We start from the raw sequence: 113,103 nt of genomic DNA on the forward strand, positions 1-113,103 counted from the left end.
CTGCCCGTGTACGATCTCGCGAATGCGCGTTTCGAGCAGCGCGCGCACGTCGGGCGAAAGCGCTCGCACGCTGAGCGCGAGCTCCGCATGCGCGGGAATCACGTTCGATGCCGTGCCCGCATGAATCGACCCGGCCGTGACGATGGCCAGATCCTGCGGATTGACGTTGCGCGACACGACGCTTTGCAGCGCCATCACGATCGACGCGCAAACGACCACCGGATCGACCGTCAGGTGCGGCGTCGCGCCATGCCCGCCGCGCCCGGTCACACGTACGCGCACCTCGTCGGCCGACGCCATCGCCGGGCCGTCGCAGAAGCCGAGCACGCCGACCGGCAGGCCCGGCACGTTGTGCATCGCGAACACTGCGTCGCAGGGAAAGCGCACGAAAAGCCCGTCGTCGATCATTCGCTTCGCGCCGCCGAGCCCTTCCTCCGCCGGCTGGAAAATCAGGTTCAGCGTACCCGTGAAGCATGCGCGTTCCGCCAGACAGCGCGCGGCCGCAAGCAACATCGTCGTATGGCCGTCGTGACCGCACGCGTGCATCACGCCGTCGTGCCGGCTCGCATGCGGCAGCCCGGTGGCCTCGCGAATCGGCAGCGCGTCCATGTCGGCGCGCAGCCCGAGCCGCTTCCCGGCGCCGCGCGTGAGCGTGCCGACCACGCCGGTGCCGCCGAGCCCGCGCGTTACCCGATAACCCCATGTTGTCAGATGCTCGGCCACGAGATCGCTCGTCGCATGCTCGTCGAAACCCAGCTCCGGATGCGCGTGCAGCCGGCGCCGCAGCGCGATCATCTCCGCCTCGATCGCCGCCATTTCCGGCTGAATGGATGAATGGTCCAACCCGATTCTCCTCGATGCATTCCGGTTGCCGATCGCCCGAATGACCGATCGCGCCCTAATCGTAGGTAGCGAAAATCCCGTCGAACAGCCGCGGTTTCGTTATGATGACAACCTTTCGTTGTCGGGTATCGCACCATGAGCACGATCAAGCTGCATCAGTTGCAGGCGCTCGTCGCCAGCGCGGAGGCCGGAAGCATTCGCGGCGCGGCACGCTCGCTCGGGCTGTCGCAGGCGGCCGTCACGCGTGCGCTGCGCGAGCTGGAGGCGAGCGAGCGCCTGCCGCTGCTCGTGCGCGCGCCGGAGGGGATCGGCTTCACCGACTACGGCAAGACGCTGCTCACGCACGCGAGGCTCGTGCTGAAACAGCTCGAACACGCGCAGAGCGATCTCGAACGCATGCGCGGCCGCGTCGAGGGCCGGCTGAGCATCGGTGTCACGCCGTGGCTCACGATGACGTTCCTCGCGGAAGCCGTGCTGCGATTTCGCGAGCACATGCCCGACGTGCGGCTCGAACTCTACGACGCGCTGATGGCCGTCGCGCAGCCGCTGCTGCGCGACGGCAGCATGGATTTCGCGCTCGGGCACGTTCAGCCGGGCGGCACGCAGGAATTCGCATGCGAGCCGATGTTGCGCTACGAGACGTCGGTCATGGTGCGCGCCGGCCATCCGCTCGAACGCGCGCGGTCGATCCACGACCTGCTCGACAACGACTGGGTGCTGAACTTCGCGGCCGACGGGCAGGCCGCGCTCGTCGACTATCTGTTCACGCGCCACGGCGCCCGGATCGACGAGCGGCGCATCGTCCGCGCGCAGTCGGTCGCGATGTTGCAGACGATGCTCGAACAGGCCGACATGTGCACGTGGTGCCCGACGATACTCGCGGCCGTGCCGCCGTCCGGCGACCGGATGCGCGCGTTGTCGCTGAAGGAAACGTTCGAACCGCGCGAGCTCGGCATCGTCACGCGCCGCAGCAGCACGCTCAGCGACGCCGCGCGCTGCTTCATCGATTGCCTGCTGCATGTCATCCGCCGGCACGCGCGATCCGCGCGCAAGGAGGACCTCGCGCTGTTCAAGACGGTGTCGCTGCTGATCTGACGGCCTACACCGGCTGCTGTTCGTCCATAGCGCATTCGCGCAAATGCTTTTCGAAATCCGTTATTGGATCGCGTCGCCGCGCGTTTTTATACTCGTCAGCACTCTCTGCCAAAGAGTGCCAGCCAATTTCGACAGAACCGCACAGGACGAACCAATGAGCCTACGCCCCTTGCACGATCGCGTGATCGTGAAGCGACTCGATCAGGAAACCACCACCGCGTCGGGCATCGTGATCCCCGACAGCGCCGCCGAAAAGCCCGACCAGGGCGAAGTCATCGCCGTGGGCCCCGGCCGCAAGGACACGGACGGCCAGCGCATCGTGCCCGACCTTCAGGTCGGCGAGCGCGTGCTGTTCGGCAAGTACGCGGGGCAAGCCGTCAAGGTGGACGGCAACGAGTTTCTCGTGCTGCGCGAGGAAGACATCGTCGCGGTCGTCAATCAATAACGGAGCGCAATCATGGCAGCCAAGGAAATCATTTTCAGCGACATCGCCCGGTCGAAGCTGACCGAAGGCGTCAACATCCTCGCGAACGCGGTGAAGGTCACGCTCGGGCCGAAGGGCCGCAACGTCGTGCTCGAACGCAGCTTCGGCGCGCCCGTCGTCACGAAGGACGGCGTATCGGTCGCGAAGGAAATCGAACTCGCGGACAAGCTGCAGAACATCGGCGCGCAGCTCGTGAAGGAAGTCGCGTCGCGCACCAGCGACGCGGCCGGCGACGGCACGACGACGGCCACCGTGCTCGCGCAGGCGATCGTCCGCGAAGGCCAGAAATACGTGGCGGCCGGGCTCAATCCGCTCGACCTGAAGCGCGGCATCGACAAGGCCGTCGCATCGGCCGTCGACGAATTGAAGAAGATCAGCAAGCCGACCACCACCAGCAAGGAAATCGCCCAGGTCGCGACGATCTCCGCGAACGGCGAGGAATCGATCGGCCAGCGCATCGCCGAGGCCATCGACCGCGTCGGCAAGGAAGGCGTGATCACCGTCGAGGACGGCAAGTCGCTCGCCGACGAGCTCGACGTCGTCGAAGGGCTGCAGTTCGACCGCGGCTACCTGTCGCCGTACTTCATCAACAATCCGGACAAGCAGATCGCCGAGATCGAAAACCCGTACATCCTGCTGCACGACAAGAAGATCTCGAACATCCGCGACCTGCTGCCGGTGCTCGAACAGGTCGCCAAGTCGGGCCGGCCGCTGCTGATCATCGCCGAAGACGTCGAAGGCGAAGCGCTCGCGACGCTCGTCGTGAACAACATCCGCGGGATCCTGAAGACGGTCGCGGTCAAGGCGCCGGGCTTCGGCGATCGCCGCAAGGCGCTGCTCGAGGACATCGCGATCCTCACCGGCGGTCAAGTCATCGCGGAAGAAACCGGCCTGACGCTCGAGAAGGCAACGCTGGCAGAACTGGGCCAGGCGAAGCGCATCGAGGTCGGCAAGGAAAACACCACGGTGATCGACGGCGCGGGCGATGCGAAGAACATCGAGGCGCGCGTGAAGCAGATCCGCGTGCAGATCGACGAGGCGACCTCCGACTACGACCGCGAGAAGCTGCAGGAACGCGTCGCGAAGCTCGCGGGCGGCGTGGCGGTGATCAAGGTCGGCGGCGCGACCGAAATCGAGGTGAAGGAGAAGAAGGACCGCGTCGACGACGCGCTGCACGCCACGCGCGCGGCCGTCGAGGAAGGCATCGTGCCGGGCGGCGGCGTCGCGCTGATCCGCGTGCGGCAGGCGATCCGCGAACTGAAGGGCGCGAACGCCGATCAGGACGCGGGCATCAAGATCGTGCTGCGCGCGCTCGAGGAACCGCTGCGCCAGATCGTCACGAATGCGGGCGAGGAAGCGAGCGTCGTCGTCGCGAAGGTCGCCGAAGGCACGGGCAACTTCGGGTACAACGCGCAGACGGGCGAGTACGGCGATCTCGTCGAATCGGGCGTGCTCGATCCGACCAAGGTCACGCGCACCGCGCTGCAGAACGCGGCGTCGGTGGCCGGGCTGCTGCTGACGACGGATGCGACCGTGTTCGAAGCGCCGAAGGACGCAGCGCCGGCCGCCGCGCCGGGCGGCCCGGGTGCGGGCGGGCCGGGGTTCGATTTCTGACGACGCGGCAGCGTGCGCGCCGGTTTGTCGGCGTGCGCGCGGTTGGGCAGAATCCTGCAACAACGCGTGGCGACGGAAGTCGTCACGCGTTGTTTGCTTTGGCGCCACGGAATGCCGGGTTCGACGGAGCCGATCGCCGCGCTCGGGTAAGATCAAGACCCGTTCCGCCACACCGCTTCCACCCCATGTCGCCCATCGCCAACACCCTGCTGCCGCTCGCCGGCGTCCTGCTGCTGAGCGTCGCCAGCCCGGGCCCGAACTTCGTGATCGTCACCTCCACCGCGGTCGCGTCGCGTCGCGCCGGCGTGATGACGGGGCTCGGCCTGGCCGCGGCGTCCGGCACCTGGGCCGCGATCGCGATCGGCGGGTTGAGCCTGCTCGTCACGCACGTCGCATGGGTTCACACCGCACTGCGGCTGGCGGGCGCCGCGTACCTGATCTGGCTCGGCCTGAAAATGATCGCGACCGCGCGCAAGCCGCTGCCCGTTTCCGCGCCGGCCGCGATGTCCGACTGGCACGCGGCGAGAAAGGGCTACGTCGTCAGCATGACGAACCCGAAATCCGTCGCGTTCTACGGCAGCATCTTCGCGCTGATGGTGCCGGCCCACGCGCCGGCGTGGCTCGATCTGTCGGTCGTCGTGCTGTCGGTCGCGATCTCGGCCGCGTGGTATTGCACGATGGCGCTGCTCGCGTCGCACCCGTCGGTGCGCCGGCTGCTGGTCCGGCGCAAGGCCGTGCTCGATACGGCGGCCGGGCTGTTGCTGATAGGGGTCGGCGGGCGGATGCTGGCCGGACGTTGATTCGCTGCGTATTTGTCCGTTTCGAATGCTCGCCGCTCACCTGCCGTACCGCGCCGGCGCGCATTCCCGCGCACGCCTGAACACGAGGTCGATGCGGTCATCGCGCATCGCAACGCGTGCGTTCGATCACGGGCGTGCTGCGCGACGGGTTCAACGTCGAGAAGAAGCCGGTCGTGCGCTTCTGACCGGGTAGCATGAAAACGCTCGCGGCGGCCCGCGAAGGCCGCCACGAGCGGACAACATCGGCGCAACGAGAACGACAACGTCAACGTCGCGCCGCCAGTCTCCTGACGACACTCACCAGCGCATCGACTTCGTCGCACGTGTTGTAGAACGCGAGCGACGGCCGCACCGTGGCCTCGAGCCCGAAACGCCGCAGGATCGGTTGCGCGCAGTGGTGCCCCGAGCGCACCGCGATGCCCTCTTCGTTCAGCGCCTGCCCGACTTCCTCGGTTTCATAGCCCTTCAGCACGAACGACAGCACGCTCGCCTTGTCGCGCGCGGTGCCGACGAGCCGCACGCCCGGCACCGGCGCGAGCACGCTCGTCGCATACGCGAGCAGATCGTGCTCGTAGCGAGCGATGTTCTCGATGCCGACGCGGTTCACGTAATCGAGCGCGGCACCCAGCCCCACCGCATCCGCGATGTTGCCGGTACCGGCTTCGAAGCGGTTCGGCGGCGGCTGGAACACCGTGCGCTCGAACGTCACGTCCGCGATCATGTTGCCGCCGCCCTGCCACGGCGGCATGTCGTCGAGGATCGCGCGCTTGCCGTACACGACGCCGATCCCGGTCGGCCCGTAGATCTTGTGTCCGGAGAACACGAAGAAATCCGCATCGAGCGCCTGCACGTCCACCCGCATGTGCGAGATCGACTGCGCGCCGTCGACCAGCGCCTTCGCGCCCGCGCGATGCGCGAGCTCGACGATCTCCTTCACCGGCACGACCGTGCCGAGCGCGTTCGACACCTGCGTGACGGACACGATCTTCGTGCGATCGTTGAGCAGCTTCCGGTATTCGTCGAGCAGTACCTGCCCCGAATCGTCGACCGGAATCACGCGCAGCTTCGCGCCCTTCTGCGCGGCAAGCTGCTGCCACGGCACGATGTTCGCGTGATGCTCGAGATGCGACACGACGATCTCGTCGCCTTCGCCGACGTTCTGCACGCCCCACGTCTTCGCGATCAGGTTGATCGCCTCGGTCGTGCCGCGCACGAACACGATTTCGTCGGGCGACGATGCGCCGATGAAGCGCTGCACCGTTTCCCGCGCATGCTCGTACGCATCCGTCGCGCGGCCCGCCAGTGCGTGGGCCGCGCGGTGGATGTTCGAGTTCTCGTGTGCGTAGAAGTACGCGAGGCGGTCGATCACGGCCTGCGGCTTGTGCGTCGTCGCCGCGTTGTCGAACCAGACGAGCTGCTTGCCGTTCACGCGCTCCTGAAGGATCGGGAAATCGCGGCGGATCGCGTTCACGTCGAACGCCGGGTGGGCGCCGCGATACGGCTGGCCCTGCGGCTCGGCCGCCTGCGCATCGTCGATGAAATAACGCGGCACGTCGGCGCCCGACCCACGCGACACCGGCACGTCGCGACGCACGGCGAGCAGTTCGCGCAGCGCGTCGTCGCCCGGCAACCCGAACGCTTCCGGCGACGCGAGGCCGTTCGACGGCACGACGATGTCCTGCGGCGTCGCCTGCCAGCCCTGCAGCGAACCGTCGGTGAAGTAGTACGGCGACGCCTTCGTCGCGCCTTCCGGTGCGGCCGCGTTCACCTGCGGCACGCCGAGCGCCGCGCCGCCGACCCGCGGTTCGAGCGCGGGCGCGATCGACACGGCGTTGTCGGGCAGCCCGTTCTGCGCGGCCGCATGCGGCGCGAGCGCGGGTGCGCGGTTGCCGAGCGACAACACATGCGTCGGCGCGGACGGCGCGAGGTTCGCGCCCGGTACCTTGCCTTGCGGCAGCGCGAGCCCCGGCACGCCGGTGCCCGCCCCGCCCGGGCCCGCGAGCGGCGAGCCGCCCGGCACCGGGTTGCTGGCCGACGCGAGGATCGGCGCCGCCGCCGGCAGTGCCGACGGCACGCCGCCGACCGCGCCGCTGCCCGCCGACAGCCCGGGCGAGGTGGCCTGCCCGGGCGGCGTCGCGAAGAACTCGGATGCGAGCCGCGCGAGCGTCGCCGGATCGGGCAACCCAGCCGGCAGCGGCGCGTGCGGCAACGCGTGCGCGTCGCCGGCGGCCACGCCGGGATTAACGATAGGTGTCGGGATAGTCATGGAACTTGGCGATTTCGACGTCATCGAGGACAGCCAGCGCATCCGGCGAATGGACCGCGAGCGAGCAATACAGCGAGATCAGGTACGACGCGATCGCCTGGTTGTTGATCCCCATGAAGCGCACCGACAGGCCCGGCCCCTGCTCGCCCGCGACGCCCGGCTGATACAGGCCGACGACGCCCTGGCGCTTGTCGCCGACGCGCAGCAGCAGGATCTTGGTCTTGCCGTCCGCGACCGGCACCTTGTCCGACGGGATCAGCGGAATGCCGCGCCACGTGAGGAACTGCGAGCCGAACAGGCTGACCGTCGGCGGCGGCACGCCGCGCCGCGTGCATTCGCGGCCGAACGCGGCGATCGCGAGCGGGTGGGTGAGGAAGAACGCCGGCTCCTTCCACACCTTCGTCAGCAGCTCGTCGAGATCGTCCGGCGTCGGCGCGCCCGTCAGCGGGAAGATCCGCTGTTCGTCGGTCACGTTCGCGAGCAGCCCGTAATCGGAATTGTTGATCAGCTGGCTTTCCTGCAGCTCCTTGATCGTCTCGATCGTCAGGCGCAGCTGTTCCTTGATCTGGTCGTGAGGACTGCTGTAAAGATCGGAGATCCGCGTATGCACGTCGAGCACCGTGCTCACCGCGTTCAGGAAGTATTCGCGCGGCTGTTCCTCGTACGGCACGAACGTCCGCGGCAGCACGCTTTCGTCCTCGAGCTGCGTGCACGCGGCGCGCACGGCTTCCGGGTTCTTCACCTGGTTCAGCCGATAGATGCCGGCCTCGACCGGCACCCATTGCAGCAGATGGGTCAGCCAGCGCGGCGTGATCGTGGAAAGCTGGGGGACGGTCTTGGTAGCGTTCGCTAGTTGGCGGGCGGCGTGATCGCTCAGCGCGGCCGTGCCGCTTGCAACGGTCGACATGTGTGGCTCCGGGTTCTTAAGATGAAAAACGGGATTGCTTATGACGCTCGGTGATTATCGGAAGCACGCCCGTGCCGGCTCAACATGCTATAGCCGTCAGATCGTGCAACCGAGGGGGAAGCGATGCGGCGCGAGCTCAGGTGACGTACGCGCCCGGCAGCAGCGTCGAGATCGACACGTCGAACGCGCGCGCGATCTTGTCGGCCGTGACGATCGACGCGATCGCCTCGCCGCGCTCGATCTCGCCGACGTACGAGCGGTTCAGCCCCGCATGCTCGGCCAGTTGCTCCTGCGACCACGTGCGCGCCTCGCGCAGCTTGCGCACGTTGGCGCCGAAGTGATGGATGAGGTCGCTCATCGCGCCTCCCAGGCGACGCGCGCCGCCGTGCGCGGCGCGGCGTTCGCTTCGCTGCGCAGCACGGCCTGCGTGACGTTTTCGCCGGGCGGCACGTCCTGCGTGAGCCACACGTTGCCGCCGATCACCGCGCCGCGCCCGATCGTCACGCGGCCGAGAATCGTTGCGCCCGCATAGATCACCACGTCGTCCTCGACGATCGGATGGCGAGCCAGCCCTTTCTCCAGATGGCCGGCCGCATCGCGCGGGAAGCGCTTCGCGCCGAGCGTGACGGCCTGGTACACGCGCACGCGCTCGCCGATGATCGCCGTCTCGCCGATCACGACGCCCGTGCCGTGATCGATGAAGAAGCCCGCGCCGATGCGCGCGCCCGGATGAATGTCGATGCCCGTTTCCGCATGCGCCTGCTCGGCGATGATCCGCGCGAGCAGCGGCAGGCCAAGCCCGTACAGCTCGTGCGCGAGCCGGTGGTGGATCATCGCGAGGATGCCCGGGTAGCACAGCAGCACCTCGTCGACGCTGCCGGCCGCCGGATCGCCGTGGAAGGCGGCCAGCACGTCGCTGTCGAGCAGCCGGCGAATCTCCGGCAGGCGCGCGGCGAATGCCTGCACGGCCTTCGACGCGACTTCGTCGAGGTTGTCGAGCGGCCCGTCGGCATTGCGCTGACGCGCCGCGTAGCGCAATTCGAGCGTCACTTGAGTGAGCAACGCATTCAGCGCCGCGTCGAGCGCGTGGGCCACGTGGAGGTTCTCGCTTTCCTGCCGCAGGTCGGGCGGCCCGAGCCGCATCGGGAACAGCACACCCTTCAGCGCGCCGACGATCTGCGCGAGTGCCTCGCGCGCCGGCAAATCGCGCCCGCCCGGTTCGAGCGAGCGCCGCTGCTTTTCGCGCCATGCGCGGCGCACCGTCTGCAGCGATTGAACGATGTCGTCGATGTCGAACGCGGCCATGCTGCTTTCTCCCCGTAACGGCCGTGAATCAATCCTGCGCCCACGGCAGGCCGCGAAAGCGCCAGCCGTTGCGGCCGCCGCGATGCTGCCGCTCGTCGAGGTCGCCCTCGAAGCCTTCGAGCACGTTGAATACCTGCGTGAAACCGCCCTTCGTGGCAGCCTCGGCCGCCTGCGCCGAGCGGTTGCCGCTGCGGCACAGCAACAGCACGACCGCATCCTTGCCGGTCTTTGCTTCCAGCTCGCGCACGAAGCGCGGGTTGCGCGTCAGGTTCGTGCCGGTCGCCCACGGCACGTGCAGCGACTCCGGCACGTAACCGACGAATTTCCGTTCCTCGGCCGTGCGCACGTCCACCAGCAATGCATCGCCCGCCGCGAACAGCGCCCACGCGGCTTCCGGCGCGACGCCGCCCGCGTAGGGCGTGCCAGCCGCCACGGCTGCCGCGCGCGCGTCTTCGAGCGCCTGCTGCGCAGCGGTTCGTTCTTGCAGTTCAACCGTCATGACACTTCCTCGTTCTCGCAGATTCGTATGAACAAAAACACCGGGAATGCGGCCGTCGCAGCTTGCGTGCTGTCTATAGCCGTCAGCGCCACTATGCGAGTGCGGTCGGGGAAGCAGAACCAATAAAAATTCATTTCCTAATCAGCGCCGCGGGGAATGCAATAGCGGACGCGCGCTATCGGCGCGCGGTCGATCGCGGGCTGGAAATGGAGGGCGATGGCCGTTCGATGTCGTGCATCGAAGGGGGTGAAAAGAAAGGAGGGGGACGATCGACGCGCATTTCGCGCGTCGTCATGGAATCCGAAATGACACGGGCCACGCGATGCACCGACGAAGCCTCCAAGCCTCGCCGATGCACGCGCCGTCAGCACATCACGCCACCGGATCGACCGGCGCAACCGGCGCGCCACGCGCCTCGATATCGCGCCCGGCAAGCAGACACAGATCCTCGCGATGATGCGTGGCCACCACCTGCACGCCCACCGGCACGCCGTTCACGAGCGACGTCGTGACGGCCAGCCCCGGCAGCCCCATCGCAGGCAGCGCGCGCAACGTGAGCTGCGCTTCCCACACGCGCTCGAACCCGTCCGGCCCTTGCCGGTCGAGATCGTCCGGAAACGGCAGTTCCGCGGAAACAGGCAGCAGCAACACCGCATATTCATCGAGAAACAGCCGCCACGCTCGCGTCAGCGTCGTGCGTCGAACCAGTGCGCGACTGATCACGTCGGCCGGCAGGTCGCGCACCTTGCCGCGCACGGCGGCGATCACCGCGGCCGCGCCCGGATCGCCGTCTTGCTCGACCGCGTTCGCCAGCGCGTCGAACCCGTCGCCCAGCCACAGCTGCTCCTGCAGCAGCGCCGCCTCGCGCATCGGCGGCGTATCGTCGATCTCGTCGACGGTCCAGCCTGCATCGACGAGCCGACGCGCGGCATCGCGCAACGCGGCCTCGACTTCGGGCACGACCTCGAGGCCACGCGGACGCACGCACAACGCCGCGCGCTTCGGCACCGCGCGCCCGTCGAACGGCACCGCGACGTGCCACGGATCGCGCGGGTCCGGTGCGGAGAACGCCCGCAGCGCGAGCGACAGATCGTCGATCGTGCGCGCGATCGGCCCAGCCGTCGACATCAGTTGCGCGCCGATCGCCCGCTCGGGTGACGATGCATTGAACGCCGGCACGCGGCCGAGCGACGGCCGGATGCCGTGTACGCCGCACGCGTAGGCCGGGTAGCGCACCGAGCCGCCGATGTCGGTGCCGACCGCGAGCGGGCCGATCCCGGCCGCGACGGCCGCCGCCGCGCCGCCGCTCGATCCGCCCGGCGTCAGCGACGGATTACGTGGATTGCGCGTGCGGCCATGCACGAGATTCGACGTGAACCAGCGCAACGCGAACGTCGGGGAATTCGTGCGGCCGAGCAGCACGCCGCCGGCCTTGCGGATGTTCGCGACCACCGGGCTGTCGGCTTGCGCGATCAGGTTTTCCTGCAAGCGCGTGCCGTTGGTCGTCGCATAGCCGGCCTGATCGACGTTGATCTTCACGGTAACGGGTACGCCCGCGAGCGGCCCCGGATCGTCGCCGCGCGCGATCGCGCGATCGACTTCGTCGGCCTGCCGCCGCACGTCGTCGGGGCGATGCTCGACCACCGCGTTGATCGCCGGATTCACGGCGTCCAGCCGGTCGAGCACGGATTCCGCCACGTCGCGCGCGGACACTTCACGCTGCCGCACGCGCTTCGCGATTTCGGTTGCCGACAGTTGCCAGAGTTGCGTCATCACTTCTCCTGGTGGAAAACATCGCCATCACTCACGGTGCCGCGCATCCTCACGAAGGCGCGGCGCCGCATTCGCTCACTGCGTATCGTGCTTCGTGCGCTCGGCGGCGGCGATGATCGCATCGGCCACGGCTTTCGGCTGGCTCAGCATCGCGACATGGCTGCCGTTCACGCGCGCGACCGTCGCGCCGATCCGCTTCGCCATCGCTTCCTGCAGCTTCGGATCGATCATCCGGTCCTGCGTCGCGACGACGAACGTCGACGGCTTCGCATGCCACGCGGCCTGCGTGACCTTCTCCGAGATGCAGCCACCGTACCACGGCCCTTGCGTCGCCGCGACGATGCGCTGCTGCGCGGGCGGCAGATCCGGCGCGAAATCCTGCGCGATCGCCTTGTCCGACAGCCGCGCGAAACCACCCGCGTCCTTGCGCAGCTCCCCGGCCCACGACGGCGCCGGCAGCCCTTGCGTGACGTCGGCGATCGACTGGCCGTTGTCGGGCGCGAACGCCGCGACGTACACGAGCGACTTCACCTTGTCGTCGTTGCCCGCGTCGCTGATCACGACGCCGGCCCACGAATGGCCGACCAGCACGACCGGCCCTTTCTGTTCGTCGATCGTGCGTTTCGTCGCGGCCGCATCGTCGGCGAGCGAACTCAGCGGATTCTGCACCGACACCACGTGCAGCCCGCGCGCCTCGAGCAGCGGAATCACGCGGTTCCAGCTCGACCCGTCGGCGAACGCGCCGTGCACGAGCACGACGTTGGTGCCCTTCAGGTCTTCCTTCGGTGCGGCCTGCGCCGCGACCGCACCGAACAGTCCGCCGACTACCGCGGCGGATACCAGAACGCGTTTCATCAAACCGGCCATCGTCATGCTCCTTTCTTTGTCGTGTTGTTCAAGTGAAGTGCTTCAGTGCGCGCCACACCTCCGTGAGGCAGGCGCGGCGACCGATCACGAATGCGCGTACAGGTCGTCAGCGGCGTCGCGATGACCGGCCGACGTCGACGCATCGGCCACGTTGTCGCCTTGCGACTTCGACGGGCCGTTCTGGTCGGAACGTGCGACCTGCTGCGCGGCGGCGACGGCTTGCTCCGCGGCCGCGATATCGTCCGGGTAGTGCGCTTCGCTGCCGGCCGGGTTGTAGCCGGCCTGCTCGAGACGGATGAGGTCGGCGCGCACTTCGGCACGCGTGAGGCCGTGGCCCGTATCGGCGAACGACAGGGCCGGAGCGACGGCGAGGACGGCAACGGCGAGGATTCGAGCGGCTTTCATGAGAGTTCTCCTTGAAGGAAGTTGGGGTGTCGATCACTTGGCATTCGGCGTGAACGTGTGGCGCTGAACGCTTGCTGCATGTCGACAGTAGAACCCGCGCACGTATCCGGCATGTTTCCGAAACCGGGGCGTTCTGCATGCCAGTTTTTCAGGAACGACCGCAGATACAGTGCGATACAAACGCGCGTGATCCGTTTCGCCCCCCCGCCGCGCACCGCATGAAAAAAAAGGCGTGCCTCGCAAGGCACGCCTTTCCATCCGCTTCACGCCGCCGTGTCACGTCACGGCGCGAGCCGCGTGAACACGTAATCGTGATTCTTCACGCGGGCCTGGTGACACGCAAAGCACGTCTGATGCTGGCCGATGTCGGCGGGCACGCCGTTGATGAAGCGCCCGAAGCCCCAGCCGCCCGTCGATGCATAGCGGCGCGAGTCCTTCACCATCACCTGCACGGTCGTCGCCTGCCCGGGCACCGTCGCCGGCGGAAACTCGTCGGACTGCTTGCGCTTGTACGCGAGCTTCACGAGGATCGTGCCATCCGGAAACGGCAGCGTCGCCTTTTCGAGCGCGCGGATCGCGACCGGATTGCCGAGCACCACGCGCAACTCGTCGAGCGGCGCGGCTTCCTCTGCCGGCGCAACCATTTCCCATTTGCGATAGCCGGGCGGAATCGTCACGCCGTAGATCGGCGACGCGGCCGCGGCCGGCTTCGGCTGTTCCGCGAACGCGGCAGGACCGCTCGCCGACCACGCACCGGCCAGCAGCACGGCCGCGGCGACCACCCGGCGCGCACCGCGCCGCCACACTCCCACGCGCGCCCGCATCACAGATGCTCCACTTGCAGGATCGCATCGGCGAATGCCTGCGGCGCTTCCTGCGGCAGGTTGTGGCCGATGCCGCCGGTGATCGTCCGGTGCTGGTACTTGCCGGTGAACTTCTTCGCGTATGCGGCCGGCTCCGGATGCGGCGCGCCGTTCGCGTCGCCTTCCATCGTGATCGTCGGCACGGCGATCGCGGGGCCTGCCGCGAGACGCCGCTCGATGTCGTCGTATTGCGCTTCGCCCTTCGCGAGCCCGAGACGCCAGCGATAGTTGTGGATCACGACGGCCACGTGGTCGGGATTCTGGAACGACGCGGCCGTGCGCGCAAACGTTTCGTCGGAGAACTGCCACTTCGGCGACGCGAGCTGCCAGATCAGCTTGTTGAACGCATCGCGGTTCTGCGCGTAGCCGAGTTCGCCGCGCTCCGTCGTGAAATAGAACTGGTACCACCACTGCAGCTCGGCCTTCGGCGGCAGCGGCTTGGCGTTCGCCGCCTGGCTGCCGATCAGGTAGCCGCTCACCGACACCAGCGCCTTCACGCGCTGCGGCCACAGCGCCGCGATGACGTCGGCCGTGCGCGCGCCCCAGTCGTAGCCGCCGAACACCGCGCGGTCGATCTTCAGTGCATCCATCAGTGCGACGATGTCGACGGCCGTGACCGCCTGCTGGCCGTTGCGCACCGTGTCGGCCGAGCGGAACGTCGTCGAGCCGTAGCCGCGCAGGTACGGCACGATCACGCGATAGCCGGCCGCGACGAGCAGCGGCGCGACTTCGGCATAGCTGTAGATGTCGTACGGCCAGCCGTGCAGCAGGAACACGGCCGGGCCGTTCTTCGGGCCGAGATCCGCATACCCGACGTTGAGCACGCCCGCGTCGATCTGGTGGATCGTGCCCAGCGACGCGGCGCCGGCCGCACGCTTGCCGGCCGATGCATCGGGCGCGGACTGCGCATGCGCAAGCGCGCTGAAGCCGAGGTCGGCCAGGCTGAGGCTCGCCAGCGTCGAGCCCAGGATCAGGCGGCGGCGGGTGTTCACGTTATCGGACATGACTCGTTCTCCATTGTCGATCGCTAAGGAAGGGGCCCGCGGCACGTGCGGGCAATCCGGTATCGTCGTTCGCAGCGGCGGCGCATCGCACCGCGCCGTCGTGTGAATCGCTTCACCGGTTTTATATCCGAACCGACCGGGCGCTTTGTATCCCAACGTATCTGTGTGCGAACACGACAAAAAGCGATTCAAAAATCGTCGGAAAAGCGACGTTTCGCCGCGATGGCCGGGCATCCGCGACCGGCGCCGGCGCGTCAGAACAGTTTGGCGATCGCGGGCACGCTGAGCACCGCGACGTAATAGCCCATGAACTGCACGCCCGTGTTGAACGCGAACAGGCGTGACAGCATTCCACCGAACAGGCCGATCGTCACGATCACGGCGAGCCCGAGCAGTTGCCCTTCCCACACGCCGATCACGACGATCAGCCCCGCGAAGGTCGCGATGATCGCTTCATGGCTCAGCTTGCGCGCGACGAACGACGCCGCGCGGTGCGCGTGGTGCATCGCGAGCGGATACGCGATCAGCGCGGCCAGCACGATCGACAGCAGCCCGTAGCCGAGGAACGCCGGCCAGCTCATCAGCGTATGCAGGTTGTGGATCTGCCCGCTCGCCGCATCGACCGTGAAGCGCGGCGGCGCATTGAACAACGGCGCGGCCGGTCCGGCCGCCACCGGGCTCAGCGGCAGCCCGAACGCGATCAGCGGAATCAGTGCTTCGGCGATGTAGGTCGCCTCGGTCACGCCGTTGCGCGCGGCGATCACGGTCGTCAGGCGCTGATAAGCATGACGCACGCGCGCACCGACGATCTCGCCCATCAGCACCGTCATCGCGACCGGGCTGAACACGAACGTCGCGCTCGACACGGCGGCCGTGCCGACCGTCCAAGCGACCTGCTCGCGGTCGAGCACCTTCAGCGGATTCGGGAAGTAGCCGCGCCAGCTTTTCACGTCGGGCGCGAGTACGAACGTCGACGGCCCGTCGCGACGCATGCGCCGCCGCTCGGCCGGCGACAGGATCGAGAACAGGTCGGCCACCAGCGGCCCGATCGCGATCCCGAGGAAGTAGCTGACGCTGAGCTTCACGCCATAACGACCGGTGAGCGCCTGCAAGCCGACCACCAGCATCACGAACGGCACGAGCAGCAGTACCGACGCCCACCGCCCGGCGGAGAAATACGCGATGCCGACGGCCGCCGCGAGGAACACCCACGGCGCCGCCTTCGCGATCGCCGCGCCGAACGGCGCGAGCAGCGACGCGAACAGCACAGCGAGCGGCAGTGCGACGAACGCCGCGACGATCGCGCCGGAGATCATCTTGCGCAGTGCGATGTGCGGCACGCCGAGCGCGCGCAGCAGCGTCGCCTGTTGCAGCAGCGGCGCGGCCATCGTGTCGCCGGGAATACCGAGCAGCGCGGTCGGGATCGCGTGCGTGATGTGCTTGGCCACCGCGCCCGCGAGGAAGAACGTGAACACGCCGGCCGGCGGCACGCCGAGCAGCGCGACGAGCAACGTGAGCGGCGCGATCGTCGTCGTTTCGTCGGTGCCGGAGATCAGGCCGATGGCGGAGAACACGATCGCGCCCAGCAGCCCCATCGCGAACGCGGCCGGCAATGCATGCAGCAGCGCGTCCATCAGCGGCCTCCCGCGCGGGCGCGCCCGGTGGAGGCGTCGTACGACGCGAACAGGTCGAGCAACCCGAGTTCCTCCATCTCGGCGCGCGCGGCGGGCGACAGGTCGTTCGTCGAGCCGAGCCCGCCCGATGCTTCGGCGAGTTGCCGCAATGCGTCGTCGCGCTCGGCGCCGCCCGCCGCATGTTCGATCACCGTGCGCTTCGGCTTGAACAGCAGCGCGCAGATCGCACCGGCCAGCAGGCAGCCGCCCAGGCCGATCAGCATTGCGTAAGCGCGTGCGATCGCCGCGTCGTGCACGAACGACGCGAGCGCGATGCGGCCGACCTCGAACGCGCCGAGGCTGATCGCGATGCCGAGCAGCACCGACCACGCAAGATGCTTCGTCGCCACCGTATCGCCCCATACCTCGACGAGCGTCGTGGCCGCCGCATCGGCGCCGGCCAACGGCCGGGCGCGATGCGGCGCGGGTGCGACGGCGCTTGAACCGGTCTGTTCCATGTGTCTCCTCCTGGTTTGATATGTCGCCGGCCGTGCCGGCGCGGCGCGCAGCGCGCGGGTCAGCCGCCGCTGCGGCCCGCGAGCAACGCGACGGCGAAATCGGTACGCACGTCCTTCGCCGCGACCATCTGCTGCGCGATCCGGTCGATGTCGGCCCCCGTCGCACCGGCCGCGACGGCGATGTTGCGCGCATGCAGCGCCATGTGTCCGCGCTGGATTCCTTCGGTCGCGAGCGCGCGCAGCGCACCGAGATTCTGCGCAAGCCCGACCGCGACCGCAATTTCGCCGAGCTCCTGCGCCGACGTCACGTTCATGATCTTCAATGCAAGGCGCGCGAGCGGATGCGTCTTCGTCGCGCCGCCGACGAGCCCGACCGGCATCGGCATCTCGATCGTGCCGACGAGGTCGCCGTTGGCGGCCTTCTCCCACGTCGTCAGCGACGTATAGCGGCCGCTGCGGCTCGCGTACGCATGCGCGCCGGCCTCGACCGCGCGCCAGTCGTTGCCGGTCGCGACCACCACCGGATCGATGCCGTTCATGATGCCCTTGTTGTGGGTCGCCGCGCGGTACGGATCGGTCGCCGCGAACACGTATGCGTCGATCACGCGGTCGATCACGTCCTCGCCGGCGTAATCGTCGGTCGCGAGCGTCGCCGCCGAGTACCGTACCTCCGCGCGCGCCAACCGCAAATCGGCGAGGTTGGACAGTATCCGCAACCGTACCTGGCCGCCGGTGATCGCCTCGATGCGGGTCGCGACGGTTTCGGCCATCGTGTTGACCGTGTTCGCGCCCATCGCGTCGCGCACGTCGACGATCAGGTGCGCGACGATCATCGCGCCGCGCGGCGTGTCGGGGAACACATGAACCTCGATGTCGCGGCAGCCGCCGCCGAGGCCCACGAGCACCTTGTCGCGACTGTTCGCGAGGGCGATCAGTTCGGCCGCGTGCCGCAGGATCGCGAGCCGCGCGCCGTACGGATCACCGACGCCGATCACCTGCACCTGCGCACGCATCAGCGGGCCGCTGCTCGACGTGCGAAAGCCGCCGGCCGCGCGGGAGAGCTTCGCCATATACGATGCGGCCGCGACGATCGACGGCTCCTCGACGGCCATCGGCACGATCACGTCGCGATCGTTGATCCGGAAGTAGCCGGCCACCGCCATCGGCAGTTCGAACGTGCCGATCACGTTCTCGATCATCCCGTTCGCGGTCTCGAGCGGCAGCGCGCCCGGTTTCGCGAGCAGCGCGTGCTCGGCGTCGTCGAGCCCGACGGTGCGGGACAGGTGGGACAGGCGTTGCTCGGGCGTGAGCGAGCGGAAGTTCGGCAAGGCGGAATCGATCGGCATGATGGGTCGGCTGTTTCGGGGTGGCGGTGTTGCCCGTCGGCGCTTGCGGCAGGCAGCGGATAGCCGAATAATAGTCACGCTGTACCCATTGAAAAGGTACAGACGGCGCAGACAGTCATCCAGCCGTACCCATGACAGTGGGCCGGCCCCGACGGAACATTCCGATGAAACAGCGTGCGAAAGCCAGCCTGTCTGGCGCAATGGCGGACAATCTGGCCAGACAGATAGAAGAAGGGGTGTTGCCGGCCGGTGCGAAACTGCCGTCGATCAGGGAATACGCCGAGGCGTCCGGCTGCTCGAAGAACACCGTGATCAGCGCGTTCGAGATGCTCGCGGCCGACGGCCTGATCGAGCCGCGCCGCGGCTCGGGCTTCTTCGTCACGCGGCGCGCGGCCGCCGTGCCCGACATCGACGAGCCGAACTCGCTCGACCGCGCGATGGACATCGTGTGGCTGATGCGCGAGCAACTGCACGTGAAGCCCGACGTGCTCAATCTCGGCGAAGGCTTCCCGCCGATCGAGTGGCTCGAGGAAACGCGGCTGAACCAGTACCAGCAGCGCATCATGCGCACGAGCGCCGCGTCGCTGTTCCGCTACGGCAGCCGCTTCGGCTATCTGCCGCTGCGCCAGTCGCTGCAGCAGAAGCTCGCCGGCTACGAGATCGAGGCGCCGCCCGCGCAGATCGTGCTCACGCACGGCGCGAACCAGGCGATGGATCTCGTGCTGCGCTACTTCGTGCGTCCCGGCGACACCGTGCTCGTCGACGATCCCGGCTACTACCCGCTGTTCGGCAAGCTCAAGCTGAGCGGTGCGAACATCGTCGGCGTGCCGCGCGAGATCGACGGCCCCGACGTCGCGAAACTGGCCGAGCATGTCGCCGCGTACCGGCCGAAGCTGTTCTTCACGCAATCGGTCGGCCACAACCCGACCGCGACCGATACGAGCGCGGCCAAGGCACACCGCATTCTGCAGCTCGCCGACGCGCACGATCTGATCATCGTCGAGGACGATGCGCTCGCCGACCTGCGGCCGCGCTCGCTCACGCGCATCGCGACGCTCGACCAGCTGCGCCGCACCATCTATATCGGCAGCTTTTCGAAATCGGTGTCGGCGGCGCTGCGTGTCGGGTTTCTCGCGTGCAATGCGGCGCTTGCCAGCGATCTCGCCGACGTGAAGATGCTGACGCACGTCAGCAGCTCGGAATACTGCGAACGCACGCTCGACGCGATCGTCAGCGATGGCCATTTCCTCCGGCATACGAATCATCTTCAGGAGAAGTTGCGGCGTGCGACCGGCACCGCGCTCGCAGCGCTCGGCCGCCTCGGCGCGGAGGTCTATCGTCCCTGTGACCAGAGCCTGTATCTGTGGGCCGCGCTGCCCGGCTGGCCCGATTCGATGCAGCTCGCGCAGGCAATGCTCAAGCGTGGCGTGATTCTCGCGCCCGGTGCGGTGTTTTCGCCGCAGGCCGATCGTCCGTCGAAGTATTGCCGCTTCAACGTCGCGTATCTCGCGGACAAGCGGTTTGCGCAGGCCTTGCAGGCAGTTACCTGAAAACGAACACGGGCCGCGCCACCGCCTGGCCCGCATTCGTCGTGTCACTCTGGTTACACGCGCCGCAACGGCCGGAACCCGGCACGCACTTCACGCGCAAACAGTTCCGGCTCCTCCCATGCGGCGAAGTGCCCGCCCTTGTCGACTTCGTTGAAGTAGATCAGGTTGTGATAGCTGCGCTCCGCCCAACTGCGCGGCGCCTGGTAGATCTCGCCCGGAAACACCGTGATCGCGGCCGGCAGCGAGATATCCACCGCGTTGAAGTTGTTCGAGTGATCCTCCCAGTAGATCTGCGCGGCGGACGTCGCGGTGTTCGTCAGCCAGTACAGCGAAATGTCGTCGAGAATCTCGTCGCGCGGAATCGAGCGTTCGGGCACGCCGCCGCTGTACGTCCACTGCGAGATCTTGTCGTACATCCACGCGGCCTGTCCGGACGGCGAATCGGCCAGCGCATAGCCCACCGTCTGCGGCCGCGTGACCATCATCGCCGAGTAGCCGCAGTTGTCGCGGTAGAACGTCGCGAGCTTCTCGTACGCGGCCTTCTCCTTCGGCGACAGCGAAGCCGGCGCCGGCGCATCGACCTGGAGCAGCGTCGCGATGTCCGGCGGCACCGTCGCCGGCATGTTCACGTGAATCCCGACGAGGCCCTGCACGCGCTGCATCGCCATCCGGTGCGAAATCACCGAGCCGCAGTCGCCGCCCTGCGACACGAAGCGCGTATAGCCGAGCCGCGCCATCAGCTCGCCCCACGCGCGCGCGATGTGATCGGAACCCCAGCCGGTCTTCGTCGGACGGCCCGAGAAGCCGAAACCCGGCAACGACGGCACGACGACGTGAAACGCGTCGTCCGCGCTCGCGCCGTGCGCGGTCGGGTCGGTCAGCGGGCCGATCGCCTTCAGCAGCTCGAAGACCGAGCCGGGCCAGCCGTGCGTCATGATCATCGGCATCGCGTTCTCGTGCCGCGAGCGCACGTGGATGAAATGAATGTCGAGCCCGTCGATTTCCGTGATGAACATCGGGAAACCGTTCAGGCGCGCCTCGCCCTTGCGCCAGTCGTAGTCGGTGCCCCAGTAGCGCAGCAGCGCCTGCATGCGCGCGAGCCGCACGCCTTGCGATTCGTCGGCGACGGTTTCGCGGCCCGGCCAGCGCGTCGCGGCAATGCGGCGGCGCAGGTCAGCCACGGCTTCATCGGGAATGTGCGCGGTGAACGGGCGTATGCCGCTCGCGCCGGTCGCGGCATGCAGCGCGGTGGGCAGCATCGCCGAGACCCCGGCGGCCACGGAAGTGGCCAGCAGGTGGCGACGCATCGGGGAAAACGGTGTGGAAGACATCGTTCGGCATCCTTTCGTGAAGTGGAAAGTGAAGATGCCGCGCGCGGGATCGCGCCCAGGCTTTCGATCCGGCGCGCCCTCGTCACGCGGCGTCGCCCATTTGAAAGGTCTGATGTATCCGGGATTTGTCTGATTTGTACGCGTTTGTAGCGGCTGCACCGCGAGCGGGCGGCCCGCGCCGCCGCTCGCTCGCCGCTGCGGCGCTCAGAGCGCCTTGACGATCGCGCCGTCGACGCGAATGTTCTGGCCGGTGATGTAGCCCGCGCCGTCCGACAGCAGGAACGCGACCGTCTTCGCGATCTCGCCGGTCTTGCCGAAGCGGCCGGCCGGAATGCGCGCGACGATCTCCGGCGTTTCCGGCCAGCTGTCGATGAAGCCCGGCAGCACCGCGTTCATCCGGATGTTCTCGGCCGCATAGCGTTCCGCGTACAGGCGCGTCCATGCGCTCAGCGCCGCGCGCAGCGCCGACGACACCGGCATCGGTTGCTCGGGCGCGTCCGCCGCGAAGCTCGAGATGTTCACCACCGCGCCGCCGCCCTGCTTCTGGAAGATCGGCGTCACGCGGCGCATCACGCGCACCACGTTCAGCAGGATCAGGTCGAGCCCCGCGTGCCAGTTGTCGTCGGTGATCGCCAGCAGCTCGCCCTTCGGCGGATGGCCGGTATTGTTCACGACCGCGTCGATCCGCCCGTAGCGGGCGACCGTTTCCTGCACGAGCGTGTCGATATCGGCTTCGTCCGTCACCGAGCCCTTGATGCCGAACCCACCCAGTTCCTCGCCGAGCGCCACCGCGCTGCCCGACGGCGACATCAGCGCGACGCGATAGCCCGTCGCCGCCAGTTCGCGCGCGATCGCCGCGCCCATGCCCTTGCCCGCCGCCGTGATCAACGCCACTTTTTCTACAGTCACGCTATGCTCCTCGTTCCGATTCCGCCGCCGCGCAGCCGCCACTCGGCGCGCCATGGTGGTAATGTAGGCGCATCGATTCCGGCTGTCGAACCAGTATTTCTGCCGCCAGCCGATAGTTTTTCTACAGTCTGACGATGCCGCCACGCCCTTCCCGCCTGCCGCCGCTGAATGCGCTTCGCGCGTTCGAAGTCTCCGCGCGGCACCTCAATTTCCGCGCCGCCGCCGACGAGATCGGCGTCACGCAGGGCGCCGTCGCGCAGCAGGTGCGCCACCTCGAGGACGTGCTCGGCCTGAAGCTGTTCGAGCGCCTGCCGCGCGGCCTCGCGCTCACGCACGACGGCGCCACTTATTTTTCCGACGTGCAGCGTGCGCTGCATGCGATCGCCGACGCCACCGACAAGCTCGTGAAACGGCGCGCCGCGCTGACGATCAGCACGACGCCGTCGTTCGCGTCGAAGTGGCTGATCCCGCGGCTCGCGCAGTTCACCGACGCGCATCCCGATTACGACGTGCGCGTGATCGCCGACCCGCAGATCGCGACGTTCCGCCACGACGGCGTCGATCTCGCGATTCGCTACGGCAAGCCGCCGTTCGGCAAGCATCTCGTCACCCATGCGCTGTTCCCGCTCGACGTGTGCGCGGTGTGCAGCCCTTCGCTGCTGACCGCGCCGGCTTCGCCGCGCGCGCTTGCCGGCCAGGTGCTGCTGCACGACGCGCATGACCTGTGGCCCGAGTTCCTCGCGGCGATGCCCGAACCGGTCGACGTCGATCCGCACAAGGGGCTGCGCTTCAACCAGACGTCGCTCGCGATCGATGCGGCCGTCGCCGGCCAGGGCATCGCGCTCGCGACCGAGCCGCTCGTCGAGCGCGACATCGCCGCCGGACGGCTGTGCAAGCCGTTCGACTTCGCGTTTCCGCTGTCGATGGGGTTCTATCTCGTGTATCCGGCCGAGCGCCGCGACGACGGTGCGATCGCGGTGATGCGCGAGTGGATGATTCAAGCCGCGTCGGACGGGCGGCCTTGAGCGGCTCGCGCGCGCTCGGCCCGCTTCAGGGCGCGATCCAGCGGGCTTCGTAGCGGTTTTCGTTCAGGTCGAATACCGCTCGGCGATGGCCGGCGCGCGCGAGTTCGAGCCAGTCGATGCGTGTGACCGTCATGTGGATCAGGCAGAAGTTTTCGTAGCCGTCGCCGGTTGGTGCGGTGCCGTCGACATGTGCGGCTTCCGGAGACGCAACCGGCATGCCGGGCGGCAACGGTGCTCGATACAGCAGCAGCGTATGCGGGCGGCTCGCCTCCCAGATCCCGCGCCGTTGCGTTTCGTCGTCGCAGACCGATGCAATTCCTTCCGCGCGAATCTGCACGAGCGCGTCGAGATCATTCGCGGCGATCGAGATACGCGGATCGCGACGCAACTCCGCGACCTTCTCCGAGCGCGCATCGGTATGAAACGACAGCACGCGCTCGACGCGGTTCACCTGACGCAACACGATCGTCCGGACCTTCGGTGCGCCATCGAGACCGAGCGTCGCCGCCTGCAACATCGTGAACGGCGAGCGCTGAACGCTGACGCCGGATTCGAGGCAGGACCAGATGCGGTCGTACGTTTGCGCGAGCGATTCGGGGGTCGAGTCGGACATGGGGCGGCGGCGATCGTCGGTGTTTCGATCGCGCAAGCTTAACCGTTCGTTTCGCCGACGGCTCGCAGGTGATGCGAACCGCCGCCCTCGTGCCTGTCAGTTGTAGCCGAGCACGACCGGCGCCGCATCGCCGGCATCGGTTGCCGGCTCCGCGCCGAAGCGGCCGAGCACGTCGGCCACATACTGCGGCCCGACGCTGATCTGCGACGAGCGATGCTTTGCTGGCCGCTTATCGCCTGCGCCCGACGCTGCGCCGGTCGAGGCCGTTTCGTTGACGGTGATATTCACGCTGATGTCTCCTCACGCGGCCCGCGCCGCACCATACGCGCGCACGAGGCGCGCGACGCCTTCCCGGATCGCATCGACGTCCGGCGCGGCGAACGACAGGCGCAGCGACGCCGCGTCGACGTTGTCCGCGAAGAACGCCTTGCCGGGGACGAACACGATCTTGTGCGCGATCGCCTGTTGCAGCAGCACGTCCGACGACACCGCCCTGATTCGCGCCCACACGAACATCCCGCCTTCGGGACGATGGAACTCGATCGCAGCGCCGAACCCGTCGCGCAGCGCGTCGCACATCGCGTCGCATTTGATCCGGTACGCGGCCGTGATGCGCGGCAGATGGCGTTCGAGCGCGCCGTCCGCCAAATATTCGGCGGCGGTGGCCTGCGTCCACGGTGCGCTGCACAGATCGACCGTCTGCTTCGCGATCACGCAGCGCCGCGCGATCTCGGCCGGCGCGATCGTCCAGCCCACGCGCAGCCCCGGCGCGACGATTTTCGACAGGCTCGCGAAATGCACGAGCCAGTCGCGTGCGCCGTCCACTTCGTTCGCGAGCGCGAGCATCGACGGCACCGGTTCGCCCGCGAAGCGCAGGTCGCCGTACGGGTCGTCCTCGACGATCAGGAAACGGTATTGCACCGCGAGACGCAGCAGCTTCAGCCGGCGTTCGCGCGTGAGCGTCGCGCCCGTCGGGTTCGCGAAGGTGGGGACCGTGTAGAGCAGCTTCGGCTGCGCGATCGCGCCGGACGCGAGTTGTGCCGCGAGACGATCGACGTCGAGGCCTTCGCCGTCGACGGGAATCGTCACGATGCGCGCCTGTTGCAAACGCATGGCTTGAAGCGTGGCCGGGTACGCCGGTTGTTCGGTCAGCACGACGTCGCCGGGCGACACCATCACGCGCAGCAGCAGGTCGAGGCCTTGCTGCGAACCGGTCGTGACGAGCAGTTCGGCTGGCGTGCACGCGACGCCGCGACGCGCCATCAGCGCGATCAGTTGCTGCTTCAGTTCGGCGAGGCCGTCGGTCGGGCCGTATTGCAGGCAGCGGACGGGTTGCGCGTACGCGCGTTCGGCGGCCGCGTTCAGGCCGGCGGCGTCGAACAGGTCGCTGGCCGGATAACCGCCCGCGAAGGAAATCATGCCGGGTTCGGACAGGTACTTGAACAACTCGCGGATCGGCGAGCCGGCAGGGTTTTGGAATGAGGGCGTGAACGCGTACATGTCGTCGTGAGCTGGAAGGCGCGGGCGGCCGGGATAGCCGTCGAGTGCCGGCCGCCAGGGCGCTTCTGGCGCCACGGCGGTGAATTCGAGCCACGATTGTCGATAGTCATTAAGGGCTCGGCAAACGATATCTATGCACTAGGTCTTGCGGTTTGGTCATTAAATCGCGGTGGGGTGCGTGTTGGCGGTGCGCGGATGATGCGGGGTTCCGGGGCGGTTTGCCGAACGGGTGTTTGATTCGGGTGGTTGTTTCGCCCGGGTGGTCATGATGATCGCCACGGCTTTCTTGGCTTGGGCGGTTCAGCAAGAATCGTGTCGTGGGCGGCGCCGCTTCAACGCGACGACCACCACGGCATCGAGGGCGTTCTCAGCGAAGCCAAATCGGAATTCTCGCCGCGATCCAATCGAGCGTGGTCGGTGGCAGCGAGATCGACCTTTCACTGTCGTACTCATCCGATGCGTCGAAATAAATCAACTTGTTCTTACGGATGATGGTCGATTCTTCCCCCGGCCGGCCGTCCCAAAAAACGAAAAATAGTCGAGTGGCGAGCGTCGAGCCGTGTGCATTGCTGACGACGAGTTTGACCTGCTCATTCTGATCCACGAAAAAACCATTGCCCGGAGCACCACTCCCGCAGATGTTGATGATGTAGGTTGTGCCGTCAACGTGCTTGACACCGCCATTCATCTTGACGTTGTAGTTGAAGCGCTGACAATCGGTACAGTCAGCCATGATCCCGCGAAATCCTACCAGGTAGACGAACGCAAAAAAAAACGACCGTGACGATCGCGAGGCCTGCGCGCTTCGCTCGGCTGAAACGGTTGAAATTTCTGACGCGCCGGTACAGGTAGAAACCGAAGATGATCGACGTGATGACGAAGTTCGCCGGCTTCGTATGCAGGAGCGCGAAAATCGTGATCGCGTTATGCACGTCAACCCACACGAACGTCCACCCGATATCGACCACCAGATATATGGCGATCACGGACAAGACTACTTTGAAGATGGTCACGCGTAGCCAGCACCTCTGAATGAATCCGCGCCAAATTAATCGATACCCATGCAAGTCCGCAATAGTAATGAAAACAACTGTTAAATCGATCCGAGTACGCGAAAGTCGCGAAGATCAGGATAATTCTCAAAGGGCATGCGGTGTCGCCCGTACTAGCCTAACGCGACTTGGTGCTGCAACACTGGCGATGGCAAGGAGTACAAGACATCCTTCCCTCCAACGATCGTTATCTGGATGCGGGCACGCATGCCGATCTTCAACGAAGTTGGTCTGACCTAGCGATGCTCATCGAGCACCGCACATCCTCTGCTCGTCCGCCTTCAGGCGGTTCATATGGAATACATCATCCACCAGGAAGTACCCTCAGTATCGACATATATCGAGATTCGCCTCGCGGCGGAGTCGAGCCGAAAACCCGAGCAAGCCGCAACGGCTCGGCAAGACTGGCCGCCAGGATCTTGATGAGCGCGGCAACGAAGATGGTACCTTCACCGGGCTCATCACATAGATGATCGGACGTCTCGCGCATACGGCCTCCCGCCAGCACCCAAATCACTCAACCATCTGCGCGCAATTCGAGCAATGGATTAAGGATCTGTAGGACTTCTGCGATCCCTACCACTCGTGAACCCTCTGCAACTTCAACACGCCGGCCAATCCAAAACGTGTGCGGGTATGCCTCAGGCGATAATAGCCAGACCTCCGCTCTGCCCTGCTGTCCCGTACAGACGCCTGTGACGTCCACGAATTCGTGATGTGACGATGACAAGTAGTCGTCGCGCACTTTGTAGATGGGACGATAGCCCGAGACGACCTCTTTCAACGAGCCGTCCGATCGCTGCGCGGTTAGAGAAAAATTCACCATCAGGTCGGGTGGACGAGGCGGGCGGGCCATACTCTTTCTCGCGGGCAGCGATGGGCGTCGGAACGTTGATTGTCGACGAATTTGCGCTGGGTGTCGAACGGCCGGTTTTGGCCGAATCTGACAAACAAAGGGCGGCCTCAGCCGCCCCACGAAGCCATTCAATCACCCACCCACACCCCGATTCGCCTCGATCACCGTCAATGCGGCCATATTCACGATCCGCCGCACGGTGGCGCTGGACGTAAGGATGTTCACGGGAGCATTAACCCCCAACAGGAACGGTCCCACCGCCACATTGCTCCCCGCCTCGGTCTTGAGCAGGTTGTACGCGATATTCCCCGCATCCACATTCGGACAGACCAGCAAATTCGCCGCCCCCTTCAACGGCGACATCGGCAGCAGCTTCGCCCGCAGCCCTTCATCGAGCGCGCAGTCGCCATGCATCTCGCCATCGGCCTCGATATCCGGCGCCTGCTCCCGCATGATCTCCAGCGCCCGGCGCATCTTCACGCCCGAAGCCGCACTCCCCGCCCCGAAATTCGACCGCGACAGCAGCGCGACCTTCGGCGTCAGGTTCAACCATTCCATCTGCCGCGCCGCCGCGATCGTGAATTCAGCGATCTGCTCCGCATCCGGGTTGTCGTTCACGTGCGTATCCACCAGCGCCACCGTCCGCTGATCGAGCAACAGGATGTTCATCGCCGCGTAGGTCGACGCACCCGGCTTCTTGCCGATCACTTCGTCCACGAACCGCAGGTGATTGTGATACTCGCCCACCGTCCCGCAGATCATCCCGTCCGCGTCGCCGAGCTGCACCATCATCGCGCCGATCAGCGTCAAGCGGCGGCGCATTTCCACGCGCGCCATTTCCTTCGAAATACCATCGCGGCAGCGCATTTCCCAATACTTCGTCCAGTACTGCGGGAAACGTTCGTCGTATTCCGGGTTGGTCACTTCGACATCCTGGCCGAGCCGCAAACGCAGCCCGAACCGCTCGATGCGCGCGAGCAGCACCTCCGGACGCCCGACCAGAATCGGCCGCGCCAGCTTCTCGTCGACGATCACCTGCACCGCACGCAGCACACGCTCGTCCTCGCCTTCGGTGAACACGATCCGCGCCTTGCCGCCGTCGCGCACGAGCTGGCGCGCGGTCGCGAACAGCGGCTTCATGAACGCACCCGAGTGATAGACGAATTGCTGCAACTGCTCGACGTACGCATCGAGATTCGCGAGCGGACGCGTCGCCACGCCGCCTTCCATCGCCGCCTTCGCCACGGCCGGCGCGATCCGCACGATCAGGCGCGGGTCGAACGGCTTCGGAATCAGGTATTGCGCGCCGAACGATACGTCGTATGCACCGTAGGCCGCCGCGACGACTTCGTTCTGCTCTTCCTCGGCCAGCCCCGCGATCGCGTGCACCGCGGCGATTTCCATCTCGCGCGTGATCGTCGTCGCACCCACGTCCAGCGCGCCCCGGAAAATGTACGGGAAGCACAGCACGTTGTTGACCTGGTTCGGGTAGTCCGAGCGGCCCGTCGCGATCACGACGTCGTCGCGCGTCTCGTGCGCCAGTTCCGGGAAGATTTCCGGCGTCGGGTTGGCCAGCGCGAGAATCAGCGGACGCGCCGCCATCTGCTTGAGCATCTCCGCCGTGAGAATGCCGCCAACCGACAGCCCCAGGAACACATCCGCGCCGCCGATCACGTCGGCGAGCTTGCGCGCGTCGGTTTCCTGCGCGAAGCGCGACTTGGCCGGGTCCATCAGCGTGGTACGGCCGCGATAGACGACGCCTTCGATGTCGGTCACCCACACGTTTTCCACCGGCAGCCCGAGGTCGACCAGCAGGTCCAGGCACGCCAGCGCGGCAGCACCGGCGCCCGACGTCACGACCTTCACTTCCGTGATGGATTTCCCGACGACCTTCAGCCCGTTGATGAACGCGGCGGACACGGTAATGGCCGTGCCGTGCTGATCGTCGTGGAAGACGGGAATCTTCATGCGTTCGCGCAGCTTCTGCTCGACGGTGAAGCATTCCGGCGCCTTGATGTCTTCGAGGTTGATGCCGCCGAACGTCGGTTCGAGGCCGGCGATGATGTCGACCAGCTTGTCCGGGTCGGTCTCGTTGATCTCGATGTCGAACACGTCGATCCCGGCGAACTTCTTGAACAGCACGGCCTTGCCCTCCATCACCGGCTTCGACGCGAGCGGGCCGATGTTGCCGAGGCCCAGCACGGCGGTGCCGTTCGTGATCACGCCCACCAGGTTGCCGCGGCTCGTGAAGCGGTGCGCCTTCAGCGGATCGGCGGCGATCGACTCGCACACGCTCGCCACGCCGGGCGTATAGGCCAGCGCCAGATCGCGCTGGGTCACCAGCGGCTTGCTCGCGACGACCGAGATTTTCCCGGGGGTCGGAAATTCGTGATAGTCGAAAGCGGCCTGCTGCTGTGTCTCTGTCTGTTTCATGTTTTCGTCCCGGCGTGGGCGCCAGGCCAGTCCCGGCGCGATCCATGAAGGGGATTCTAGGGGGCCGCCATAACGTGATGATTCTGTTTTAATATCGGCCCATCACTTTTTCCTAATGAATGCATGACCAGTCAATGAATTTTGACGCAAACGACGTGGTCAGGCGGCTCGGCGCTCGTCTGAAGATCCGGCATCTGGTGCTGTTGCTGCAGATCCAGCAGCACGGATCGCTGACGCGCGTCGCCGAGCACATGGCAAGCAGCCAGCCGGCCGTGACGAACGCGCTGTCCGAGCTGGAAAGCATGTTCGGCACGCCGCTGTTCGAGCGCTCGTCCCGCGGCATGCGGCCCACCGCGCTCGGCGCGGTCGTGCTCGAGCGAGCGAAGGCGATGATCAAGGATCTCGACCACCTCGCCCGCGAGATGGAGGCCGTCGCCGCCGGGCATGCGGCCCATTTGCACATCGGCGTGATTCCGTTCATCTCCGGCCAGATGCTGTCGGCCGCGCTGAAGCGGCTGCAAGCGCGCATGGAGCGGCGCCTGACCGTGACGATTCACGAAGGCACCAGCGACCAGCTGCTGCTGCAGCTCAGGGATCACAGTGTCGACATCGTGATCGGACGCGCGTCGTCGGCGATCGATCTCGGGCAGGTTTCGTTCGAAGTGCTGTACCAGCAGCAGCCGCGCATGATCGCGAGCCGGCGGCTGGCCGCCAAGCTCGCCCGCACGCCGCTCGACTGGCACAAGCTGCACGCGCTCGACTGGATTCTCGGCGCGCCGCATACGCCGATGCGCGAACAGGTGACCGACCTGTTCCTGTCGGCCGGCATCGCGCCGCCCGTGCCGATCGTCGAAAGTTACTCGTCGAAGCTGATCGGCGAAATGATCGCGTCGAGCGACGAGGCCGTGTCGATCGTGCCGGCCGATATCGCCGAAGAACTGGTGCGGATCGCCGGCGTGGCGATCGTGCCTTATTCGCTGGTGTGGACGCTGCCGCCGATTGCATTGTTCACGCGCTCCGCCGATTCGCATTCGCCCGCGCGCGATCTGCTCGTCGACGCGCTACGCGAGGTGTGCAAGGAAACGTACGGAGAAATGCGTCGATAGCGGCGTTACTTGCCGGCGGCAAGGCGCCGCAGGATCTCCGGACGCTCGGCGGTCAACACGTGGTCCGCGCCCTCGCCCCTGTCGTAGCGTTTGCTCGTGCGGTAGGAAAAGCGCTTCACGTATTGATTGGCGGCGGGATCGAACATCCACGCGTCGACTTCGAAGAAGTGCTGACCGAAATGATTCTCGTCCTTGCCCCATACATAGTCGGCCCGGACGAACAGCGGATACGGCGACACCTGCGGCAAGCTCCACATCGCGCGATCGGCCATCTCCGTTTGGGTGACTGTCGGCATCAGGTTCTCGATCTTGCCGTTCGCGCCGACACGCAGCACGGCCACGCGCTCCAGCATCCCGCTGCCGCCGCCAGAGAACATCCCCGAGAAGAATACCCACGAGCCGCCCGACGCAATCGGCAGCCGCTCGGACCGTGGATTCAGGCCGAACTGGTACCACTCCTTCGAAGAATGGGGAAGCGGCGCCGGCGGCATCTCGAAGCACGGCGCACGGTCGGGCAGCGCGCAGAGCTTCACGCCGGAAACCGGAAGCCCGTCCGCATCGAGCTTGCCTTCGGTTTGCGTGAAGCGCGGGAATGCAGGTTCGCCGGGGGCGGCGTGAACACTTGCGATGCCGACAACCGCAATGCTCCAGATCACCGCGAGCGTTTTACCGATCCAGCGCATAGCCCACCCTCTGTCATTTTTTGAACGACGCAGATTGTCGATGATTTGGCTTCGCCATGCAGCAACACATCGCTTGCGTCATGTCATACGCCCGCTTGCGACGCATGATCTCCAGCCATCGGCGCATCACCCGTCCGCCCGATGACACACCGCCTCGATGTTGTGTCCATCCGGGCCGATGACGAACGCCGCGTAGTAGTTCGCGTGATAACGCGGCCGCAGCCCCGGCGCGCCATTGTCTTTCCCGCCCGCCTCCAGCGCGGCGCGATGAAACGCATCGACTTGCTGCCGAGTGTCGGCCGCGAACGCGATGTGGAGATGCGCTGGTTTCTCGTCGGTCTGAAACAGACACAGCGAAGGCTTGCCGGGCGGACTGATCTCGATCCCGTAAGACGGCTCGCCTTCCCCGACAATCACGACGCCCAGCGGTTCAAGCGCCTTCAGGAAAAACGCCTTGCTTGCAGCGTAGTTGCTGACGCCGAATTTGACGTGGTCGAACATGAGTTCCCTCCGATGGATGGATCAGTCAGCACGGTGGTGTGAGGTAGCGATGGCCGCAATGTTGCGACATGCGACGTCGGTCTGTTACTGGTTCAGGACGGCCCCAAGCGGTCCCTCGATGATTCCCGAAGCGGCCGTTCGATGTGCCATGCGAGTTCTCGGCAAATCTATATTTGCCCTTCTTATTCCGGCTTGAAGAACCTGACCTCGAACTCGTCTTTGGTCTCCCTCACCAAGATTATTCGTCCGCAGTTCCAGCATGTAATTAGAATTTCGGAATTCTGAATAAGATCAGAGACCAAGTCACCCGCGCTTTTTGCGACATGATCCTCGTCGAGGAACGCTTCCGTCGCGACCAAAGATATACCTGTTCCGCAAAATAGGTTTTTGTGAACGAGTTTGTCACACTTGCATCGGACCCATGAGCCCATCGCTTATTCCCCTTTACACCTAAAATTCACGTCAAAATAATGCGCAGTGGCCATTCCTGACTGCCCTTCGCCTGCCCGCCTGCCCGCCTGCCCCTCATTTTAACGAGACATTCAGCGCTGCCGACCCGAAACGGTCAGTCGGACCGCTCGAAAGCTGATGATCATTCGATCGATGCCTAGTGACAGCATCCAAGACGTGAGGTATTTTTGCTAGCCACGAATAACCACCGCGCTACTCCATGAGCCATCGTATTGCATTCTTTTGCGCGCTCTTCGCCCCTATTGTGCTCGGCGCCTGTGCGTCCCCTCAATCGAACCCGACCGCGTGGCAGCCTGATAGGGAAGCCCGAATTCGTGTGTATTGGGGGGCGACCGTGTATTTTCACTACAACACGACTTGTACGCCGAAACAAGGGCTTTGGGGTGGATATCCTGAGCCCAGCCGCCTGGTATCCAAGCCGGGATTTTCCGCAATGGTAAATAAAACTGTCGGGATGCCGCTACCTTCCGACGCCTATCGCTATTATCAAGAATGGATCGTTCCTGCCGGCGAACCCTTGACAATTAGCGCTCAGATCACTGAGACGACCATGAGGAACGCCAAAGCTTACTGGGTAACCTATGCGCCAGGCGCCGGCACGTTTGTCCCCGAAGCTGGTCGGGATTACGAGGTTTTGATAAGCGGCCCCGGTTCCGCGCAGATTCATCTGCGACGATTGCTCGCCGGCACTGCCGGAGTGGCAATTGAGCCGGTGCCCATCTCTGAAGCGCATGCTTGTAACTGAGCTTTTCCGAGTCCCAAGGAATCCCCAATCGACGACTTCCCTCGGAAAATCGAATGGCAGAAACTGGCGGGACACTGCGCCAATTGTCCGTACTGCAAACTCGATATATCGCGCGGACTTGCCGATTTCAGCCGCCCCTTCAGCAGCATTCCACACGACCTTGGAAGTTCGATGCCATGCTGCTATCGTCGAGCATTCCTTGACGACTTCGGAGTGGCCGAACCATGCCCCTGATCTTGCGTCGCGCGACGATGGCCGATGCCGCAGCGGTGGCCGACGTCTATCTTCGGTCGCGCGACACGCTGGCATCCTATGCGCCACTCGCGCACGCCGAAGCAACCGTCCGCGATTGGGTTGCCAACATGCTTGTTCCGTCGGGCAACGTTACCGTCGCCGTGAACGATGGCCACATCATCGGCATGGCCGCACACGCTGCCACCGACGGCGTGACATGGCTCGAGCAATTGTACGTGTGCCCCGAATTCAAACGGCAAGGAATCGGCACTGCGCTGCTGGAATCGGTGAAGTCGCAAACGGACGGCTCGCTCCAGCTCCATACGTTTCAAATGAACCACGATGCTGCTGCGTTTTACGAGCAGCACGGGTTCGTTGCCATTGCGTACAGCGACGGAAGCAGAAACGAGGAGCGTTGTCCCGATGTTTTGTACCGCTTGACGCGGTAGCGCGGTCATCCGTTCGCTCGCCTCATCCGCCCGTTATCGACCGATGCAGGGGCAGCTCAGGCCAGCATCGCAAACACCGGCTGGTTCCTGACGCTCTCACGCGCCAGCATTCTCGCGTACCAGGCTCGAAGCGCTTCGCATTCCTCAGGCACTGGCAGCTTCACGAGCATCGCAAAGATCAGACCGCCGATGACGGTGATGTCGGCCATCGAGAACGTCTCGCCCGCGACGTACGATTGCCTTTGCAGAACGGCATCGAAGTAGCGCATGCCCCTCAGCGCTTTGTCGCGTTGACGGAATCCCCACTCCGGGTTTTGATACGTCTCGACGTCCGGGCCCAGCCCCGGCGTGCCGTGATGGAAGTAAACGCTGATCGCGTCGAGCAATTCCAACTCGGCGCGCTTGCTCATCATGTGGATGACGCCTTTTTCGCGTGGCGTGGTGCCGGTGAGTGTAGGTACGCCGTCGAACGCGTCGAGGTATTCGGTAATGGCCGTGCACTCGGCAATGCAAGTTCCATCATCGAGTTCCAGCACCGGCAACGTACCCGAATAATTCTTGCTGGCGATGAACTCGGGCTTTTTATGCTCGCCCTTGTAAAGATCGACCATCACGAACTGGACGCGCGATTGCAGCCCCTTTTCGGCCAGTGCAATGCGCACACGTGTCGGATAGGGCCCTGTCGGGAAATCGTGGATCTTCATCATGGGCAGCTGGGCTGTGTCGAAATCGACGTTACTGGAAGTCATTGCAGGGGCGCTCCGTAGTCGGTTGCACTGGATCGGACGACGCGGAAACACGTCGCTGGCGAAACTACCTAACGTTTGTTAGGTTAACCATATAAGGTAGAATCCGGGGTGTCAACATCCATTTCCTGCACGCGGAGGCTGAAGCGGTGACGAACGACGCGAGTTCGAACTCGAGAGAGAAAATCCTGGCAGCCGCCACGAGGCTCGCGCAGACGCACGGCTACGGCGGGTTGAACTATCGGGATCTCGCCAGCGAGGTGGGGATCAAGGCCGCGAGCATCTACCACCATTTCGAAAGCAAGGCCGATCTCGGCGCGGCGGTGGCGAGGCGTTACTGGGAGGATTCCGCGGCGGCGCTGGACGACATGCTGGCCCGATCGCGCGATCCGCTGGACTGCCTGCGCCGCTATCCGGATACCTTCCGCAAGGCGCTCGAGACCGGCAACCGGCTGTGTCTTTGCAGCTTCATGGCCGCCGAAACCGACGATCTGCCGGAAGTCGTGATGAAAGAAGTTCTGGCCTTCGCCGACGTGAACGTGGCGTGGTTGAGCAAGGTGCTGTCCGCTGCGGCAGTGGTCAGCGCCCGGGAGAGCAAACAGCGGGCGCGGGCAATCTTCGCCGCCATCGCCGGCGCTCAGCTCATCGCGCGGAGTCGCGCCGATCTCTCCCTCTACGACGCGCTGATCGACAATTATCGTAAAGCGGGGCTTTTGCCGGCGTAGCAGGGTAACGGTGACGCGGCATCGGACGACGTCGATCGTTCGTGAACGCGCGACGTTCAATCGCGCGCCCCACGCCTTCAGAAACTCACTGAACTGCACGCTCGACCGGCGCTCAACTTGATTATCGCGCCGACGCGATGCCGGCAAGCCACTCCGGGAAACTCCCCGCGATACGCTCGCGCCGCGCATCATCATGCCAGACCCGAATCACTTGTCCGGCGACGCCGCCTTCGGCGGGATCGAGGTCGACACACAAGTGATTACCGCTGCCGTCATGCGTAAACGGAATCCACTTCAGGTTGTACCAGTCATCGGCGATGCCGGGATCCGGTTCCGATGTCATGTCATCGAAATCGCCGGCGTCCACGAGACCTTTCCAGATGCGCCATTGCGCGAGGATGTCGCGGGCGCTCAGCAGCGCATCGTTTCCAGAAAACGCATCGCCCAACGCCGCCTGTCCATCGTGAATGCGCAAACTGTCGACGAGTGCGTCAGGCAGCGTCGTACCCAGCGCGACCTGCAAGGCAGCGATGTCGTCGTCGGACGCGGGTCCGTTCAGTCCGCCAGGCAGGCGCGACACATCGGCGGCGAATGCTGCGTCGAGCCGTTGCCATGTTTCGCGAAGGTCGACGGGGCGTGCGTCGTCGATATCGACGGTTGTCGTGCGGGTTTCGACCGCCGGCGGCGATGGTGAGGCTGCCTCGGCAGATGTCGCCGCCACCTGGCGCGGCGGCTCGCTGGACAGGTCGCGATCGAGACGCAGGAACAGCACGGGCGAACCTGCCGCCATCGGATATTCCGCAGCCGGGATCGCGACGAGCACATCGGCACGAGCGACGCCGCCGATCAATCCGTCGCCTTCGGACGCTAGCAGGCGGACGACCAGGCGTCCGTCGGCCCCACGATGCAGGTTACCCCATCGCATCGCATTCAGTTGGGCATCGCGCTCGACACTGTGGTCGATGATCCCGGTTTCCCAATGCGGCCCCGGTGTTGCAGCGTGCTCGAGCAAATCGAGCACGCGCGGCATGATCGCGTGCATCAGCATCGCCACTGCGCTCGTGTGGCCCGGCAGGTTGATCAGCGTGGCCTGATCGTAGCTGGTCAGGACCGTCATCCCGCTTTGCGTACCGTCGGGCCGCGTGAACGGGAGTGTGGTTTTCTTCGGCGGCGAGCGATCGTCGCTGCGCCCGAAGTTGAAACGATCAGCCGGCGTTTGTTTGATCTCGACGGTCGCATCGTCGCGCGAATACACCCGCTGCGCATTCAGTCCGATGTCCCGGAAGGGCGGCGTGGCCGGCAATCCGGCTCCGACGATCAGGTCGTAACGTTGCGCGAGCTCGGCGAGCTGCTTCCTGAATGCGTACTCGTTCTGTTGCACTTCGAGCGGCGGCAGTGTCATGTCCGGAGGCTCGATGTACTCGACCGACGGCACCGTGTATCCCCAGCGCTGCAGCACCGCACGGATATACGGTCCGCTCGTGTCGGGCCGCTGCCATCGCTCGCGAGCGATGCCGGGCGCGCGCTGTTCATATCCGACGATCACCACGCCGATGCGCGGCCGTTTGGTTACCTCGATATCGCGAACGCCTGCCGCTGTCAGCGCGATCTGCCGTTCGGCCGTTATCCGGCTGCCCTTGGGCAGGAGCAGGCTGCCTTGTCGATATTCGCTGCCGGAAGCGATGACGTGTTGCCCGGCGGATAGCGGCGCGTGCAGCAGCAGGAAAGACCGAGCGCCGCGATGCGTAATTTCAAGATCGCCTTTCGGGACGACGGTGTCGGCGTTTGCCGGCAGCGGGAAATACGGAGGGACATCGACCGCACGCCGCTCGCCAATTGCGCGAGCCGCCGGACTGCCCGCTAGCGAAGCCAGTGCACGCCGACTGAACTCGAAATCGAGCTCGACCGGTGCACGACGCGTCGCGTGCGCGGTATCGGATGCGCGCAATGCATAGCCCTCGACCGCAGCGAGCGCAATGGGCGGGACATTCTCCGGTGCGAAAACATCGGCCGCTGTCACGCGCGTCAGCGCATCCTCGATCGGCACTGTCTCGGATTGCATCGCGCCCGGCACGACGCGGCGACAGCGTTCATAGGGCTGGTTAAGCCAGGAAGGGACGTTCTCGTGATCGCTCATGTGGTGAATGTTTTCGTGCCGCAGCTCGAAGATACCTGCCCCTCAGGCATGCCCAGCGCCTGACGGCTGCCAAGCAGGAGCAGTTCGCTACGAGCTATACCCTCGTTCGGCAAAATCTCGGTCAGAAACTCCAGCCCTACGGATGAAAAGTCTCGCCCCGCTTCAGCATGTCGATGAATTCGGCGATTTTGCGCGCTCTTGTTTCCGGTTTCTTGGCGTTCTGTATCCGAAACAGGATCGCATAGCGATTACGGCTGTTCAGCGTTGCGAAAAACTTCCCGGCTTTCGGATCGGCGTCCAAAGCCGCCTGCAAGTCGTCCGGCACGATCGAGTTGCTGGCCGACGTATAAGCCGCCTCCCAGCGGCCGTCCTTCCTCGCCTTCTCGATTTCGCCCATGCCGGCCGCGCGCATCCTGCCTGCGGCGATCAGCGCTTCGGCCTTGTCCTTGTTGAGTTTGGACCAGATGCTTTTTGCGGTGCGCGGGGTGAAGCGTTGTAACCAGTATTGCTCGCTCTCGGCCTTCTTTTGGCCATCGATCCAGCCGTGGCAGAGGGCGCTTTCCACCGCCTCTTCATAGGTGACGGTCCGCTGCCCCGCGCCTTTTTTCGCGAGCCGCAGCCATGCTCCGGTCGACGTGCCGCCGTTCCGCCCCAACCAGCTTTCCCATTCGGCTTGACTGGCAAACGTTAGTGCGCCTTCTGTCATGTCACGATCCAGAATGGTTGCGTTTTCAACGACTCGAAAGCCGCCACTCAACACACGAGCGGCGACCACCGAAGCAACCCTCGCCGCAAAACCGCCTCAAACGATCCGGTTCAACGCATCGGCAAACCGCTTCACCGAACCATCGACGTCATGCAGCTTGTCGAGACCGAACAACCCGAGCCGGAAAGTCTTGAAGTCCTCCGGTTCGTCGCATTGCAACGGCACGCCCGCCGCGATCTGCAAACCGACATCGGCAAACTTCTTCCCGGTGCGAATCCCGTCATCGTCGGTGTAACCGACCACGACACCCGGCGCCTCGAACCCCTTCGCGGCCACGCTCCTGAACCCCTTCTCCGCCAGCAGCGCGCGAATGCGCTCGCCGAGTTCGAGCTGTTCCGCCTTCACCTTGTCGAAGCCGTATGCGTCGGTTTCCTTCATCACGTCGCGCAGCGTCGCGAGGCTGTCCGTGGGCATCGTCGCGTGATACGCGAACCCGCCGCCCTCGTACGCTTCCATGATCTGCAGCCACTTGCGCAGATCGCACGCGAAGCTGGTGCTGGTGGTCGAATCGATGCGCTCGCGCGCAAGCGGGCTGAACATCACCATCGCGCAGCACGGCGACGCGCTCCAGCCCTTTTGCGGCGCACTGATCAGGATATCGACGCCGCTCGCCTGCATGTCGACCCACACGGTGCCCGACGCGATGCAATCGAGCACGAACATGCCGCCGACCGCATGCACGGCATCGGCCACCGCGCGCAGGTACGCATCGGGCAGCATGATTCCGGACGCGGTTTCGACGTGCGGCGCGAACACGAGATCGGGCTTGTTTTCCTTGATGGCGGCGACCACTTCGTCGATCGGCGCCGGCGCGTATGCGGCCTGCCTCCCGGCTTCGACCGGGCGCGCCTTCAGCACCGTCGTTTCCGACGGAATGCTGCCCATGTCGAAGATCTGCGACCAGCGGAAGCTGAACCAGCCGTTGCGGATCACGAGACACTTCCTGTTCGTCGCGAACTGTCGCGCCACGGCTTCCATGCCGAACGTCCCGCTGCCCGGCACGATCGCGACCGACTTCGCGTTGTAGACTTTTTTCAGCGTGGCGGAGATGTCGCGCATGACACCCTGGAAGCGCTGCGACATATGGTTGACCGAGCGATCGGTGTACACCACCGAATATTCGAGGAGCCCCTCGCGGTCAACATCGGGAAGTAAACCTGGCATGCTCGCCTCCGGCGAAAGATGAACGATGGAATCAGGACAAGCAGCGTCTTCGATTCGATACTGCTCTGCACCATGCAAATGCGTCATTTCCTCGACGAAAGCAGATTCTAACGAACGCTGCCGGCCGCTTGGCGCCTATTTTGCCTGCCGCCGCGCCCGGTGCTCGTCGACGCCGGCCGGTACCGCGCACATCGCCCTGTTCCGTGTAAGGGTTAACGACGCGTGCGGCCGCAGCCGCCTAACATGTCGATCGGCCCCTTCACGACGGAACTTTCGATGACCTCTTCTCCCGCATCGTCACTGCAGTCGTCAACCGATCCCGCGCTCGCCGAGCGCATCGACGCGGTCCTGTCCCGCCAGCTCGACACGCAGCGCCTCGTCGGCGCGGTGGTGCTCGTCGCCCGCGACGGCGAACTCGTCTATCGCCGCGCGGCCGGCTTCGCGGATCGCGAATCGCGCACGCCGATGCGCGAGGACACGCTGTTCCGGCTCGCGTCGGTCACCAAGCCGATCGTCTCGGCAGCGGCGATGGCGCTCGTCGCGCAACGCAAGCTGTCGCTCGACGAAAACATCACGCGCTGGCTGCCCGAGTTCCGCCCGGCGCTGCCCGACGGCCGCGTGCCGACGATCACGGTGCGCCAGTTGCTCGTGCATACCGCCGGCCTCGATTATCGTTTCAACGAAACCGACGCGAACGGCCCCTATGCGCGTGCGGGCGTCTCCGACGGGCTCGATCGCGCATCGATCACGCTCGCGGAAAACCTGCGCCGGATCGCGAGCGTGCCGCTGCTGTTCGCGCCCGGCACCAACTGGAACTACTCGCTGTCGATCGACGTCGTCGGCGCGCTGATCGAGGTCGTCTGCGACATGCCGCTCGCCGATGCGATCGATGCGCTCGTGCTACGCCCGCTCGGGGCGCGCGACACGGGCTTCGTCGCACGCGATCCCGCACGGCTCGCCACGCCGTACGTCAACGACACGCCGCAGCCGCACCGGCTCGCCGAGAACGAGACGGTGCCCATCGACGAAGGGTTCGTCGGCGTCACGTACTCGCCGTCGCGCGCGCTCGATGCGCATGCGTTCCCGTCGGGCGGCGCCGGAATGGTCGGCACGGCCGGCGACGTGCTGACGGTGCTCGACACGCTGCGCGCGGGCGGCGGCGCGATCCTGCCGGCCGAGCTGGTCGACGAGATGGGCCGCGTGCAAACCGGCGATCTCGAATTGCCGGATCTGCCGGGCGCGGGGTTCGGGATCGGCTTCTCGGTGCTGCGCGACCCGCGGGCGGCCGCGTCGCCGGAATCCGTCGGCACGTGGCGCTGGGGCGGCGTCTACGGTCATTCGTGGTTCGTCGATCGCGCACGCGGGCTCACCGTCGTGTCGCTGTCGAACACGCTCTACGAAGGGATGAACGGGCAGTACACGCTCGATCTGCGCGACGCCGTCTACGGCGTTGGCTGACGCACGCAGCGAAAAAAGGCCCGACAAAGTCGGGCCAACGGGTTTGAGACACAAGGAGAATCCCGCCCACCCCATACCGGGCGGTTACGCCGCACTACACTACACGACGTTCTTCTCGACGATCGGCCGGTTTTCGAGCACGCGCGCCCAGCCGAGCGACGACAGGTCGAGCGTGTCGTAACGCCCGACCAGAATGAGTTCGCTGACGCCCCGCCCCGTCGCCGGCCCTTGCTGCAGCCCGTGGCCGCTGTAGCCGTTCGCGAACACGACGTTGTCGAGTTCGGGGTGGTAGCCGATGATCGCGTTGTGATCGAACACGTTGTACTCGTAGTACCCGGACCAGCAATGCTCGACGCGCAGCGCCTCGAATTCCGGCACGCGGTGCGCGAGCGTCGGCCAGATCACGTTGTCGAACAGGTCGTGGTCGACTTCGTCGAGCGGCAGGTCGTCCGGGTCGCGATCCGGGCTCGGCGACGTGCCGCAGATATACGTGCGCCCTTCCGGCCGGAAATACACGCCGGTCGGATCGATCAGCAGCGGGCAATCGGCGAGCTTCGCCGGCGACGATACGTTGAAGATGCTGCGCCGCCGCGCATACACGGGGATGTCGATGCCCATCATCGACGACAGCGTGCGCGTCCAAGCACCGGCCGCGTTGACGAGCGTGTCGCACGCGTAGCGCTCGCCGTCGCCCGTCACGACATGCGTGATCCTGCGGCCGTCGCGCACCACGTCCTTCACGTCAGCCGGCACGTAGCGCGCGCCGAGCGCCTGCGCCTTCTTGCGCAGCGCCTGCACGAGCCCGTAGCCGTCGAACCAGCCTTCGCCGCTCACGCCGTACGCGCCCGACGCGAGATCGTCGACGTTCAGCCACGGGAACTTCGCGCGCAGCGCGTCGCCGTCCATCAGCCGGATATCGGCGCCGAGGCGCGTCTGCAGCGCATGGTTCTCGCGCAGCGTCGCATCGCCAGCCGGCGTCGCGAGGAACAGGTAGCCGCCTTCGTGCAGGTCGATCGACGGGCGGTGGCCGTCCACTTCGAGCCGCTCGCCGATCGTGCGCAGGAAGTCGATGCCGAACAGCGACATCTCGATCGACAACGGCGTGGAAAACTGCTGGCGAATCGACGCGGCCGACAGCGCCGACGACGATTTGGCATAGGTGGGGTCGCGTTCGATCACGGTCACGGCGACCGTGGGATCGGTGGCGCGCAGGAAATAAGCGATCGAGCTGCCGATCACACCACCGCCGACGATGACGACTTGAGAACTCACGACTGACTCCGGTTGCACGTAAAAGGCCGAGGGCCTGAAAATGATGCGTGCCGCGACTCGCGGGCATCCCGCGAGCAAACTTCGCGGGCGATCGCCCCGGCTATTTCAGCACGTCCGGCATCGCCGCGAAAGCCCGCTCGCGCGTTGCGTTCAGTCCGCCGATTTCGTCGTGACGGGCTGCCACGCGGCGTTCTTCACTTCGTACAGCGTCGAGCTCGGGTTCTTCAGGTCACCCGTGTTCGTGAACGCGATCGTGCCCGTGATGCCGTCGTAGCGCGTGCCCTTCAGTGCGCCGTTGAAATCGCCCGGCTTCGTCGAGTTCGCCTTCTGCATCGCGTTGATCGCGATCCACGTCGCGTCGTACGCGAACGGCGCATACGCGAGCATGTCGACGCCGTACTTCTGCCTGAATTTCGTTTCGAACAGCTTGCCCTTCGCGAGACGCGACAGCGGCTGCCCGTACTCCCATACCGATGCGCCTTCCGCCGCATTGCCGGCGAGCTTGATGAAGTTCGCGTTCATCACGCCGCCGCCCGCGAGGAACTGCGCGCGGATGCCGAGCTGGCGCATGCGCTTCACGAGCATCGCGGCCTGCGCGTCGAGGCCGCCGAAGAACACGAGATCGGCATTGGCGCTCTTGATCTTCGTGAGTTGCGCGCTGAAGTCGACGGCCTTGTCGTTCGTGAATTCGCGCGCGACGATCGTGCCGCCGTTCGCCTTCACGGCCTTCTCGAATTCGTCGGCTTCGCCCTGGCCGAACGCGGTGCGATCGTCGATGATCGCGATGCGCTTCGCCTTCGTCACGCTCGCGGCGTACGCACCGGCGTTGCCGGCGTTCTGCGTGTCGGTCGCGATCACGCGGTACACGGTGTCGAGCCCCGCGCGCGTGATGTCGGGATTGGTCGCCGACGGCGTGATCATCGGAATGCCGGCCTTCGCGTAGATCTTCGACGCCGGCAGCGTCGTGCCGGAATTGAAGTGGCCGATCACGACGGCCACCTGCGCATCGGCGAGCTGCTGCGCGGCCTGCACGCCGGTGCGCGGATCGCTCTGGTCGTCCTGCGACGCGACGACGAACTTCACCGGCTTGCCGCCGACGGTCGTCCGCGCCGCATTCGCTTCGTCGACGGCCATGCGCACGCCGTTCTCGATGTCCTTGCCGTATGCCGCACCGCCGCCCGTCAGCGGGCCGGCCACGCCGACCTTGACGATCGTCTCCTGCGCATGGGCCGCGCCCGTCTGGAATGCGAAAAGCGCGGCGGTCAGCGCGACGCCGGAAAGCGAACGAATGCGGAACGTCATGGCAATCCTTCTTCTATGGGTCGGGATGCAACGCGAGACTGGCACGCGTCGGCAACCTCCTGCGCGCCGGTGATGCCTTTCCGTGCCGGAGTGCGTGCGACACGCCGATCCGGCCGGACGATCACCGTGGCTCCGTCTCCGAAGAACCTTTCATCGCGAAAGAGGTGAAGGGATTGTGGGTAGCCAATACCCGTCCAGCAAACGAAATATCGGAACTATGTCGTGAGGATTTGTCATCAAGTTCCGTGCTGATGGCCGATCGACGGCCGTCCGGCGGCGGCCGTGGATGGCGGTATTCCGTGGGGAATGGCGGCCGCGCCGCAGGGTAAAGGCCGGTCGTCGTCATGCCGGCCGCGCATCATCGTCGCGGCGCCGGCCCGGCCGGCCTTCGCGACGCCCACGACGGGCGCCGCGTCATCGGTCAGTGCCGATCGGTGCCCGTATGCTTGCGCACCGCATCGGCGGCCTCGCCGGCCTTCTCCTGGAGCTTGCCGGCCTGCTGCTCGGCCACGCCTTGCGCTTCGGTCTCGCGGTCGCCCGTCACCTTGCCGAGTGCTTCCTTGACCGAACCCTTGACCTGCTTGAGCTTGCCTTCGATGCGATTCCTGTCCATGGTCGTCTCCTGCGATGGTTGAGGAAAGCCGGCAATGCAGCGGCCTGCGCGGCACCGCCGAGCGGACAGGATCGCAAGCGGCGGCCGCGGGCGGCAGATGCGGATGCACCAGTGCGCATGGTGCATTCGCACCGATCCGTCAGTCCGTGCCTTTCGCGCCGCCCTTGTCGGCGCGCGCGCCGTTCGTTTCGGCCGCGCCGACGATGCCGCGCTCGCGCGCCCAGACGATCGCCTCGGCGCGGCTGTGCACGTCGAGCTTCGCGTAAATCGTCGCGACGTGATTGCGCACGGTGTTCGGCGCCAGCCCGAGGCGGCCGGCGATCTCCTTGTCGGCGAGGCCGTGGCACAGCAGGTCGAACACGTCGCGCTCGCGTGCGGTCAGATCGGACAGTTGCGCCCCCGCATCGGGCGCGTTCGCGCGCCGCACGTTCGCGAGCTTCTCGATCAGCGTGCGGCTGAACCACGACGCGTCCTGCATCGCGGTCTCGATCGCATAGACGAGCTCCATCTCCGTGCGCTTGCGGTCGCTGATGTCCAGCAGCGCGACGAGCAGGCAGTCGCGCCCGTGAATCGCGACGGGATCGGCCGACACGACGCAATCGCGCACGTCGCCGTCGCGCGTGCGGATCTGCACGTCCACGTTGCGCACGTGGCCGTCGCGCGCGAGCCGGCCTTCGATGCGCGACCACGCGCCGCGTTCGGCCCACAGCCCGATCTCGTCCGCGGATTTGCCGAGCAGGTCGGTCTGCGCGTGGCCCGTCATCGCGGCAAACGCATCGTTCACGTCGAGTAGCTCGAAACGGTCGGCCGTGACGATCGCGGTCGCGACCGGCGCCATCCGGAAGGCCGTCGCGAAGCGTTCCTCGCTTTGCATCAGCGCGCGCTCGGCCTGCTTGCGCGGCTCGAGATCCATGAACGTGAACAACATGCACGCCTCGCCGTTCATGTCGATCGGCTGCCCGGCGACGACCACCGCCTTGGTGCTGCCGTCGGCAAGTTTGAGCACGGCTTCCATCTGCGGGATGGTCGCGCCTTCGCCGAGCCGCTCGATCGCCAGCTCGCGCCGCTCGGCCTGGTCCAGCACGTCGACCTCGTACACCGAGCGGCCGAGCACGTCGTCGCGCGCGTGGCCCGTCATGTCGAGAAAGCCCTGGTTGACCTTCACGTAACGCAAGTCGTCGAGCCGGCAGATCACGGCCGGCGCCGGATTCGCGTTGAAGGTGCGCTCGAAGCGCTCCTCGGCGCTCGCCCATTCGGTCGCGTCGTGCAGCACCAGCGCGAGGCAGTCGGGTTCGCCGGCCGCGTTCGTCAGCACGAGGCTGCGGATGCGGTGCACCCAGCTCACCGACTCGTCGGCGGCCGATTCGACCTCGACCGTCACGTCGCTGAACTCCTCGCCGGCGATCACGCGATCCATCGGATAGTGCCCGTCGCGCACCGGATGGTTGTTCCGGTAGCGCAGCCGGAATCGCTCGCGGTATTCGGTGACGTCCGCGCCGAGCGCCTTAAGCTCGGTCACGCCGTGCATCGCGAGCGCGGCCTCGTTCGCCCAGACGATCCGCTGGTCCGGCTCGATCAGGATCACGCCCTCGGTGAGCCCCGCGATGATCTGGTGCAGCTGGCGCCGGTCGGTATGCGACTTGAGCACCTGTTCGTCTACTGGTTCGTTCATCGAATCGTCGTCCCTGTCGTCAACATGAGCGGTCAACATGCGCGCCGGCCGCGCGCCCGTGGCAGCGGCACATGCCAGCCGCCGCGTGCGGCGATGATCGTGTGCCGGGCAACGGCGCGACAGGCGCGGATGCACTACCCCGAATAGTACATTCGCACGCCGCCGCCGATCGTGCGGTGCCCCGCCGAACGGGGCGGCACGGCCCGCGCGCCCGCCACACCGGGTTGCCCGGGTGGTGGTGCATCTGCCGTTCCCGCCCCTGTGTTCCGTCCCCCGGTGCAAACGCACTAGCCGACCCGGTGAATTTGCGCGATGTCCGCTCGCGTTCGCGTCGGTACGCTGGTACTGCATCGGCGCTCATGCGCTGCCCTTTCATACCGCAGAGGGAGGACATCAGGATGAAATTGCATCAGACACCCGATCCGACGCGGCCCGAGCCGGCCCCGGACAATCCGCCCGAACCGGCGCCCGGCACCGATCCGCCGGTGCCGCTGCCGCCCGACGTGCCGCGCCCGGACATGCCGCCGCGCGAGCCCGGCTACGACACGCCGATCGCGCGCTAAGCCTCGCCATGCATGCGTAGGAACGCACGGGAACGCTCCGTGCTCGCCCACCGATTGATTCAACCCGCCAATCGAAGGAGGACATCAATGAACAAGACCTCGCACCTTTCGACCCTGCTCGCCGTCAGCGCGGCGTTCCTGCTTTCCGCGGCCCCGCTCACGAACGCGCATGCCCAGGCATCGTCGACCGACAGCGGCATGGCGACCGAATCGAACCAGCCTGTCACCGACACGTGGATCACGACCAAGGTAAAGAGCGAACTCGCGACCACCAAGGGCGTGGAAAGCACTGACATCAGCGTGAAGACGGTGGACGGCGTCGTCACGCTGACGGGTGTGCTGCAGACGAAGACCGCCGTGAAGAAGGCCATCGCCGTCACCCGCGCGATCAAGGGCGTGAAGCATGTCGACGCGTCCGGCCTGAAGGCCAAGGCCTGAGCTACCCCGCGGCCGAGCGCCGCACTTTTCTCCCCTTACGAAAGGAGTACACGATGAACGAGGACAAGATCCAGGGCCAGTGGAAGCAGCTCACCGGCAAGCTGAAGGCCAAGTGGGGCAAGCTGACCGACGACGATCTCGCGGTCGCGGAAGGCAATCGCGACTATCTGGCCGGCAAGATCCAGGAGCGTTACGGGATCGCCCGCGACGAAGCCGAGAAGCAATTGAAGGAATTCGACCGCGAGCTGTAACGCGCCAGTCGTCTCACCCTGCCGCGACGCACGCCGCGTCGCGGCCACGAGGAGGACAACGACATGGGCAAATATCTGATCGCATGGCTGCTCGGCGTACCGATCGGGCTGCTGGTGCTGTTTTATCTGGTCACGCACCTGTTCTGACGCACGCGACGCCCCGTCGACGCAAACGGGCCGGCGGCTGAAACCAGCCGCCGGCCCTTCTGCTTTCCTCCGTGCCGCGCGACGCGAAGCGCTTACTTCGCCGCGTTCGCCGTCATCTTGAAGATGCCCTGCGCGTTGCCCGCGTCGAAGCGCAGGTCGGTCACCCAGCGACGCGACGCCTGGTCGAACGTGCGCTTGCGCGTGATGAACTCGTAGAACGAACCGGGCACGTTGCGCTTCACGGTGCCGCCGTCGCGCGTGCGGAACTCGCGCTCGACGGTATCCGCGCGATAGGCCGTCTGGAACACGCGGCCCGAGCGCGAGCGCTCGACTTCCGGCTTCATCGGCCGGCCCTTCGCCTTCTCGTCGTCGGACAGCTTGAACACGTCCGGGACGCGATCGGTTGCGTGATTGAACGCATTGCCCTCGGTCGCGATCCACGCCATTTCCGCCGATTCCATCAGCAGCGTCTCGTAGTCGAGTTCGTTCGGCACGTCGTGCTGACGCGCGAACGCGCCGACGATCTCCGGCAGCAGCGCGTGCGCGGCTTCCAGCGGCAGCCAGCCTTCGCGCTCGACCTCCCACAGCAGCGCGACGGCCGCCGGCGACAGCGGGTCGCGCGACGAGCTGACCACGTTCGTCACGGCCTGCTGGAATTCCTTCGAAAAGCGCTCCGGATGCAGTTCGCTGACGAAGAACTGCGCGATTTCGTCCGGCGCGTCTTCGTGCGCGTACGCGCGGCCCGTCATACCGAGCTTGTCGAGCGGGTAACGGCCGTTCAGCCGGAAGCCGAGCGGACGCAGGATACGCGTGAATGCGGCTTCGCCCGGCGGCAGCGCGCCCGTATGCGGCCAGCGCACCGTGCGCAGCGCGCCGTGGTCGAAATAGACGGAGCCGCCGCTTTCGATCGCGTCGGCCGTGTACGCGCGGCCGTTCGCCGAACGCTCGAGCAGCCCCTCGAACAGCGCCATGTTCATCGCCTGCGCGATTTCCGCGCGGGTCACGACGCCGTCCTCCCATTCCTCGAGGATGGCCGGCATGTTCAGGGTCGAGAACAGGGCGTCGGTCTTCGCCTGTCCCAGCAGCTTCGTCAGCAAGCTGTCGATATTCGGATTGCGCATCGGGATTCTCGTCTCGGGGGGACCCGCCGGCAAGCGCGCCGGCCACTCGTCGGCCGGCCGCCCACGGGCGCCTGACCTTGCATGGCAAGCATTATTCAAAGGGTTGCAGCGGCGCGTAAAGCGAGATTAAATTGATACGTGATGAGTTTTTGGAATTATCGATCGTCCTTCGCCGGCATTTCGCCCCGACGCCGGGCGGCTCCGTCCATCAGACAAAACGAGCATCATGCGCAAATTCAAGATCCCCAACATGGGTGCGCTCGTGGCCTTCGAAGCCGCCGCCCGCCATGAGAGCTTCACGCACGCGGCCAAGGAGCTGTTCCTGACCGAAAGCGCCGTGTCGCGGCAGATCGCGACACTGGAAGCGAGCCTCGGCGTGCGGCTGTTCGCGCGCGTGAAGCAGCGCGTCGTACTGACGCGCGCCGGCAAGCTGTACGGCACCCAGGTGCGGCGCGCGCTGGAGGCGCTCGACCGCGACACGCTGTCGATCATCGCGCACGGCAGCGGCGGCGGCTACCTGGAACTCGCGGTGCTGCCGACCTTCGCGTCGCACTGGCTGATCCCGCGCATCAAGAGCTTCTACGACCGCACGCCGGACGTGCGCGTGAACATGGGCAGCCGCACCGACCTGTTCTCGTTCGAGGACACGCACTTCGAAGCCGCGATCCACTACGGCAAGCCGACCTGGCCCGGCACGTCGTCCGACTACCTGTTCGGCGAGGAAGTCGTGCCGATCTGCTCGCCCGCGCTGCTGAAGGGCCCCGTCGAGCGCGTCGAGGATCTGCTCGCGTATCCGCTGCTGCACTCGACGACGCGCCCCGGCGCGTGGGCGCAATGGTTCGAGACGCACGGCGTCGAGGACATCCGCACGATGCAGGGCGTGCGCTACGAATTGCATACGATGCTGATCAGCGCGGCGGCGGCCGGGCTCGGCGTCGCGCTCGTGCCGAAATTCTTCGTCGAGGAACAGTTGCAGCAGCTCGGCCTCGTCGTGCCGTGCGATGCGGCCACCGTCGGCGATTCGGCGTACTACCTCGTGTATCCGACGGAGTTCAGCCACAGCAAGCCGCTGGAATCGTTTCGCGGGTGGCTGCTCGAACAGGCGAGCGCGTATGCGGCGCCCGAGCGCGACGCGCACGACGCCGGCGAGGCGGACGACGAGGACGTCGAGTAAGGGCGCCGCCGCGCCGGCGTCATGGCTCGGTGGCGCCGCAGGCGTGGCGCACCGCGTGCGTTACATGTGCCACTTCACCGTGGCGGTCAGCGTGCGCGGATCGCCCGGCATGTTGTACAGGTCCGCGTTGCCGTGCGCGGCGATGAAGTAGCGGCGATTGAACAGGTTGTCGAGCGTGAGCGTCACGTCGACCTTCTTGCTGCGATAGCCAGCGCCCAGGTTGAACACCGTGAACGACGGCAGCGTGACGAGATCGCTCGCCGACGTATAGCGCGCCGACTGGAACTGCATGCCGGCCGCCGCATAGAAGCCGTACGGCAGCTCGCGCTTGAGCCACAGGCTCGCGCTGTGGCGCGGCATCAGCCCCGGCGTGTTGCTCGACAGCGAGAGGCCGGCCGCCGTCGATTGGGCGGAACCGTCCACCGTGCCGTTCAGGTACGCGTAACCCGCATACACCGACCACTTCGGCGCGATCTCGCCGGTGAAGCCGAGCTCCATCCCGCGCACGTGCTGCGTGCCGATCGGCAGCGCATAGCCGGGATTCGCCGGGTCGCCGATCTGCTGGTTGGTCTGGCGCATGTCGAACAGCGCGACACTGGCCGTCGCCTTGCCGCCGAGGTCGAAGCGCGAGCCGACTTCATACGCGGTGGTCTTCTGCGGCGCGAGCGCGGCGCCGTTCGAGAACGCGCCGGAACTGATCAGCGTGTCGGCCAGCGGCGAGAACGACTGGCTGAACGACCCGTACAGCGTGAGCCAGTCGAGCGGTTCGTAGATCAGGCCGACACGCGGGCTCCACGCGTGATCGGTGCGGTCGAGATTGACGTTCGACGACGTGTAGTCGTGGCGGATCTGGTTCAGGTAGTCGAAGCGCAGGCCGGCGAGCACCTTCCAGTGTTCGGTCAGCGAGATCAGGTCCTGCGCGTACACGCCCGCGAGCCCGACGACGGTCGACGCGTTCGTCTTCGCACGCGCGCCGATCGGCACGCCGGGCAGGACGACCGGCTGCGGATTGAAGAGATCGTAGTTCGCGACCTTCGTCACGCTGTAGATCGTGTCGAACTTCTGCTGCTGCGACAGCTCCAGCCCGTACAGCAACTCGTGGCGCATGCCGAACAGCGACGTCTTCTGCGTGAGCTCGAACAGCCCGTCGATGCCGTGGTCGGTGCGCTGGCGCGTCGACTGGTCGAGCGTGACGACCGGGTGCGCGGCGGTCTTGATCGGCTCGTACGTTACGTAGTTCTTCCGCTCGAGCGAGAAGTCGTACGCGCGGATCGCGCCGTGGAACGACAGCGAATCGTTGAAGCGGTGATCGAGCGATACCGTCGCGCTTTTCGCGGAGACGTCGTTGTACGAACTGTTCCCGCCGTCGGCCGACCCGTAGTACGTGTTGATCGGCACGTCGACCGGCCGGCCGCGATACGCGGGAATCCCCTGGTCGGACGTGCGGCGGTCGTGCAGGTAGTCGAATTCGACGTTCAGCACCGTGTCGCTGTCGAGCTTGAACTGCGCGGACGGCGCGATCGCCTGCCGGTTGAGCTGGAATTTGTCGCGGAAGCTGTTCGAATTCTCGGCCGCGCCGGTCATGCGAAAGCGCGCCGCGTCGTTCGCGTTCCAGCCGAGGTCGAACTCGCCGCGCCGCTCGCCGCGCGTGCCGAGCGTCACGCCCACGTCGTTCACCGGGTTCGCCTGCGGCCGCTTCAGCACGCGGTTCACGATGCCGCCCGCCGAGCCGCGCCCGTACAGCACGGCCGCCGGCCCCTTCAGCACCTCCACGCGATCGACGTTCGACAGGTCGCGGTAGTAGAGCGCGTCGTCGCGAATGCCGTCGACGTACTGGTCCGTGATGCTGTTGAAGCCGCGGATCGTGATCTGGTCGCGCTGGCCGTCGCCGACCGAGAAGCCGACGCCCGGCACGTTGCGCAACGCGTCCTGCAGCGACGTCGCGTTCTGATCCTCGATCACCGCGTGCGGCACGACGTTCACGGTCTGAGGCACGTCCATCAGCGACATGTCGGTCTTGGTCGCCGCACGCGAATGGCCGCCGTCGTACGACGCATGCTCGGCGGCCGCGTTGACGGAAATCGCGGGCAGGGTCGCCCCGGCGTCGCTCGCCTGCGCGAACGAAGTGCGGGCGCCGGCCAGCGACGTGGCGATCAGAAGCGCATGGCACGCGCTCTTGTTGAGTTTCATCGTGAACGTAGAGGTAGTGAAGAAAGCGACGAACGGGGCACGCCACCCGGCGCGCCCGGCACGAAAAAAGCCGTGACGTCCCGTCACGGCTCGTAATGCGGCGAAATAATAAACGAGAATGATTCGTGTTTTTAATTAATTTACGGCATGTCGCCTGCCCGCAACGCGGACGCGGAGCGCGCTCTGCATTCCTGACGAATACCTTTCTGTTTCAGGCCGCCGAGCGGCTTGATTCGTAATGTAAACGAAAGAATTGAATCGATCGTCTCGTCTGGCGACGATCGGTAAAAGGCGGGATTCGGGATACGGCGATGGAGAAGCTGGAGAGGATCACGAAGGATCGAGACAAGCAGGCGCGACGGATTCAATCGTCCGGTGCGCGCCGGACCGGGCAACCCCGACCCGGCGCTCCGGGCAGCCGACCTCGTATCGGCGGCGCGGCGGATCTTCTTCTGTTCTTCACTGCGTCTGCTCTCAGGTTCACTGCATTTTTTCCTCACCGCGTCGCGCCATTATCCGCTCAATTCGGCCGAAGTAAAACGTTTGCGATTGCACCCGCCTGGCTATACCGGCGATTCGGAAACAATCTTTCGAAATACTTGCGGTAATTGCGACGTGATTCCCCGTTGTTGCATTCGTTGCGGCGTTCCTTTTAAATGGAACTGGTTCCATGCGCCGGATCGGCCACATTCGCGCGTGACGTGCAGCCGCGTGCGCGTCATGATGCCGATTCAGGATCGAGGATCATTCCGCTCAGGATTCGCATCGCCCGTCCTTCCCGGACACCCCGTCAAACGAGACCGTCATGCCCGATTCCGCCTCCCTGCAGCACCTGTTTCCCGCGTTACAAGAGATTCCCGCCGAATTCCGGCTGGCTTCGCCGATCCACCAGCGCGTGTCGCTCGTCGACGGCGAATTGCGAGCATGGGACGGCGCCACCAAGACCGTGCTGTCGCCGGTATGCGTGCGGCAGGCGGACGGCAGCGTCGAGCAGGTCGAGATCGGCAGCTACCCGGTGATGGGCGAAATGGAAAGCGACGCGGCGCTCGACGCCGCGGTGCGCGCGTACGACGCCGGCCGCGGCGAGTGGCCGACGATGAAGGTCGAGCAGCGCATCGCGTGCATGCAGGACTTCATCAAGCGGATGGTCGCGCAGCGCGAACTCGTCGTGAACCTGATCATGTGGGAGATCGGCAAGAGTCTCGCCGATTCGCAGAAGGAGTTCGATCGCACCGTCACCTACATGACGCAGACGATCGACGCGCTGAAGGAGCTCGACAACGCGAACTCGCGCTTCGTGATCGCGGAAGGCACGATCGGCCAGATCCGCCGCACGCCGCTAGGCGTCGTGCTGTGCATGGGCCCGTACAACTATCCGCTGAACGAAACCTTCGCGACGCTGATCCCCGCGCTGCTGATGGGCAACACCGTCGTGTTCAAGCCGCCGCAGTACGGCACGCTGCTGTTCGAACCGCTGCTCGAGGCGTTCCGCGACGCGTTCCCGAAAGGCGTGATCAACACGATCTACGCACCGGGCGCGGTGGTCGTGCCGCACATGCTCGCGTCGGGCAAGATCAACGTGCTCGCGCTGATCGGCTCGAGCAAGGTCGCCGATCACCTGAAGAAGCAGCACCCGAAGTCGCACCGGCTGCGCGCGATCCTCGGCCTCGACGCGAAGAACGCGGCGATCGTGCTGCCCGACGCCGATCTCGACCTCACCGTGAAGGAGTGCCTGCTCGGCGCGCTGTCGTTCAACGGCCAGCGCTGCACCGCGCTGAAGATGCTGCTCGTGCATCGCTCGATCGTCGACGAATTCCTGAAGCGCTTCACCGCCGCGCTCGAACAGCTGAAGATCGGCATGCCGTGGGAAAAGGGCGTCAGTATCACGCCGCTGCCGGGCATGCATCGCACGGCCTACATGACCGACGCGATCGACGACGCGAAGGCGAAGGGCGCGCAGGTCGTCAACCACCAGGGCGGCGAGTTCAGCAAGACGCTGTTCTACCCGGCCGTCGTGTATCCGGTGTCCGAAGGAATGAAGCTGTACCGCGAAGAGCAATTCGGGCCGATCATTCCGGTCGCGCCGTTCGACGACGTCGATACCGCGCTCGACTACGTGACGACGTCGGAGCACGGCCAGCAGGTCAGCATCTTCGGTTCCGATCCGGCGCAGATCGGCGCGCTCGTCGATCCGCTCGTGAACCAGGTGTGCCGCGTGAACATCAACTGTCAGTGCCAGCGCGGGCCCGACGTGTTCCCGTTCGCGGGGCGCAAGGATTCGGCGGAAGGCACGCTGTCGGTGAGCGACGCGCTGCGCGCGTTCTCGATTCGCTCGATGGTCGCGGCGAAGCAGACCGACAGCAGCAAGCAGTTGCTCGACTCGATCGTGTCGGATCACCACTCGAAGTTCATCAATACGGGCTTCATTTTCTGAAGCCGGCTTGATCGATGCCGGAACCTCCGTCGCACGCCGGTGCGGCGCAGGCTCCGGCACACGCTGCACGGCTAGACGTTCGTCGCCAGCAGCCGAACGCCCGCCACGCCGAACACGACGGCAAGACACGCTTCCATCGCACGCCGCCCGCGCACGTACAGCCGGCGCGCACCGTCCATCGAGAACACCAGCGCGTAGCCGCCGAACACCACGCAGCCGATCGCGAGGCAGCCCGGCACGACGGCGCCGTGCGCGCCGCCCGCGCCGTTCGACGACAGCGCGACGATCGACACCCACACGAGGATCGCCTTCGGATTGGTCAGGTGCAGCATCGCGCCGCGCACGTAGAAACGCGACAGCCGCTGCTCGCGCGCCGCGTTCGCGGTTGCCGCCGGCGGGCCCGACAGCGCCATGCGCCCCGACTTGAACGCGAGCCACAGCAGGTACAGCCCGCCGAACACCTTGATCGCGACCAGCAGCTTCGACCACGCGAGCAGCGCGGCCGAGACGCCGAGCGCCGCCACCGTTGCCCAGAACATCGACCCTGAAATCACGCCGAGCGCGAACGCGAGCGCCGCCTTGCGGCCCTGGTTCGCGGCGACCGACATGATCGCGAGATTGCTGGGGCCGGGGCTGGCCGTGCCGATGAAATAGGCGGTGTAGGCAAGCAGCAGGTTGGCGGAGAAGAAGGCGTGGACGTTCATGTCGCACCTCGGGAGATGATCGGGAGATTGTCGGCAAACCCGCACCGTGTGCCCATGGACAATTGCGCGGCGATTCGCTGGGCCAGTTGCGTGACCATGCAACCGATCGCCGCGCGCCGGACCGTCTCTGTTTTGAAACAACCGGCGCATTCGCCGCCGGTTCGCGCGATGCGGCGGCGCGCGCTCCATGCAGCCGTTTCCCGTCGGGGAACGCACGGCGGGCATGGCGAACCGCCCGGCACGCGCCGGGTCGGCCGTTCGCCGGCGCGAATGCGCGACATGCCGGACGCGCGCGTTACGTTACATCCGTGAAGCATTTCGCGTCGTCGAGTCGCTTCGGGCGCCCAACGCTGCCCACCTCCCGCCCGTAGACACCCTCGTCGATCGCCTGCGCGATCCAGTCCCGGCGGGACTCGCCGACCGATGCCGGATGACGTCTCAACATTACTCAACAATCGTCCGGCGGCGCTGGTACGGAATCTGCATTCCGTTCGGGCAGAAGCCGCGCCCCATACCGCGCGGACATGATTCACCCTCGGGCGCTCCACCGATCCGCCCGTACGATATGCACACGCAACGAGGCTCTTCATGGATGCGCAGCCCAACTCGTCCGATTCGTCGTTCCAGCTCTTCCTCGCGAAGGTGCTCGAACAGCCGCTGCCCGACTGGACCGAAAAACAGCAGATGGAACTCGAGATGGCGCGCGCGCTGTCGACGCAAATGGTCACGCTCGCCGAAGACATGCGCGGCCGCGCGCCCGATCTCGCACGCTGCCTCGTGCTGCTCCGCTACGCGAAGGTGCTCGACTTCATGCTGACGTCGCTCGCCGCGCACCGCGACATCCATCCGCAGACGCTGCGCACGCTGTTCCGGCTCGCGAACCTGAAGGTCGACGACGCGTATCCGGTGTGAGCGGGCGCAACCGACCGGAGGCCGCGCAGGACCGGCGCGGCCACGCCGGCCATGCGTGATTCGCCCCACGCACACGCACGGCCCGCCTGCCCCTCCGCGCAAACGGAGGTACAATCGCGCGCCATGAACGCACTTCGCCGCTTCCTGCTCCGGCCAGGCGTCGCGCGACAGTTGCTGTGGGGGTTCCTCCTCGTGACGCTGCTGTCCCGCGCGCTGATGTCGGGCGCCGTGATGCTCGATCCGGACGGTCCGGATGCGGGCTCGGTAGTGCTGTGTTCCGGCCAAGGCCCGCTGATCGTCACGAGCGCCGCGCTGGCCGCCCGCTTCGACGCGAGCGCGCCGATCACGCCGGCCAACGATGCGCGCGCCCTCGTCGATGCGCTCAACCATGACGCGCACGCCGACAAGGCCGCGCCCTCCGGCCACGGCGACGGCCTGTGCGCATTCGGCGCCGCGCTGTTCACCGCGCTCGCATCGTTCGCGCTGCTGGTGCTGCTGTTCCCCGCGGCGCCGCCGCGGCGCTTCCGCGTTCAATTCGACAGCCTTCCGTTCGTGCGATCGATATTCGACGATCGCCCGCCCTCCCGCGCGCCTCCTCTGTTCTGCTGAACGCTCCGCCCCGTGGCGCGTGCACGTCGACGTGCATGCGCGTTCACGCCGTTCGTTTCACCCGACCTGATTCACGCGTTCACTCGCATGCCCGCCTCGCGCGGGCGACGCCGCCCTGCGCACCGTTTGCGCGGCGTGCCGCGCCGCCTGCCTGCGGCGATGCACGCACGCGGGTGTGACGCACGTCGACGGCGGCCGGCCCGCGCCGCTCCCGCCGCTCGACGAACCCGAGGAGTTCACACCATGTCGACCACCGTCGATCGGGCCATCTCGCCCGCCCGTTCCGCCAGCGCCGGTTACCGGACGCTCTGGCGCTGGCATTTCTATGCCGGCCTGTTCGTGATGCCGTTTCTCGTGATCCTCGCGATCACGGGCACGCTCTATTGCTTCCAGCCGCAGATCGAGCCGCTGCTGTATCCGCACCGGCTGATCGTCGAGCCGCGCGCGACGCCGCGACTCGATGCCGACACGCTGCTCGCCCGCGCCCGCACCGCGATGCCGGCCGGCGCGACGCCGATTTCCGTGCAGATCGCCACCGCGCCGGATCGCAGCGCCGAGTACGTTTTCCGGCTGCGCGACGGCAGCCGCGAGAGCGTGTACGTGAACCCGTACGACGGCAGCGTGCTCGGCACGCTAAGCGTCGAGAACCGCTTCATGCAGGTCGACCGGATGCTGCATCGCAAGCTGCTGCTCGGCAAGACCGGCGAGTTGCTGATGGAACTCGCCGCGTGCTGGACCTTCGTGATGATCGGCACCGGCATCGCGCTGTGGTGGCCGCGCGGCGCGGCACGCGTCGGGCGCGCGCTGCGGCCCGACCTGTCGCTGCGCGGCCGGCCGCTGTGGAAGAGCCTTCACGCGACGGCCGGTATCTGGCTCGCGGCCGGCACGATCGCGTTCATCCTGTCCGGGCTGCCGTGGTCGGGCTCGTGGGGCAAGAACTTCAAGGCCCTCGCCGCGACCGTGAACCTCGGCGCGCCGGAAGGCGCGTGGGGCGGTGCGTCGGTACGCTCGACGCGCCCCAGCGCCGCAGCGACGCCATCGACCGCGCCAGCGCAGGGCGTCGCGCCGTCCGGCCATCACCACGATTCCGGCGAATCGATGCCGGGGATGGTGATGGACGACCTGCCGTTGCCGCAGACGCCGTGGGCCGTCGGCAACGTGCCCGTGCCGCATTCGCCGTCCGCGCCGACGCCCGCGCCGCTGCCGCTGGCCCGCGCGATCGCGATCGTCGCCGGGCTCGGCGTGACGAGCGGCTACACGCTCGCGCTGCCGTCCGGCCCGGACGGCGTGTTCACCGCGTCGTACTTTCCGGCCGACCCGAAGGCCGAACGCACGATCTACGTCGACCAGTACAGCGGCGCCGTCTTGAAGGACATCCGCTATGACGACTACGGTGCGGTAGCGCGAGCGGTGTCGTACGGCACGTCGCTGCACATGGGCCGATATTTCGGGCTCGCGAACCAGATCATCTGCGCGGTGCTGTCGCTCGGGCTGGCCGCGATGGCCGTCACGGGCACGGTGATGTGGTGGAAGCGCCGCCCGGCCGGGACGCTGGGCGCACCGTCGCGCGAACGCGGCACGCCGCCGATGCGCGGCTGGATCGCCGGGCTCGTGCTGCTCGGCATCGTTTTCCCGTTGATGGGGCTGACGATCGTCGCGGTCTGGTTGATCGACCGGCTGCTGTTCGGCCGCGCGGCTGCCGCCGCGGCGTGATCGATGCAAGCGCTTCCCCCATTCGAAGGAACCCGAAACAATGAAGTTCAGATTGATGCTGCCTGCTGCCGTGCTCGCGGCGCTGTCGCCGGCCGGGCAGGCACAGGAAAGTGGCGTTGACAGCACCGGCGCCACGCTCGCACCGATTCGCGTCGACGCGCAGAAGGCGCCCGCCCTGACGCAACCGCTCGACACGGGCAGCCATCTCGGGCTGTCGCCGCTCGAAACGCCCGCGAGCGTCGAACAGATCAGCCGCGCGACACTCGACACGCGCGGCGACAGCTCGATCATCGACGCCGTGAGCCGCGCCGCCGGCATCAGCGCGTCGCCGCATCCGGGCAACGGCAACTCGGAGCTCGCCGCGCGCGGCTTCGTCGGCGCGTCGTCGGTCACGCAGCTCTACGATGGCGTGCGCCCGTACGGCGCGATCGGCGTCACGTTCCCGTTCGACACGTGGTCGGTCGACCATATCGACGTGCTGCGCGGCCCCGCCTCGGTGATCTACGGCGAAGGCGCGATCGGCGGCGTGGTCAACATCGTCCCGAAGAAGCCGACGCGCACGCCGATCCGCAACGAACTGCAAATCGGCGGCGGCACCGAGGGTACGGCGCGCGCCGCGTTCGGCAGCGGCGGCGCGATCAACGACAAGCTGTCGTACCGCTTCGACATCAGCGGCAATCGATCGTCCAACTGGGTCGATCGCGGCAATTCGCGCAACCTGTCGGTCTCCGGCGCGCTGCGCTACGACGTGACGTCCGATCTGTACGTGACGGCATCGTACGCGCAGGGCTTCATGCATCCGATGCAGTATTTCGGCGTGCCGCTCGTCAACGGCGCGCGCGATCGTGCGCTCGACAAGAAGAACTACAACGTCGGCGACGCCGACATCGCGTTCCGCGACAGCTGGGCCACCGTATCGGCGAACTGGCAGCCGAGCGACGGCCTGAACGTGACGAGCACGCTGTACCGGATGAAGAGCAACCGTCACTGGAAGGATGCGGAGTACTACACGTATCTGCCGTCGAGCGCGCAAGTCCGGCGCAGCAGCTACACCGAGATCTTTCACGACCAGGAGCAGTACGGCAACGTGACGACGGCCACCGTCGGCAGTGTGCTGCTCGGGATGCGCAACACGTTTTCGGCGGGCGTCGAGTTCAACCACACGACGTTCCAGCACGACAACAACTCGCCGTATGCGGGCACGTCGACGGTCGATCCGTTCGACTTCGATCCGGGCCGTTTCATCAATACGGCCGGCACGTTTCCGAAGTACCGCAGCCAGTCGAACCAGTACGCGCTGTTCGCGGAGAACCGGCTCGAGATCACGCCGCGCTGGTCGGTGATCGGCGGGCTGCGCTACGACCATGCGAGCGTGAACCGCGACGATCTCGTGAACGGCGGCGCATTCACGAAGGTGTTCGCGAATACCGGCTGGCGCATCGGCACCGTGTACGACGTGCGGCCCGGCCTCGCCGTGTACGGCCAGTATTCGGTCGCGGCCGATCCGATCAGCTCGCTGCTGTCGCTCAATGCGTCGAAGGCGAATTTCACGCTCGCGACCGGCCGGCAGATCGAGATCGGCGTGAAGCAGTCGTTTCTCGACGGCAAGGCCGAATGGACGCTTGCCGCATACCGGATCGTCAAGAGCAACCTGCTGACGGCCGACCCGGTGAACCCGAACCAGTCGATCCAGGTCGGCCAGCAGTCGTCGCGCGGGCTGGAAGCGACGGTCGGCGCGGAGATCGCGAAGGACTGGCGCGTCGATGCGAACGTGTCGATCCTGCGCGCGAAATACGACGATTTCCAGCAGTCGTCAGGCGGCGCGACCGTATCGCGCGCGGGCAACGTGCCGGTGTCGGTGCCGCAGCGGCTCGCGAACCTGTGGGTGAGCTGGCGCTTCGCACCGGACTGGACGGGCATCGCGGGCGTCAAGTACGTGGGCAAGCGGTTCGCCGATACCGCGAACCAGCTCGTGATGCCGTCGTACACGACCGTCGACCTCGGCCTCGCATGGAAGCCGCGCAAGGACACGACGATCACCGCACGCGCGTACAACGTGTTCAATCGCCGCTACGTGCAGTCCGCGTACTACAACGAGACGCAGTATCTGCTCGGCAACGACCGGCGGTTCGAGGTGCTGGCGAACTACCGCTTCTGAGCGCGCACGCCGCCGCGCAACGTGCAAGGCGGCACGGGCGCGGCGGCGCGCCGGTCAGCCTTCGGCATCGCCAGCCCGCCTCGATGCATCACGCACGCGTGCCCACCGCGCGCCCCGCCATCCACTTCCGGTAGCGCCGCGTCTGGCACTGCGCGGCCAGTTGCTCCCGCACCAGCGCGCGCAACGGCGACACCCGCGGGTGCGGGCGGCGCCCTTCGCTGAGCCGCGCGAGCTGGAACTTGACGACGGCCATGTTCGCCAGCGCGCCCAGCGCCTTGTTTTTCCAGCGGATCGGCCGCAGCACCGGCGCGCTGTCCTTGCCGGCGCGCCAGTCGCGCGGCAGGTTCGGGTCGATCGACAGCGCGGTCGCGATGCCGACCATCGCCACGCCGCTGTCCACCACCTGCTCGGCCACCGCACGGCGGCGGATCCCGCCCGTGACCATCAGCGGCATCCGCGCGACGGCGGTGATGTCGCGCGCGAATTCGAGGAAATACGCTTCGCGCGCGAGCGTGCGCCCATCGCGTGCCTCGCCCTGCATCGCCGGCACTTCATAGCTGCCGCCCGACAGTTCGACGAGATCGACGCCGAGCGGATTCAGCAGTTCGACCACGCGCTTCGCGTCGTCCGCGCTGAAGCCGCCGCGCTGGAAATCCGCCGAGTTCAGCTTCACCGCGACGACGAAGGCCGGCGACACCGCCGCGCGCACCGCCTTCACGATATCGAGCAGCAGGCGCGCGCGATTCTCGATGCTGCCGCCCCATTGGTCCTGCCGGCGGTTCGTCAGCGGCGACAGGAACTGGCTCAGCAGATAGCCGTGCGCCGCGTGCACCTGCACGCCGGTGAAGCCGCTTTGCTCGGCGAGCTGCGCGGCGCGCACGAAGCGCTGCTGCACGTCGGCGATATCGGCTGCGGTCATTTCCTTCGGCACCGGAAACTGCTTCGACAGCGCGCCGAGCGCGAGCGGCACGGCCGACGGCGCGAGCGTCGTCTGGCCGAGCGCCGCCTGCATCTGGCGCCCAGGGTGATTGATCTGCATCCACACGTGCGCGCCGCCCGAACGCGCGATCTGCGCCCAGCGGCGGAAGCGGTCGAGATGCGCGTCGCTTTCGAGCACGACGCCGTTCGGCCCCGTCATCGCGCGGCCGTCCACCATCACGTTGCCGGTCAGGATCAGGCCGACCTGACCGTCCGCCCACGCCTGGTACAGGCGCAGCAACGCGTCGGACGGCGCGTGGTCCGCATCGGCCATGTTTTCTTCCATCGCGGCCTTGGCCAGACGGTTCGGAACCACCGCCCCATTGGGCAGTGTGAGGGGCGCAAACAGATTCATGGTGAGCATCCTCGATTGACGATGCCCAACGATAACTTTAAAGTCAACTTTAAGGTCAAGCCCTTTTGGAGCCCACCATGAAAATCGGCGAACTGGCGAAGGCGAGCGGCCTCGCGGCGTCGCGCATCCGCTTCTACGAAGCGAGCGGCCTGCTCGAACCGGCCCGCCGGCAGGCGAACGGTTATCGGGAATACGGGCCGGAAGCGTTGACGCGGCTCGCGATCATCGACCGCGCGCAATGCGCGGGCTTCTCGCTCGACGAGATTCGTGCGGTGCTGCCGCCGGATCTCGGCGCGTGGCCGCACGACGAACTGCTGGACGCGCTGCGGCACAAGGTCGGCGAAATCGCGCTGCTCGAACGGCGTCTCGCGCAGAACCGACAGCATCTGGAAACGCTGATCGACGCGATCGAAAACAAGCCGGCCGGCGAGGATTGCACGGGCGCCGTACAGCGGATGCTCGACCGGCTGTGCGAGCAGGCCAGCGAGCCGCTGGAACCGGCGCGAGTCGTGCGGCCGGCGCGCAAGCGGGCGTGATGGAGTGTGCCGCGGGATTGCGTCGTGTCATCCATCGATCGATGCGCGCGCGGCCTGAAGCGCGACACGGCGCGGTTGTCCCGATTTGCTTACGTCGCAGGTAATCGACGCGCGCCGCCCGCGCCGCGATCATGGCCCCATCGACTCACGCACCGCATCCCGCCAAGGAGCCCGCCATGACCGCCTACGCCATCGCCCACCTGCACGACGTCGAGATGTGCGACGACATCGTCGAATACCTCGAACGGATCGACGGCACGCTCGCGCCGTACGACGGCCATTTCGTGATTCACGGCGCACGGCCCGAAGTGCGCGAAGGCGCGTGGCGCGGCGACCTGATCGCGATCGCGTTTCCCGATCTCGACGCGGCGCGCGCGTGGTACGACTCGGATGCGTACCGGCAGATCCAGCCGCTGCGCGCACGCCACGCGAGCGGCCCGTTGATCCTGATCGACGGCGTCGACGAACGGCACAAGGCGACCGATATCCTGCGTTGACGATTGACGCCGGCGGCGCCGGCAGCGCTTACGACACCTTCCGCTCCATCGGCTCCCCGACGACGAACCCGCCGCCCTGGAACCGCTGCGCGGGATCATCGTACTCGGCGGTCGGCGCCGTCACCGGGAACAGCCCCGCGAACTGCTCGGAGCTGTCGCGCGGGCGGAAGCCGAGGAAGCCGACCTTCGTGTTGTCCCACCACTTCACCGGGTTGTCCGACGCACCGTAGACGATCGCGTGCCCGACGCGGTTCGTCAGCAGCGAGCAGCGCACGAGCTCGATGAAATCGCGATAGCTGAGGAACGTGACGAGCATGCGCGGATTCTTCGGCACCTCGAACGACGAACCGATCCGCAGGCATACGGTTTCGATCCCGAAGCGGTCGAAGTAGTAGCGCGACAGCGATTCGCCGAAGCATTTCGTCACGCCGTACAGGCTGTCCGGGCGCAGCGGCGCATCGGCATCGAGCACTTCGGTGACCGGATGGAAACCGATCGCATGGTTCGAGCTCGCAAACACGACGCGCTTCACGCCATGCTTGCGCGCGGCTTCGTACAGGTTATACGTGCCGGTGATGTTCGCGCCGACCAGATCGTCGAACGGCGCATCGACCGAAATGCCGCCGAGATGGACGATCGCGTCGACGCCTTCGACGAGCTGCATCACGGCCGGCCGATCGGCCAGATCGACGACGCGGAGCTCTTCATGGGCGGCCGCGTCGCCGAGCGTCGCGATGTCGCTGACGCGCACGACGTCGGCCCAGTCGGCGAGCGCGCCGCGCAACTGGCGGCCGAGGTTGCCGGCCGCGCCCGTCAGCAGCAGGCGGCCGAACGGTTTGCGCGCGGCGGTGGATGAGGCGTTCATCGAATCTCCTTGGATCTGACCTAAACCGGAAAACGTTTTCCAACTATACGCGGACGCCGCGCCGAACGTCAATGGTCGGACCTGTTCGCGGCCATCCGCATTTTCCCGATATCGACGGCCGGCCGCGCGCGGGCTTTTTCTGCCACAATCCGGCGTTATCGAACGAAAACGTTACCCTTCGGATGAAAAAAGTTTCCCCGACGATCCGCGACGTGGCCGCGGAAGCCGGCGTGTCGGTCGCGACGGTATCGAAGTACGTGAACGGCACGCAGCGCTTCTCGCCGACCGTCGAGGCACGGCTGAAGGAAGCCATCGAGCGGCTCGGCTACCGATCGAACCCGCTCGCGCGTTCGATGATCACCGGCCGCACGCGCACCATCGGCCTCGTGATCCTCGACATCAGCAACCCGCACTTCACGAACGTCGTGAAAGGCGCGAACCGCGTCGCGCTGCAACACGACTACACGCTGCTGCTCGTCGACACCGAGGAGAACCAGACGCGCGAACGCTCGCTGATCGAGGCGCTCGCGCAGCGCGTCGACGGGCTGATCGTCAGCACGCGGATGCCCGACGAGGAAGCCGGCTGGATGCTCGACCTCAACAAGCCGCTCGTGCTGCTGCGTCGCAGCCCCGGCCTGCCGATTCCGAGCGTCGGCATCGACAACCGGCTGTCGACCTACATGCTCGCGCGTCACCTGCTCAACCTCGGCCACACGCGCATCGCGTATCTCGGCTTCGGCACCGCGCGCGTGAACGACGAACGGATCCAGGGCGCGCGCGACTGCCTCGCCGAAGCAGGGCTCACGCTCGACGTGCACGACGCGCACGCGCCGACCGCCGAGGCCGGCGAGCGCGCGTGCTCGCGCGTGATGCTCGGGCCGCAGCGCCCGCAGGCCGTGATCTGCTACAACGACTTGATCGCGCTCGGCTTCATGAAGGAAGCCGCGTCGCTCGGCTTCCGGCTGCCGCAGGACGTGTCCGTCGCCGGCATCGACAACGTGCCGTATGGCGCATACGCGGCGCCGGCGCTGACGACCGTCGACATCCAGAGCGAGAACATGGGCGAGCTCGCGATGCAGAAGCTGATCGACGCGCTCGCCGGGCGCACCGACGCGAGCTATTCGACGTTCGAGCCGCGGTTGATCATGCGCGCGTCGACGGCCTCGGCCGGCTGACGCGTTCGCGACGCGCACTTTTCCCCAACGCAAAAAGGAAGCGCCGCCCGAGGGCGGCGCATTCGTTTGCCGGAATGCGCTTACGCATCGAGTTTCGCGGGCTTCATCTTCGGCGTGAGCACATGCATCACGGCCAGCGCGATCAGATAGGCCGATGCGCCGATCGCGAACAGCACCCAGTAGTGGCCGGTGCGCTGCAGCACCTGGCCGATCACTTCCGAGAACAGCACGCCGCCGATCGAGCCGGCCATCCCGCCGATGCCGACCACCGACGCGACCGCGCGGCGCGGGAACAGGTCGGAGGCCGTCGTGAACAGGTTCGCCGACCAGCCCTGGTGCGCGGCGGCGGCGAGGCCGACGATCAGCACCGCGATCCACAGGCTCTGCACCTGCGACACGAACGCGATCGGCAGCACGCAGCATGCGCAGATCAGCATCGCCGTCTTGCGCGCACGGTTCACGCTCCAGCCCGCACGCAGCAGCATCGACGACAGCCAGCCGCCGCCGATGCTGCCGACCGTCGTCAGCGCATAGATGCAGACGAGCGGCAAGCCGATGTGCTGCATGTCCATCCCGCGCGACTCGTTCAGCCACTTCGGCAGCCAGAACAGGTAGAACCACCACACCGGATCGGTCAGGAACTTGCCGACCAGAAAGGCCCACGTCTCGCGCTTGCGGATCAGCTCGCCCCAGCGCGGCGCGCCGGCGTTCGCGTTCGCCGCGTCGAGCGCTTCGGCTTCGTCGCGCGGCTCGTCGTATTCCGCGGCGAGCGCGCGCGTGTCGGCCGTGCGATACATCACCAGCCACACCGCGAGCCACACGATGCCGATCGCGCCGATGATCACGAACGCCGCGCGCCAGCCGTAGGCCACCGCGATCGCCGGGATGATCGCCGGCGCGAACACCGCGCCGATGTTCGCGCCCGAGTTGAAGATGCCGGTGGCGAGCGCGCGTTCGCGGCGCGGGAACCATTCGGCCGTCGTCTTGATCGCGGCCGGGAAGTTGCCGCCCTCGCCGATCCCGAGCAGCGCGCGCACGAACGCGAAGCCCGCCACCGAGCCGACGGCCGCGTGCAGCATCGCGGCGATGCTCCACACCAGCATCGCGACCGCGTACGACACGCGCGTGCCGAGCCAGTCGACGATGCGCCCGAAGCCGAGCAGGCCCAGCGCATAGAACGCGGAAAACGCCATCACGATGCGGCCGTACTGCACCTGGCTCCAGCCGATGTCGTGCTGGAGCATCGGCGCGAGCAGGCCGAGGATCTGCCGATCCATGTAGTTGATCACGGTCGCGAAAAACAGCAGCGCACAGACGGTCCAGCGGTAGCGGCTCGCGGCCGCGCGCACGGCGCCGACGACGGCAGAGGGCATGAATGTCTCCGATGCGCGGTCGCGCCCGTCGCGCCGCACCAAGTTCGTTGACCGGCGACCGGCGCCGGGGCGAACGGCCCGCGCGCTCGCGCACAGGCCCTTTCACCAACCAATCTGGAAAACGTTTTTCAAAGGATAGGCCGCCTACCGGCACCGTGTCAGTCGGGGATTTCGATGAGTCATCTCAAATTGGTCGCGAGAAAAGAGACGACTGTTTCGCAGAGTGGTATTAACCGTTTTTCCGCCGATTTTCCCGCCGCGGCGTGGCGGCCGCGCGGCCGCCGAAACGCACGACCGATTCCGGCCGGAATCGACGTCGAGGATGGTTTACAGTCGTCACATGCGGCGCGCCGGGCGCCGTGACGCGCGTATGCCGCACTGCATGTGTGGCGCCTTCATGGAGATGTGTCGCGATGACTCCCGCTCACCTGATGCCGAGCCCGCTGGGCGACATCGCCGTACGCATCGAGGACGATGCGCTGACCGGCCTGTACTTCGTCGGCCAGAAATACTTTCCGTCGCTTGCGATCGCGACCGAAGCGAACGCGCGCGCGATGTCGCCCATCGCGCGCCAGGTCGCGGAAGAAATCGCCGAGTACTTCACCGGCGCGCGCGACATGTTCTCGGTGCCGATCGACCTGCGCGGCACCGCGTTTCAGCGACGCGTATGGAAGGAATTGCTCGCGATTCCGTTCGGCGAACTCGTGTCGTACGGCGACATCACCGAGCGCGTCGGGCTGCCGATGAGCGGCGCGCGCGCCGTGGGCGGCGCGGTCGGCCGCAATCCGATATCGATCATCGTGCCGTGCCACCGCGTGGTCGGCGCATCGGGCAGCCTGACCGGCTATGCGGGCGGCATCGAGCGCAAACGTGCGCTGTTGTCGCTCGAAGGCGCCGGGTTTTCGCGCGGCATGCATCAACCGATGCAGCAGGCGCTCGCGTTCTGACGCCATTCGGTGAACGACAGCCCCGTGTCCTGCCGGAACAGCCGCGACAGCGCAGCCGGTCACCCACGCTATGTGCGCTTGCGCATCGCATGCGCGACCCGCGCGTTCGCTTCGAATTTCGCGCGATGCGTCGAGAAAAACGTCCGCACGTTGCGGACGTTCGACGCGCCGGTGAACAGCCGTCGCGCGAATTCGTCGTATTCGGCCACGTCGGCCAGATCGGCGATCACGACGAAATCCGGCCCCGGCGACACGCGGTAGCACTGCGTGACGGCCGGCTCCGCGCACACGTATGCTTCGAACGCGTCGTAGTCCTCGGCCGTCTGCCGGTCGAGGCTGATCTCGATCAGCGCGGTGACGGCCGTGCCGATCGCGACCGGGTCGAGCACCGCCACCTGCCGGCGAATCACGCCGGCCTCGGTCAGCCGCCGCACGCGGCGCATGCAGGTGGGCGGCGACGACAGCGCGCGCTCGGCCAGTTGCAGGTTCGACACCGACGCATCCTCCTGCAGGATCGCGAGGATGCGCAGGTCGAGATCGTCGAGGGTGATGCCGGGCATCGGCTGCTCCTTCCAGCTAGATGGTGAAATTTAATTTCAACATGATAGTCTATCCACGGTTAATTTCATCTATCACTATTTTTTGAAATTTAATTCCATTTCGCTGGCTCTACCATCGCTCTCACTGATCCAGACAGGACATTTACGGAGCGCGATATGTGTGGAATTGTCGGGGCGGTAGCCCAGCGGGACATCCTGCCGAACCTCGTCGACGGCCTGAAGCGGCTCGAATACCGCGGCTACGATTCGTGCGGCGTCGTGGTCTACCGCGACCGCGCGCTGGCGCGCGCCCGAAGCGTCGATCGTGTCGCGAATCTGCAGCGCGAGATCGCCGCGCAGGCGTTGTCCGGTTACACCGGCATCGCGCATACGCGCTGGGCCACGCATGGCGCGCCCGTCACGCTCAACGCGCATCCGCACTTCTCTCCGAGCGACGCGAACGCGCGCATCGCGCTGTCGCACAACGGGATCATTGAGAACTGCGATCAACTGCGCGCGGAACTGCAGGCGCACGGCTACGTGTTTGCCAGCCAGACCGACAGCGAGGCGATCGCGCACCTGATCGATCATCTGTACGACGGCGATCTGTTCGAGGCCGTGCGGCTTGCGGTCGCGCGACTGCGCGGCAGCTATGCGATCGCGGTGATGTGCCGCGACGAGCCGCACCGGATCGTCGGCGCGCGCGACGGGATGCCGCTCGTCGTCGGGGCCGGCGAAGGCGAGAATTTTCTGGCGTCCGATGCGATGGCGCTGTCGGGCATCACCGATCGCATTGCGTACCTGGAGAACGGCGACGTCGCCGATATCCAACTGCATCGCTACTGGATCGTCGATGCGGCCGGCCAGCGCGTCGAGCGCGCGGTGCAACGCGTCGCCGCGCATAGCGGCGCGGCCGATCTCGGGTCGTACCGCTACTACATGCAGAAGGAGATCTTCGAACAGCCGCAGGCCGTGGCCGATACGCTGCTCGACGTTTCGTCGATCATGCCCGAGCTGTTCGGCGACGGCGCGTGGAGGGCGTTCAACGACGTCGATTCGGTGCTGCTGCTCGCGTGCGGCGGCAGCTATCACGCGGCGCTGACCGCGAAGTACTGGATCGAGAGCATTGCGAAGCTGCCGGCCAGCGTCGAGATTGCCAGCGAGTTCCGCTATCGCGACAGCGTGCCGAATTCGCGCACGCTGGTGGTTGCGGTGTCGCAGAGCGGCGAGACGGCCGATGTGCTCGGGGCCGTGCATGTCGCGAAACGCAGCGGGATGATGCACACGCTCGCGATCTGCAACGTCGCGACGAGTGCGTTGATGCGCGAATGTGCGCTGCAGTTCGTGACGCGTGCGGGAATCGAGATCGGGGTGGCTTCGACGAAAGCGTTTACGACGCAGCTCGTCGCGCTGTTCCTGCTGACGTTGTCACTGGCGCAGGTGCGCGGGCGGTTGAGCGACGACGAAGAAAAGGAACATCTGCGTGCGCTGCGGCATCTGCCCGACGCGATGTCGAAGGTGCTCGCGCTGGAACCGCAGATCATGGCGTGGTCGGAGTTGCTCGCGCGACGCGACAACATGCTGTTTCTCGGACGCGGGATGCATTATCCGATCGCACTCGAAGGCGCGCTGAAGATGAAGGAGATTTCCTATATTCATGCGGAGGCTTATCCGGCCGGCGAGCTGAAGCATGGGCCGCTGGCGCTCGTCAGCAACGAAATGCCGGTGATCGCGGTCGCGCCGAACGACATGCTGCTCGAGAAGCTCAGGTCGAACATGCATGAGGTCAGTGCGCGCAATGGGCGGCTGTTCGTGTTCGCGGATGTGGACTGCGGGTTGGTGCCGAGCGAGGGGATCGAGGTGATTCGGCTGAACGAGTACTACGGGCCTTTGTCGCCAATCCTGCATACGGTGCCGATGCAATTGCTCGCGTATCACGCGGCGCTCGCGCGGGGAACGGATATTGATAAGCCCAGGAATCTGGCTAAGTCGGTGACGGTGGAGTGAGGGGGGTTCCCCTCGTCACCCGATGAAGCCACGACGCGCACGCATCGTCTAATGGCCGCTCTTCGACCCATGTCCGGCGGCCGCCGCCCCCACCCGAACGAAATGATGCTCGACCCTCGTCCGGAGCACGCCATCGAGCGCGGCGAGCCGTTCACGCAGCCGAACCGCTTGCCCTTCCGTCATCTCGCCGAGCACAATCTTCTGCTCGAGCACGTCGCCACAGCGGGTGATGGCCCACCGGTCGACCGTCGCCGTTTCCCCTTCGAGTACGGCAGCCGCGGTCGAAACGATGCCCGGATTCCGTCTCGAAACGAGATGAACCGTATGCGTCAACGTGAAACCGGGAAGAAAACGCGACCAGTCTTCACAGACCGTCGGATGGGAAGCGGAGGAAACTTGGCTCATGGTTGCTCCGGATGAGTGGTTATCGAACCGGTGCCAGCCATGCTGTTCCCGTTTCGTTGCCGTCAATCGGCCGCATCGCCTCGAGGGCGTCCACCTTGCCCGGGAGGGCAGGTTGGCGTCGGAAGACCCGACTCTGGATGCTTGAATTCTCACGTTCGACATTCCGAACGTGGGTCCATTATACCGAAAAGCCGGCGTTGAACAAGCGGCCCCCGAACGCGCCGCTTCGGCCGGATGGCTCCGCTGATCCGGCCCTTCCCTATCCGTGCGCCTGCATGACCGGCCCGCCGGAAACCGCTACTTCGACAACCGCAGCTTCTTCGACACCACGACGCCGCTCGACGGACTCACCAGCCAGATATCGCGGAGATCCATGTGCAACGTGGAGATCCTCGTCGAAATGTCCGTCGGCTCCTCGATACTCGGATCGGCGTGTTCGGTTTGTTCGGTCAGGTAAGGCCGAACCAGGCGCCCGGAAAAAACGAGTGCGAAGTCGCCTTGCGTCCGCGCGTACTCGGCGGCCGAAAGCCGCATGCGGCTCCTGACCGTGGTCTTTTTGCCTTGTCCGGCGTCGAGTTCGATGATGTCGACGTGCTGGATGTACCCTTTTGCCTTCGCTTCCGGCGCAATCACGAGCCCGCGCCCTCGCGGCCCCGTCGTCACCCTTCTGAGCAGGATGCCAGCCCGGCCGTCGCGCTCCGCATCGAACAGGTCGACGTCCAGCGTCAGCAGGTGCGGCCGTGACCGGTATCTCAGCCCGTACCGCACCGGCACCACGAACGTCACGTCACGATCCAGACCGACGGCCGCCAGGTCGGGATCCGGGCCGTGCCGGCCGGCGGCGCCGGAGACCGCGCCGCGAATCCGGTCACGCAACGAAGGCGGCAGCGTATTGACGTGCAGCTTCTGCAACGCTTCGCGGATGGCAACCGGATCGTCGCCGACGATCGGTCGTGCCGCGGGCGTGCCGTGATCGACAGCCGCCGCGACGTGCGTCGCGCCGTCGCCAGCCTCCACTTGTGCATGCGCCGCGACTGGCGCCAGCATCGCCACGGCGACGATGCACGCGAAGCGTGAACAACCCAATTTGAATCTCCGGTGAAACACGACGAACTCCCGAACGCGTCCAGATCGATCAACGACGAGCACTATAGGGTGGAATGATCGGCCACGCACCCGCCATTTGAAATTGGCCGATGCCGGCACGCGTCGCCACAGATTCATTGTCGGCCCGGCGGCACGTCAATGGGCAACACTACCGTGTTGCCTTGGCGACAACAACCGACGCAAAGCGCGCGGCGGCGCCCGTCGCGCATCCGCAAACGCATCCCGCGCCATCGCCTGACTCGCGAAACACGTTCGGAGCCGGCTCGCCATTCACGCGCGCATTCGCGCCGCGACTCGCCCGCCGATAGTCCGGCGACGCATACCCGCATCGCCCGCTTCGACAACCGGTAGTGAAGCGCGGCGCTGATCAAATCAGCGTGCATTTTCGACATTCGATCGGCGGGTGAGCATATCGCGCGCCAGAGCGCAAGCCCGCCCGCATCGATTTCAATGGCATGACATGTCGCTGCTCGCATTGAGTCGGGACAATTCCGATTTTTTCAACCTCCCACTCAATCATGTCCGGACAAAAAAGCCCTACTTCGACGATATTGGAAAACGAGTCGAGACAAATACCAATCCAGAATAGTTGAATCGACACATTCTCATTCAAATAAAACCTCCGCTCAAACCAAACAAACATTAACCATTGTTTCAAAACAATTTTTTTTCCATCTCAAAATAAAAATATCATTTAAAGATAGAAATAGCTTGCTATTCTTCGCTCCGAAATTCCAAAGACCATCGTCTTGTCACCCTGAGAGGCGGATTCGAACCCATCCGAATCCGGAACAAAAAATAACGAGATTGTCGTTATGTCGATAGCAGCAACTTTGCGAAACTTTGCGTCGGGTCTGGTCGACCGGAACAAGCGACCGGTCGCCCTTCATTTCGGTCAGGCGCAACGCGCAGTCGGTCATCTGCTGGCGCTCCATCACGCCGATATCCGCGAGGGGCTCATGTCGGGCATCGAAGGGCAATTGACCTGCGTGTCCACCTACGATCATCTGCCGCCTGCGCTATTTCTCGGTTTGCCCGTATCGGTCCGGCTGACGACCGATCGAGGCGACATCCGGGCCGTCAACGCAATCGTGCACGAAGTGCGGGCCGGTCAATCCGACGGCGAACTGACCGTCTATCAGCTCCATGTATGCGATGCCCTGTCGCTGATGGACCGTCGCACGAACGCGCGCCTGTTCCGCTCGCGCAGCGTGCCGGACATTCTGGCGACGCTGATGAACGAGTGGAAACAGCGCAGCCCCGCGCTCGCGCGAGCGTTCGATTTCGACCTGTCGACCTTGCAGGCCGACCGCTATCCGGCACGCGAGCTGACGCGGCAGGTCAACGAATCCGACGCACGCTTCATCCGGCGTCTGCTGCGCCGGGAAGGCATCACGGTCTTTGCGAAGGCCGCCCCGGTCGAAGGCAGACGCGGCGTGACCGACGAGCGGCCGATTCACACGCTCGTGTTCTGCGACGATCCGCATCGTCTTCCGGACGCGCCGGCGGGCACCGTACGCCTTCACCCGCGCGACGCCGGCGTCGAGCAACGCGACACCGTGACGCTCTTCGCGTACGACCAGCGTCTGTCCGCGGGCAAGGTCCGCCGCCCGTCGTGGGATTACAAGACCGCGCGCGTGGACGATTTCGAGGCCGTCACCGACATCGACCAGGGCGAGTCGGGGAACGATCTCGCGCGTTTGCTGACCGACGTCGCGATCGACATCCCGCACGTCGGCGACTCGTGGAACGATCACGCACGCATCGCGCACGACCGGATGCTGGCCCATCAGTTCGAAGCCGCGCGCTTCGAAGGCATCGGCACCGTGCGCGACATGCTGGTCGGATACGGATTCACGCTGGCGGGCGACCCCGAGCTGGATATGAAGCCCATCGATCGTCGTCGGTTCGTCGTCACGTCGATTCGACACGTCATCTGGAACAACCTGCCGAAAGACTTGTCGAGCCGCGCAAGCGGGCTGTTCGCGGCAAGCCGCAACCTGACGCCAACCGTTCCGCCGCCCGATGCATCGGGACAAACGGACACGCGCTACGAAAACAGCTTCACGTGCGTGCAACGCGGTGTACCGCTCAAGCCGGCCTACGATCCGACGATCGACGCGCCGCCGGTTCACCTGCTGACCGGCACGATCGTCGGCACGCAGGGCGAGCAGGTGTTTTGCGACAAGGCCGGCCGCGTGCGCGTGCAGCTTCACGGTCTCGATCCGGCGGACCACGCTCATGCGCAAGGTGCCGGTACGAACGGCCTGGCCGGCGACAGCGCGCCGATTCGCGTCGCGGCGAGTCTCGCCGGCGAATGCTTCGGCGCGCTGTTCCTGCCGCGTGTCGGCATGGAAGTCCTGCTGGGGAGCCTGTCGGGCGATCCGGACCGTCTGGTGATCATCGGCGTGTTGAGCAACGGTGCGAACCCGCCGGCGACCTTCAGCGATACCGGCGCGCTTCCAGGCAATCGCTACGTGTCCGGCATCAAGACGCGGGAAATCAGGGGCCGCCGGCACAACCAGCTTCGCCTCGACGATACGCCGTCGCAGATCTCCGCGCAGTTGGCAAGCGAACATGCGCACACGCAGTTGAATCTCGGCTACCTGACGCAGCCGCGCATCGACGGCCACGGGGACGATCGGGGCGAAGGCGCGGAGCTGCGCACCGACGCCGCCGCGGCGTTGCGCGCCGCCCAAGGCATGCTGTTGACGACCTATGCGCGTTCGCACGCAACCGGCGGTCAGCTCGATCGCGACGAGCTGATCCACTTGCTCGATCAATGCACGGCGCTGTTCAAGTCGCTCGGCGATCATGCCGGCCAGCATGGCGGGCATTCCCCCGACACGGCCGGCCAGGACACCCTCGCCGATGCGTTCCGTCACTGGAAACCCGGCAGTTCGGAATCCGGCGCTACCGGCGACGCCCGCGCGTTCATGGCGTTCGGCGCGCAAGCGGGTTCGCTGAACGTCACGCCGAAAACGCACGTCACGTATGCGGGCGAGAACATCGATCAGATCGCGCAGCAAAACGTGCAAATCACGAGCGGCGAGCGAATCAATCTGAATGCCGGGCATGGCGTCGCGATGTTCGCGCACGGCAATGGCGTATCGGCGATCGCGCATCAGGGAAAAGTGGCCATTCAATCGCAGCACGACGACACGCAAATCGAGTCCGGCAAGGGCATTCAGTTGACCGCGGCCGGCGGCAAGCTTGCCGGCACGGCGAGCGACGAAGTCGTATTCGTCACGGCGGGCGGCGCGTATCTGAAGCTGCGTGGGAGCGATATCGAACTCGGATGCCCCGGCAAGTTCACCGTGAAATCCAACGGTCACGCATGGGACGGCCCCGCCAGCATGAGCGCCGATCTGCCGGCCTTCGATCGACATACGCTCGGCCGTGTCCCGAAGCTGATCCGCCCCACGGACGGCAACGCGGCGCCGGGGTTCGAAGGGCAGGTTCGAAAGGCATCGGGAACGCTGTCGAATTTGACGACCGACACGTCCGGGGAACTGCCGGCGGTCGACACCGACCGGTTCGAGAGGCTGGCGGTGCAGTTCACCAAGAAGAATGTTTAACGAAAGCGCAGGATTCCGGATGAATGATTCATCTCTCGATCCTCGACCGGAAGAGGACATCCGCACCAACGAGCACGCCGCGAAGGCCGACGTGCCCGACGCGGCCGCGTCGCGCCCGGAGCCACCGCAGATCGTCGTCGGCCGGACCGACGGGGTTGCGATGTGGACGAAAGACACCCGCCTGATCTGCGTCAAGCAAATGCCGTTGCCGGGTGTCGTCATCTTCGTGCATGGCGTGAACTCCGAAGGCGAATGGTTCGAGGCCGCCGAGCAGGGGCTGTGCGATGGCCTGAATCGCCGGCTCGGGCGGCTGGACGATCAGTTGAAGTATCACGGCATCGATGCCGGGCAACTGGTGCCGGCGAAGTACACGGAAAGCGTGACGCCGGATGGGTTTCTGAACCCGAAGCTTTGGTCCGGCAACTACATCAAATCCGACCCGTCCTTCTCTCCCGTCATTCATTTCCGATGGGGCTATCGGGCGACCGCCGCTGAGCTGAAAGAGTACGGCGACAAGATCTTCCTGAACGAGAAGGACTACTGGGGCGGCGGCCCGTTCACTAACGGTTGCGCGAGCCTGCCCGATCTCTGGCAAGGCGGCCTCGACGACCGCGCGGCCGGGTGGTTGACCGTCCAGGGGATCAACCCGACCAATCGACCGCTGTATCGCGCGCCACCCCGCGCATATGGCGTGCTCGCGGCGTTGCGCCTTGCGAAGCTGATCGAGTCGATTCGCCGCATGCAGGCCGACGTGCCTATCACCGTCGTGTGCCATAGCCAGGGCAACATCGTGGGCCTTACCGCGGCCTTCTTCGGCGATGCACTGCCCGATGTCGAAGATCCGTGGGGACGTAGCGGGCATTGCGTGGCGGATGCCTATGTACTGGCGAATGCGCCGTACAGCCTTGCGCGTGCGGACGGCCCAAATCCATCCGATACGTTCATGGATACCTGGTCGCAACGCGCGACCCGAGACGGTGGCGGCCGTCGCGGACGACAGACCTACACCGCCCGCACGAAAACGTTCGGCAAGTTTCTGTCGATCATCGGCACGCGGAAGGCCTACGAACTGCCCGCGGACAAGATCGATGAAGACATGGCGAACGAACGGGTATCGCCGACCAGCAAGAAGTCTTATGCGGCACAAGAGGATCGGATACGCCACGGCCTGAACGGATCGACGTATGGTCGCGTCACCGCGTATTGCTGTCCGCATGATCAGGTGATTTCGGCGGTCACGGTTCAAGGCATCGGCTGGCGCGGCATCGACAAGAACGAGCTGAACGATATCGGTGTCCCTGGCGTGCTGACGCAGCGCGTCTTTGCCTCCGGCTTCCGGGTTGGCGTGCAGAAACACTATCGGTATTGGGAAGACGACTGGCGGCATGGCAAAAAGGGAACGACGGCGGGATTCTGGTATCCGCCTTCACCGCCTGCCAAGTTCAATCTCATCGGTGCACTCAAGGGAAACGAGTCCGTGTTCGGGGTGGCGGCCACGCTTGCATCCGCGCCGATCATGTTTTTCGTCACCCAGATCAGCTCGGCATTGAACATGTTCCGCGTGAACGCCATTCCGCCGCAGGGATGGACCGTGGTGGCGGACGCGCCGGCACTCGACGAACCGTTCGCGCCGAAGGCGTTTCGGTTCGGCAAGCCCATCGAAACGAAGGACGGCAATGCGACAAGCGACTTCAACGAAGGCAACGATCCGCCGGCCGCATGGCGCGACGCAGGCAAAAGCGAGGCAGACAAGCGCGCGGACGATCCCTACGATCAGTACGAGGCGAAGAACGCGGACAGTGTCGCGCAAGGGACGGCAGAGAGCGAAGCCGGACAGCGTTATGAGGATCGCGCGTTGATGCGGATGGAGGCGCGGCGCACGCTGAATACGGAATGGCTCGATGGTGATGGCCACGTAATCGGCGAGGACGGCAAGAGCGAAATGCCGGAGGGCTACAAGGAATGGCGCGATCAGCAGATTGTCGATTGGCTCGATCGTGGCGCGACCAACAGCCCGACGAATCACTCCACGACGATGACGAATCCGAAGCATGCCGAAAAGGCGCTTGCGTACGATGTGGCGATCGGGGTTTGCTATCTGACGCCGGATCAACTCTACGACTTGCGGATTGAGGCGGATTGGAGAATGGGAGACGGTATTCCCGACGACAGCCCGAACAAGAAATACACAGAGTACTTTATACGCGGAAAGTTTGACGATCTATCGATACAGAGTTGGATCCATGAGGAGAACAGCGAAGGCAGAATGCCGACCGCGATCACGGACGAACGCGAAGGTCAGTTTTATCTGAAGGTCGGGGGTGCGGTATGAAGGTGCTGATCGTTACATGGCCGCGACGTGTTGCCGTTTCGGTCGGAGCATGGATCATCGCAGCCGTACTCATGGCCTCGCTGATGGCACACGTAGAACAACCGGACCCGACACAGTTGGAATTTGGAGATTGGATGAAGCGATTGGTAGTTGTACCAAGTTTGGTAGCGCTCATGGTGTTTCTGTTTACTACGGCCATGACCCGTTCCGCGCATTCCGCGCCAACCCCTGAGTTCGTAGCGAACTCAGCTCCGGCCGCCGCAGAGCCGGCGAAGCCATTTGTTGCCCAAGTTGTCGGTCTGATTTGGTTGAATCCATTGCAACGCATGGATTACCCGACCGAATGGCAGTTGTTGTGGACGCAAGGGCTTTCCGGGCCGAACAAGAATGACGATATGGTTCGCACCGACCCGCAGTCCTTTACTACTCTCCAATCGGTAGCAGGCATCGCATATGGCAACCGTGGAGCAGAAACATTTAGAGGGTTCTATCGCAAGTACATGACCAAGTTCCCGCTGCTGCTTCACTCACGCTACGCGAGCAACGCAAAATACTTCTACACGGTCAGCCCTGACGATAAAAAGAACTGGCGCGAGTTGGCTGGCATCCGTGTCGAGCTTGCAATTCCGGAACGACTTGACGCAGCCGAATCGCAAAGCTACTTGCAGGACTCGATCCGAAAGACGTTCTCGATCGGCAACCCACATTTTCCGACGATGTGGAGCCGCAATGCGCTCCCCGACGTACAAGTCACGCGAGGCGGTGCGAACGCCGGCTTCACATCGCTGAACAAAGCCCTGGACTACTTGCAGGCGAACCCCGACAAGAGCGTCTGGGCGATGAACTGGGACGCACCCAACTTCCCGCCCACGGACGCACAGATCAACGAGAACCTTGTCGTGCTGTTCCTCGCCGGCCCGACCTTCAACACCGAGCGTGAACCGCTCGCCTGGATCGGCAAGGCCGCAACCGGCAACACGCATGATTTTTCGCCGAAGGTCGGCACAACGCGCGCCGTGCAGGCGTGGAAGGCGACCATCGACCAAGCGGCGCGCAACGCCGGCATCGCGGCAACCGACGTCAACTACATCGTTCACGACGCAGGTAAAGGTAGCGACGCATCGTCGGCACGTCTTGCCGCGCTCGCGCAGACGTTGACGGAAATGCTTCCCGAATACGACCACCGCAAACAGACCTTCAACACGGCCGCCCTGCTCGGCGACATGGGAACCGGCAGCGCATTGACCGACGTCGCGCTCGCCATCGGCCGGATCAATCACTTCGGCGGCAACGCACTCGTCGCCGGCACGACCGACCCGGATCATCCGGTCGCGGTCGTTGTCCGGCCACCGTCGAAGCTCACGCTGATCGATCCCGACAAGGACTGGTTCCGCGCACGCGGCGGCAACAACGCCTACCTGCCGTGGTGGGGCCGCCGACACGATACGAATTACGGCATGCAGGGTTATTCATGGTGATGCACACCGGAACGACAGCGCGTTAAACGCGAACGTAGATGTTGTATCGAGCAGCAGGAGGTGGGATGAAACGATTTGTAGTTGTACCGAGTTTGATGGCACTTGTGGCGTTTCTGTTCTCGACGGCCATGATGCGCTCGGCGCATTCCGCAGCTGCCGCTGAACCAATAGCGAACGCAGCTCCCTCCGTCGAAGAGCCGGCGAAGCCATTCTTTGCCCAGGTCGTTGGACTCATTTGGTTGAATCCGTTGCAACGCATGGACTATCCGACCGAATGGCAATTGCTATGGACGCAAGGGCTTGTCGCACCGAACAAGAATGATGACATGGTGCGCACCGATCCAGAATCTTTCGCGAAGCTTCAATCGATTGGCGCGCTGGTATATGGCAACGAAGGCGCAGAAACATTCAGGGGCTTCTATCGCAAGTACATGACCAAGTTCCCGCTGCTGCTTCACTCACGCTACGCGAGCAACGCGAAGTATTTCTACACGGTCAATCCTGACGATAAAAAGAACTGGCGCGAGTTAGCCGGCATCCGTGTCGAGCTCGCAATTCCGGAGCGACTTGACGCAGCTGAATCGCAAAGCTACTTGCAGGACTCGATTCGAAAGACGTTCTCGATCGGCAACCCACGTTTCCCGACGATGTGGAGCCGCAATGCGCTCCCCGACGTACAAGTCACGCAAGGCGGTGCGAACGCCGGCTTCACATCGCTGAACAAAGCCTTGGACTACTTGCAGGCGAACCCTGACAAGAGCGTCTGGGTAGTGAACTGGGACGCGCCCAACTTCCCGCCCACGGACGCACAGATCAACGAGAATCTTGTCGTGCTGTTCCTCGCCGGCCCGACCTTCAACACCGAGCGTGAACCGCTCGCCTGGATCGGCAAGGCGGCAACCGGCAACACGCAGGATTTTCCGAAGAAGACCGGTACGACGCGAATCGTACAGGCCTGGAAGGCAACCATCGACCAAGCCGCACGCAACGCCGGCATCTCGGCCCCCGACCTCAACTACATCGTTCACGACGCAGGTAAAGGCAGCGACGCATCGTCGGCACGTCTTGCCGCGCTCGCGCAGACGTTGACGGAAACGCTTCCCGAATACGACCACCGCAAGCAGACCTTCAACACGGCTGCCCTGCTCGGCGACATGGGAACCGGCAGCGCATTGACCGACGTCGCGCTCGCCATCGGCCGGATCAATCACTTCGGCGGCAACGCACTCGTCGCCGGCACGACCGACCCGGAGCACCCGGTCGCGGTCGTTGTCCGGCCACCGTCGAAGCTCACGTCGATCGATCCCGACAAGGACTGGTTCCGCGCACGCGGCGGCAACAATGCCTACCTGCCGTGGTGGGGCCGCCGACACGATACGAATTACGGCATGCAAGGCTATTCATGGTGATGCACACCGGCACGGCAAATCGCTTCGTCCGAACGTGATCGCCGCGTCAGACCTCAAACCATTTGGAGGATGGAATCCCATGCGGGGAATTATCCGGGTAGAAGATACGCACACCCACGGCGGCCGGGTCGAATCCGGCGCCCGAACAAGCACGGTGATGGGGCGCGCGGTCGCGCGTATCGGCGACGCGTGCTCGTGTCCGATTCATGGCGCCTGCGAGATCGCCGAAGGCGACCCGAGCTTCGACATCGAAGGCCGGGCCGCCGCTTTCGACGGCCACAAGACTTCGTGCGGCGCGGAATTGATCTCGTCACTTCAACATTCGGGGCGGACCTGAATGCAAACGACCCGACGCATGACTGCCGAACAGTTCCGGCTGTTGCGGCTTCAGGATACGCGGACCAAGCCGCTGAACCAGTGGGCCTTGCACGAGATTTTCGTGAAAGGCAGATCCCAACGGGCGCTGGCCGCCGAACTCGGCATGACGGACTCCGCGATGTCGCAACTGGTGCGAAAAACCTGGCGGCGCTATCTGGAATTGCCCAGCAGCGCCACCCGCCTCACGACGCTCACGGTCACGATCCCGTCGAAGTACGAGCACGCGCTGCTGACGTGGGTGCGGGATGCACACCGGTTATCGACCCAATCCGGCCCCGATACGGCGACGTGATCGGGCCGGCGTGCTCATATAAAAACAAATTCCCCAATTTCGCAAATAAACAAAACGTTATTCCACGTTAGACCGAATCGTCAGCCAACTTTGGATCCTTTTTCCCTTCTGTCCCCCGTATCATTCCGTCACCACGCAATGAGCAAGAGACGGACATGAGCGACATCCCCCCGCTGCACTACCTCGACTACGCAGCCACGACCCCTGCCGACCCCCGTGTAATCGAAGCGATGACGGCCTGCCTCGGCTTCGACGGCATCTTCGGCAACCCCGCGTCCAGCTCGCACGCGGCCGGCCGACGGGCGAAAGACAAGGTCGAGCATGCCCGTGCGCAGGTCGCCGCGCTGATCGGCGCGGATGCCGACGAGATCGTCTGGACGTCGGGCGCCACCGAATCGAACAACCTCGCGCTGAAGGGCTATGCGGAAAACGCGACCGGCAAGCGCCACCTGATCACGAGCCGCCTCGAGCACAAGGCCATTCTCGACACGATGGCGAACCTGTCGAAGCACGGCACGCAGGTCACCTTCCTGGCGCCCGACGCGAACGGCGAAATCACCGCCGACGCAGTGGCGGCCGCGATCGGCCCCGACACGGGCCTCGTGTCGCTGATGCTCGTGAACAACGAGATCGGCACGCTGACCGACATCGGCGCGATCGCCCGCGTCGTCCACGCCGCCGGCGCGCTGCTTCACGTGGACGCCGCGCAGGCGCTCGGCAAGACGCCGATCGACGTGCGCGCGCTCGGCATCGACATGATGTCGATGTCCGCCCACAAGGTGTATGGCCCCAAGGGCATCGGCGCGCTGTTCGTCCGCCGCGAGATCGCGAGCCGGATCGCGCCGCAGATTCATGGCGGCGGCCACGAGCGCGGGCTGCGCTCGGGCACGCTCGCCACGCATCAGATCGTCGGCATGGGTGTAGCCTGCGAACTCGCCGCTGAAAAGCTCGACGGCGAGGCCGCGCGGATCGCGGCGCTCGGCGCGCGGCTCACCGGCGCGCTGTTCGCGCTCGGCGACGTCACGCAGAACGCGGCCGCCGCCCGCCGTATCCCGCACACGCTGAGCCTGACGGTGCATGCGCCGGGCTTCTTCCCGTTCATGCTCGGTGAAGCGCTTGCCGTGTCGTCCACCTCCGCATGCAACTCGACCAGCGGCGCACCGTCGCACGTGCTGACCGCGATCGGCCTCGATGCCGAAACGGCCGGGCGTACCGTACGCATCAGTTTCGGCCGTTTCACGACGGAAGAGGACGTCGACTTCGCGATCGCCTGTTTCACGCGGGCGATCGAGCAATGCCGGGCGGCGGCGGCGACCGGCTTCACCGCGTCGCGGCAGATCACGCCGGCCGACCTGAAGGCGATCCGCAATGCCGGCTTTCGCGCGGTGATCTGCAACCGGCCCGACGGCGAAGGCGCGGATCAACCGGCGTTCGAGGAGATCGCCGCCGCCGCGCGCGAACTGGGCATGGATGCGCGTTACCTGCCGGTCGAGCGCGACCGCATCGGCGAAGCGGAAATCGACGCGTTCGGCGCACTGGTCGACACGCTGCCGAAGCCCGTGCTCGCGTATTGCCGCAGCGGCAGCCGCTCCGGCCTGCTGTGGAATCGGCTGTCCGCTCGGCGCACGGCCTGAGCCGCCGCTGTCCCGCCATGACGCGTGACGACCCGCGTTCACGCACGAAGCCGATGCTTCGCTGCGTGGCCGCCGGGGGGCGCCCGTCACCTCCGCATCACGCCTCGTCATCGCCGTTTACCGGCGTATGGATCGCCAGCTTCAGCGCGGGATCGTCATTCTTCGCATAGAGATCGTGGCTCGTGTGAAACAGCGCGATCATCCGCGGCGCCTCGTCGGCCCGGCTTGCGGCGAACAGCGCACGCGCGTGCGGCGCCTCGAACATGTAGACAAGGATGTTGCGATCGACTGGCGCCGGCCCGTCACGTAGGCACGCCGCCGAAAATGCGCGACGAGCTGCGCGATGATCGGCGGCCCGCGCGAGGGAAAGCCGCGCCGGCCGCCGCCCTGCGTTGCTACGTCACTCGTCCTGCTGCTCCTGCTGCGCCTGCACCTGCCGCTGCCGGATGAACTGCCGTACATCGCTCATCGTCACGCGGCCGGTGTGCTTCGCATCGATCTCGTCGAAGTGCTGCGACACGAAGCCGAGCCCGCTGCTCTGCGCCTGCGCCTTCGTCACGGCCGCGCCGTTGCTCAGCACGGTATTGCCGCCGAGCCGCGCGTCGACGCGCTGCTGCGCCTGCTGCTGCAGGGCCGCGCCGGTCGACGGCAACACCGGCGCCGCCCGCGTGGCGGGGAAGAACGGGCCGTCGACGCCGCGCCCGCCGTGCGGCAGCTTCACCGGCGCCACCGCCTGCGGCGGCAACGCGTAGGCACTGCTCGTCACGGCACCGAGCACGATCAACGGGGACATACGCCGCATCAATTGGATTAGGGACATGATCGCTCGCATTCAATGGATGAATAGAGGGTTCCTTTGACAAGGAGTCCGTCGCTCAGGGGGCGGCGGCCAGCGTCGTCGCCGCTATCGCGCCCGGCGCGCTGCCGGTCGGTACGCCCGGCGGGTTTTCGTCCGGCCACGGCGGCGGCAGCGTATGCAGCGTCAGCGCCGTCGGAATCCGCGCGCCCTTGTAGAACGTCTGCAAGTCCCGCTTCATCTGCGGACGGGCAACGTCGTCCAGATAGATCATGTGGCCGCCCTGGAAGAAGTTCACCTGCAGCTTCGGATTCAGGCCCTTCACCGTCTGCAGCCGCGCGAGTTGCTTCTCGGTGTTGAAGAACGGCGTCGCGAGATCGTGGTAGCCGTTCTCCGCGAGCACGCGCAGCTTCGGGTTGAGCTGCAGCGCACCGAGCAGATCGGGGATCGTGTCGGGCATCGGCTGGCCGTCGTGCGAGAAATCCCAGACGCCGATGATGTCGTCGTTCAGCGGCAGGTACGTCGCGTTCGGGGCCGTATAGCCGAGATAGTCCGGCATCTGCGTCGCGAGCGCGTTCGTGAACGGCTGCGAGATCAGGATGTCGGACGGATCGCCGTCGGTCTGCAGCCGCGGGTCCGAATTCGGCAGCGACACGCGCCCGTCGTACCGGCCGATCGTCGCGCCGGGCATCAGGCTCGTGCCGAACGGATTCGCGTTGAAGTAGTCGCGCAGCGCCCGCTGCGTGAGGCTCGACGGAATCGACCACAGCCTGAGCGTCGCATCGCTCGGGAACACCGGCGTGCCGAGCGCATCCGGAATGCCGAGCTGGCTCAACACCCACGACTGCGAATACTTCTGCAACTGGCTGTAGATCAGCGTCGTGAACAGTTCCGTCTGCAGTGCGTACAGATCCTGGTTCACCGGCGCCGGCGACACCTGGTTGAAGTACGCCGCGACCGCCGCGTAGCCGGGCAGGTAGCCGGCCACCGTATCGGTATCGAGCAGCAGCCCCTCGGTCGACTGCGTGATCGCCACCGCTTCCACCGCGTCCGCGAAGTAGTTGAGGATCGACGACTGCAGCACGATGCCCGTCAGGTGCACGCCGGCCGATTCGAGCGCGAGCGCGAGCATGTCGGTACGCGGCGTGCCGTACGATTCGCCGTACAGGTAGATCGGCGACGTGCCGCGGCCGTTGACGTTCAGGTAGCGCTGGATGAAGTCGCGCATGATGTTCACGTCCACGTCGGAGCCCCAGTACTTCTGGTTGGTGTTCGGCAACACGGCTTCGGACAGCCCGGTGCCGGGCGGGTCGATGAACACGAGGTCGGTGGTGTCGATCAGGCTGTCCGCATTGTCGACGAGCGGATAGTTCGGCCAGTTGGTGCCGAACAGCGGATCGGGCGTGGCCACGCGGGTTGGCGCAAACGAGCCGAGCCGCAGCCAGATCGACGACGAGCCGGGCCCGCCGTTGTAGACGAACGTGACCGGGCGCGGCTTGCCGTTGGTGCTGGGCGCCGTGTACGCGACATACGACATCGACGCCTCCGGATTGCCGTTCGCATCCTGCGCGGTCAGGTGGCCGGTGGTCGTCGTGTAGTCGATCGTCTTGCCGCCGCCTTTCCACTGGTAATGCATGACGGCCGCTTTCTCGGACACCTGCGACGGCGCGAGGCCATCGGTCGCGTTCATCGAGTACGCGACCGGGTCGACGTACGGCTGGTTGGCCGCCGCCTGGGTGCCGGCCGCCTGCGCGCTGGCCTGCTGGCTCGCGGTGGCCTGCGCGAGGCTCGACGCGCCGACGGACGACGAATCGTCGCCGCCGCATGCCGCGAGCGCCAGCGTCATGGCGGTCAATGCGCCTAGCCCGGCCAGCCGGCCGCGACGGATACGGCGGCTGCCGGTATTGCTCTTGTCTGGTTTCATCTCTTTCCTTCGGCTTCGGATACCGCATCACAAAGGCCGCCAACGCCCGCGACACGCGCAGGCCTACCCCGCGACTCGCGTTGCAAGGTCGGCAGTCGGCGGTTGGGAATGGGACTTCTCAGAGACTGAACTTGATACAGACACAGCAAACTGCTGGCGAGAATGATGCCCGGACGCGCCCCCTGCAGTTTGGCCAACTTTTGTATTACCGAAATTTACGACATGACAAAAATAGGCGGTGCTGCGCCGCGTTGTCAAAGATCATTCGGATATTAAAAATCCCGCGATGATGCGAAGGGCAGATAGTGTCTGGGATTTGAAAGAAAACGGAATTATTCGTGCAAGGTGGGCTTTATCGGCTATGTCGCGCCGACTATTTTACTTTTTCAGCACGACGCAGAAGCCGCTTCCCGTATTGACGCAACGCATCGAAAGCCTTCATATCGACAGGATCATTCTTTCAATTTTATTATCGCCAATCGATTAAGACGATGCAGCATCATGCACACGCCATTCGATGATTCTTTCCACTTCAATCGCGTTTCAATCGAAGTGCCGATGTGCACCGCGTCATCCATAAAATACCGGCTCGACTAATTATTCACGGCATTATTTACCCGGTATTCGAACGGCTTTCCGGGACGGGCGCGACGCGCGGCATTGCCGCACATCGCGCCCGTCGTCGCAAAGACTCAAACCACGATTACTTCCCGCCGCCCGGCAGCGCGATATCGATCAGCACCGGATCGTGATCCGACGAACGATACGCATCGGCCGCGTAGAACGTCTTCTGCTGCTCGGCCGACTTGTACGCGAGCGTGTATTGCAGCGCGAGCGGCTCGTCCGCGTTGATGTGCCATTCGTGCACGGCCTTCACGTGCGACGCGAGCGGCAGCGTCGCGAGCGCGTGGTCGAGATAGCCGGCTTCGCCGTTGTACACGTAGCTGTACGCGTTCGCGCCGATCCAGCGCGCGACGAGGTTGCGATAGCCGCGCGATTCGAGCGTGCGGATCGGGTCTTCGTACGTGTAGCTGTTGAAGTCGCCGATCAGCAGCACGCCCTGACTCTTGACGCCCGTCGGGTTGCCGGCCAACCAGTCGGCCACCTTCGCCGCCGCGCGCGTGCGCGTCGGGTTCCAGCAGCCCTGGCCATCGCCCTGGTCGAGATCGTCGTTCGCGGCGTCCGGGCAGTTCTTCGACTTCAGGTGGTTCACGGCCACCGTCAGCGCCTGCTTGTTACCGCCGACCAGCCGGAACGACTGCGCGAGCGGTTGGCGGTTCTTGTCGTCGATCGCGAGCGTCGCCGCGCGGCCGACCGGTTCGACCTTGCGGCTGTCGTAGATCATCGCGACCGCGATCGCATCGCCGCCGAGCCGCGACGTGCCCGGATCGACCACGCGCCACTGATTGCCGAGCTTCGCCGCGAGCTGGCGCACTGCGCTCAATTCGCCGTAGCCGTTGTTCTGGATTTCCATCAGGCCGATCACGTCGGCGTCGATGGCCTTCAGCGCGCTGACGATCTTCGCTTCCTGGCGCTGGAATTCCTGGAACGTCTTCGCGCCGCGGTTGTCCGGATCGTCGAAGCCTCCGCCGAGACCGTTGCCGTTGAAGTAGTTGAGCACGTTGAACGACGCGACGCGCAGGTTCGATTTCGGGTCGCGCGCGGGTGCGTTGGTGCGCGGGTTCTCGCGCTTGTCGAACGCCGGCACGGCCGCGCCCGGCAGCGGCTGCACGCGCCATGCGCCGTAACGCACTTCGAGCACGCCCTCGACGTCGCGCACGGTGTAGCCCGCGCGCAGCGTGTTCGCGGCCGACAGGCCCGGCGCCGGATACGGCACGGTCGCGGGGTTCTGCTTGTTCGAGCCGTCGTCGAGGATCAGACGGTTGCGCGCATTCGCGTCGATCTGCGTCTGCGCCTGCGCGGGCGGCACGACGCTCGTCGGCGTACGCAGGCGGCCGTTGCTGAGCATCACGCTGCCGTAGCGCCCAAGCTCGTAGTTGTCGGTGACGCTCAGCGTCTGCGGCAGGCGCACGCGCATCCCTTCGTATGCGGCGAACGCGTTCGGGCCGTCGACCGGCAGCGTGAGCGTCGCGGGCGTCACAGTCTGGCCGTTCGCGCACACCGCGATCGCGCCCGACAGCGTGAGCTGCGTCTGCCCGTATTTCTCCTCGACCTTGCCCGTCACGTGCACGAGATCGCCGGCCTTCGCACGCACCTTCGGCGCATAGACGAACAGGCCTTCGGACACGCCCGGCTGGTTGCGGCGCTGCGCGTCGGCCTGCTGGACGAAGAAGCCGCCAAAGCCGTCCGTGCCGCCGAAATCGGCGGTGACGACGGCCTCGATCGACGCGTTCTGACCGGCGAGCGGCGACGGCGCACCCGGCCCCTGGATATCGGCGATCGGCGTCGTGCTGCCGCCGCAGTTCGGGCTGACGGGCGCGGCGGTGGCGCCGAATACCGGCGCGGCGAACGTCGGGAGCAGCAATAGCGGGGCAAACAGGCGGATTGTCGAGCGCATGGCGGGAATCCCGGTTGTGAGGGTGGCGAAAGCTTAGCGGCGCTCAATGACAGTTTTTGGTAATCGCGAGACAGGCGTATGTAATTATCGCTATCGCGCTGAGATCGCCACCGACCGCGCGTTTACCCCGGAAAAAGCGGGGGTGCGTCTGACGAAAATTCGCCGCGCCCATGACGATTGCCCCGCCCGCCTTCGCTGCCACGACAGCGCAGCGTCGCGCCGTCGCACTACACCGTGCCCGGCAGCGCGCTCGACACGAGCACGGCCGCAACCATCAGCACGCCGCCGAGCGCCACCGCCTCGATCCGCAACACGGCGCCGAACCGTTTCAACGAACTGGCCGGCATCGGGGCTGCCGGATCCTTCAGTGCGGCCAACAGATTCGGCATCCCGAAGAAGCGGTTATGTCCGCCGAGCGCCGCCGCGATCAGCACGAGCGCAAGCTTCATCAGCAGGATCTGCCCGTACGTCGACGCGAGCAGATTGGCGGGCGTATCGACGCCTCGCCAGCCGTTGTACGCGCCGGTCGCGAACAGCACGATCAACGTGTAGGTCGACGTATCGGACAGCGACTGCACGAACGACGCGCCGGTCGTGCGTTCGCTCGCGGGCATCGCGGCAAGCCTCGGCATCACGCCGAATGCCGTCACGAGCACGAGCCCGACCCACGCGCTGATCGCCAGCAGATGCAGCCAGTCGATCCACACCGGTACGCTGAACAGGCCTGCGTCCACCGGATGTCCGCCGTTGCTGCGTGTGAGCGCGACGCAGGCGAGCGCGGCCCACATCGCGAACGGCAAGCGCGTATCGTTCGCGCGCCGGATAAACGACAGCACCACGACGACGAGCATGAACACCGCACCGACCAGCCACGCATGACCGAACCCCGTACCCGCGAGCATCGCGCGGACGGCCGGCCCCGCTTCGAGCAACGACACCTCGCTCATCAGCGCGCAATGCGCCCAGAACGCGGTGACGCTCGCGAGCAGCGATACGACGGACGCGATGCGCAGCGTCGCGACGAGCCGCCGCCCGACGCCGTGCTGCCACGCGGACGCGCCGCGCGCGAGCCAGTGGCGCGCCAGCAGCGCACCGACGACGACCGCGAACCCGGCGTTCTGGATCGCCACCCCCACGAGCCGCAGCAGGCCGACGATACCGTCGTTCATCAGTTGCTCCGAGAAACCCCGTCCGTCAGGACGGGAAAGAAAGGATCGCCGTTGACGGACAGCTTCTTCCACGGGTTAGGATCACCGACATGATCCTTGTCTACCGCTACCGCGTGAAGTCGCTCAACGGACTGCTCAACAAGCAGAGCGGCGCGGTGAACTACGTCTGGAACTTCTGCAACGACACGCAGAAGCACGCGCTCAAGTGGGGCAAGAAGTGGCCGACGGGCTTTGACCTGAACATGCTCACCACTGGCAGCAGCAAGACGCTCGGCATCCACTCCGGCACGATCAACGCGACGTGCGAGCAATATGCGAAGTCGCGCAGCCAGCACCGTCGGCCCTACCTGCGCTATCGCGGCAGCACGACGCGGCCGAAAGGTATCGCGGGACTGAGAATAAGAGAGTGGGCCTGCAGTGACTGTGGTGTCGAGCATGATCGAGATACCAACGCTGCGTTGAACATTCTTCGATGCGGACGTGCATCGCCAGGTGTGGGAATCTTCTCCCTTCAGGGAGAGGAGGACGTCAATCCTTCACCCGGAATGTGTAGCTACCCTTCGTACGATGCGCGTCGGCCGTCATCGCCGCCCACTGCACCCTATACGCGCCCGCCGCGAGCTTCGGTATCGCGACGGTCATCACGCGCGGGTTCGACGCATCGACCTTCGCCTTGTCCTGCGTGGCGGCGTTGCCGTTCGCGTCGGACACCTTCACCGAGCTGAATGCCGGTTCGAGATCTTCGTTGAACGTGAGCCGCACCGTGTCGGGCGCGGTGTCGACCGTGCCGCCGGCCGCCGGTACGGCGCTTTCGAGCTTGCCGTGCGCCGACGCCGCGACCGGTGCGACCGCGAAAAGGGCGGCGGCCGCGGTGAAGCCGGCCAGCCGGTTGAGCATCGAGATCTTCATGTTCGCGCTCCGCATCACGGCTTCTTCAGTTCGACGACGGTCAGCGCGCCGTTCACGTCCTCGGCGACGAAGTCGACCGTATCGCCCGCCTTCACCTGCGACAGCATCGCCGGGTCCTTCACCTTGAACACCATCGTCATCGCGTCCATCCCGAGGTTCTCCAGCGGGCCGTGCTTGATCGTCAGCTTGCCGGCCGCCGTGTCGACCTTGCGGATCTCGCCGTGCGACATGCGCGCCGCCGCGGCGGCGCCCTGCTTCGCGCTCGCGCCCATGTCCATGCCGGCCATGTCGCCGGCCGCGTACGACGCGGCCGGGAACGCCAGCGCGCAACCCGTCGCCATCAAAACCAGTCCCTTCTTCATCATGTCGACTCCCTTGTGAGTGAATGGAAACCGGCGGCCGCATCGGCGCGGCCGCCGCGTGCTGCTTCATCCGTCCGGCAATTCGCCGGTGTATTCGTACGCGACGGTGCCCTTCGGATGCCGGAACCAGCCCGGATCGCGATAGTCGTTGCGCCCAAGCCCCTGCCGCACCTTGAGCACCGTGAACATGCCGCCCATCTCCAGCGGCCCGAACGGGCCCGTGCCGGTCATCATCGGCAGCGTGTTGTCGGGCAGCGGCATTTCCATGCCGCCCATCGCGCCGCCCGTGCTGCCCATCGCCATGTAGTCGGGCACGAGCTTGCCGATCCGCTTCGCGAGGTCCTTCTGCGGCACGCCGATCAGGTTCGGCACCTGGTGGCCCATCGCATTCATCGTGTGGTGCGACTTGTGGCAATGGAACGCCCAGTCGCCCGGACGATCGGCGGTGAACTCGATCGCGCGCATCTGGCCCACCGCGACGTCGGCCGTCACTTCGGGCCAGCGTGCGGCCGGCGGAATCCAGCCGCCGTCGGTGCCCGCGACTTCGAAGCTGTAGCCGTGCAGGTGGATCGGGTGATTCGTCATCGTCAGGTTGCCGAAACGAATCCGCACGCGATCGCCCGCGCGCACCGGCAACGGATCGATGCCGGGGAACACGCGCGAGTTGAAGGTCCACATGTTGAAGTCGGTCATCTCGTTCACGCGCGGCGTGTAGCTGCCCGGGTCGATGTCGTACGCGGCGAGCAGGAACACGAAATCGCGGTCGACCGGCATCGTGCCGCGATCCTTCGGATGCACGATGAACATGCCCATCATCCCCATCGCCATCTGCACCATCTCGTCGGCGTGCGGGTGATACATGAACGTGCCGTGCGCTTCGAGCCGGAACTCGTAGACGAACGTCTTGCCCGGCGGGATATGCGGCTGCGTGAGGCCGCCGACGCCGTCCATCCCATTCGGCAGCCGCAGCCCGTGCCAGTGGATCGTCGTGTGCTCGGGCAGCCGGTTGGTCACGAAGATGCGAACCTTGTCGCCTTCGACGGCCTCGATCGTCGGGCCCGGCGACTGGCCGTTGTAGCCCCACAGGTTCGCGTTCATGCCGGGCGCCATCTCGCGCACGACGGGCTCGGCCGTCAGGTGGAACTCCTTCCAGCCGTTCTTCATCCGCCACGGCAGCGACCAGCCGTTCAGCGTCGCGACGGGCGTGTACGGGCGGCCGTTGGGCGGCACGAGCGGCGGCTGCGTGCCGGCTTTCGCCATCGTGGGCGCTTCGGGCAGCGACGCGGCGCCGGCCCGGCTGACCATCGCCGCACCGAGCAGCGCGGCGCCCGAGCCGCTGAGAAATTGTCGACGGGACACCATGTCAATGACCTTCCGGATGCGGTTGCGTGGCGGGCGCCGACGGCGCCGCGGGAGTGGAAGCCGGCTGCGGCGCGGCGTCGGGTTTTGCAGCGGATGCGGATGCGGCGGAATGCGTCGCGCGCGGCACGGCATCCGACGACGGCAACCGGCCGCCGACGGCCATCTGCAGATCGGTTTCGGCGAGCCAGTAGTCCTTCAGCGCATCGATGTAGCCGTTGACTGCGCCGACCTGTTCGCGCGCATCGGTCAGCAGCTCGAACACGCTCGCGAGCATCCCGTTGTAGCGCAGCAGCAGTTCGTCGGAGATCGTCTTGCGCAGCGGCACGACTTCATCGCGGTAGTGCGTGGCGACGTCGTAGCTCGTCACGTACGCCGCGTACGATTCGCGCACTTCGGAGCGGGCATCGATGGCGGTTTTCGCGAGTCGGTTCGCGGACTGCATGTAGATTGCCTCGGCGCGCGCGACCTTCGCGCCGCCCCAGTCGAACAGCGGAATCTCGACGCTGATCTCGTAGCCGTGCTCGTGGCCCTTGCCGGTTTCGTAGTCGTTCACGTAGCCGAGCTCGACCGCGTTGACGAAGCGCGTGGCCTTGCTGAGGCCAAGCGAAGACGCGACGCCTTGCGTCTGCAATTTCGCCGCCTGGATGTCTAGGCGGTTGCTCATCGCGAAGCGTTCGAGATCGGGCAGGTCCGGGCGCGCCTTCGGCAAATCCGGCAAGCGTTCGGGCAGCGTGTACCGCGTGCGTTCGCCCCACAGCCCCATCGCGCGGGTGAGCCTCTCGCGTGCGGCGACGGCCTGCTGGCGCGCCTTCGCCTGCTGCGCGACCGCGTCGGCGTGAAACGCCTGTTCGCGTGCATGGTCGAGCCGGCTGAAGTTGCCGGCCTGCCGCATGCGCAGCGCGAGTTCGGCGGCCGCGCTGGCGGCCTCACGCACCTGCCGCGCATAGTTCGCGGCCTGCTCGGCGGCGACGGCCTCGACATACGCGCGGCGCGCGTCGGCCGCGACCTTCAGCATCGCGTCGGCCGTTTCGAGCTTGGTCTGCTCGAAGCGGCGGCGTTCGATATGCGTCGCGAGCGGCATCGTCAGCAGCGCGAACACGTTCGCCGAGAACGTGCGGCCGAGCGTCAGCTCGCCGTCGCCGGCACGCGTGCGGCTGAATGCGAAGCGCGGGTTCGGCAGCCGGCCGGCCTGCACGAGGTCGGCCTCCGACAGCCCGAGTTCCGCGTACGACGCCTGCAGGCCGCGGTTGTTCAGCAGCGCGATTTGCACCGCATCGTCCATCGACAGCGGTTTCGCGAGCAATTCCGCCGTCCGCCGGTCAACGGCTTCGCGGTCGGCGTCGGTCCGCACAGCCACCGCCTCCTTGCCGATGCGCTCGGATGCGACGGACGACACGGCGTCGAAGCCGCCGTCCTTCGAAAACGTCGTGCAGCCCGCGAGGATCGCCAGCACGACCGCGGCCGCGCCGATCCTCGGCGATATCGCGAGCGTCGTCATCGCGCGGCCCCGCCGTGTGTCGAATGGGCCGCGCCGTTGCCGGCCGCGGCGCCGCTCGTGCGCCCTTTCGCGGGCCGTTCCGTCACGTCCCGGTTCAGTTGCTGCCAGCCCGGGCCTGCGTCGTCCCGATACGGCCGGTAGCCGTCGAACGCGGACGTCACGGTGACGTCCGGCACCGACGCGGCGGCGTCGGCCGGATCGGGAAACGGGGTTTGCGCCGGCGCGAGCGACGGCGCAAGGGCCGCCGCGCTCCAGAGCGCCGCAATGATCAATCGCATGAACATGTCTCGTCGTCAGTCGTCCGGCGCGGCGCGATGCGTCGGCCGGAGCAAATAGCGGGATCGCGGCGGGTCCGCCGCGGGCAGGAGCTAGACGGGCATTCGGCGCGGCGGCCGGTCGATGCCGCCGGTCAGGAACGACACGTCCCCGGCCGAACGCGGCGGCGCGACGATCGTGACGCCGACGCTCGCCGCGGCGGGCACCGCGGGCGCGCCCGACATGGCCGCGCCGAAGCAGCAGGACACGCACGCGGCGCACGACGTCGCATGCCGCGCGTGGTCGCCGTGATCGTGATGCCCGTCCTGCGCGGCCGGTAACGTGGGCGGCGTGCTGTCCCCATGCGACACGGCGGCGCCCGCGCATGGCATCGACACAGCCGCGAACGACTGGATCGGCAGGCTCAGCGCGAGCAACACGACGAGAACGAATGTGCGCCAGTACGACATGGAAGCGAAATCGGGACAGCGACCGTTGGGCCGGTGCGGCGCACGACGGCGCGCTCCGGGGACAAGACGGCCGCAGCTTAGCGCCGCCGCGGTGACGACGAGATGGCCGAACCATGACCGGTTTTTCATGACAATTCCGTCATCCGCCGGTCATCCTTCGCGCACGCGCGACGCCGTACGCTCTGGCGTTACACTGACCGGCTGGAATCACGGACAGCCTGCCTGACCATGCGGATACTGATAGTCGAAGACGAACCGAAGATGGCGTCCTACCTCCGGAAGGGGTTGATGGAGGCGAGCTATACGGTCGACGTCGCGGAAAACGGCCAGGACGGGCTGTTCCTCGCGCTGCACGAGGATTTCGACCTGGTCGTGCTCGACGTGATGCTGCCGGAGCTGGACGGCTTCGAGGTGCTCAAGCGGCTGCGCGCACAAAAGCAGACGCCCGTGCTGCTGCTCACGGCGCGCGACGCGATCGAGGACAAGGTCGCCGGGCTCGAGCTCGGCGCCGACGATTACCTGCTCAAGCCGTTCGCGTATGCCGAGTTCCTGGCGCGCATCCGCTCGCTGCTGCGGCGCGCGCCGCGCAACGTGCGCGACGTCCTGCACGTCGCCGATCTCGAAATCGACCTGCTCAAGCGCCGCGTGCGGCGCGCCGATGCCCGCATCGACCTGACCGCGCAGGAATTCGCGCTGCTGCAACTGCTCGCCGAACGAGAGGGAGAGGTGCTGACGCGCACCTTCATCACGTCGCAGATCTGGGACATGAATTTCGACAGCGACACGAACGTCGTCGATGCGGCGATCAAGCGCTTGCGTGCGAAGATCGACAACGCGTACGAGAACAAGCTGATCCACACGATTCGCGGCATGGGCTACGTGCTCGAGGATCGTTCGTGACCGCGCGCTCCGCTTCGTATTCGCTGCTGCGGCGCCTCACGCTCGCGTTCGCCGCGGTCGCGGCGCTCGTGTTCGCGCTGACCGGCGCGTATCTGTACCGCTCGCTGTCCGCGGAGCTGACGCGGCGCGACGACATCGAGATCTCCGGCAAGCTCAACCAGTTCCTGCAACTCGCGCGCGCCAGCGGATCGACGGCCGCGCTGCGCGCCGATCCGGCCGTGTTCCATGACGTGCTGCTGTCGCATCCGGGCGTCTATCTCGGCATCTACGACGCAGGGAACCGCCCGCTCGTCGAGCATTCCGACGCAGGCGGCAATACGCTCGCGTCGGTGATCGCCGCGCCGCATCCGGCTGGCGGCGCCGACGGCCCGTTCACATGCGCGCCGCCCGGCATCGGCACGTCGCGCTGCGTGGTTGCACGCGAAACGCTGCCATCCGGCGAAACGATCCACGTCGCGCTCGCGCGCACCGCGGCCGATCGGCAGTCGCTGCTCGAAAGCTATCGGGTCGATATCTGGCTCGCGGCGGCCGTCGGCGCGCTGCTCGTCGGCGCGCTCGGCTACGCGGTCGCGTCGCGCGGCCTGCGCCCGGTCGAAAGCCTCGGCCGGCAGACGTCGCGCATCGAGGCGCACAACCTGAACGCGCGCCTCGACGCGCGCGGCGGCCCGGTCGAATTGCGCGAGCTCGCCACGTCGGTGAACCGGATGCTCGATCGGCTCGAACGCGCGTTCGTGCGGCTGTCGCAGTTCTCGTCCGATCTCGCGCACGACATGCGCACGCCGCTCGCGAACGTGATCAGCTCGTCGCAGATCACGCTGTCGCGCGCCCGCTCGACGGACGAATACGAGACGCTGATCGAATCAAACATCGAGGAATGCGAACGGCTGCAGCGGATGATCGAGAACATGCTGTTTCTCGCGCGCACCGACAATGCGACGCAGCATCTGAAGGCCGCCAAACTCGACGCGGGTGGCGAATTGCGCCGGCTCGCGTCGTATTTCCAGGCGCTGGCCGACGAAGCCGGCGTGCGCATCGACGTGCGCGGCGAAGCGCCGGTCGTCGCGGACGCGACGCTGTTCCGGCGCGCGGTGAGCAACCTCGCGTCGAATGCGCTCGAACACGCGCAAGCCGCGTCGACGATCGAGCTGGCGGTGTCGACCCAGGGCAATTACGCGGTCGTCGAAGTCACGAATCGCGGCGCGGCGATCCCGCCCGAACAGATCGAGCGGATCTTCGAGCGCTTCTACCGGATCGATTCGTCGCGGCACGGCGCGGCGCGCAACGCGGGGCTCGGGCTCGCGATCGTGAAGTCGATCATGGAACTGCACCGCGGCAAGGTGGAGGTTGCAAGCCGCGACGGGCGCACGACGTTCGCGCTGTACTTTCCGCACGGCGCCGATGGTTAGATCGTGCGCCGCCGCGTTCAGCGCTGGCGATCCTGCACCACGCCGAACGACGTGCGAACGCACACGAGCAGCACGATGGTCGCCGCGCTGAATACGGCTCCCGCGTAGAACGTGGCGGCAGCGCCCGCCCGGTCCCACAGCGCACCCGCGACGACGCTCGATACGAGCGTCACGCCCCCGCTGATCAGGTTGAACACGCCGAACGCGGTCCCTCTCAGTTCGGCCGGCGCGGCCTGCGCGACCATCGTCGCGAGCAACCCTTGCGTCATCCCCATATGAAGCCCCCACAGCGCGACGCCGACGAGCACGGTCGGCCAGTGCGCGCCGTGCGCCAGCACGACATCGGCGGCGATCAGCAGCGCGAGCCCGATCACCATCAGTTTCGTGTGGCTCGTCGTATCGGCGAGCTTGCCGAACGGGTAAGCGGATAACGCATACACGACGTTCATCGCGACCATCACGAGCGGCACGAGTGCGACGGGTACGCCGCTGCCCATCGCGCGCAGCACCAGGAACGCCTCGCTGAAACGCGCGAGCGCGAACACGCCGCCGACGGCCACGACCCACCAGTAGCGGGCGCCGAGTTGCGCGACGACCGCGCGGCGGATCGGGTTCACGCGCTTCTCGCCTGGTGCGCGCGCCGGCTCGTCGATGCCGAACGCGAGCAGCGCCACGGCCAGCACGCCGGGGATCACGGCGAGCCAGAACGCGAAGCGGAAATCGTCGCGCCACGCCAGCATGATGACGACGGCCAGCAGCGGGCCGATGAATGCGCCCACCGTGTCGAGCGCCTGGCGCAATCCGTACGCGGCGCCGCGCAGGTGCACGGGCGTGACGTCGGCGACGAGCGCATCGCGCGGCGCGCCGCGAATCCCCTTGCCGATGCGGTCGACGATCCGCGCCGCGACCACGACGCCGATCGTCGGCGCGATCGCGAACAGCGGCTTGCTGAGCGCGCCGAGCGCGTAGCCGGCCACCGCGAGCCATTTGCGATTGCGCAGGTAGTCGCTCAGCGCGCCGGAGAACACCTTGACGACCGGCGACGTCGCCTCGGCGATCCCCTCGATCAGGCCGATCGTCGTCGCGCTCGCACCGAGCCCCGCCATCAGGAACATCGGCAACAGGCTGTGGATGATCTCGGACGACACGTCCATCAGCAGGCTGACACAGCCGAGCACCCACACGCTGCGCGGAATCTGCCGAAGGATGCCGGTCGATGCGTCGGTCTGCATGGGTCGCTCCCGGTTCAGGAATCCTGAGGCTGAATGCCCGTGATGCTACCGCACGCCCGCGACGCCGAGCCGGGGAACGCGCGCCCTTGCTATTCCGCCGTATCGCGCCGGAGCTTCGCCTGCCGGCGCTTACGATCGTTCAGTATCTGATGCCGGCGATGATCGGTCAGCTTCTTCCAGTCGCGCGCCTCGTCGCGCGTGCGCAGGCAGCCGACACACAAACCCGTGCGGCCGTCGAACGCGCACAGGTCGATGCACGGCGATTTCACGGCCACGATCAGGCCGCCTTCGCAGGTGTCGTCACTTCGACGGTCACGTGCGACATGCCGTCGAAGCCCGCGAGCAGCGCATGGTAGAAACGCGTATCGCGCGCGGCGTCGCCCGATTCGACCGACACGATCGCGCTCATGTGCCCGGGGCCCACGCGCCACACATGGAGATCGTTGACCGTGTCGCCGAGCGCCTCGATCGCGCGACGCACGTTGTCCGTCAGCGTGCGATCGACGTTGACGTCGAGCAGGATCCCGCCCGTATCGCGCATCAGCCCGTACGACCAGTTGGCGATCACCAGCGCGCCGACGATGCCCGCGAGCGGGTCCATCCAGACCCATCCGAACGCACGCGCGAGCAGCAGGCCGACGATCGCCAGCACCGACACGGCCGCATCGGCGATCACGTGAACGTAGGCCGACCGGATGTTGTGGTCGCGATGCGCGGTCGAGTGCGAACCGCGATCATGGTGCGCGTGGTCGTCGTGGTCATGGTCATCGTGGTGGTCGTGCCCGTGCGCGTGGTGATGGCCGTGACCATGCCCGTGATGGTGGTCGCCGCTCAGCAGCCACACGCTGGCGAGGTTCACGGCGAGCCCCAGCACGGCGATCGGAATCGCTTCGTCGAAATGGATCGGCACGGGCGCCAGCAGGCGCGCGATCGCCTCGTAGCCGATCAGCAACGCAATCATCGCTAGCACGATCGCGCTCGTGAAGCCGGCCAGGTCGCCGAGCTTGCCGGTGCCGAACACGAAGCGCGGATCGTCGGCGTGCCGGCGCGCATAGGTGTAGGCCAGCGCGGCGATCAGCATCGCGCCCGCGTGCGTCGACATGTGCAGCCCGTCGGCGACCAGCGCGAGCGAGCCGAACAACGTGCCGCCGACGATCTCGGCGATCATCATCGCCGTGCACAGGCCGATGACCATCCACGTCTTCCGCTCGTTGCGCGCGTGGGCGGCGCCCAGAAACGCGTGGCTGTGCGCACCGCCGGCCGGCGAGCCATTGAATTCGTTCATGTTCCGGCCCGGTTACTTGAAATAGCTGTGCACGACGTCGATCAGTTGCTCGGTCGCGCTGCCCTCGTGCGCGTCGGCCGTGTCCGCATCGACGAGATGCGACCGGATGTGGTCTTCCAGCACGACGGCCAGCAAGCCGTTCATCGCGCCGCGGCAACTCGTGATCAATTGCAGCACGTCGTTGCAGCCGCGCTCTTCTTCCAGCGCCCGCTCGATCGCCTCGACCTGCCCCTTGATACGGCGCACGCGGTTCAGCAGCTTCTGTTTTTCGCGAACGGTATGACTCATCGGCGGCTCCGGTATAGGGTAGGGGAGTATATCTCCCGAAGGCTGACCCTATAGCGTGGAGGGGTATATTTTTCGAGACGAAGGCTTGTCGAAGGAAAACCACTCGGCTAGACTGTTTTCCGTCTTTGGGGAGTAGCCTGCTTTCCGTCCCCGGAAAGCGAACGCGTCAACACACTCGGCCTGCGGCCGTGGCGCGTTCAGCCTGATCGGCCTGGCGAGACCATCGGCACGTCGCGTCGTTCCTGGTCGGACGGCGGCGGATGTGTCATGGTTCGTCAGCGTCCGACCACGGAGTCCCCATGTCCCTCCCTGCTCACCTCCCCCGCGCCACCGCTGCCCGCGGAGGTGCCGCATGACCTTCATGTTCGTCGAACTGGCGTTCATGCTGATCGTCATCCTCGTCGCGGCCGAAGTCTTCACCAATGCCCTCGAACATCTCGGCGAGCGCCTGAAGATTTCGGAAGGCGTGACCGGTTCGCTGTTCGCGGCCGTCGGCACCGCGCTGCCCGAAACGATGGTGCCGCTGCTCGCGCTGGCCGGCGGCACGTCGAACCAGGCCGTGAACGAGGAGATCGGCGTCGGCGCGATCCTGGGCGCGCCGCTGATGCTCGCGACGCTCACCACGTTCCTGATGACGCTCGCCGTGATCTGCTCGCGCGGGCTGCGCGGCACGCTCGCGCCCGAACGCACGGGCTTCGCGCGCGACATGAACACCTTCCTCGCCGCGTTCTCGCTCGCAGCCGCCGCGATGTTCGTCCCGCATCACAACTGGGCCGTGCGCGCGCTGCTCGCCGCGATGCTGGTCGGCCTCTACGTGATGTACGTCGTGCTGACGTTGCGCGCGTCGACCGGGCTCGTCGATGCCGGGCACGGCACCGAGGCGCCGCACGCGATGTTCCTGTCGCGCGTCGGGCTGCCGGCCAACCTGGCGACGATCGTGCTGCAACTGCTGATCGGCGTCGCGCTGCTGGTCGGCGGCGCGAAGGGCTTCATCCACGGCGTGGAAGGCGTGTCGCATGCGCTCGGCATCTCGGCGCTGCTGCTGTCGCTGATCATCGTGCCGATCGCGACGGAACTGCCGGAGAAGGTCAACAGCGTGCTGTGGATCCGCCGCGGGAAGGACACGCTCGCGTTCGGCAACATCACCGGCGCGATGGTGTTCCAGGGCACGCTGCTGCCCGCGATCGGCATCATGCTGACGCCGTGGGAGCCGCGCCCCGAAGTGCTGACCGGCGTGATCATCACGCTCGCCGCGGCCGCGTGGCTGCGCATCAATGCGCGCACGCGCGGGCTTGCGATCTGGGCGCTGCTCGCGAACGGCGCGGGTTATGCGGGATATCTGATGCTGACGCTCACGCGCTGAATGTGCCGGGCGGGCGCGCCGGCCGACGGACACGTCGGCGCGGCGCGTTTCATGGCGCCGGTCGCGGGCGGCGGCGCCACCCGCATCCGGACGCTCAGGAAGCCTTGACGAGCTTGACGATCGTCAACGTGCCGTCGACCTTCTCGATCCGCACCTTGACCTTGTCGCCCGCACGCGCGTGCGCGAGCATCGCCGCATCCTTCGCCTTGAACGCCATCGTCATCGGCGGCATCCCGACATTCTCCAGCGCGCCGTGCTTCAGCGTGATCTTGCCGCTCGCGGCATCGACCTTCTTCACTTCGGCATCGGTCAGCGCGGCGTTCGAATTCGCCGCGCCGCCCGACGACATCTTCATGCCGGACATGTCCATGCCCGACATGTCGCCGGCGGCAATCGCCGGTACCGCGAAAGCGCTCAGCGCGACGACAGCGGTTGCAGTTGCGATCAGTTGATTCATCTTCATCGTGATTCTCCGGTGGGAAGGGATGGCACGTTCGTGCCGGAAGGAACTGCATCGGAATGCCGCGCGCGGCCCGCGCTTCGCGCACGACGGCGCTGAAGCAGAAGCCACGCGGCGGGAATGACGAACATCGACAGCAGCGGCGCCGTGACCATGCCGCCGACCATCGGCGCGGCGATCCGCTGCATGACTTCGGAACCGGCGCCGTGGCCGATCATGATCGGCACGAGCCCGGCGAGCACGACGGCGACCGTCATCGCCTTCGGCCGCACGCGCAGCACCGCGCCTTCGCGAATCGCATCGAGCAGCAACGCATCGGTCGGCGGTTCGCCGGCATCGAGCCGGCGCTGCAGCGCACCCTTCAGGTACAGCAGCATCACGACGCCGAATTCGGCGGCCACGCCCGCCAGCGCGATGAAACCCACCGACGTCGCGACGGACACCGCGTGACCGAGCGCCCACACGAGCCAGAACCCGCCGACCAGCGCGAACGGCACCGTCGACATCAGCAGCAGCGCGTCGGCCGCCGACTCGAACGTGACGAACAGCAGCACGAAGATCACGACGAGCGTGACGGGCACGACGGTGCGCAGCGTCGCCGCCGCGCGTTCGAGATACTCGAACTGCCCCGACCACGCGATCGAATAGCCGGGCGGCAACGCAACCTGCCGCGCGACGGTCTGCTGCATCGCGCGCACGGCCGTGCTGAGGTCGGTACCGCGGAGATCGACGTACACGTAGCCGGACAGCCGCGCGTTCTCGCTGCGGATCATCGGCGGCCCTTCGGCGATCGCGATACGCGCGACGTCGCCGAGGCGGATCTGCGCGCCGCGCGCGGTGACGATCGGCAGTTGCCGCAGGTTCTCGAGCGAATCGCGAATCTCGCGCGGATAGCGGATGTTGATCGGGAAGCGCTCGCGCCCCGCGATCACTTCGCCGACGTCCTCGCCGCCGATCGCCGACGACACGACCGACTGGATATCGGCCACCGACAGCCCGTAACGCGCGGCGGCGAGCCGGTCGATGTCGACGTCGATGTAGCGGCCGCCGTTCAGCCGCTCGGCGAGCGCGGACGTCACGCCCGGCACGCGCTTCACGGCGGCCTCGACCTGCGTCGCGATCGCGTCGATCCCCGCGAGGTCCGGCCCGGAAATCTTCACGCCGACCGGCGTCTTGATCCCGGTGGACAGCATGTCGAGCCGGTTGCGGATCGGCGGCACCCACACGTTCGACAGGCCCGGCACCTTCACCGTACGGTCGAGTTCGTCGATCAGCTTCTCCGGCGTCATGCCCAGCCGCCACGCGCTGCGCGGCTTGAAGCGGATCGTCGTCTCGAACATCTCGAGCGGTGCCGGGTCGGTCGCCGTATCGGCGCGGCCCGACTTGCCGAACACCGTGTCGACCTCCGGCACGGTCTTGATCAGCCGGTCGGTCTGCTGCAGCAGCTCGCTCGCCTTGTCCGCCGAGATGCCCGGCAGCGCGGTCGGCATGTACAGCAGATCGCCTTCGTCGAGCGGCGGCATGAATTCGCCGCCGAGGCGCGACAACGGCACGGCCGTCAGCACGAGCGCGACGACCGCGACGCCGATCGCGGCCCACGGGCGCCGCAGCGTCGCGTCGAGCAGCGGCCGGTACAGGCGGATCAGCGCGCGGTTGATCGGGTTCGCGTGCTCGGGCGGAATGCGGCCGCGCACCAGATAGCCCATCAGCACCGGCACCAGCGTCACCGACAGCCCGGCGGCGGCCGCGATCGTATAGGTCTTCGTGAACGCCAGCGGCGCGAACAGCTTGCCCTCCTGCCCTTCCAGCGAAAACACCGGAACGAACGACAGCGTGATGATCAGCAGCGAGAAGAACAGCGCGGGCCCCACCTCCGCGGCCGAGGCCGCGACGAGTTCCCAGCGGCGCGCGGCCGTGATCGGCTCGCCGGGATGCGCGCGGTCGTACGCTTCCAGATGCTTGTGCGCGTTCTCGATCATCACGATCGCCGCGTCGATCATCGCGCCGATCGCGATCGCGATCCCGCCGAGCGACATCAGGTTCGCGTTCACGCCCTGATAGCGCATCACGATGAACGCGGCCAATACGCCGAGCGGCAGCGACAGGATCGCGACCAGCGCGCTGCGCAGATGGAACAGGAACACCGCGCAGACGACGCCGACGATGACGAATTCCTCGACCAGCTTGTCCGTCAGGTTGTCGACCGCGCGCGCGATCAGTTGCGACCGATCGTAGGTCGTGACGATCTCGACGCCGGCCGGGAGCGAACGCTTGAGATCGGCGAGCTTCGCCTTCACCGCGTCGATCGTCGTCAGCGCGTTCTTGCCCGAGCGCATCACGACGACGCCGCCCGTCACCTCGCCCTGCCCGTTCAGCTCCGCGATGCCGCGCCGCATCGCCGGGCCGACCTGGATGCGCGCGACGTCGCCGAGCAGGACCGGCGTGCCGGCGTCGTCGGTGCGCAGCACGACGCGACGGAAATCGTCGAGCGTGCGCAGGTAGCCGGACGACCGCACCATGTACTCCGACTCGGCCAGCTCGACGACCGAGCCGCCGGATGCCTGGTTGGCCTTGCCGAGCGCCTCCGCGACCGCCGCCTGCGTGATGCCGTACGCGCGCAGCCGGTCGGGATCGAGCACGACCTGGTACTGGCGCACCATGCCGCCGATGCTCGCGACTTCCGATACGTCCGGCACGGCCTTCAGCTCGAACTTCAGGAACCAGTCGTTGAGCGCGCGCAGCTGGCCGGGATCGTGACGGCCGGTGCGATCGACGAGCGCGTACTCGTAGACCCAGCCGACGCCGGTCGCGTCCGGGCCGAGCGACACGGTCGCGCCGGCCGGCAGGCGGCTCTGCACCTGGCTCAGGTATTCGAGCACGCGCGAGCGCGCCCAGTACGGATCGGTGCGGTCGTCGAACAGCACGTAGACGAACGCGTCGCCGAACGACGAGTACGCACGCACGGTTTTCGCGCCCGGCACGCCGAGCAGCGTCGTCGTCAGCGGATAGGTCACCTGGTCCTCGACGACCTGCGGCGCCTTGCCCGGATACGACGCCTTCACGATCACCTGCGTGTCCGACAGGTCGGGCAACGCGTCGAGCGGCGTCTGTCGCAGCGAATGCACGCCCCATGCCGCGAGCAGCACGGTGGCCAGCAGCACCAGAAACCGGTGGTGGACGGACCAGTGAATGATGCGCGCGATCATCGCTCACCTCGCTGCGGCTCGACCTTCGTCAGCCGGTAGCCGTCGTCGGTCTGCGTGAACGCGAAACGCACGGTCTGGCCCGGCTTCACGTCGGAAAACGCGTGCGCCGACGGCTTGCCGAACGCCATCGTCATCGCGCCCCAGCCGAGCGCCGGCACCGGCTGATGCGAGAACGTGATGTCGTCGGCCGTGACTTTCTCCACCTTGCCGGTGGTTTCGTAGACCGGCGCGGCTGCCGGCGCGGACGATGCCGCCGCGCTTGCCCCGGCCGCCCGCTCCAGCCGCGGCAACACGCTTTTCAGGCTGGCTTCCGAATCGATCAGGAATTGCCCCGACGCGACGACCGTGTCGCCTTCGTTCAGCCCGGCGAGCACTTCCGTGTCGCCGCCGACGTCGCTGCCGACCGTCACCGACACAGGTTGAAGCCGGCCGTCGCCGAGCTTCGCGATGACGATCGTGCGCCGGCCGGTCGCGATCACGGCCTCGGACGGCACGAGCAGGCGCGACACCGTCTCCTTCTCCGCGACCCGCACGCGCATCAGCATGCCGGGCGTGAGCTTCAGCGATGCGTTGTCGATCTCCACGCGCGCCTGCAGCGTGCGGCTGCCCGTGCTGATGCCGGGCAGCACTTCGCGGATGCGTCCGCCGACATGCCGCGCCGGATCGCCGGCGAACGTCGCATCGACCGACATGCCCGGGCGCACGTTCAGGGCCAGCGCTTCCGGCACCTCGACGATCAGCCACAGCGTCGACAAGCCGGCGATCTTCGCAAGCGTCTGGCCGGGCGCGACCATCGCGCCGTCGCGCACGTTCAGCTCGCTGACGACGCCGGCCTCCGGCGCACTCAGCACGACGTGCGTCTGCGCGCGGCCGGTGCGGTCGAGGGCCGCGATCATGCCGTCCGGAATCGACAGCGCCCGCATCCGCGCGCGCGCCGCGTCGAGCAGGCCGCCGTCCATCCCGCCGCGCTTCAGCGCGAGATATTCCTCCTGCGGCGCGAGCCAGTCGGGCACGAACAGCGATGCGACCGGCGCGCCCTTCGCGATGCGCTGCATCGGCGCGCGTGCATACAGATGGTCGATGTAGCCGGTCACGCGCGACTGCACGACCGCCGCGCGCGCTTCGTCGAACTGCGTGGCGCCCACCGCGTCGAAGCCGGCCGCCGTCTGCTGCCGGCGCACGGTCGCATAGCGAATGCCCAGGTTCTGCTGCAGGCCCGGATCGATCCGGACGCCCGGTGCGTCGCCGCCTTCGTCCGCATAGACGGGCTGCAACTGCATGTCCATGAACGGCGATTTGCCCGGTTTGTCGAAGTGCTGGTTCGGCACCATCGGGTCGTGCCAGTACAGGACCTTGCGCGCGGCCTGCGGCGCCGGCGCGCCCGGCGGCGCCGCAGCGGGCACGGCGGGCGCCGGCGCGCCGTTCATCGCATGGCGGACGCCGGCGACATAGCCGGCGCCGACGAGTATCGCGCCGGCGGATGCGATCAGCGCCGCACGCGTCAGTGATTGCCTTGTCATGAGCGTCTCCTTCACTGCGCGGCGGCCATCGCCGACGGCACGACCTGATATTCGAGCCGCGCCCAGGTCTGCGACACGTCGCGCCTGAGGTCGAGCACCTGCAACTGCGCTTCGAGCTGCGCCCGCCGCGCGGCGAACGTGTCGGCGAGCGACCCCGTGCCGGCCCGGTACGCGGCCGTCGCGAGCTGCACGCGCTGATCGGCAGCGGGCAACAGCGCGGCGCTCAGGTTCGCGATACGTTCGCGGCCGCTCGCCAGCGTGTCGGATTGCGTACGGATGTCGGCCTGTACCTGACGCAGCGTGTCCTCGTACATCAGGCGCGCCTTCGTCGCGAGCGCCGCCTTTTCGGCCACGTCGCGGTTCTGGCGATTCTTGCGATTGAGCGGCAGCGGGATCGAGACGCCCACCGACACCATGTTCGAATACGCGCCGCCGCGCTGCTGGTACGCGATTTCCCACGTCCAGTTGGGGCTGCGCTCGCTGTTCGCGACCGCGGCGTCGGCTTCGGCCACCGCGATATCGTCCGCGGCGGCGACGAGCGCCGGCTGCGACACGCGCAGCTCGTCCGGCGGCAATGCCGATACGACGGATTCGGGCGCGGGCGGCGTACCCGTCACGTCCGTCACGGGCGCCGCCGTCCAGCGGGCCAGCGCGACGAGCGCGGTGCGATACGCCTGCTGCGCCTTGAGCACCTGGTCCTGCGTCTGCGCGAGCATCGCACGGGCCTGCACGACATCGCCCGCGCTCGCCTTCGCGCCGCGATACGACGCTTGCGTCGCGTCGAGTTCATGGTTCATGTGACCGAGCAGCGCCTGCTGAAGCGCGAGCGCCTGCTTCGCGTAGACGGCATCGAGCCACGCGGCCGCGGTCTGCCGGCGCACGGCCGCCAGCTCCACGAGATAGCCCGCGCGCTCGCGGCCGACCTGTTGGTCGGCCAGCGCGGTACGCAGGCGCCGCTTGTCGCCGGACACCCATTCCTGCTCGATGCCGATGCGGCGCATCGTCATGAAGTCCTGGCCGACGGTGAAGCGCTGCCCGCCGTTGATCGGCAGGTTGTCGATGCCGGCCTTGAGCATCGGGTCCGGCAACTGGCCGGCCCTGACGGCCGCTTCGGCACGCGCGAGCACGGCAGCCTGCGCGGCCTGCATCGACGCGGAACGATCGGTGGCGGACTGCAGCGCGGCGTCCAGCGTGAGCGGCGACTGCTGCGCGTGAACCGCGCCCGCCATCAGCAGCGCGGCCCACGATACGGGCGCGCGCCGGCATGCACGCGGCATGCGCGGCGTGCGGAAAGCGAATGACATGGTGTAACCCCAAATCGGAACCCAAAGGGATTCCACGTCCTGCGCACAGGACGAAACCTCACCGCGTGCGCGGTGAACCGGTCAAATCGGGATCAGCTGATGCGTGGCGGGCGCCACAACCCGTTCGGGTCGCGAGCCGGGACGGACTGCGTGTAGTGGAAGACGATCGTGCTGGCGAAGGCAGCGGGACGGCTGACGTCGACGCGGGCGGCCGGATGATAGAGACTGCCGAACTGGCATTGGGCCGTCACCTTGCAGGCCATGCCCTTGGCTTTGGCCTTCGCGTGATCGGCGGAGGGCGGCTGCATCGAATCGCAGTTGCTCATGTCGGCGGACATGGCCATGTTCATGCCCGTATCCGCGTCCATCGACATCGTGTGCTGCATCGGACATTCACCGGTCAGGCCGCTGGCTGCCAGCCCAGTGATGGGCAGCACCGCGCACAGCAGCAGCAGGATGAAAGTCCGAAACAGTTTCATGGCGGCGATTATAGCGCGGCCCATTGCGGCATGGCGCGGCGTCACTACGACGAAATGATGCGCATTCCCCGCGGTGGGCGCCGCGCGTCATCGCGGCAGGTCGTCCGCCGCCAGCACGGCCTGCACGGCCGGCCGCTCGCGCACCCGCTCGTACCACGCCCGCAGATGCGCATGCCGGCTCAGGTCGATATCCGCGTTGTACACCGAACGCATCCAGCCGGCCTTGCCCCAGCCCGTCAGCGCGAACAGGTACGCATCCGCGACCGTGAACGTGTCGCCGGTGACGAACGTCCTGCCGTCGAGCTGGCGGTCGATCCACGCGAAGCGACCGTCGAGCTTCTGCCGCACGGGCTCGACGTACTTCCCCGCCTGCACCGCATACAGCAGCGGGATGAAGCCCTTGTGGATCTCGGTGCCGAGAAAGTTCAGCCATTCCATCAGCCGGTAGCGCGCGAGCGTGCCGTAAGCGGGCGCGAGCGCGGCTTCCGGGCGCTGGTCCGCGAGATACTGCGCGATCACCGGCCCTTCGCGCAGCATCGTGCCGTCGTCGAGTTCGAGCAGCGGTACGTAGCCGAGTTCGGTCACGTCGTAGTAATCGCGGCCGTCCTCGACGACATGCTTGCGCGCGTCGACCTTGACGATCTCGGCGTCGAATCCGCCTTCGCGCAGCACAATGCAAATCGCCTGCGAACAGCTGCCGGGAGCGTGATAGAGCTTCATGCGTTTCTTTCGTGGGTTGTCCATGTATCGATTCGCCGCGACGCGGGCGCTAATATCTCGCATCGGCACGGCGCCGGGAAGACGGCAGTCGTTTGTGCCGTAGTCACAAAAAATTTACCGACCAGGATCGAGCACGATGAAAACGAGTGCGACAGGATGTTCCGTTGAAGAAGCGATGCGCCTGCTCGGCGGCCGCTGGCGGCTGCTGCTGGTGTCGTATCTGCTCGACGGGCCGCGCCGCTTCAGCGACCTGCGGCGCGACATGCCGGGCATCTCGCAGCGCATGCTGACGCTCGACCTGCGCGCGCTGGAAGACGCGGGTCTCGTGCGGCGCACCGTCTATCCGGAAGTGCCGGTGCGCGTCGAGTACGATCTCACCGCGGACGGCGACCGGCTGAGGCCGGTGGTCGACGTGATGCGCGAATTCGGGCTGTGGCTGAAGGCGCGCGACGCGCACGCCGATGCGACGCCCGACGCCCCGGCCGCAATCGAGCCGACGGCGCATGCCCCCCGCTAACCCCACGCAGGAACCACGCTCATGGAACTTCACGCTACCGTCGGCGCGGCCACGTCCGACCTCGACGACGACGAAAGCTTCGCCAACATCTACTGTCACGACGCGGAGCAGGACTATTGCTTCGCGCTGTCGCGCTTTCCGGACGACACGCTGATCGAAGTGATGGTGCGCGACCAGCTCAACCTGCGCGTCAAGGATCTGTCGGTGCGGCTGACCGACGACACGATCGACGTCGAGATCGAACCGGGCGTCGCCGCGCGTCTCGACGGCCACACGCGCTACGTGATCCATCTCGCGCCGGGTCAGTACGATCCGGTCACGCTGCGCGCCGCGTTGAAGGAAATCTTCGCCGGCAAGGACGGCTATCGCGACGACAGCACGCGCGGTTGATCGGTCGCCTGCACGCTCTTCCTCGCCACGACAACCGCCCATGACACGATTTCCGCGATTCCACCCGCTTGCCCGTGTCGCCGCGCTGCTGTTCGCCACGTGTGCGTCGATCGCACCCGCCGCGCACGCCGCCCGACCGCTGCTCGAGTTCAAGATCGACGATGCCGTCACGGCACGCGTCGAGCGCACCGACGGCGCGCACGTCACGGTCCGCTTCCTGCCGAGCGGAACGACCCAGACGCTGGACGTCGCCGCCGCCGACGAGGAAGGCCGCTACCACCTCGCGACCGACGACTACAACTTCGACGGCCATCGCGATCTCGCGATGCGCGCGCTGCTCGGCATGGTCAACGAGAGCTACGGCATCTACCTGTACGACCCCGCGCGCCAGCGGTTCGAACCGCTGAAGATGCCGGCGGGCAACGGGCCGCACGGCAATTGCGACGACCTGATCAACGTCGAAGCGAAGCCGAAAACGCGCACGCTGTACAGCTCGTGCCGCGGCGGCCCGATCTGGTACACCGATGCGTACCGCTTCGACGGCAACGGCAAGATGTATCTGTATCAAACCAGCGAAGCGATCCCCGACGACCTGCGCGATCTGCTCGACGGCGACTCGGGCCCGTCGTCGATGCTGCTCACCTACGACGAGCACGGCAGGCGCGTGTCGCGCCGCCCGCAGGGTCAAGACGGCGGCACGGTCACGTTCAAGGTGCGGCCGGCGCGCCTGCCGCTGCACGTCGCGATGAGCGACGCACCCACGCGCCGCTACGTCGTCGCGGGCGACACGGTGGAGGTGATCGATGCGAGCGACGATTTCCGGTGGTTGAAGGTGCGGTATCGCAATCCGCAAGCCGGCGCCGTGCAGGGCTGGGTCAGTGCGAAGGAGGCGATGGGAAACTGAGGCACGATGCAGTGCTTCCCCGCGCTGCCACATATCGAGCGCTGAACGTCCCATCAACAGGGATGCCTGCCCCAATGTCGACGCACGCCGCGCCACGGCTCCAACGTTCGCTCCAACGCCATTCGACTCGGCCGCCTCGTTCGCACGCGTCGGCCGGCGCATAGAACACAGGAGACGACCGTTGCCCACCCGCATCGCCGCGAGGGCGCTCGCGGGCAGCCTGCCGTACGGGCTGCTCGTGGGCAAGGTGGAACGCATCGACGCGTAGCCGCGCAAGAAAAAGGTGGAGATGCAGTGACTCGTTTACACTGCCCCGGTATGCCCTCTTCGGGGTGACGCGCGACGTTTTACGGGGCGAACGGATCGACACGACGCCTGCCGGTATTTCCCCGGATGACGTCCTTCGCGGCAAACGCTAGAATCCAGCCGCGTCAAGGGCCTGCTCCCGCGGATGACGGGCGTGCGGTCGGCCCCGCCGAGGGCCGGCCCGACACCTGTTTTTTTCGTATCAGGGGAACGCGAGTCATGGGCGGAACAGGCCCTTCGGAACCGCATGCTGCTCAACGTGAATTCCTTCCACCGCGACAACGACCGCTTCAACGTGTCGTTCAAGGCATTGGGCGAGCTGATCGAGACGGTCGGCACGCCGCACTTCGTGCCGCGCCTCACGCAACTGCTGAACGAGATCGTGCCGCTCGACGTCGCACACGTCGAACGCTCGCGCGTCGACGGCACGATGCCCACCGGCTACCGTTGCGAATGGATCGGCAGCAGCGGCATCGGCGCCGCGTCCACCGAAATCTCCGACGTGATGACGCTCTACTACGAGCGCTTTCTCGACAGCGACCCGCTGTTCGCGGGGCTGCGCGGCAAGACGGGCACGATGCTCGTCGTGCGCGACATCGCGGCGATCCCGCCTGGCGAATTCCGCCAGCGCCTGTTCGACGACGTGCATATCGGGCATGAATGCGTGCTCGCACGCGGCACGCGCTATTCGCAGCATTCGATCGCGCTGGAGCGCGGCCGCGACCGCCCGCCGTTCACGCTCGCCGAGATGAACCGCTTCCGCAGCATCAGCGACATGCTGTTCCCGCTGCTCGAACTGCATGCATCGACCACCGCCGCGCGGCGCATCGCGCACGCGACGCCCGACGTCCATCCGCTCGCGCAATTCGATGCGCGGCTCGCGGCCGACGGCGTGAAGCTGTCGAAGCGCGAATACGAAACCTGCAAGCACCTGCTCTCCGGCAAGACCGTGCCGGAAACCGCCGGGATTCTCGGCGTGCGGGTCGCGTCGGCCGAGTCTTACGTGAAGCGTGCTTTCGCGAAGCTCGGCGTACGCACGAAGCGCGAACTCGCCGCGTGGGGTTCGGCCACCGCCGCGCGCCCCGCCACCGAAGCGCGCGACGGCGGCGCGCCGCCGGCCATCTTGCGCTGACCTGCGCCACCGCGTCGGCGCCCCGGCATCGGTGCAGGCGGTGCGCTGACGCACGGCCATCGGTCTAATCGATGCCGCGTCGTTGCCACGTTACTTGCGCGTCGCCACGATGAACAGGCGCGGAAACGGCAGCAGCACCGTGCCGTCGTCCTGCGGCGGATAACCGTTCGGCCCGGCCAGCGCGTCGCGATAGCGCGCGAGAAACGCGCGCTGTTCGGACGCGTCGAGCGCCGCGAGGAACGGCCGCAGCGCGCTGCCCTTGAACCATTCGACGACCGCATCCGCGCCGCCGCGCAGCGGGTGGTAATAGGTCGTACGCCACACGTCCACGCGCGAGCACAGCGGCGCGAGCAGCGCATGGTAATAACGCGCATCGAACCGCTCGGTGCGCGCCGCGCCTTTCAGCTTGTCGGCCCACGGCCCGGCCGCGGCGACTTCGCGCATCAGCCGGTGCGCAGGTTCGTCGAGGTTGTCGGGCATCTGCACCGCGAGATGGCCGCCCGGCGCGAGCCGGCCGACGAGCATCGGGAACAGCGTGTCGTGCGCGGGCACCCATTGCAGCACCGCGTTCGACAGGATCAGGTCATAGCCGCCCGGATCGTCCCAGGTGGAAACATCGGCCACGTCGAAACGCAGCGCCGGCAGGCGCTTGCGCGCGGCCGCGATCATGTCCGCCGACGCATCGATCCCGTGGATCGTCGCGTCCGGCGCGCGCCCGATCAGCGCTTCCGTCGAATTGCCGGGCCCGCAGCCGATATCGATCGCCGTATGGATCGGTGTGTTCGGCACGGCGGCCAGCAAGTCGCGCACCGGCCGTGTCCGTTCGTCCTCGAACTGCACGTACTGATCCGCGTATTGATCGAGCGGGGTCGTCACGATAGATCTCCTTGTCGGCATGAGCGGCCGCCGCGCATCCGCGCGGGGGAAGCGGCTGGCCATCGGTCCAGCGCATTCTGCGACTGCCGCCGGCCTTCAGTAAAATGAATTTAATATCGTGATTGATTCAAAATTCTGATGAAAATCGATACGCTCGGTGTCCAGGCTTTCGTCGCGATCGCCGACGGCGGCAGCTTCAGGCAGGCAGCCGATACGCTGCATGTCACGCAAACGGCGATCACGCAGCGGCTGCGCAAGCTCGAGGCGTATCTCGGCGTCGCGCTGGTCGAACGCACGACGCGCCGCACCACGCTGACCGAGATCGGCCGGCGTTTCCTGCCGCAGGCGCGCCGGCTGCTGAACGAGCTCTCCGATGCGCTGACCGAAATCCGCGAGACGGGCCTGAGCCAGCGCGGCGACGTCACGATCGCGTGCGTGCCGACGGTCGGCGTGCAGTACCTGCCGCGCATCCTGCGCGCGTTTTCCGGGCACCGGCCGCACGATCGCGTGAAGATTCTCGACCACGCGTCGGCGTCGGTGCTGCAGGCCGTGCTGCGGCGCGAGGCGGAATTCGGCATCGGCATCGCCGGCGACCAGCACCCGGAACTCGTCAGCGTGCCGCTCACGCATGACCCTTACGTACTCGTGTGCCGCGACGATCACCCGCTCGCGAAGCGGCGTCGCATTCGCTGGGCAGCGCTGCAGCCGCATCCGCTGATCTTCGCCGGCGAAGTGAGCGGCAATCGCGGGCTGCTCGAAGGCGCGCTGAAAACGAGCGGCGTATCGCTGCATTCGTTCTACGAGGTGCAGCGCAGTTCGACCGCGCTCGGGCTCGTCGCGCAAGGGCTCGGCGCGGCCGTCGTGCCGAAGCTCGCGCTCCAGAAGAATGCGTATCCGATGATCCGCACGATCGAGCTCGTCGAGCCGTCGGTGTCGCGCACGCTCGTGCTGGTCACGCGCCGAAGCGCGCAACTGTCGCCCGCGGCGCGGGCGCTGTACGACATGATCGTCGAGCGTGCGGCGCCCGGGCGGTGATTCGCGAGCCGCGCGAGGCGACCGGCGCGTCACGAGACGTCAGGAAGCGGCCCGTTGCCGCTCAAAGCACCTTGACCATGAACACGCGCGCCGCGCCTTCCGGCTCGCACGGCACTTCGCCGAACGTCTCGTAACCGTGCTTCCGGTAGAAGTCCGGCGCCTGGAACGAGATCGTGTACAGCACCGCACGCGCGCAACCGCGCCGCTTCGCCTCCGCTTCGGCCTCGCGCAGCAGCCGGCTGCCGAAGCCACCGCCGCGCAGCGATTCGGGTAAATAGAACAAATCGATGAAGAACAGGCCGAGCGACGTGCGGCCGGTGAGGCCGCCCAACACGTCGCCGGTCGCGGGATCGGTCACGTAGACATCGAGCGCCGCCGCATCGGCACGCCCCGTCAACGCATGGTTGAATTCTCCGAGCTTGCGGCTGATGAAGTCTCGCGCGGCCGGCTGCTCGGTGTCGGTCAGTTGAAGGGTGACGTCGGGACGGGTTGTCATCGAAGCGAACGCGTACGTGAAAAGACCGCCGGGTGCGGCGCCCTCGGCGGGCGTCGCACGACTATAGCGCGTCGTCATGCGCCCACGCCACCGCGAACGTGCGCCCGCCGGCGCACGTCGGGCGGAACCGCGCGGCACCGCCGTGACGGCCTCGCACCGGCGTCAGAACGGCTTGGTCGGCAGGTACTTGCCGTCGAGCGTGATCAC

The 113,103-nt window shown here is 66.3% G+C and carries 106 protein-coding genes, 1 pseudogene and 2 riboswitches (2 of these 109 cut by a window edge); of the genes and pseudogenes, 42 read left to right on the top strand and 65 right to left on the bottom strand.

What is annotated here, in order from left to right; translation table 11 throughout:
* On the bottom strand, positions 1-795 hold the 5' portion of the coding sequence (locus tag WS64_RS24305) for a M20 aminoacylase family protein (RefSeq protein ID WP_432206258.1). The gene continues 327 nt to the left of window position 1, outside the view; 795 of the gene's 1,122 nt are visible here — the first part of the coding sequence; it begins with the start codon at positions 793-795; its stop codon lies off the left edge, out of view.
* Between the two features lie 183 nt (positions 796-978).
* Here WS64_RS24305 and WS64_RS24310 point away from each other — a divergent pair, with 183 nt between their 5' ends.
* The 4 genes from WS64_RS24310 to WS64_RS24325 all read left to right on the top strand — a co-directional run bounded on the left by WS64_RS24310 (position 979) and on the right by WS64_RS24325 (position 4,836).
* Positions 979-1,938: a LysR substrate-binding domain-containing protein gene (locus WS64_RS24310; protein ID WP_059579937.1), complete on the top strand. Its 960-nt coding sequence runs from the start codon at positions 979-981 to the stop codon at positions 1,936-1,938.
* 154 nt (positions 1,939-2,092) lie between these two features.
* Entirely contained in the window at positions 2,093-2,383 is a 291-nt protein-coding gene (locus WS64_RS24315) for a co-chaperone GroES (protein WP_011694564.1), read from the top strand.
* A 12-nt stretch (positions 2,384-2,395) separates the two neighbouring features.
* Positions 2,396-4,036, top strand: coding sequence for a chaperonin GroEL (gene groL / locus WS64_RS24320; RefSeq protein ID WP_059579935.1), 1,641 nt, complete (start codon positions 2,396-2,398; stop codon positions 4,034-4,036).
* A 185-nt stretch (positions 4,037-4,221) separates the two neighbouring features.
* A complete protein-coding gene (locus tag WS64_RS24325; RefSeq protein WP_060967952.1) occupies positions 4,222-4,836 on the top strand; it encodes a LysE family translocator in 615 nt (204 codons plus the stop codon).
* 265 nt (positions 4,837-5,101) lie between these two features.
* Here WS64_RS24325 and WS64_RS24330 read toward each other — a convergent pair whose 3' ends face one another.
* From WS64_RS24330 to WS64_RS24390, 13 genes are all read right to left on the bottom strand, one after another.
* Positions 5,102-7,102, bottom strand: coding sequence for a family 2A encapsulin nanocompartment cargo protein cysteine desulfurase (locus WS64_RS24330; RefSeq protein WP_060967953.1), 2,001 nt, complete (start codon positions 7,100-7,102; stop codon positions 5,102-5,104).
* Positions 7,077-8,009, bottom strand: a complete 933-nt coding sequence (locus WS64_RS24335; RefSeq protein ID WP_060967954.1) for a family 2A encapsulin nanocompartment shell protein — start codon at positions 8,007-8,009, stop codon at positions 7,077-7,079. Before WS64_RS24335 ends, WS64_RS24330 begins: the two co-directional genes overlap by 26 nt.
* Before the next feature lie 136 nt (positions 8,010-8,145).
* A complete protein-coding gene (locus WS64_RS24340) occupies positions 8,146-8,367 on the bottom strand; it encodes a helix-turn-helix domain-containing protein (protein WP_011356215.1) in 222 nt (73 codons plus the stop codon).
* On the bottom strand, positions 8,364-9,314 hold the full coding sequence (epsC, locus tag WS64_RS24345) for a serine O-acetyltransferase EpsC (protein ID WP_059640414.1): 951 nt from the start codon (positions 9,312-9,314) through the stop codon (positions 8,364-8,366). Before epsC ends, WS64_RS24340 begins: the two co-directional genes overlap by 4 nt.
* Positions 9,315-9,342: 28 nt before the next feature.
* Entirely contained in the window at positions 9,343-9,813 is a 471-nt protein-coding gene (locus WS64_RS24350; RefSeq protein ID WP_060967955.1) for a rhodanese-like domain-containing protein, read from the bottom strand.
* Positions 9,814-10,185: 372 nt separating this feature from the next.
* The gene (locus WS64_RS24355; protein ID WP_060967956.1) at positions 10,186-11,586 is read right to left on the bottom strand and encodes an amidase family protein; all 1,401 of its coding nucleotides are present in this window, start codon (positions 11,584-11,586) and stop codon (positions 10,186-10,188) included.
* Between the two features lie 75 nt (positions 11,587-11,661).
* Complete coding sequence (locus WS64_RS24360; RefSeq protein WP_059580317.1) at positions 11,662-12,453, bottom strand: alpha/beta fold hydrolase; 792 nt, start codon at positions 12,451-12,453, stop codon at positions 11,662-11,664.
* Between the two features lie 84 nt (positions 12,454-12,537).
* A complete protein-coding gene (locus tag WS64_RS24365; protein ID WP_059579919.1) occupies positions 12,538-12,858 on the bottom strand; it encodes a DUF4148 domain-containing protein in 321 nt (106 codons plus the stop codon).
* A 281-nt stretch (positions 12,859-13,139) separates the two neighbouring features.
* The gene (locus WS64_RS24370; RefSeq protein ID WP_060967957.1) at positions 13,140-13,682 is read right to left on the bottom strand and encodes a cytochrome P460 family protein; all 543 of its coding nucleotides are present in this window, start codon (positions 13,680-13,682) and stop codon (positions 13,140-13,142) included.
* Positions 13,682-14,725, bottom strand: coding sequence for an alpha/beta fold hydrolase (locus tag WS64_RS24375; RefSeq protein WP_059640422.1), 1,044 nt, complete (start codon positions 14,723-14,725; stop codon positions 13,682-13,684). The genes WS64_RS24370 and WS64_RS24375 overlap by 1 nt, the downstream gene beginning before the upstream one ends.
* Positions 14,726-14,979: 254 nt before the next feature.
* Positions 14,980-16,359, bottom strand: coding sequence for a tripartite tricarboxylate transporter permease (locus tag WS64_RS24380; RefSeq protein ID WP_059579912.1), 1,380 nt, complete (start codon positions 16,357-16,359; stop codon positions 14,980-14,982).
* Positions 16,359-16,856 carry a hypothetical protein gene (locus tag WS64_RS24385; RefSeq protein ID WP_059640428.1) on the bottom strand — a complete coding sequence of 166 codons (498 nt, stop codon included), beginning with the start codon at positions 16,854-16,856 and terminating at the stop codon, positions 16,359-16,361. The genes WS64_RS24380 and WS64_RS24385 overlap by 1 nt, the downstream gene beginning before the upstream one ends.
* Before the next feature lie 59 nt (positions 16,857-16,915).
* Positions 16,916-18,202, bottom strand: a complete 1,287-nt coding sequence (locus WS64_RS24390) for a hydroxymethylglutaryl-CoA reductase, degradative (protein ID WP_059579907.1) — start codon at positions 18,200-18,202, stop codon at positions 16,916-16,918.
* Between the two features lie 164 nt (positions 18,203-18,366).
* On the opposite strand from WS64_RS24390, the gene WS64_RS24395 reads away from it, so the two are divergent.
* Positions 18,367-19,752, top strand: coding sequence for an aminotransferase-like domain-containing protein (locus tag WS64_RS24395; RefSeq protein WP_060967958.1), 1,386 nt, complete (start codon positions 18,367-18,369; stop codon positions 19,750-19,752).
* Between the two features lie 53 nt (positions 19,753-19,805).
* On the opposite strand, the gene WS64_RS24400 is transcribed toward WS64_RS24395, so the two are convergent.
* A complete protein-coding gene (locus tag WS64_RS24400; RefSeq protein WP_060967959.1) occupies positions 19,806-21,083 on the bottom strand; it encodes an epoxide hydrolase family protein in 1,278 nt (425 codons plus the stop codon).
* A gap of 204 nt (positions 21,084-21,287) precedes the next feature.
* Positions 21,288-21,992: an SDR family oxidoreductase gene (locus WS64_RS24405; protein WP_059580315.1), complete on the bottom strand. Its 705-nt coding sequence runs from the start codon at positions 21,990-21,992 to the stop codon at positions 21,288-21,290.
* A gap of 134 nt (positions 21,993-22,126) precedes the next feature.
* Between WS64_RS24405 and gcvA the strand changes: the two genes are divergently transcribed.
* Positions 22,127-23,017 (top strand): transcriptional regulator GcvA, encoded by an 891-nt coding sequence (gene gcvA, locus WS64_RS24410; protein ID WP_060967960.1) that lies wholly within the window; start codon positions 22,127-22,129, stop codon positions 23,015-23,017.
* Positions 23,018-23,042: 25 nt separating this feature from the next.
* On the opposite strand, the gene WS64_RS24415 is transcribed toward gcvA, so the two are convergent.
* From WS64_RS24415 to WS64_RS24435, 6 genes are all read right to left on the bottom strand, one after another.
* On the bottom strand, positions 23,043-23,630 hold the full coding sequence (locus tag WS64_RS24415) for a pyridoxamine 5'-phosphate oxidase family protein (RefSeq protein WP_060967961.1): 588 nt from the start codon (positions 23,628-23,630) through the stop codon (positions 23,043-23,045).
* Positions 23,631-23,726: 96 nt separating this feature from the next.
* Complete coding sequence (locus tag WS64_RS24420) at positions 23,727-23,918, bottom strand: hypothetical protein (RefSeq protein WP_060967962.1); 192 nt, start codon at positions 23,916-23,918, stop codon at positions 23,727-23,729.
* Positions 23,919-23,930: 12 nt separating this feature from the next.
* Positions 23,931-25,130 (bottom strand): aminotransferase-like domain-containing protein, encoded by a 1,200-nt coding sequence (locus tag WS64_RS24425; RefSeq protein ID WP_060967963.1) that lies wholly within the window; start codon positions 25,128-25,130, stop codon positions 23,931-23,933.
* 367 nt (positions 25,131-25,497) lie between these two features.
* Entirely contained in the window at positions 25,498-25,863 is a 366-nt protein-coding gene (locus WS64_RS35355) for a hypothetical protein (RefSeq protein ID WP_244166645.1), read from the bottom strand.
* A complete protein-coding gene (locus WS64_RS35360; RefSeq protein WP_244166646.1) occupies positions 25,856-26,143 on the bottom strand; it encodes a hypothetical protein in 288 nt (95 codons plus the stop codon). Before WS64_RS35360 ends, WS64_RS35355 begins: the two co-directional genes overlap by 8 nt.
* 1,027 nt (positions 26,144-27,170) lie before the next feature.
* Positions 27,171-29,471 carry an NADP-dependent malic enzyme gene (locus WS64_RS24435; RefSeq protein ID WP_060967964.1) on the bottom strand — a complete coding sequence of 767 codons (2,301 nt, stop codon included), beginning with the start codon at positions 29,469-29,471 and terminating at the stop codon, positions 27,171-27,173.
* Positions 29,472-29,605: 134 nt separating this feature from the next.
* Here WS64_RS24435 and WS64_RS24440 point away from each other — a divergent pair, with 134 nt between their 5' ends.
* Positions 29,606-30,577: a LysR substrate-binding domain-containing protein gene (locus WS64_RS24440; protein WP_059579885.1), complete on the top strand. Its 972-nt coding sequence runs from the start codon at positions 29,606-29,608 to the stop codon at positions 30,575-30,577.
* A 5-nt stretch (positions 30,578-30,582) separates the two neighbouring features.
* On the opposite strand, the gene WS64_RS24445 is transcribed toward WS64_RS24440, so the two are convergent.
* Positions 30,583-31,260 (bottom strand): hypothetical protein, encoded by a 678-nt coding sequence (locus WS64_RS24445; RefSeq protein WP_060967965.1) that lies wholly within the window; start codon positions 31,258-31,260, stop codon positions 30,583-30,585.
* 126 nt (positions 31,261-31,386) lie between these two features.
* Positions 31,387-31,761 (bottom strand): VOC family protein, encoded by a 375-nt coding sequence (locus tag WS64_RS24450; protein WP_060967966.1) that lies wholly within the window; start codon positions 31,759-31,761, stop codon positions 31,387-31,389.
* A gap of 670 nt (positions 31,762-32,431) precedes the next feature.
* Between WS64_RS24450 and WS64_RS34540 the strand changes: the two genes are divergently transcribed.
* Positions 32,432-32,977 (top strand): hypothetical protein, encoded by a 546-nt coding sequence (locus WS64_RS34540; RefSeq protein WP_155720470.1) that lies wholly within the window; start codon positions 32,432-32,434, stop codon positions 32,975-32,977.
* Between the two features lie 224 nt (positions 32,978-33,201).
* Complete coding sequence (locus WS64_RS24455) at positions 33,202-33,660, top strand: GNAT family N-acetyltransferase (RefSeq protein WP_060967967.1); 459 nt, start codon at positions 33,202-33,204, stop codon at positions 33,658-33,660.
* Between the two features lie 56 nt (positions 33,661-33,716).
* Here WS64_RS24455 and WS64_RS24460 read toward each other — a convergent pair whose 3' ends face one another.
* A complete protein-coding gene (locus tag WS64_RS24460) occupies positions 33,717-34,409 on the bottom strand; it encodes a glutathione S-transferase (RefSeq protein WP_060967968.1) in 693 nt (230 codons plus the stop codon).
* Positions 34,410-34,555: 146 nt separating this feature from the next.
* Between WS64_RS24460 and WS64_RS24465 the strand changes: the two genes are divergently transcribed.
* A complete protein-coding gene (locus tag WS64_RS24465) occupies positions 34,556-35,131 on the top strand; it encodes a TetR/AcrR family transcriptional regulator (protein ID WP_059579869.1) in 576 nt (191 codons plus the stop codon).
* Between the two features lie 121 nt (positions 35,132-35,252).
* On the opposite strand, the gene WS64_RS24470 is transcribed toward WS64_RS24465, so the two are convergent.
* The 3 genes from WS64_RS24470 to WS64_RS24480 form a co-directional block, all read right to left on the bottom strand.
* The gene (locus WS64_RS24470) at positions 35,253-37,268 is read right to left on the bottom strand and encodes an SMI1/KNR4 family protein (RefSeq protein WP_060967969.1); all 2,016 of its coding nucleotides are present in this window, start codon (positions 37,266-37,268) and stop codon (positions 35,253-35,255) included.
* Between the two features lie 136 nt (positions 37,269-37,404).
* Entirely contained in the window at positions 37,405-37,974 is a 570-nt protein-coding gene (locus WS64_RS24475) for a YdeI/OmpD-associated family protein (RefSeq protein ID WP_060967970.1), read from the bottom strand.
* Positions 37,975-38,070: 96 nt separating this feature from the next.
* The gene (locus tag WS64_RS24480; protein ID WP_060967971.1) at positions 38,071-39,198 is read right to left on the bottom strand and encodes an aminotransferase class V-fold PLP-dependent enzyme; all 1,128 of its coding nucleotides are present in this window, start codon (positions 39,196-39,198) and stop codon (positions 38,071-38,073) included.
* Positions 39,199-39,474: 276 nt separating this feature from the next.
* On the opposite strand from WS64_RS24480, the gene WS64_RS24485 reads away from it, so the two are divergent.
* Positions 39,475-40,656, top strand: coding sequence for a serine hydrolase domain-containing protein (locus WS64_RS24485; RefSeq protein ID WP_060968575.1), 1,182 nt, complete (start codon positions 39,475-39,477; stop codon positions 40,654-40,656).
* 99 nt (positions 40,657-40,755) lie between these two features.
* Here WS64_RS24485 and WS64_RS24490 read toward each other — a convergent pair whose 3' ends face one another.
* From WS64_RS24490 to WS64_RS24505, 4 genes are all read right to left on the bottom strand, one after another.
* Complete coding sequence (locus WS64_RS24490) at positions 40,756-41,928, bottom strand: NAD(P)/FAD-dependent oxidoreductase (protein WP_060967972.1); 1,173 nt, start codon at positions 41,926-41,928, stop codon at positions 40,756-40,758.
* 150 nt (positions 41,929-42,078) lie between these two features.
* The gene (locus tag WS64_RS24495; RefSeq protein ID WP_059640455.1) at positions 42,079-43,230 is read right to left on the bottom strand and encodes a branched-chain amino acid ABC transporter substrate-binding protein; all 1,152 of its coding nucleotides are present in this window, start codon (positions 43,228-43,230) and stop codon (positions 42,079-42,081) included.
* Positions 43,231-43,651: 421 nt separating this feature from the next.
* Positions 43,652-43,843 (bottom strand): CsbD family protein, encoded by a 192-nt coding sequence (locus WS64_RS24500; protein WP_059579825.1) that lies wholly within the window; start codon positions 43,841-43,843, stop codon positions 43,652-43,654.
* A gap of 139 nt (positions 43,844-43,982) precedes the next feature.
* Positions 43,983-45,515, bottom strand: a complete 1,533-nt coding sequence (locus WS64_RS24505) for a helix-turn-helix transcriptional regulator (RefSeq protein WP_060967973.1) — start codon at positions 45,513-45,515, stop codon at positions 43,983-43,985.
* Between the two features lie 398 nt (positions 45,516-45,913).
* On the opposite strand from WS64_RS24505, the gene WS64_RS35005 reads away from it, so the two are divergent.
* From WS64_RS35005 to WS64_RS24515, 3 genes are all read left to right on the top strand, one after another.
* Positions 45,914-46,078: a hypothetical protein gene (locus tag WS64_RS35005; RefSeq protein ID WP_006484627.1), complete on the top strand. Its 165-nt coding sequence runs from the start codon at positions 45,914-45,916 to the stop codon at positions 46,076-46,078.
* Between the two features lie 87 nt (positions 46,079-46,165).
* Positions 46,166-46,516 carry a BON domain-containing protein gene (locus WS64_RS24510; RefSeq protein ID WP_059579819.1) on the top strand — a complete coding sequence of 117 codons (351 nt, stop codon included), beginning with the start codon at positions 46,166-46,168 and terminating at the stop codon, positions 46,514-46,516.
* 53 nt (positions 46,517-46,569) lie between these two features.
* Positions 46,570-46,767, top strand: coding sequence for a CsbD family protein (locus WS64_RS24515; protein WP_059579817.1), 198 nt, complete (start codon positions 46,570-46,572; stop codon positions 46,765-46,767).
* A gap of 239 nt (positions 46,768-47,006) precedes the next feature.
* Here WS64_RS24515 and WS64_RS24520 read toward each other — a convergent pair whose 3' ends face one another.
* Positions 47,007-48,035, bottom strand: coding sequence for a DUF1338 domain-containing protein (locus WS64_RS24520; protein WP_059579813.1), 1,029 nt, complete (start codon positions 48,033-48,035; stop codon positions 47,007-47,009).
* 226 nt (positions 48,036-48,261) lie between these two features.
* Here WS64_RS24520 and WS64_RS24525 point away from each other — a divergent pair, with 226 nt between their 5' ends.
* Positions 48,262-49,209 (top strand): LysR family transcriptional regulator, encoded by a 948-nt coding sequence (locus tag WS64_RS24525; protein ID WP_060967974.1) that lies wholly within the window; start codon positions 48,262-48,264, stop codon positions 49,207-49,209.
* Between the two features lie 60 nt (positions 49,210-49,269).
* On the opposite strand, the gene WS64_RS24530 is transcribed toward WS64_RS24525, so the two are convergent.
* Positions 49,270-51,399, bottom strand: a complete 2,130-nt coding sequence (locus tag WS64_RS24530) for a TonB-dependent receptor (protein ID WP_060967975.1) — start codon at positions 51,397-51,399, stop codon at positions 49,270-49,272.
* A gap of 805 nt (positions 51,400-52,204) precedes the next feature.
* Between WS64_RS24530 and WS64_RS24535 the strand changes: the two genes are divergently transcribed.
* Positions 52,205-53,833, top strand: coding sequence for an NADP-dependent glyceraldehyde-3-phosphate dehydrogenase (locus tag WS64_RS24535; RefSeq protein ID WP_060967976.1), 1,629 nt, complete (start codon positions 52,205-52,207; stop codon positions 53,831-53,833).
* A gap of 71 nt (positions 53,834-53,904) precedes the next feature.
* On the opposite strand, the gene WS64_RS24540 is transcribed toward WS64_RS24535, so the two are convergent.
* A complete protein-coding gene (locus WS64_RS24540) occupies positions 53,905-54,537 on the bottom strand; it encodes a LysE family translocator (protein ID WP_059640463.1) in 633 nt (210 codons plus the stop codon).
* A 588-nt stretch (positions 54,538-55,125) separates the two neighbouring features.
* On the opposite strand from WS64_RS24540, the gene WS64_RS24545 reads away from it, so the two are divergent.
* From WS64_RS24545 to WS64_RS24560, 4 genes are all read left to right on the top strand, one after another.
* Positions 55,126-55,449 (top strand): hypothetical protein, encoded by a 324-nt coding sequence (locus WS64_RS24545; protein WP_060967977.1) that lies wholly within the window; start codon positions 55,126-55,128, stop codon positions 55,447-55,449.
* 123 nt (positions 55,450-55,572) lie between these two features.
* A complete protein-coding gene (locus WS64_RS24550) occupies positions 55,573-56,058 on the top strand; it encodes a hypothetical protein (protein WP_059640465.1) in 486 nt (161 codons plus the stop codon).
* Positions 56,059-56,301: 243 nt separating this feature from the next.
* Positions 56,302-57,771 carry a PepSY-associated TM helix domain-containing protein gene (locus WS64_RS24555; protein ID WP_060967978.1) on the top strand — a complete coding sequence of 490 codons (1,470 nt, stop codon included), beginning with the start codon at positions 56,302-56,304 and terminating at the stop codon, positions 57,769-57,771.
* Between the two features lie 40 nt (positions 57,772-57,811).
* A complete protein-coding gene (locus tag WS64_RS24560; RefSeq protein WP_060967979.1) occupies positions 57,812-59,929 on the top strand; it encodes a TonB-dependent receptor in 2,118 nt (705 codons plus the stop codon).
* 88 nt (positions 59,930-60,017) lie between these two features.
* On the opposite strand, the gene WS64_RS24565 is transcribed toward WS64_RS24560, so the two are convergent.
* The gene (locus WS64_RS24565; RefSeq protein WP_060968576.1) at positions 60,018-61,262 is read right to left on the bottom strand and encodes an NADH:flavin oxidoreductase/NADH oxidase family protein; all 1,245 of its coding nucleotides are present in this window, start codon (positions 61,260-61,262) and stop codon (positions 60,018-60,020) included.
* A gap of 77 nt (positions 61,263-61,339) precedes the next feature.
* Between WS64_RS24565 and WS64_RS24570 the strand changes: the two genes are divergently transcribed.
* Both WS64_RS24570 and WS64_RS24575 read left to right on the top strand, forming a co-directional pair.
* Positions 61,340-61,798: a MerR family transcriptional regulator gene (locus tag WS64_RS24570; protein ID WP_060967980.1), complete on the top strand. Its 459-nt coding sequence runs from the start codon at positions 61,340-61,342 to the stop codon at positions 61,796-61,798.
* Between the two features lie 176 nt (positions 61,799-61,974).
* Positions 61,975-62,295 (top strand): DUF1330 domain-containing protein, encoded by a 321-nt coding sequence (locus tag WS64_RS24575; protein ID WP_060967981.1) that lies wholly within the window; start codon positions 61,975-61,977, stop codon positions 62,293-62,295.
* 28 nt (positions 62,296-62,323) lie between these two features.
* Here the strand turns inward: WS64_RS24575 and WS64_RS24580 are convergent, their stop codons facing one another.
* The gene (locus WS64_RS24580; protein WP_060967982.1) at positions 62,324-63,160 is read right to left on the bottom strand and encodes an NAD-dependent epimerase/dehydratase family protein; all 837 of its coding nucleotides are present in this window, start codon (positions 63,158-63,160) and stop codon (positions 62,324-62,326) included.
* A gap of 71 nt (positions 63,161-63,231) precedes the next feature.
* On the opposite strand from WS64_RS24580, the gene WS64_RS24585 reads away from it, so the two are divergent.
* A complete protein-coding gene (locus WS64_RS24585; protein ID WP_060967983.1) occupies positions 63,232-64,335 on the top strand; it encodes a LacI family DNA-binding transcriptional regulator in 1,104 nt (367 codons plus the stop codon).
* Positions 64,336-64,415: 80 nt separating this feature from the next.
* On the opposite strand, the gene WS64_RS24590 is transcribed toward WS64_RS24585, so the two are convergent.
* Positions 64,416-65,708: an MFS transporter gene (locus tag WS64_RS24590; protein ID WP_059579857.1), complete on the bottom strand. Its 1,293-nt coding sequence runs from the start codon at positions 65,706-65,708 to the stop codon at positions 64,416-64,418.
* 174 nt (positions 65,709-65,882) lie between these two features.
* On the opposite strand from WS64_RS24590, the gene WS64_RS34545 reads away from it, so the two are divergent.
* Together WS64_RS34545 and WS64_RS24595 are read left to right on the top strand one after the other, a co-directional pair.
* Positions 65,883-66,071 (top strand): hypothetical protein, encoded by a 189-nt coding sequence (locus tag WS64_RS34545; protein WP_155634582.1) that lies wholly within the window; start codon positions 65,883-65,885, stop codon positions 66,069-66,071.
* Between the two features lie 50 nt (positions 66,072-66,121).
* On the top strand, positions 66,122-66,655 hold the full coding sequence (locus WS64_RS24595) for a methylated-DNA--[protein]-cysteine S-methyltransferase (RefSeq protein ID WP_060967984.1): 534 nt from the start codon (positions 66,122-66,124) through the stop codon (positions 66,653-66,655).
* A 68-nt stretch (positions 66,656-66,723) separates the two neighbouring features.
* Here WS64_RS24595 and WS64_RS24600 read toward each other — a convergent pair whose 3' ends face one another.
* Positions 66,724-67,215 (bottom strand): Lrp/AsnC family transcriptional regulator, encoded by a 492-nt coding sequence (locus tag WS64_RS24600; RefSeq protein WP_060967985.1) that lies wholly within the window; start codon positions 67,213-67,215, stop codon positions 66,724-66,726.
* A gap of 156 nt (positions 67,216-67,371) precedes the next feature.
* Here WS64_RS24600 and glmS point away from each other — a divergent pair, with 156 nt between their 5' ends.
* Complete coding sequence (glmS, locus tag WS64_RS24605) at positions 67,372-69,201, top strand: glutamine--fructose-6-phosphate transaminase (isomerizing) (RefSeq protein WP_059640481.1); 1,830 nt, start codon at positions 67,372-67,374, stop codon at positions 69,199-69,201.
* Positions 69,202-69,249: 48 nt separating this feature from the next.
* Here the strand turns inward: glmS and WS64_RS34550 are convergent, their stop codons facing one another.
* Together WS64_RS34550 and WS64_RS24615 are read right to left on the bottom strand one after the other, a co-directional pair.
* Positions 69,250-69,606, bottom strand: coding sequence for a hypothetical protein (locus tag WS64_RS34550; RefSeq protein ID WP_155644586.1), 357 nt, complete (start codon positions 69,604-69,606; stop codon positions 69,250-69,252).
* Positions 69,607-69,648: 42 nt separating this feature from the next.
* A riboswitch (SAM-I-IV-variant riboswitch) is annotated at positions 69,649-69,752 on the bottom strand.
* Positions 69,753-69,903: 151 nt separating this feature from the next.
* Entirely contained in the window at positions 69,904-70,830 is a 927-nt protein-coding gene (locus tag WS64_RS24615; RefSeq protein WP_347876639.1) for a hypothetical protein, read from the bottom strand.
* Positions 70,831-71,528: 698 nt separating this feature from the next.
* Here WS64_RS24615 and WS64_RS24620 point away from each other — a divergent pair.
* The 7 genes from WS64_RS24620 to WS64_RS24650 all read left to right on the top strand — a co-directional run bounded on the left by WS64_RS24620 (position 71,529) and on the right by WS64_RS24650 (position 81,814).
* A complete protein-coding gene (locus WS64_RS24620; RefSeq protein ID WP_060967987.1) occupies positions 71,529-74,291 on the top strand; it encodes a type VI secretion system Vgr family protein in 2,763 nt (920 codons plus the stop codon).
* A 19-nt stretch (positions 74,292-74,310) separates the two neighbouring features.
* On the top strand, positions 74,311-76,623 hold the full coding sequence (locus WS64_RS24625) for a T6SS effector phospholipase Tle3 domain-containing protein (RefSeq protein WP_081103914.1): 2,313 nt from the start codon (positions 74,311-74,313) through the stop codon (positions 76,621-76,623).
* Positions 76,620-78,101, top strand: a complete 1,482-nt coding sequence (locus tag WS64_RS24630) for a virulence factor (RefSeq protein ID WP_244166647.1) — start codon at positions 76,620-76,622, stop codon at positions 78,099-78,101. Before WS64_RS24625 ends, WS64_RS24630 begins: the two co-directional genes overlap by 4 nt.
* Positions 78,102-78,166: 65 nt before the next feature.
* Positions 78,167-79,510: a hypothetical protein gene (locus tag WS64_RS24635; protein ID WP_060967988.1), complete on the top strand. Its 1,344-nt coding sequence runs from the start codon at positions 78,167-78,169 to the stop codon at positions 79,508-79,510.
* 79 nt (positions 79,511-79,589) lie between these two features.
* The gene (locus WS64_RS24640) at positions 79,590-79,847 is read left to right on the top strand and encodes a PAAR domain-containing protein (RefSeq protein ID WP_060967989.1); all 258 of its coding nucleotides are present in this window, start codon (positions 79,590-79,592) and stop codon (positions 79,845-79,847) included.
* 18 nt (positions 79,848-79,865) lie between these two features.
* Positions 79,866-80,180 carry a TrfB-related DNA-binding protein gene (locus tag WS64_RS24645; RefSeq protein WP_060968579.1) on the top strand — a complete coding sequence of 105 codons (315 nt, stop codon included), beginning with the start codon at positions 79,866-79,868 and terminating at the stop codon, positions 80,178-80,180.
* A 155-nt stretch (positions 80,181-80,335) separates the two neighbouring features.
* Positions 80,336-81,814: an aminotransferase class V-fold PLP-dependent enzyme gene (locus WS64_RS24650; protein ID WP_060967990.1), complete on the top strand. Its 1,479-nt coding sequence runs from the start codon at positions 80,336-80,338 to the stop codon at positions 81,812-81,814.
* A gap of 97 nt (positions 81,815-81,911) precedes the next feature.
* On the opposite strand, the gene WS64_RS34555 is transcribed toward WS64_RS24650, so the two are convergent.
* From WS64_RS34555 to WS64_RS24670, 5 genes are all read right to left on the bottom strand, one after another.
* Complete coding sequence (locus WS64_RS34555) at positions 81,912-82,079, bottom strand: hypothetical protein (RefSeq protein WP_226094112.1); 168 nt, start codon at positions 82,077-82,079, stop codon at positions 81,912-81,914.
* Positions 82,080-82,214: 135 nt separating this feature from the next.
* The gene (locus tag WS64_RS24655) at positions 82,215-82,646 is read right to left on the bottom strand and encodes a hypothetical protein (protein ID WP_059640490.1); all 432 of its coding nucleotides are present in this window, start codon (positions 82,644-82,646) and stop codon (positions 82,215-82,217) included.
* Positions 82,647-82,689: 43 nt separating this feature from the next.
* Positions 82,690-84,534, bottom strand: a complete 1,845-nt coding sequence (locus WS64_RS24660; protein WP_060967991.1) for a S10 family serine carboxypeptidase-like protein — start codon at positions 84,532-84,534, stop codon at positions 82,690-82,692.
* A gap of 703 nt (positions 84,535-85,237) precedes the next feature.
* Entirely contained in the window at positions 85,238-87,052 is a 1,815-nt protein-coding gene (locus WS64_RS24665; RefSeq protein WP_059640494.1) for an ExeM/NucH family extracellular endonuclease, read from the bottom strand.
* A 227-nt stretch (positions 87,053-87,279) separates the two neighbouring features.
* Positions 87,280-88,221, bottom strand: coding sequence for a copper resistance D family protein (locus WS64_RS24670; RefSeq protein ID WP_060967992.1), 942 nt, complete (start codon positions 88,219-88,221; stop codon positions 87,280-87,282).
* An 89-nt stretch (positions 88,222-88,310) separates the two neighbouring features.
* On the opposite strand from WS64_RS24670, the pseudogene WS64_RS33485 reads away from it, so the two are divergent.
* Positions 88,311-88,733, top strand: a pseudogene (locus WS64_RS33485) (zinc ribbon domain-containing protein); the annotation flags it as partial.
* Positions 88,734-88,749: 16 nt separating this feature from the next.
* Here WS64_RS33485 and copC read toward each other — a convergent pair.
* The 6 genes from copC to WS64_RS24700 all read right to left on the bottom strand — a co-directional run bounded on the left by copC (position 88,750) and on the right by WS64_RS24700 (position 93,077).
* Entirely contained in the window at positions 88,750-89,130 is a 381-nt protein-coding gene (copC, locus tag WS64_RS24675; protein WP_060968580.1) for a copper homeostasis periplasmic binding protein CopC, read from the bottom strand.
* Positions 89,131-89,144: 14 nt separating this feature from the next.
* Positions 89,145-89,492 (bottom strand): copper-binding protein, encoded by a 348-nt coding sequence (locus WS64_RS24680; protein WP_059579844.1) that lies wholly within the window; start codon positions 89,490-89,492, stop codon positions 89,145-89,147.
* A 66-nt stretch (positions 89,493-89,558) separates the two neighbouring features.
* On the bottom strand, positions 89,559-90,854 hold the full coding sequence (locus WS64_RS24685; protein WP_060967993.1) for a multicopper oxidase family protein: 1,296 nt from the start codon (positions 90,852-90,854) through the stop codon (positions 89,559-89,561).
* 1 nt (position 90,855) lies between these two features.
* Complete coding sequence (locus tag WS64_RS24690; protein ID WP_060967994.1) at positions 90,856-92,352, bottom strand: TolC family protein; 1,497 nt, start codon at positions 92,350-92,352, stop codon at positions 90,856-90,858.
* Positions 92,349-92,630 (bottom strand): hypothetical protein, encoded by a 282-nt coding sequence (locus WS64_RS24695; protein WP_059640584.1) that lies wholly within the window; start codon positions 92,628-92,630, stop codon positions 92,349-92,351. The genes WS64_RS24690 and WS64_RS24695 overlap by 4 nt, the downstream gene beginning before the upstream one ends.
* Positions 92,631-92,720: 90 nt before the next feature.
* A complete protein-coding gene (locus WS64_RS24700; RefSeq protein ID WP_060967995.1) occupies positions 92,721-93,077 on the bottom strand; it encodes a hypothetical protein in 357 nt (118 codons plus the stop codon).
* A 228-nt stretch (positions 93,078-93,305) separates the two neighbouring features.
* Here WS64_RS24700 and WS64_RS24705 point away from each other — a divergent pair, with 228 nt between their 5' ends.
* Both WS64_RS24705 and WS64_RS24710 read left to right on the top strand, forming a co-directional pair.
* Entirely contained in the window at positions 93,306-93,977 is a 672-nt protein-coding gene (locus WS64_RS24705) for a heavy metal response regulator transcription factor (RefSeq protein WP_059579730.1), read from the top strand.
* Positions 93,974-95,383: a heavy metal sensor histidine kinase gene (locus WS64_RS24710; protein WP_060967996.1), complete on the top strand. Its 1,410-nt coding sequence runs from the start codon at positions 93,974-93,976 to the stop codon at positions 95,381-95,383. Before WS64_RS24705 ends, WS64_RS24710 begins: the two co-directional genes overlap by 4 nt.
* Positions 95,384-95,400: 17 nt before the next feature.
* Here the strand turns inward: WS64_RS24710 and WS64_RS24715 are convergent, their stop codons facing one another.
* The 4 genes from WS64_RS24715 to WS64_RS24730 all read right to left on the bottom strand — a co-directional run bounded on the left by WS64_RS24715 (position 95,401) and on the right by WS64_RS24730 (position 98,188).
* Positions 95,401-96,615: an MFS transporter gene (locus tag WS64_RS24715; RefSeq protein ID WP_060967997.1), complete on the bottom strand. Its 1,215-nt coding sequence runs from the start codon at positions 96,613-96,615 to the stop codon at positions 95,401-95,403.
* Positions 96,616-96,704: 89 nt separating this feature from the next.
* A complete protein-coding gene (locus tag WS64_RS24720) occupies positions 96,705-96,890 on the bottom strand; it encodes a DUF1289 domain-containing protein (RefSeq protein WP_060967998.1) in 186 nt (61 codons plus the stop codon).
* A 2-nt stretch (positions 96,891-96,892) separates the two neighbouring features.
* Positions 96,893-97,900 carry a CDF family Co(II)/Ni(II) efflux transporter DmeF gene (gene dmeF / locus WS64_RS24725; RefSeq protein ID WP_060967999.1) on the bottom strand — a complete coding sequence of 336 codons (1,008 nt, stop codon included), beginning with the start codon at positions 97,898-97,900 and terminating at the stop codon, positions 96,893-96,895.
* A gap of 12 nt (positions 97,901-97,912) precedes the next feature.
* Positions 97,913-98,188, bottom strand: a complete 276-nt coding sequence (locus WS64_RS24730) for a metal/formaldehyde-sensitive transcriptional repressor (protein ID WP_059579714.1) — start codon at positions 98,186-98,188, stop codon at positions 97,913-97,915.
* A gap of 115 nt (positions 98,189-98,303) precedes the next feature.
* Positions 98,304-98,476, top strand: a riboswitch (yybP-ykoY riboswitch).
* A gap of 64 nt (positions 98,477-98,540) precedes the next feature.
* Between WS64_RS24730 and WS64_RS24735 the strand changes: the two genes are divergently transcribed.
* The gene (locus WS64_RS24735; RefSeq protein ID WP_060968000.1) at positions 98,541-99,551 is read left to right on the top strand and encodes a sodium:calcium antiporter; all 1,011 of its coding nucleotides are present in this window, start codon (positions 98,541-98,543) and stop codon (positions 99,549-99,551) included.
* Positions 99,552-99,645: 94 nt separating this feature from the next.
* On the opposite strand, the gene WS64_RS24740 is transcribed toward WS64_RS24735, so the two are convergent.
* From WS64_RS24740 to gstA, 6 genes are all read right to left on the bottom strand, one after another.
* Positions 99,646-100,014, bottom strand: coding sequence for a copper-binding protein (locus WS64_RS24740; protein WP_060968001.1), 369 nt, complete (start codon positions 100,012-100,014; stop codon positions 99,646-99,648).
* Complete coding sequence (locus WS64_RS24745; RefSeq protein ID WP_060968002.1) at positions 100,011-103,217, bottom strand: efflux RND transporter permease subunit; 3,207 nt, start codon at positions 103,215-103,217, stop codon at positions 100,011-100,013. Before WS64_RS24745 ends, WS64_RS24740 begins: the two co-directional genes overlap by 4 nt.
* Positions 103,214-104,737: an efflux RND transporter periplasmic adaptor subunit gene (locus WS64_RS24750; RefSeq protein WP_060968581.1), complete on the bottom strand. Its 1,524-nt coding sequence runs from the start codon at positions 104,735-104,737 to the stop codon at positions 103,214-103,216. The genes WS64_RS24745 and WS64_RS24750 overlap by 4 nt, the downstream gene beginning before the upstream one ends.
* An 11-nt stretch (positions 104,738-104,748) precedes the next feature.
* Positions 104,749-106,041 (bottom strand): TolC family protein, encoded by a 1,293-nt coding sequence (locus WS64_RS24755; RefSeq protein ID WP_059640514.1) that lies wholly within the window; start codon positions 106,039-106,041, stop codon positions 104,749-104,751.
* Positions 106,042-106,133: 92 nt separating this feature from the next.
* The gene (locus WS64_RS24760; RefSeq protein WP_059579699.1) at positions 106,134-106,520 is read right to left on the bottom strand and encodes a hypothetical protein; all 387 of its coding nucleotides are present in this window, start codon (positions 106,518-106,520) and stop codon (positions 106,134-106,136) included.
* Between the two features lie 87 nt (positions 106,521-106,607).
* On the bottom strand, positions 106,608-107,240 hold the full coding sequence (gene gstA, locus WS64_RS24765; RefSeq protein ID WP_060968003.1) for a glutathione transferase GstA: 633 nt from the start codon (positions 107,238-107,240) through the stop codon (positions 106,608-106,610).
* Positions 107,241-107,376: 136 nt separating this feature from the next.
* On the opposite strand from gstA, the gene WS64_RS24770 reads away from it, so the two are divergent.
* The 4 genes from WS64_RS24770 (at position 107,377) to WS64_RS24785 (ending at position 110,489) form a co-directional block, all read left to right on the top strand.
* Entirely contained in the window at positions 107,377-107,757 is a 381-nt protein-coding gene (locus WS64_RS24770; protein ID WP_060968004.1) for a winged helix-turn-helix transcriptional regulator, read from the top strand.
* A gap of 21 nt (positions 107,758-107,778) precedes the next feature.
* A complete protein-coding gene (locus tag WS64_RS24775; protein ID WP_060968005.1) occupies positions 107,779-108,147 on the top strand; it encodes a hypothetical protein in 369 nt (122 codons plus the stop codon).
* Between the two features lie 40 nt (positions 108,148-108,187).
* The gene (locus WS64_RS24780; RefSeq protein ID WP_060968006.1) at positions 108,188-109,051 is read left to right on the top strand and encodes an XAC2610-related protein; all 864 of its coding nucleotides are present in this window, start codon (positions 108,188-108,190) and stop codon (positions 109,049-109,051) included.
* 553 nt (positions 109,052-109,604) lie between these two features.
* Complete coding sequence (locus WS64_RS24785) at positions 109,605-110,489, top strand: helix-turn-helix transcriptional regulator (RefSeq protein WP_060968007.1); 885 nt, start codon at positions 109,605-109,607, stop codon at positions 110,487-110,489.
* Positions 110,490-110,579: 90 nt separating this feature from the next.
* On the opposite strand, the gene tam is transcribed toward WS64_RS24785, so the two are convergent.
* Positions 110,580-111,365, bottom strand: coding sequence for a trans-aconitate 2-methyltransferase (gene tam / locus WS64_RS24790; RefSeq protein ID WP_060968008.1), 786 nt, complete (start codon positions 111,363-111,365; stop codon positions 110,580-110,582).
* A 138-nt stretch (positions 111,366-111,503) separates the two neighbouring features.
* Here tam and WS64_RS24795 point away from each other — a divergent pair, with 138 nt between their 5' ends.
* Positions 111,504-112,400, top strand: a complete 897-nt coding sequence (locus WS64_RS24795; protein ID WP_059640526.1) for a LysR family transcriptional regulator — start codon at positions 111,504-111,506, stop codon at positions 112,398-112,400.
* A 61-nt stretch (positions 112,401-112,461) separates the two neighbouring features.
* On the opposite strand, the gene WS64_RS24800 is transcribed toward WS64_RS24795, so the two are convergent.
* Together WS64_RS24800 and cynS are read right to left on the bottom strand one after the other, a co-directional pair.
* Positions 112,462-112,896, bottom strand: a complete 435-nt coding sequence (locus WS64_RS24800) for a GNAT family N-acetyltransferase (protein WP_059640590.1) — start codon at positions 112,894-112,896, stop codon at positions 112,462-112,464.
* A gap of 162 nt (positions 112,897-113,058) precedes the next feature.
* Positions 113,059-113,103 carry the 3' portion of a cyanase gene (gene cynS / locus WS64_RS24805; RefSeq protein ID WP_060968009.1) on the bottom strand. 426 nt of this gene lie beyond the right edge of the window, so the window shows 45 of its 471 coding nt (coding positions 427-471); its start codon lies beyond the right edge, outside the window; its stop codon occupies positions 113,059-113,061.

The organism is Burkholderia anthina (assembly GCF_001547525.1).
GTDB lineage: Bacteria > Pseudomonadota > Gammaproteobacteria > Burkholderiales > Burkholderiaceae > Burkholderia > Burkholderia semiarida.

What these genes read in the sequence shown, in the direction of transcription:
- WS64_RS24310 (WP_059579937.1), top strand. Translation starts at nt 979, where the DNA reads ATGAGCACGATCAAGCTGCATCAGTTGCAGGCGCTCGTCGCCAGCGCG.
- WS64_RS24315 (WP_011694564.1), top strand. Translation starts at nt 2,093, where the DNA reads ATGAGCCTACGCCCCTTGCACGATCGCGTGATCGTGAAGCGACTCGAT.
- groL (WP_059579935.1), top strand. Translation starts at nt 2,396, where the DNA reads ATGGCAGCCAAGGAAATCATTTTCAGCGACATCGCCCGGTCGAAGCTG.
- WS64_RS24325 (WP_060967952.1), top strand. Translation starts at nt 4,222, where the DNA reads ATGTCGCCCATCGCCAACACCCTGCTGCCGCTCGCCGGCGTCCTGCTG.
- WS64_RS24330 (WP_060967953.1), bottom strand. Translation starts at nt 7,102, where the DNA reads ATGACTATCCCGACACCTATCGTTAATCCCGGCGTGGCCGCCGGCGAC.
- WS64_RS24335 (WP_060967954.1), bottom strand. Translation starts at nt 8,009, where the DNA reads ATGTCGACCGTTGCAAGCGGCACGGCCGCGCTGAGCGATCACGCCGCC.
- WS64_RS24340 (WP_011356215.1), bottom strand. Translation starts at nt 8,367, where the DNA reads ATGAGCGACCTCATCCATCACTTCGGCGCCAACGTGCGCAAGCTGCGC.
- epsC (WP_059640414.1), bottom strand. Translation starts at nt 9,314, where the DNA reads ATGGCCGCGTTCGACATCGACGACATCGTTCAATCGCTGCAGACGGTG.
- WS64_RS24350 (WP_060967955.1), bottom strand. Translation starts at nt 9,813, where the DNA reads ATGACGGTTGAACTGCAAGAACGAACCGCTGCGCAGCAGGCGCTCGAA.
- WS64_RS24355 (WP_060967956.1), bottom strand. Translation starts at nt 11,586, where the DNA reads ATGACGCAACTCTGGCAACTGTCGGCAACCGAAATCGCGAAGCGCGTG.
- WS64_RS24360 (WP_059580317.1), bottom strand. Translation starts at nt 12,453, where the DNA reads ATGGCCGGTTTGATGAAACGCGTTCTGGTATCCGCCGCGGTAGTCGGC.
- WS64_RS24365 (WP_059579919.1), bottom strand. Translation starts at nt 12,858, where the DNA reads ATGAAAGCCGCTCGAATCCTCGCCGTTGCCGTCCTCGCCGTCGCTCCG.
- WS64_RS24370 (WP_060967957.1), bottom strand. Translation starts at nt 13,682, where the DNA reads ATGCGGGCGCGCGTGGGAGTGTGGCGGCGCGGTGCGCGCCGGGTGGTC.
- WS64_RS24375 (WP_059640422.1), bottom strand. Translation starts at nt 14,725, where the DNA reads ATGTCCGATAACGTGAACACCCGCCGCCGCCTGATCCTGGGCTCGACG.
- WS64_RS24380 (WP_059579912.1), bottom strand. Translation starts at nt 16,359, where the DNA reads ATGGACGCGCTGCTGCATGCATTGCCGGCCGCGTTCGCGATGGGGCTG.
- WS64_RS24385 (WP_059640428.1), bottom strand. Translation starts at nt 16,856, where the DNA reads ATGGAACAGACCGGTTCAAGCGCCGTCGCACCCGCGCCGCATCGCGCC.
- WS64_RS24390 (WP_059579907.1), bottom strand. Translation starts at nt 18,202, where the DNA reads ATGCCGATCGATTCCGCCTTGCCGAACTTCCGCTCGCTCACGCCCGAG.
- WS64_RS24395 (WP_060967958.1), top strand. Translation starts at nt 18,367, where the DNA reads ATGAAACAGCGTGCGAAAGCCAGCCTGTCTGGCGCAATGGCGGACAAT.
- WS64_RS24400 (WP_060967959.1), bottom strand. Translation starts at nt 21,083, where the DNA reads ATGTCTTCCACACCGTTTTCCCCGATGCGTCGCCACCTGCTGGCCACT.
- gcvA (WP_060967960.1), top strand. Translation starts at nt 22,127, where the DNA reads ATGCCGCCACGCCCTTCCCGCCTGCCGCCGCTGAATGCGCTTCGCGCG.
- WS64_RS24415 (WP_060967961.1), bottom strand. Translation starts at nt 23,630, where the DNA reads ATGTCCGACTCGACCCCCGAATCGCTCGCGCAAACGTACGACCGCATC.
- WS64_RS24425 (WP_060967963.1), bottom strand. Translation starts at nt 25,130, where the DNA reads ATGTACGCGTTCACGCCCTCATTCCAAAACCCTGCCGGCTCGCCGATC.
- WS64_RS35355 (WP_244166645.1), bottom strand. Translation starts at nt 25,863, where the DNA reads ATGGCTGACTGTACCGATTGTCAGCGCTTCAACTACAACGTCAAGATG.
- WS64_RS24435 (WP_060967964.1), bottom strand. Translation starts at nt 29,471, where the DNA reads ATGAAACAGACAGAGACACAGCAGCAGGCCGCTTTCGACTATCACGAA.
- WS64_RS24440 (WP_059579885.1), top strand. Translation starts at nt 29,606, where the DNA reads ATGAATTTTGACGCAAACGACGTGGTCAGGCGGCTCGGCGCTCGTCTG.
- WS64_RS24445 (WP_060967965.1), bottom strand. Translation starts at nt 31,260, where the DNA reads ATGCGCTGGATCGGTAAAACGCTCGCGGTGATCTGGAGCATTGCGGTT.
- WS64_RS24450 (WP_060967966.1), bottom strand. Translation starts at nt 31,761, where the DNA reads ATGTTCGACCACGTCAAATTCGGCGTCAGCAACTACGCTGCAAGCAAG.
- WS64_RS34540 (WP_155720470.1), top strand. Translation starts at nt 32,432, where the DNA reads ATGAGCCATCGTATTGCATTCTTTTGCGCGCTCTTCGCCCCTATTGTG.
- WS64_RS24455 (WP_060967967.1), top strand. Translation starts at nt 33,202, where the DNA reads ATGCCCCTGATCTTGCGTCGCGCGACGATGGCCGATGCCGCAGCGGTG.
- WS64_RS24460 (WP_060967968.1), bottom strand. Translation starts at nt 34,409, where the DNA reads ATGACTTCCAGTAACGTCGATTTCGACACAGCCCAGCTGCCCATGATG.
- WS64_RS24470 (WP_060967969.1), bottom strand. Translation starts at nt 37,268, where the DNA reads ATGAGCGATCACGAGAACGTCCCTTCCTGGCTTAACCAGCCCTATGAA.
- WS64_RS24475 (WP_060967970.1), bottom strand. Translation starts at nt 37,974, where the DNA reads ATGACAGAAGGCGCACTAACGTTTGCCAGTCAAGCCGAATGGGAAAGC.
- WS64_RS24480 (WP_060967971.1), bottom strand. Translation starts at nt 39,198, where the DNA reads ATGCCAGGTTTACTTCCCGATGTTGACCGCGAGGGGCTCCTCGAATAT.
- WS64_RS24485 (WP_060968575.1), top strand. Translation starts at nt 39,475, where the DNA reads ATGACCTCTTCTCCCGCATCGTCACTGCAGTCGTCAACCGATCCCGCG.
- WS64_RS24495 (WP_059640455.1), bottom strand. Translation starts at nt 43,230, where the DNA reads ATGACGTTCCGCATTCGTTCGCTTTCCGGCGTCGCGCTGACCGCCGCG.
- WS64_RS24500 (WP_059579825.1), bottom strand. Translation starts at nt 43,843, where the DNA reads ATGGACAGGAATCGCATCGAAGGCAAGCTCAAGCAGGTCAAGGGTTCG.
- WS64_RS24505 (WP_060967973.1), bottom strand. Translation starts at nt 45,515, where the DNA reads ATGAACGAACCAGTAGACGAACAGGTGCTCAAGTCGCATACCGACCGG.
- WS64_RS35005 (WP_006484627.1), top strand. Translation starts at nt 45,914, where the DNA reads ATGAAATTGCATCAGACACCCGATCCGACGCGGCCCGAGCCGGCCCCG.
- WS64_RS24510 (WP_059579819.1), top strand. Translation starts at nt 46,166, where the DNA reads ATGAACAAGACCTCGCACCTTTCGACCCTGCTCGCCGTCAGCGCGGCG.
- WS64_RS24515 (WP_059579817.1), top strand. Translation starts at nt 46,570, where the DNA reads ATGAACGAGGACAAGATCCAGGGCCAGTGGAAGCAGCTCACCGGCAAG.
- WS64_RS24520 (WP_059579813.1), bottom strand. Translation starts at nt 48,035, where the DNA reads ATGCGCAATCCGAATATCGACAGCTTGCTGACGAAGCTGCTGGGACAG.
- WS64_RS24525 (WP_060967974.1), top strand. Translation starts at nt 48,262, where the DNA reads ATGCGCAAATTCAAGATCCCCAACATGGGTGCGCTCGTGGCCTTCGAA.
- WS64_RS24530 (WP_060967975.1), bottom strand. Translation starts at nt 51,399, where the DNA reads ATGAAACTCAACAAGAGCGCGTGCCATGCGCTTCTGATCGCCACGTCG.
- WS64_RS24535 (WP_060967976.1), top strand. Translation starts at nt 52,205, where the DNA reads ATGCCCGATTCCGCCTCCCTGCAGCACCTGTTTCCCGCGTTACAAGAG.
- WS64_RS24540 (WP_059640463.1), bottom strand. Translation starts at nt 54,537, where the DNA reads ATGAACGTCCACGCCTTCTTCTCCGCCAACCTGCTGCTTGCCTACACC.
- WS64_RS24545 (WP_060967977.1), top strand. Translation starts at nt 55,126, where the DNA reads ATGGATGCGCAGCCCAACTCGTCCGATTCGTCGTTCCAGCTCTTCCTC.
- WS64_RS24550 (WP_059640465.1), top strand. Translation starts at nt 55,573, where the DNA reads ATGAACGCACTTCGCCGCTTCCTGCTCCGGCCAGGCGTCGCGCGACAG.
- WS64_RS24555 (WP_060967978.1), top strand. Translation starts at nt 56,302, where the DNA reads ATGTCGACCACCGTCGATCGGGCCATCTCGCCCGCCCGTTCCGCCAGC.
- WS64_RS24560 (WP_060967979.1), top strand. Translation starts at nt 57,812, where the DNA reads ATGAAGTTCAGATTGATGCTGCCTGCTGCCGTGCTCGCGGCGCTGTCG.
- WS64_RS24565 (WP_060968576.1), bottom strand. Translation starts at nt 61,262, where the DNA reads ATGAATCTGTTTGCGCCCCTCACACTGCCCAATGGGGCGGTGGTTCCG.
- WS64_RS24570 (WP_060967980.1), top strand. Translation starts at nt 61,340, where the DNA reads ATGAAAATCGGCGAACTGGCGAAGGCGAGCGGCCTCGCGGCGTCGCGC.
- WS64_RS24575 (WP_060967981.1), top strand. Translation starts at nt 61,975, where the DNA reads ATGACCGCCTACGCCATCGCCCACCTGCACGACGTCGAGATGTGCGAC.
- WS64_RS24580 (WP_060967982.1), bottom strand. Translation starts at nt 63,160, where the DNA reads ATGAACGCCTCATCCACCGCCGCGCGCAAACCGTTCGGCCGCCTGCTG.
- WS64_RS24585 (WP_060967983.1), top strand. Translation starts at nt 63,232, where the DNA reads ATGGTCGGACCTGTTCGCGGCCATCCGCATTTTCCCGATATCGACGGC.
- WS64_RS24590 (WP_059579857.1), bottom strand. Translation starts at nt 65,708, where the DNA reads ATGCCCTCTGCCGTCGTCGGCGCCGTGCGCGCGGCCGCGAGCCGCTAC.
- WS64_RS34545 (WP_155634582.1), top strand. Translation starts at nt 65,883, where the DNA reads ATGAGTCATCTCAAATTGGTCGCGAGAAAAGAGACGACTGTTTCGCAG.
- WS64_RS24595 (WP_060967984.1), top strand. Translation starts at nt 66,122, where the DNA reads ATGACTCCCGCTCACCTGATGCCGAGCCCGCTGGGCGACATCGCCGTA.
- WS64_RS24600 (WP_060967985.1), bottom strand. Translation starts at nt 67,215, where the DNA reads ATGCCCGGCATCACCCTCGACGATCTCGACCTGCGCATCCTCGCGATC.
- glmS (WP_059640481.1), top strand. Translation starts at nt 67,372, where the DNA reads ATGTGTGGAATTGTCGGGGCGGTAGCCCAGCGGGACATCCTGCCGAAC.
- WS64_RS34550 (WP_155644586.1), bottom strand. Translation starts at nt 69,606, where the DNA reads ATGAGCCAAGTTTCCTCCGCTTCCCATCCGACGGTCTGTGAAGACTGG.
- WS64_RS24615 (WP_347876639.1), bottom strand. Translation starts at nt 70,830, where the DNA reads ATGAATCTGTGGCGACGCGTGCCGGCATCGGCCAATTTCAAATGGCGG.
- WS64_RS24620 (WP_060967987.1), top strand. Translation starts at nt 71,529, where the DNA reads ATGTCGATAGCAGCAACTTTGCGAAACTTTGCGTCGGGTCTGGTCGAC.
- WS64_RS24625 (WP_081103914.1), top strand. Translation starts at nt 74,311, where the DNA reads ATGAATGATTCATCTCTCGATCCTCGACCGGAAGAGGACATCCGCACC.
- WS64_RS24630 (WP_244166647.1), top strand. Translation starts at nt 76,620, where the DNA reads ATGAAGGTGCTGATCGTTACATGGCCGCGACGTGTTGCCGTTTCGGTC.
- WS64_RS24635 (WP_060967988.1), top strand. Translation starts at nt 78,167, where the DNA reads ATGAAACGATTTGTAGTTGTACCGAGTTTGATGGCACTTGTGGCGTTT.
- WS64_RS24640 (WP_060967989.1), top strand. Translation starts at nt 79,590, where the DNA reads ATGCGGGGAATTATCCGGGTAGAAGATACGCACACCCACGGCGGCCGG.
- WS64_RS24645 (WP_060968579.1), top strand. Translation starts at nt 79,866, where the DNA reads ATGACTGCCGAACAGTTCCGGCTGTTGCGGCTTCAGGATACGCGGACC.
- WS64_RS24650 (WP_060967990.1), top strand. Translation starts at nt 80,336, where the DNA reads ATGAGCGACATCCCCCCGCTGCACTACCTCGACTACGCAGCCACGACC.
- WS64_RS34555 (WP_226094112.1), bottom strand. Translation starts at nt 82,079, where the DNA reads ATGTTCGAGGCGCCGCACGCGCGTGCGCTGTTCGCCGCAAGCCGGGCC.
- WS64_RS24655 (WP_059640490.1), bottom strand. Translation starts at nt 82,646, where the DNA reads ATGCGAGCGATCATGTCCCTAATCCAATTGATGCGGCGTATGTCCCCG.
- WS64_RS24660 (WP_060967991.1), bottom strand. Translation starts at nt 84,534, where the DNA reads ATGAAACCAGACAAGAGCAATACCGGCAGCCGCCGTATCCGTCGCGGC.
- WS64_RS24665 (WP_059640494.1), bottom strand. Translation starts at nt 87,052, where the DNA reads ATGCGCTCGACAATCCGCCTGTTTGCCCCGCTATTGCTGCTCCCGACG.
- WS64_RS24670 (WP_060967992.1), bottom strand. Translation starts at nt 88,221, where the DNA reads ATGAACGACGGTATCGTCGGCCTGCTGCGGCTCGTGGGGGTGGCGATC.
- copC (WP_060968580.1), bottom strand. Translation starts at nt 89,130, where the DNA reads ATGAAGATCTCGATGCTCAACCGGCTGGCCGGCTTCACCGCGGCCGCC.
- WS64_RS24680 (WP_059579844.1), bottom strand. Translation starts at nt 89,492, where the DNA reads ATGAAGAAGGGACTGGTTTTGATGGCGACGGGTTGCGCGCTGGCGTTC.
- WS64_RS24685 (WP_060967993.1), bottom strand. Translation starts at nt 90,854, where the DNA reads ATGGTGTCCCGTCGACAATTTCTCAGCGGCTCGGGCGCCGCGCTGCTC.
- WS64_RS24690 (WP_060967994.1), bottom strand. Translation starts at nt 92,352, where the DNA reads ATGACGACGCTCGCGATATCGCCGAGGATCGGCGCGGCCGCGGTCGTG.
- WS64_RS24695 (WP_059640584.1), bottom strand. Translation starts at nt 92,630, where the DNA reads ATGCGATTGATCATTGCGGCGCTCTGGAGCGCGGCGGCCCTTGCGCCG.
- WS64_RS24700 (WP_060967995.1), bottom strand. Translation starts at nt 93,077, where the DNA reads ATGTCGTACTGGCGCACATTCGTTCTCGTCGTGTTGCTCGCGCTGAGC.
- WS64_RS24705 (WP_059579730.1), top strand. Translation starts at nt 93,306, where the DNA reads ATGCGGATACTGATAGTCGAAGACGAACCGAAGATGGCGTCCTACCTC.
- WS64_RS24715 (WP_060967997.1), bottom strand. Translation starts at nt 96,615, where the DNA reads ATGCAGACCGACGCATCGACCGGCATCCTTCGGCAGATTCCGCGCAGC.
- dmeF (WP_060967999.1), bottom strand. Translation starts at nt 97,900, where the DNA reads ATGAACGAATTCAATGGCTCGCCGGCCGGCGGTGCGCACAGCCACGCG.
- WS64_RS24730 (WP_059579714.1), bottom strand. Translation starts at nt 98,188, where the DNA reads ATGAGTCATACCGTTCGCGAAAAACAGAAGCTGCTGAACCGCGTGCGC.
- WS64_RS24735 (WP_060968000.1), top strand. Translation starts at nt 98,541, where the DNA reads ATGACCTTCATGTTCGTCGAACTGGCGTTCATGCTGATCGTCATCCTC.
- WS64_RS24740 (WP_060968001.1), bottom strand. Translation starts at nt 100,014, where the DNA reads ATGAAGATGAATCAACTGATCGCAACTGCAACCGCTGTCGTCGCGCTG.
- WS64_RS24745 (WP_060968002.1), bottom strand. Translation starts at nt 103,217, where the DNA reads ATGATCGCGCGCATCATTCACTGGTCCGTCCACCACCGGTTTCTGGTG.
- WS64_RS24750 (WP_060968581.1), bottom strand. Translation starts at nt 104,737, where the DNA reads ATGACAAGGCAATCACTGACGCGTGCGGCGCTGATCGCATCCGCCGGC.
- WS64_RS24755 (WP_059640514.1), bottom strand. Translation starts at nt 106,041, where the DNA reads ATGTCATTCGCTTTCCGCACGCCGCGCATGCCGCGTGCATGCCGGCGC.
- WS64_RS24760 (WP_059579699.1), bottom strand. Translation starts at nt 106,520, where the DNA reads ATGAAACTGTTTCGGACTTTCATCCTGCTGCTGCTGTGCGCGGTGCTG.
- gstA (WP_060968003.1), bottom strand. Translation starts at nt 107,240, where the DNA reads ATGAAGCTCTATCACGCTCCCGGCAGCTGTTCGCAGGCGATTTGCATT.
- WS64_RS24770 (WP_060968004.1), top strand. Translation starts at nt 107,377, where the DNA reads ATGAAAACGAGTGCGACAGGATGTTCCGTTGAAGAAGCGATGCGCCTG.
- WS64_RS24775 (WP_060968005.1), top strand. Translation starts at nt 107,779, where the DNA reads ATGGAACTTCACGCTACCGTCGGCGCGGCCACGTCCGACCTCGACGAC.
- WS64_RS24780 (WP_060968006.1), top strand. Translation starts at nt 108,188, where the DNA reads ATGACACGATTTCCGCGATTCCACCCGCTTGCCCGTGTCGCCGCGCTG.
- WS64_RS24785 (WP_060968007.1), top strand. Translation starts at nt 109,605, where the DNA reads ATGCTGCTCAACGTGAATTCCTTCCACCGCGACAACGACCGCTTCAAC.
- WS64_RS24795 (WP_059640526.1), top strand. Translation starts at nt 111,504, where the DNA reads ATGAAAATCGATACGCTCGGTGTCCAGGCTTTCGTCGCGATCGCCGAC.
- WS64_RS24800 (WP_059640590.1), bottom strand. Translation starts at nt 112,896, where the DNA reads ATGACAACCCGTCCCGACGTCACCCTTCAACTGACCGACACCGAGCAG.